The sequence below is a fragment of the Aquabacterium sp. TM01 genome (assembly GCF_057808345.1).
The window spans coordinates 1-113,790 of record NZ_AP046529.1; the positions used below are offsets into that span (position 1 = coordinate 1).

A 113,790-nucleotide genomic window follows, 5' to 3' on the forward strand; every position below is an offset into this window, starting at 1 on the left:
ACTTTTCGGCTTACTGGCTGCTGCTTGTTTTGCAGTGCCGTTCAGCGAAGAATGCAATTATGGCACGGCTTTGAGCGAGTGCGCAAGTGCTTTTGCAAAAAAGTTGAAAAAGATGCGCGGGGCCTTCCTGATATGGGTGGTTGAGGGCGCGCGGCGCCCGGGGGCCCGGGGCGGCGGCGAGTGGGTGTCGAGGTAGTGACGAAGCGTTCGGTGCATCTTGCAAGACAATGAGTGCCTGGCCCGGGCAAGGTTCGGGTGTTCTGATCAGTGAGGTCTGTGTGCTGCCCCGTTTTCATATGGCGTCTTTGTCCCTGGCCCCTGGGGCGCAGGTGAACTTGTCTGAGGGCGCGGCGCGTCATGTGCAGGTATTGCGTCTGCAGCCAGGTGATACGGTGCGTCTGTTTGATGGTGCCGGGCGAGAGTGCCTGGCCACGGTGGTCGAGATGGGGCGCAAGTCGGTGAGCGTGGTGCTGGGCGATGCGGTGGAGGAGTCGCGGGAGTTGCCGGTGCGCGTCACGCTTGCCATGGGGATGCCAGCGAACGATCGGATGGATGCGCTGGTGGAGAAGGCTGCGGAGCTGGGCGTGTACGCAATTCAACCCTTGGTGTGTGCCCGCTCGGTGCTGCGCCTGGATGGGGAGCGTGCGGCGAAGAAGGTGGCGCACTGGCAAGCGGTGGCGGTGTCTGCCTGTGAGCAGAGCGGGCGGGCGGTGGTGCCCAAGGTGCATCCGGTGGCGAGCCTGCAGGGCTGGCTTCTGTCAGCGGGGAGCGACGCCGGGGCGGCGACCGTGATGCGGGGCGTGCTGAGTCTGCGCGAGGCGCTGTCGGTGCGGGCGTGGCTGGCGAACGCAGCACCTCAGGGTCTCAAGGGTGCACCGCAAGATTGGTGCTTTCTGAGTGGCCCGGAGGGGGGGCTGAGCGCCGAGGAGGAGGCGCTGGCTTTGTCGCAAGGCTGGTCGGCGGTGAGTCTGGGCAAGCGGGTGTTGCGCGCCGATACGGCGCCGCTGGCCATGCTCAGTGTGTTGGGTGCGCAGTTCGAGGACTGACGACGGTTGCCCGGCTGGCTGGCGGTGGTTGGCTTTGACGCTGCTTGCTGCTTTTCATTCAGTATCCCTGCGGCATGTGCATGTGGCTGTGCGGCTGACGACTGACCGCATCGGTCCCAGTGTGGCGTTGCCCGGTCACTTGATTGAACGCCTCAGCTTGAACACTGTCGGTGAATGCTGGGCACTCAGGATCGCCCTTGCGCGCCCCAGAAACAGGGGCATGCGGGCTGCCAGCCTGGCCCGGGGGGCCGTCCGTTGCAGCCTCGCCTGCGTCGAGCAATGATTCCTGAGCGATTAGCTCACAGCACCAGGCCCCGGGCTCGTGTGCTCGAGTGCCACCTGCACCCTTGCCCTCCCGGCATCAGATGAAGTCTGGCTTGGTCAGGTGTGGCCAGATCGGGTGGCCAATAACCGCCACCAGATTCAGTCGCCTTGCGAGGACGGTGGCGGTGCGTCGGCATCCGTCGGAGCGGTAGCGCGGGGTTTGTTGCTGCCGGCAACGAGGTCGAAGCGGAAGAGTCGGCACTCGATGGGGCCGTTGAACATGACGACGCGGCGGCTTTCCTTGAGGCGCATCGCGCTGGGCAGCTTCATGTCGGGGCTGAGAATCCAGGCGGTCCAGCCGGGATACTGTTTCTTCCAGTGGGAGGACAGGCGCTGGAAGAAGGTGGCGGCTTCATCGTCCTGGAATTGCTCGCGACCGGCGCGGGACGTCGGGGCGGGTTCACCCATCTCGTCGTCGGCTTCGGAGCGGGCGCGGTAGGCGTTGCGCACGGAGCCTTTGGTGTCGATGCGCTCACCGTAAGGCGGGTTGAACATGAGCACGCCGCGCTCGCAGGGCACGGGGCGCTGCAGGGAGTCGGCGGTTTTGAACTCGATGTACTGGCGCACGCCGGCCCGCTCGGCATTGCGGGTGGCAAAGTCGGTCATGCGGAAGGCGACGTCGCCAGCGTAGATGGGGACGCGGGGCGGGTGCTGGCGGTCGTGGGCGGCCTGCCGCAGGCGCTGCCAGTCGGCCTGATGAGCCCGGAAGGGCAGCAGGCGCTCGAAGGCGAAGCGACGCTGCAGACCGGGGGCGATGCCGCAGGCGATCTGGGCGGCTTCGATGGGGATGGTGCCGGCACCGCAGCAGGGGTCGAGCAAGGCGCCGTCTTCGGGACGGCCTTGCCAGTCGGCGGCGGCGAGCATGGCGGCGGCCAGGGTTTCTTTCAGCGGGGCCTCGCCGGTGTCTTCGCGCCAGCCGCGCTTGAAGAGCGCTTCGCCGGAGGTATCGACATAGAGGATGGCATCGAGGTCGTCAAGGTAGAGGACCAGGCCGAGGTCAGGGAAGCGGGTGTCGACGCTGGGGCGCTCGCCGGTGCGTTCGCGCAGGTCGTCGCAGACGGCATCTTTGACGCGCAGGCCGGCGAAGTTGAGGCTTTGGAGGTGGCTGCGGCGCGAGACGACGTCGACACGCAGGGTGTGCTGCGGGGTGATCCAGTCGGACCAGTTGACGCCACGGGCCATGACGTAGATGTCGTCTTCGTGGCGGTAGACGCGGGAGGCGACACGCCAGAGGACGCGCTGGGCCAGGCGGCTCTCGAGATTGAGGCGCATGGCGTAGTCGCGCAGGGTGTGCTGTCGCTCGGCGGCGGACGCGGTGGCAGGTGCGATCACCTCGATGCCGCCACGGGACTCGGTGATCTGTGCGGCGGCGCCCAGGATGCGACGGGCTTCAATGGCCAGCAGCGATTCGACGCCGGACGGGCAGGACAGGTAAAGGGCGGACGGGCGATCGGCGGCAAGCACGGGGCGTTGGCCGAAGTCACGCGACTCGGGGCGGGGGCCGGAGCGGACGGGGGCCGGTCGCGAAGAGGCACCCCACACGGCGCCGCCGGGAGAGGGGCCATGACGCCGATCATCGCCACCTCGCCAGGTGTCAGAGGCCGACCGAGACGCTGGGCGAGACCCGTGGCCTGAGTCAGAGCGGGCCGCGTCGCGTGTGTGCGGGTCACGTCCGCCGGGAGCGCGCCCGTATGAGGCACGTCCCTGTGCGCCACTTCCGTGCGCCTCACTGCCATGTGGATCGCGTCCCTGTGGTGAGCGGGTGGACGAAGGGGCGCGGTCGCGCGTCTCCCCCGAGGGGCGTCCGGTGGCCGGGGACACGACGGGGCGGCGGGGGGGCTTGATGGGCATGATGGGGTCGCAATGAAAAGAGAACGCGGTCAAGGGCGCAAGATGGCCAGCACGTCGGAGCGGAATTCTCGCCGATACAGGATCCAGAGGACAGCCAGGGTGCCCAGCGCAAAGGCCACCGGTGACACCAACCAGGCGATGACCGCAAAGGACATGTAGTAGGCCCGCAGGCCGTCGGCAAAGCTTTCGGCGGCCATGCCCATGAGTTTGCCGGCGCGGTCGCCGAACTCCTGGCGGTCGGCGCCGCCTTCGTTGAAGACGTCAACGTTGGGGGCGGCGCCCACCAGAATGGCGCCGAACGAGTAGACGCGCATGGACCAGGTGAAGCGGAAGAAGGCGTAGACGAAGACAGACAGCAGCACGATGAGCTTGATGTCGAGCACCAGCAAGGAAGTGCGCACGGCAAAGGGCAGGTCGCGAACGAACTCGCTGGCTTTCTCGGTGGTGCCGAGCACGGCCAGCAAGCCACCGATCACCAGGATGGTGGTGGAGGCCCAGAAGCTCGGGCTGCTGGCGAGGTTCTGGGTGATGGCGGCATCGACGATGCGCTGGTCGCGGTGGGTGACCTGGAGCATCCACAGGCGCCGGTAGTGGTTGGTGCTGGACAGCAGGGTGCGCTCGACGCGGGCGCGGCGGCTGGCAAATTGCGCGTAGCCGATCCAGCCGAACACGAACAGGGCCAGGGCGGCCCAGTCTTGCCAGGGCAGCATGGTGATCAGGTCTTGGAGGCGAAGCAACATGGACGAGCAATGAAAGACAGATCAGGGACACCGGTCGGGGTGGGCGGGTCGCGCCGGTCACCGGGGCGTGGCGCGGTCCCGTCCTCGCTCAGAGGGCCTTGCGCAGGTTCGCGGGGGCGATCTTGAGGGCTTCGCGGTACTTCGCCACGGTGCGGCGGGCAACCTGGATGCCCTGCTCTTCCAGCATGCTGGACAGCGCGCTGTCTGACAAGGGCTTCTTGGGGTCTTCGGCGGCGACGAGCTGCTTGATGAGCGCGCGCACCGCCGTGCTGGAGGCATTGCCGCCGGCTTCGGTGTTGAGCGAGGAGCCAAAAAAGTACTTGAGCTCGAAGGTGCCGAACGGCGTGTTCATGTACTTGGCCGTGGTCACGCGCGAGATGGTGGACTCGTGCAGGCCGAGTTCGTCGGCGATTTCGCGCAGCACCAGCGGCTTCATGGCGATTTCGCCATGGGTGAAGAAATTCTTTTGCCGGTCGACGATGGCCCGCGACACGCGCAAGATGGTGTCGAAGCGCTGCATGATGTTCTTGACGAACCAGCGGGCCTCTTGCAGGCGGGCGTTGAGGTTGGCGTGCCCCTCGCTGGCTGTGCCCCCACGCGGACCGCGACTGGAGCGCAGAGCCTGGGCGTAGTAGTCGTTGATGCGCAGCTTGGGCATGACGTCCGGGTTGAGGATGACCTTCCAGCTGCGCCCGGCCTTCTGCACGATGACGTCGGGGATGATGATGTTGGCCTCGGCGCGGGTGAAGGCGCGACCCGGCTTGGGCTCGAGCGAGACGATGAGGCTCTGGGCGTCTTTCAGCAAGGCCTCGTCGGCCCCGGTGGCGGCCATGAGCTTTTTGAAGTCGCGGCGGGCCAGCAGTTCGAGGTGCTCGCGGCAGATCGCCATGGCCACGTCACGCGCGGGCTCGGCGGGCATGCCCCGCAGTTGCAGCAACAGGCACTCGGACAGGTTGCGTGCGCCCACGCCCACGGGCTCAAGGTTCTGCAGCCAGCCCAGGGCACAGCGCAGACGCGAGAGCAACTCGTCGAGGGTGTCTTCGTCCGGCTCGTCGGGCAGGAGGCTGGCGGCGATGTCTTCGAGCGTGTCGGCCAGGTAGCCGTCCTCGTTGAGGGACTCGATGAGCATGTCGACCGCAGCCATGTCTTCGTCGCTCAGGCGGGTGCCCAGCAGTTGCTGCCTCAAGTGCTCCTGCAGGGTGATGGACAGGCTGTTGCGCTCGAGCGGGTCGAGCTCGTCGTCGCCCTGGCTTTGGCGCGCAGGGCTTTCACTGATGCCGTCGAAGTCGTCGCGCTCGGTGCCGTTTTCCCAGTCGTCGCGCTCGGTCGTGCCCATCTCGGCCGTGTCGATGCCGCTGGTGTCGGCCTCGGTGGGCGAGCTTTCGCGCTCGGCGCCGGCGTCTTCACTGCTGTTGTGTTCGTTGCGCTGACGCTCGAACTCCAGCGAGGCGGCCGTCTCCAACGGGGCGAAGTCGTCTTCGGGCTCCAGGAAAGGATTTTGTTCGAGCATCTGCTCGATTTCCTGGTGCAGCTCCAGGGTGGACAGCTGCAGGAGCCGGATGGACTGTTGCAGCTGAGGGGTCAGCGCCAGATGCTGAGACAGCCGAAACTGCAGGGAGGGCTTCATGGGCGCCGGTCGCTCACATGCGGAAGTGCTCGCCGAGGTAGACCTTACGGACCTCGGCGTTGTGGACGATGTCGGCCGGGCTACCCTCGGCAAGGACACTGCCTTCGCTGATGATGTAGGCGCGGTCGCAGATGCCCAGCGTTTCGCGGACGTTGTGGTCGGTGATGAGCACGCCGATGCCACGCGCCTTCAGGAAGCTGATGATGCGCTGGATCTCGATGACGGCGATCGGGTCGACGCCGGCAAAAGGCTCGTCGAGCAGGATGAAACGCGGCTGGGTGGCCAAGGCGCGGGCGATTTCCACACGGCGGCGCTCACCGCCGGACAGGGACAGCGCAGGGTTGGTGCGCAGCTTCTCGATGCTGAGCTCGTGCAGCAGGCCATCCAGGCGCTCCTGGATGACGGCCTTGCTCAGGCCTTTGCCGCGCTCGTCCACCTGCAGCTCCAGCACGGCGCGGATGTTGTCCTCGACATTGAGCTGGCGGAAGATGGAGGCTTCCTGCGGCAGGTAGCTCAGGCCCAGGCGGGCGCGCTGGTGGATGGGCAGGCGCTCGACGCGCTGGCCGTCGATGGTGATCTCGCCGGCATCGGCGGGCACGAGGCCCACGATCATGTAAAAGCTGGTGGTTTTGCCGGCGCCGTTGGGGCCCAGCAAGCCGACGACCTCGCCGGCGGCCACGGCCACATGCACATCGTGCACCACGGTGCGGGCACCGTAGCGCTTCTTGAGGTGCTCGGCGCGCAGTTCGCTGCGCGGAGGCGTAGCCAGCGGCGCGTTCATCAACGGGCGCCTTCGGTGCTGGGGGTCTCGGGCGTGGTGCGCGGGGTGATCACACCGCGAACGCGGCCGGTGGCCCCGCTGCTGCTGCCGCCACCCTGGACCTGGAAAACCGAAGTCTTGTTGTCGTAGACGATGACGGGCCCACTGACCTGATCGTTGACGGTGTTGCCCTGCAGGCGGCGCATGATGGCGCGCGAGGTGAAGCGGATGATTTCGGTGCGGCCGTCGTAGACGATGCGCTCGGCTTCGCCTTCGATGGACTCGTCCACCCCATCGCGTTTTTGCCGGAAGAAGGCGCGCCCACCCGGCCCACCGATGGCAGTGGCCGTCTGGCTGCCGTCGGGGTTCTGACGCACTTCCACACGGTCGGCGCGAACCACCATGGTGCCCTTGGTGATCTCGACGTTGCCGCTGAGGATGTTCAAGCGCTGGTTGTCTTCCACCCGGGCCGCATCGGCGGCGAAGTTGAGCGGTTGAAAACGGTCGGCCTTTTCCGCCACGGCCGGGGCGCACCACAGGACGCCACAGGCCAGCGCCAGCGCACCGGCAGTGCGGGCAAAACGGCACGTCAGGGAGGGGAAAAGTGGGTTCGTCATCATCGGCATGGAATTTGCAATGATTTTAGCCACGAACCAGGGGGAAATCGCGTCTGAAGCGCGATTTCCCTGCGCCTGCGCGCCTGTGTGCCGCCTCAACGGCCCTTGCGGGACTGGTTGATCAGGAAGTTGGTGGTCGCCAGGGTGCGCTCGTGGTTGCCATTGAGCGACACCGAGGTGAAATAGCGCCCGGCGATGCCCAGGGTGGGCACGCCGTCGATCTTGTAGGCCTCGGCCAGACTGCGGGCCTGCTTGCACTTGGTCTGCACGGCAAACGAGTTGAACATGGCCATGAACTTGTCCGCATCCACCCCGTGACGGGCGACGAAGGCCGCGATGGCTTCGGGCTTGTCCAGCGGCTGACCCTCGGCGTGGATGGCGCGGAAGACCTTGGCATGCAGGGTCGAGACCAGGCCCATGGCCTCCAGCGCGTAGAACAGGCGCTGGTGGTTGCCGAAGGGGTTTTCGCGGAAGGCCACCGGCACGCGGCGGAACACGACGTCGGCTGGGAGCTTGTCGGCCCAGGCGGCCAGCGAGGGCTCAAAGTTGTAGCAGTGGCCGCAGCCGTACCAGAAGAACTCGACGACCTCGACCTTACCGGCGGGCGCCGACACCGGCGCGGCCTGGGCCAGGCGCACGTAGTGCGTGCCTTCCACCGGGCCGCCTTGGGCCAGGGCCAGCCCGGGCAGGCCAACACTCAAACCCAATGCGCCCAGGGTATGGATCGAAAACTCGCGGCGATTCATCTAGCGTCCTTTCTGTCCGGCCCGAAGGCCACGGCAATCAACGAGGGCAGCGCCCCGGCTTACTTCTGGATGCGCACCAGGGCAGACTCCACCCCAGCGGCTTGCAGCTTGATGCGAACCTCTTCCGCCGCATCCTTTTGCGGGTACGGCCCCAGGCGCACCCGGAACATGGTGCGGCCGTTGACCTCACGCTCCTGGATGCGCGACTCCAAGCCCATGATGGCCAGCTTGGCGCGTTGCTGTTCGGCTTCGGCCTGACTGGCGTAGGCGCCGGCCTGCACTTGATAGCTCAACGCGTCAGCGGCCGGCGCGGTGGACACGGGGGCCGCCCCCGAGAGGATGGCGGCGGGATTGCGGGCGCTGGAGGCGGCGGCGCTGGCAGGCTTGGCCGCTGGGGCCGGCTTGGAGGCCACCGGAGCGGGTGCGGCGGCCGAGGCCGGCTCGGCGGAGATGACCGGGGCCTCGGTGGGTTCGGGCGAAGACGCCGACGACGGGGCCGAGGCGACCGGGACGGCCTTCGGCACGGCGGGGTTCTTGCCGTACAGCGGGCTGTTGGGGTCCCAGCTCTTGTTGTGCTCCATTTCGGCCGCGTCTTGCTCGGGGGTGCGCTGGGGCACCTTGTCGATGAAGGGCAGCGGCACCTTGGTGATGTAGACGGCCACCCCCAGCGCCAGCGCCAGCCCGATCAACAGGCCGACGATCATGCCGAGGAAAAAACCGCCGCGCTGAGCGGCACGTGGACTGGTCATGGGGAGGGATCCTCTCTGGGTCACCAGGGTGTTTACATCTTGTTGGGCGCGCTGACGCCCAACAAGGACAGACCGTTGCGCAGCACCTGCGCGGTCGCGCTCAGCAAAGCCACACGGGCACGGCTGAGTTCGACCTCGTCGACCAGGAAACGTTCCGCCGCGTAGTAGCTGTGGAAGGCACTGGCCAGGTCACGCAGGTAGAAGGCCACATCGTGCGGAGCCAGGCCCTGGGCGGCGGCCGTGAGCATGCCAGGGAATTCGGCCAGACGGGTCATCAGCGCCAGCTCGGTGTCGGCGGTGAGCAGGGCCAGGTTGGCGCCGGCCAGGGCGCTCACATCGCAGCCCTTCTCCGCGTACTGGGTGCGCACCGACTGAATGCGGGCGTGGGCGTACTGGACGTAGAACACGGGGTTCTCGTCGTTCTGTTTGAGGGCCAAGTCGACGTCGAAGGTGAATTCGGTGTCGGCCTTGCGGCTGATCAGGAAGAAGCGCACGGCGTCCTTGCTGGTCCACTCGATCAGGTCGCGCAGGGTGACGTAGCTGCCGGCGCGCTTGGAGATCTTGACCTCCTCGCCGTTCTTCATCACGGTGACCATCTTGTGCAGCACGTAGTCGGGCCAGCCCTGGGGGATGCCGACACCGGCGGCTTGCAGGCCGGCGCGCACGCGGGCGATGGTGCCGTGGTGGTCGGAGCCCTGGATGTTGACGACCTGCTCGAAACCGCGCTCCCACTTGGCGATGTGATAGGCCACATCGGGCACGAAGTAGGTGTAGCCGCCTTCGGACTTGCGCATCACGCGGTCCTTGTCGTCACCGTAGTCGGTCGAGCGCAGCCACAGGGCGCCGTCTTGTTCGTAGGTCTTGCCGGCGTCGACCAGTTTCTGCACGGTCTGCTCGACGCGGCCCGAGGTGTAGAGGCTGGATTCGAGGTAGTAGTTGTCGAAGCGGACGTCGAAGGCCTTGAGGTCCAGGTCCTGCTCGTGGCGCAGGTAGGCCACGGCGAACTGACGGATGCCGTCGAGGTCCTCGGGGTCGCCCGAGGCGGTGAACTCGCGGTCATCGGCCTTGACGGTCTTCTGGGCGAGGAAGTCGGCCGCGATGTCGGCGATGTAGTCGCCGTTGTAGGCCGACTCGGGCCAGTGCTCGTCACCGGGCTTGTAGCCCTTGATGCGCGCATGCGTGGACCAGGCCAGGGTGCTGATCTGCACGCCGGCGTCGTTGTAATAGAACTCGCGGGTGACCGACTGGCCTTGCGTTTCGAACAGGTTGCACAGGGCGTCGCCCAGTGCGCCCTGGCGGCCGTGGCCCACGTGCAGCGGGCCGGTGGGATTGGCCGAGACGAACTCGACGAGCACCTTGCGGCCGTTGGCGGGTTGCCAGCCGAACTTGTCGCCTTCGGTGAGCACATCGGTGACGATGGCCTGCTTGGCTTCGGGCAGGAGGCGCAGGTTGATGAAGCCGGGGCCGGCGATCTCGATGGGGAGCTTCACCCATTGCTGGACGGCCGGTTGGGCTTCCAGCGCGGCGACCAGGGCGGTGGCCAGCTCGCGGGGGTTCTTTTTGAGGGGCTTGGCCAGCTGCATGGCCGCGGTCACGGCCAGGTCGCCGTGGGCGGCCTGCTTGGGGGCCTCGAAAACCGGTGTGAAGGACGCGGCGGCGTCGGGCGCCACCTGGCGCAGGGCTTCACCCAGGGCAGAAAGAAGGGCACGCTTGGCTTGGATCATGGGCGAATTCTACGGGGGCGAACCGCCTTCCCGGGGGGATGCGATGATGTGCGAACAATTGCACACTCTGTTCGGGTCTTTTCGTGTGGTGAAGAGCGCCCGAACGTGGAAAGATGCAGACATGGCAGCAGTGGGTGAGCATGGGCGACCTGGACATTGACCTCAATAGCGGTTTGATCGGCAAATACCGGATCATCAATAGGCTGGGCGAAGGCGCCACCAGCGAGGTCTACCTATGCCGGGACGACTTCCATGACCGCGATGTCGCGATCAAGCGCGTGCGCTCGTCGGCACTGAGCGACGCGGTCGATGGGCCGGTGTACGCCCGCTTCTTCGCGGCCGAGGCCGCCCTGGTGGGTCGCCTGCAACACCCGAACGTGGTGCACATCTACGACGCGGTGCCCGACCCCACGTCACCCTATGTGGTGATGGAGTACGTGCCGGGCACGACGCTGCGCTCCTTCTGCCGTCCGGACCAGCTGCTGCCGCTGGAGCTGATCGTGGAAATCGGCTTCAAGTGCGCGATGGCGCTGGGCTATGTGTACCGCCAGGGTCTGATCCACCGGGACGTGAAGCCGGCCAACATCCTGGCCCTGGTCAACGATGCCGGGGCCGTGACGGACGTCAAGATCAGCGACTTTGGCAGTGTGCTGAACCTGACGGCCGAGTCCACCCAGATCCACCAGGTGGGCTCGCTGGCCTACATGGCACCCGAGCAGCTCGATGGCGAGGTGCCCGATTGCCGCGCCGACATCTATGGCCTGGGCGCCGTGCTGTATCACCTGATCGCGGGGCGTCCACCGTTCGAGGCATCGTCGCAGGCGGTGCTGATGAACCAGATTTACAACCAGGCGCCGGCACCCCTGTCGGGCCAGCGCTCGGGGGTGAATGCCGCGGTCGACCAGGTGGTGCTGAAGGCACTGGCCAAGGACCCGAAGGAGCGCTATCCGAACTGGGATGCGTTCGCCCAGGCGCTGTCGGGCCTGATCGCTGACCATCAGGTGCCGCGCGGCCACCTGCAGGGCGTGCTGGACTCGGAGCGTTTCAACCTGCTGCGCTCGCTGGACTTTTTCACGCAGTTTGGCGATGTGGAGCTGTGGGAAGTGGTGCACCGCGCGAAGTGGCAACGCTTCCCGTTTGGGCACGCGCTGTACCGCCGCGGCGAGGAAGGGCGTACCTTCCACATCATGGCGCAAGGCACGGTCGAGGTGTACCGCGACAACAAGCGCGTGGCCTTGCTGGGGGCCGGCACCTCGGTGGGCGAGATGGCCTACCTGGCGCCCAGCCCGGACCTGCGCCGCCACAGCACCGATGTGGTGGTGACCGAACCGGCCACGACGATTTCGTTCACCCCGGACGTGATGCTGCAGCTGAGCCCGACCTGTCGCCATTTGTTTGACGAGGCCTTCATCCGGGTGCTGGTGCGGCGTTTGCATGCGGCGCACGAGGCGCTGGCGCACCCGCGGCGCATCATGTGATGTGGCGACGGCGTCATCCTGCTGTCGCCTTGTGACGTTAGAGTGAGAGGCCGGCCGGGGGCTGCATCGTGTGGCACCGGGCGGGCCTTGCCTGACACTGGGTTTTCTTCTCCCTTCACTCTCACTTAGGAGTCTGACATGCGTACCCTGATTGCTTCCGTGACCCTGGCCCTGCTCTCCACCCTGGCCCACGCCGGCAATGCCGCGTGTGACGCCAAAGCCGCGGAGAAGAAACTGGCCGGTGCGGCCAAGACGAGCTTCTTGAAGAAGTGCGAAAAGGATGCGGGCGCGAGCTCGGCCAACGCGGTGTGCCTGACCAAGGCAGCCGACAAGAAGCTGGCGGGCGCGGCCAAGAACAGCTTCGTCAAGAAGTGCGAGAAAGACGCGGCCGCGGCCCCGCAATAAGCGACCAGGAGCGCAGGACCGCCTGGCGCGGCTCAGCGCATCCAGAAACCCCGGGCCAGCAGGCTGGCCGCCAGGGGGATCAGCACCATGAGGTGCGCCTGGATCATGATCAGGCGGCGCACCCGACGTACTTCGTCCGCGTCGGGCAGCGCGCCGTCGGCATCCACCTGTTTGACCCAGCGGCGAAACGCCAGGGTGGGCTGGATGGACAAGAGGCCGATGACCACGAAGAGCGTCAGCTTGAGGTGTAGCAAGGGCTGCTGCCAATACCAGCCCAGGCCCTTCATGCCCCACCAGGTGCGCGCCACCCCCGTGAGGAGCACGGCCAGCGCGGCCAGCAGGTAGATGACATCCACACGCGCCAGGCGACGCACCACCGCGGCATTGAGCCACTCGACCCGGCACAGGGCCGCTTCGCTGGTGATGAACACCACCACGCTGAGGATGGCGACAAAGTGGGCGTAGGCCAGCAGGGATTCGAGCAACATCGGTGAAGCAGCCGTGAGAGGCGCGCCAGGCGCGGGAGGAGGGATCAGACTGCAGCCATCATGCCCTGGGCGCCTGACCGCGTTGCCAATACCCCGGGTCGGCGTAGGCCTGCTTGATGAAGTCGATCCACAGGCGCAGGCGCAAAGGCAGGTGCTTGCGTTGGGCAAAGACCGCGTAGATGCCGTTGGGCGGTGCGGCGAACTCGTCGAGCACGCTGACCAGGCGGCCGGCGGCGATGTCGTGCTCCACCTCCCAGGTGCTGCGCCAGGCCAGACCCAGGCCCTGCAGGCACCATTCGTGCAGCACCTGACCGTCGCTGCAATCCAGCCGCGCGCCAGGGCGCAGGTAGGTGGCCGCGCCCTCGACCACGAAGGCCCAGCCGCGCGTCTGGCTGGCGTCGGAGCTGAGGGTGAGGCAGGCGTGGCGCATCAGCTCCGACGGGTGGCGGGGGGTGCCGGCGCGTTGCAGGTAGGCGGGCGTGGCCACGCACAGGCGCCGGTTGTCGGCCAGGCGCACGCTCACCAGGCTGGAGTCGGGCAGGTCGCCCACGCGGACGGCGCAGTCAAAGCCTTCGTTGACGAGGTCGACCACGCGGTCGGACAGGTTGAGCGAGAGGCTGACGTCGGGGTGCTGGTCGAGGAAGCCGGGCACCAGGGGGGCGACGTGGCGGCGCCCGAAACCGGCCGGCGCGGTGACGCGCAGGTGGCCGCTGGCCTTGACGCCACCGGCCGAGACGCTGGCCTCGGCGTTGTTGAAGTCGGTGATCAGGCGCTGACAGTCTTCGAGAAAGGCGCTACCCTCGTGGGTCAGACTGATGCGACGCGTGGTGCGCAGCAGGAGCTTGACCCCCAGGCGGGTCTCCAGGGCGTCCATGCGCCGTCCGATGATGGCGGGCGCCACGCCCTCGGCCTGGGCGGCAGCGGTAAGGCTGCCTTTGGTGGCCACGGCCACAAAGGTTTCGATCTGCTTCAAGCGGTCCATGTGTCGCACTCCAGCCCCGGATTCATGCACTCAGGTCATGAATCCATCACATTTGGGGGCGGTAATAGTCAGTGGAGTATCGAATAAACTGGCCTTCTTGCAAAGGGTGTGCCCCTGAACCTTGGGGCCCGCACTTGCTGTCCGATCATCTTTTTCCCATCTTGACGAGGTTTGCATGACCGCACGCACCACTGTCCACGGCCTTCAGGTCGCCACCGAGCTCTACCGTTTCATTGAAGACAAGGTGCTGCCAGGCACTGGCGTGGACAGCGCCAAGTTCTGGGCCGGCTTTGACGCCATCGTCAAGGACCTGGCACCCAAGAACGCCGCCCTGCTGGCCGAGCGTGACCGCATCCAGGCCGAGATGGACGCCTGGCACACCGCCCACCCCGGCCCGATCACGGACATGGCGGCGTACCGCGCCCATCTGGACAAGATCGGCTACACGGTGCCCGTGCCGGCTGACACCCAGATCACCACCACCAATGTGGACGCCGAGCTGGCCATCCTGGCCGGCCCGCAGCTGGTCGTGCCCATCCTGAACGCCCGCTATGCACTGAACGCGGCCAACGCCCGTTGGGGCAGCCTGTATGACGCCCTGTATGGCACCGATGCCATCAGCGACGAAGGCGGCGCCGAAAAGGGCAAGGGCTACAACCCGGTGCGTGGCGCCAAGGTCATCGCCTTCGCCCGCAACCTGCTGGACCAGTCTGCGCCTCTGGCTGGCGCCTCGCACACCGAAGCCGCCGGCTACCGCGTGGAAGGTGGCAAGCTGGTCGTCGCCTTGACCAACGGGTCGACCACCGGTCTGCAAGATCCCGCCAAGTTCGTGGGCTACCAGGGTGACGCGGCCGCTCCGACCAGCGTGCTGCTGGTCAACAACGGCCTGCACCTGGACATCCAGATCAACCGCAGCACCCCGATCGGCCAGTCTGACGCCGCCGGCGTGTCGGACGTGATCCTGGAATCGGCCGTCTCCACCATCATGGACCTGGAAGACTCGGTGGCCGCCGTGGACGCCGAAGACAAGATCCTGGGCTACAGCAACTGGCTGGGCATCCAGCTGGGCACGCTGGCCGAGTCCGTCGAGAAGAACGGCAAGACCTTCACCCGCACGCTCAACACCGACCGCGTCTACACCGGCGCCAACGGTGGCGAAGTCAAGCTGCACGGCCGCTCGCTGATGTTCGTGCGCAATGTGGGCCACCTGATGACCAACCCAGCCATCCTGTGGGGCGCCGAGGGCAAGGAAATCCCCGAAGGCATCCTGGACGCCGTGGTGACGACCACCATCGCCCTGCACGACCTGCAGCGCCATGGCCGCGATGGCATCGTCAACTCGCGCACCGGCTCGGTCTACATCGTCAAGCCCAAGATGCACGGCCCCGCTGAAGTGGCGTTTGCCGCCGAGCTGTTTGGTCGCGTGGAACAGGTGCTGGGCCTGGCGGACAGCACCGTCAAGCTGGGCATCATGGACGAAGAGCGCCGCACCAGCGCCAACCTGAAGGCCTGTATCGCCGCCGCCAAGAGCCGCGTGGCCTTCATCAACACCGGCTTCCTGGACCGCACCGGCGACGAGATGCACACCGCCATGCTGGCCGGCCCGATGATGCGCAAGGGCGACATCAAGAACAGCGCCTGGATTGCCGCTTACGAGCGTCGCAACGTGCTGATCGGCCTGGAGTGTGGCCTGAGCGGCAAGGCTCAGATCGGCAAGGGCATGTGGGCCATGCCCGACCTGATGGCCGGCATGCTGGAGCAGAAGATCGCTCACCCCAAGGCCGGCGCCAACACCGCCTGGGTGCCCTCGCCCACTGGCGCGACCCTGCACGCCACCCACTACCACCAGGTGAACGTGGCCCAGGTGCAAGCCGAAATCGCCGCGCTGAAGGAAGATCCGCAAGCGCTGATGGACAAGCTGCTGACCATCCCGGTTGCCGCTCAAGCCAATTGGTCCGACGCCGAGAAGCAGCAAGAGCTGGACAACAACATCCAGGGCATCCTGGGTTATGTGGTGCGCTGGATTGACCAGGGCGTGGGCTGCTCGAAGGTGCCCGACATCCATGACATCGGTCTGATGGAAGACCGCGCCACGCTGCGCATCTCCAGCCAGCACGTGGCCAACTGGCTGCACCATGGTGTGGTGACCGAAGCGCAAGTGCGCGAGACCTTCACCCGCATGGCCGCCATCGTGGACAAGCAGAACGCCGGTGACGCGCTGTATGAATCGTTGGTGGCGAACCCGAACGGCGCGGCCTTCCAGGCTGCACTGGATCTGGTGTTCAAGGGCAAGGAACAGCCTTCGGGCTACACCGAGCCGCTGCTGCACGCCTGGCGTCAGAAGAAGAAGGCACAGGGCTGATTGGCCCTGGCTTTAGCGTCCTGCTGATGTGACAACGGCGCCCTGCGGGGCGCCGTTTTTCATGGTGTCACGCCGGATGGACGACGTTGACACTGGCTCCATGTGTGAGCCCACGCCAACGCGCGCCACGCTCACTCGGCCAGAAATGCTTTCACGGCTGCGACCGTTTGCGCCGGGTCTTCTTCATGCGGAACATGCCCCAGCGCGTCGAACATCACGAGGCGGCTGCCGGCGATGTCGCGCTGGAAATGCAGCGCATTGTCGGGCGGGATCAGGCGGTCTTGTCCGCCCCAGAGTATGAGCGTGGGCTGGCGCACTTGCTTGATCTGTTCGGTGAACTCGCCGCTGGGGCTCTGGCGAAAGCGCTCGACCAGGGCGCCGCGGTTGCCGGCGCGCAAGGTGAGCTCCTGGTAACGGTCCACCAGTTCGGGCGTAACCTTGGACGGATCGCCGTAGACATTGCGCACGCTGGATTCGATCATGCTGCGCGGCAGAGTGTGCTCCATCATGGGCCGCAGGGCCGGGATCTGCGCGATCTTGAATCCGATGGGCATGGACGCCGGATCGAAGGGGGAGCCGGCGGCATCGACCAGCACCAGCTTGCTGACGCGTTGCGGGTGGTCGACGGCGATCTTCCAGGCCAGGTTGCCTCCGAAGGAGTTGCCCGCCAGCACGGCCTGTTGCACGCCCAACTGGTCGAGCAAGGCGATGACGAAGCTCACGTAGCGGGTGAGGCGGTAATCGCCATCGGGCATGGGGCCGGTGAGGCCGAAGCCGGGCAGGTCCATGCGGATGACGCGGCGCTCGCCTTTGAGTGCGTCGGCCCAGCCGTCCCACGTGTGCAGGCTGGCCGAGGTGCCGTGCAGCAGCACGATGGGCTGTGGGTCGGTGCGGGGGCCTTCGTCGCGCAGGTGCACCTGCATGCCTTGCAGCGGCACGAACTGCGAGGGCAGCGGGGCCCAGCGCGCGGTGAGGGTCTCGACCGGGCGATCGGGTGCCCAGCTCAGGGCCACGCCCACGCCCGTGAGGGCCACCAGCGCCAGCAGCACCCCGGCTGCGATCTTGCCTACACGCATGTCCTCGCTCCCCTTTTGTGGAGTGACCATCTTGGCATGCGTCACCGTCGGGCGCAGCCACCCACCGGCGGGCGATGCGGGTGCACCACGCGAATCAGGGGTGTTTGAGCGATCAGGTCAGCGATAGGTCAGAAGACCCGGCTCGCCGCCTTCCAGGTGGGCGTGCTCGTTGACCGACACCAGGTGCAGGCCATCGCGGCCGCTGACGATCTTGGTGATGCCGGTGTTGGCCAGGGTCCAGTTGATGGTGAAGGCCTGGGCGTCGCTCAGGCCCAGCAGGTGCGCGCACATCACGCTGATGGTGCCGCCCGAGGTGAAGACCACCGACTGCCCTTTCGGCGGCGTGGCCTGCACCAAGTCGTCCAGCGCCGTAACGCAGCGCAGCTTGAAGACGGACCAGGGCTCGGCGTACTCGTCGTCGTGGTTGCCGCCGACCCAGCGGCTCACGGCGTCCTGAAAGAACTTCTGGAAGGCGCGACGCGGATCCCCCCCGGCGGCCATGTCGGCCATCATCACGGCCTTGCGGGCGTAGCGCGGCTCGGCCACCTGGATGACGTTTTCGTGGTCGAACTCGTTGACGCCGGGCAGGGTCTGCACGGGCAGGGCTGGGCTCAGGCCCAGCGCGGCCAGGGCGCCGACAGCGGTTTCGCGGTGGCGCTGCATGCTGCCGCTGAACACGACATCGGGCTGCACGCCGCGCGCCCGCAGCGCCCGGCCGACCACGCCAGCCTGCTGATGGCCCAGCGGCGACAGCGCATCGTAGTTGTCACTGCCAAACGAGGCCTGGCCGTGGCGCACGAGGTAGATGGCGCCCATCTCAGTGCTTGACCCCGTACTTCTTCAATTCCAGGCGGGCGATCATGCCCTTGTGGACCTCGTCCGGGCCATCGGCCAAGCGCAGCGAGCGGGCCTGGTTGAAGAACATCGTCAACGGGGTGTCGTGCGAGACGCCAGCGCCGCCGTGGATCTGGATGGCGAAGTCGACGACGTTTTGCAGCATGGTCGGCGCGACCACCTTGATGGCCGACACGTCGGTCAGCGCGCTCATCACGCCCAGGGTGTCGATCTTCCAGGCGGCTTGCAGGGTCAGCAGGCGAGCCTGGTCGATGGCGACACGGCACTCGGCCAGGCGTTCGCGGTTGCCACCCAGGTCGATCAGAGGCTTGCGGAAGGCGGTGCGCTCCAGGCCGCGTTGGATCGCCAGTTCGAGCGATTTTTCGGCAGCGCCGATGCAGCGCATGCAGTGATGGATGCGGCCGGGGCCGAGGCGACCCTGGGCGATCTCGAAGCCCCGACCGGGGCCGGAGATGAAGTTGCCGATGGGCACGCGCACGTTGTGGAAGTGCACCTCGCCGTGGCCGTGGGGCTCGTCGTACTCGCCGAACACGGGCAGCATGCGCTTGATCTCGACGCCCGGGGTGTCCATGGGCACCAGCACCATGGAGTGCTGGTGGTGGCGGTCCTTGCTCTCGTCGGGCGTCAGGGCCATGAAGATGCCGATCTTGCAGCGCGGATCGCCCACGCCGGACGACCACCATTTCTTGCCGTTCAAGACGATGTGATCCCCGTCGATCACGGCGGTGGCGGCCATGTTGGTGGCGTCGGACGAGGCCACATCGGGCTCGGTCATGAAGAAGACGGAGCGGATCTCGCCGGCCAGCAGGGGCTTGAGCCATTTCTCCTTCTGCTCGGCGTTGCCGTACTTCCAGATCACCTCCATGTTGCCGGAGTCGGGCGCGTTGCAGTTGAAAATCTCTGGCGCCATCATGGAGCGGCCGGTCTGTTCGGCGCTGAAGGCGTAGTCGAGCACGCTCAGGCCGGCGCCCAGTTCGGCATCGGGCAGGAACAGGTTCCACAGGCCTTCTTCGCGGGCCTTGGCCTTGAGGGCCTCGACGCGCGGCGGGATCTGCCATTCGGTCCACTCGCCACCATGGCGGCGCTTGAGAATGCCGGACCAGTGCTCGGCCTCGATGGGCGCGATGTGGGTGTCGATGAAGGACCGCACACGTTGGGCGGTCTGGGCGGCGCGTTCACTGGGCTGGAAGTCCATGGACTGTGTCTCCTGAGGTCTGGGAAACGATGCTACGCCGCCCCAGGCTGTGCATCAAATGATGAATTTTCATCGCAAGTCATGCATTCAGCGCATGGCCTGGCAGGCGGCCTCGCCCACGCAGGTGCGCATCCAGCGGTGCACCGGGTCGCCTTCGCGGTCGGCGTGCCAGTACATCCAGATGCCCATGGGCGGGATGGGCGCCTGCAGTTCGCGCAGCACCAGCGGCAGACCGCGCGTCAGGCCTTCGGCGTAGGTGCGCGGCAAGGTCAGCAAGGCGCTGCTGTGGGCGACGACATTGGCGGCCGCAAAGTAATGCTGGCAGCGCAGGATGACCTCGCGCGGCCCCCGGCCCAGGCCCGCCCATACCGGTTGCAGCGGGTCGGGACGTTCGGGCTGCAGGGCCACCATCACGTGCTGGCAGGCAAAGTAGTCGTCCAGGCTGACGGGGCCGGCGGCCAATGGGTGGTCGACGTGCATCAGCACGGCCAGGGTCTCGTCGGCCAGGTGCTCGCCGCGGATGCGATCGCCCACCCGGCGCTGACGGTCGATCACCAGGTCCACCTCGCCCAGGGTGAGCGTGCGCTCCAGCGCGTCGCGGGGCACGCGCACGCTGGTCAGGTTCACGCGGGGGGCTTCCAGCGCCAGCCGCGCGATCAAAGGCGGCAAGGCGATGGCTTCGAGCACGTCGCGCATGCCTACGCGCAAGGTCATGTCCAGGGTAGCGGGCTCGAAGCTGTCGGCCTGGGCCATGAGGGATTGCAGGCCGCGCAGGTGGGCCTGCACCTCGCCGATCACGCGGCGCGTCAGCTCGGTGGGGACCATGCTGTTGCCCTGGCGCACGAACAAAGGATCGTCCCACAGGCGGCGCAGGCGGGCCAGCGCATGGCTGACCGCGGGCTGGCTCAGGTGCAGGTGGCGCGCCGCGCCCGAGATGCCGCCGTGCTCGTACACGGCGTCCATGACGCGAAAGAGGTTGAGATCGAGACGGGTGAAGGGGCTGGCCATGGGCGCCACCTTACACCGCCCCATCTTCTCGCTTGCCAGCCAGATGCCGGACTTTTTTGGTGCATCGCCACACCCGCAAGGCAGAACGGCGCGCGATAATGGCGCGATGGCCGATTTCATCGGCGCTTTGGAGCAATCACCTTGGACAGTCCCCATCGGTGACCGCCCACTCCAGCCACCTGGCCGCCCTCCCCGGATGAGGATGCGGCGTCGGGTGCGGCCCGTCGGGCTGCCTCAGGCAGCGTGCCGATGCGGGCCTCGCGGGAGGGGGCGGCAACCTTGACACCCCCTTTTCCCTCGACCTGTGAGCGTGCACGCCCTTGAGCGCCGTGCCGCCCCTGTGCTGGAGTACCCATGCTCAACGTGTTCACGCTGGCCAACGGCCGGCTGTTTCAGGAAGAAATCGACAGCCTCGACGGGCTGACCACCGCTCGTCCGGTCTGGGTCGACCTCGAAGACCCGTCACCGGAAGAAAAGAGCTGGATCGCCGTGAAGTTCGGCCTCGTGATCCCGGCCGACATCATCGACGAAGACCTGGAAGAATCGGCCCGTTTCTATGAAGAAGACGGTGCGATCCACATCCGTTCCGACTTTTTGATCGACGATGACGAAGCGCCGCGCAACGTCCGCGTGGCCTTCATCCTCCACGAGAACGTGCTGTTTTCGGTGCACCGCGAAGACCTGCCGGTGTTCCGCCTGCTGCGCATGCGCGCGCGCCGCATCCCCGCCCTGATCGAGGACGCCAAGGACGTGCTGCTCAAGCTGTACGACGCCGATGCCGAGTACTCGGCCGACACACTGGAAGGCATCTATGACGACCTGGAGAAGGTCAGCCGCCGGGTGCTGAAGGACGAGGTCAACGACCAGGCCGCCGGGGAAGCGCTGGCGGCGATTGCACGCCAGGAAGACTTGAATGGGCGCATCCGCCGCAATGTGATGGACACGCGCCGCGCGGTGAGCTTCATGATGCGCGCGCGCATGCTCAATGCCGACCAGTTCGAGGAGGCCCGCCAGATCCTGCGCGACATCGACTCGCTCGACAGCCACACGGCCTTCCTGTTCGACAAGATCAACTTCCTGATGGACGCCACGGTCGGTTTCATCAACATCAACCAGAACAAGATCATCAAGATCTTCTCGGTGGCCTCGGTGGCCTTGCTGCCGCCCACGCTGATTGCCAGCATCTACGGCATGAACTTCCAGTACATGCCCGAGCTGAGCCTGAAATGGGGCTATCCCCTGGCGCTGGGGCTCATGCTGCTGTCCATCGTGACGCCGTTCTGGTTCTTCCGTCGCAAAGGCTGGTTGAAGTAAGGTGCATCGGCTGGGACTGCCGCCCCTGCCCGCGGGCCTGTGGCGGGTGATGATGGGCACCGCCCTGGTGGTGCTGAGTTTCAGCCTGCTCAACCCGGTGCTGGCCGTGCGCCTGCAGACCGCGGGCGTCAGCAACACGGCCATCGGCGGTTTTGCCATGCTCTCGTTCCTGAGCGTGGCGCTGCTGATCCCGGTGGTGCCCCACCTGTTTGCCAAGGTGGGGGTGGGCCGGGCCTACCGCCTGGGCCTGGGTCTGGAGCTGATCGCCTGCCTGGGCTATCTGCTGACCGACAGCTACGCGCTGTGGTGCGCCTTGGGCCTGATGAGCGGGGTGGGTGCCGCGGCGGCCTGGAACGCCACCGAGGCGCTGATTGCGCACAACGTGCCGGCCACACACCGGGGGCGCCTGACCGGGTTTTACCAGGCCATTCTGGGCGCGGGCATGGCCATCGGCCCTTTCCTGCCGGGGCTGCTGGGCCTGGGCCCGCTGCAGGCCAATGGCGTGGCCGCCGCCGGCCTGGCGCTGGGCCTGAGCCTGACGCTGGTGCCGGCCGTGAGCCACCTGAAGGCCATGCACGAGGATCGCGAGCCCATGAGCCTGCTGGCCGCATGGCGCTTTCGGCCCGTTCTGGTGTGGGCCGCCGTGGTCGGCGGGGTGTTCGAGGTGGGGCTGGGCACCATCACCTCTGCCTATGGCTCCGAAATCGGACTGAACCTGGCCGCAGCCACCTCGATCGCCGGGGCGCTGGGCATGGGCAGCTTTGCGCTGCAGTACCCGCTGGGCTGGCTGGCCGACCATGTGGCTTCGCGCCGCCTGTTTGCCATCGGCTCGGGCGTGTTGGCGCTCAGCGGCGTGGCCTTTGCCTTCGCCACCCAGTGGCCCGCGCTGATCTGGGTGTGTGCCGCCTTGTGGGGCGCGGTGGGCGGAGCGCTCTACACCCTGAGCATGATCCGCGTGGCCCATGACTTTGCCGACTCCTCGGCGCTGGCGGGCACCTCCGCCATGATCGCCGGCTACACCGTGGGCGGCTCGCTGGGCCCGCTGGTGAGCGGCTGGGCCTTTGACCACGTCGGCGTGATGGGTCAAGGGGCCTGGCTCACCCTGCTGGCGATCAGCCTGCTGTGGCTGCAGGGGCGCTCAGCCCCTCAGGATTGACGACCCGCCGCGCCCGCCGCACGATCCGCTTAACGCGAACCATTCCGCACCGCCGACGCCACCGCCACCTCGCGGGTTTGAACCTAGGGTTTTCCTTGATCTGCCGCAATCATTTGCTAACTATACTGATCGTCAGCATGCTGATTATCAACGTCAGCGCAATGAGGAGTGCACATGAACGACAAGGTTTCGAATCTCCCCGTCCTGGTGGCGGGTGGTGGCATCGGCGGCCTGGCGGCCGCTTTGGCGCTGGTGCGCCAGGGTTTCCAGGTGCAGGTGTTCGAACAGGCACCTGAAATCGGCGAAATCGGCGCCGGCATTCAGCTCGGCCCCAACGCCTTCCACGCGCTCGACGCGCTGGGCGTGGGCGAGAAGGCCCGTTCGCGTGCCGTCTTCACCGACTACATGGTGATGCACGACGCCGTGGACGCCAAGCTGATCGGCAAGATCCCCACCGACGAGCACTTCCGCAAGCGCTTTGGCAACCCCTACGCCGTGATCCACCGCGTGGACATCCACCTGTCGCTGCTCGAAGGCGCCAAGGAGACCGGCCGCGTCGAGTTCTTCACCAACACCCGCATCGAACAGGTCGAGCAGGACGCCAACGGCGTCACCGTGACCGACCAGAACGGCAAGCAGTGGAAGGGCGTGGCCCTGATCGGTGCCGATGGCGTCAAGTCGGTGGTGCGCGCCAAGTACGTCAACGACCCGGCCCGCGTGACCGGACACGTGGTCTACCGTGCCGTGGTCGACAAGAGCGAGTTCCCCGACGATCTGAAGTGGAACGCCGCCAGCCTGTGGGCCGGCCCGAACTGCCACCTGGTGCACTACCCGTTGCGCGGCGGCGAGCAGTACAACATCGTCGTGACCTTCCACAGCCGTGAGCAGGAAGAGTGGGGCGTCAAGGACGGCAGCAAGGCCGAAGTGGAAAGCTACTTCCAGGGCATCGATCCCAAGGCCCGTCAGCTGATTGAGCTGCCCAAGACCTGGAAGCGCTGGGCCACCGCCGACCGCGAACCCATCCCGCAGTGGACCTTTGGCCGCGCCACCTTGCTGGGCGACGCTGCGCACCCCACCACGCAGTACATGGCCCAAGGCGCCTGCATGGCTCTGGAAGATGCCGTCACGCTGGGCGAGGCCCTGCGCGTGCACAACCAGGACTGGGACGCCGCCTTGGACCACTACCAGCGCTCGCGTATCCCGCGCACCGGCCGCATCGTGCTGTCGGGCCGCGAGATGGGCCGCTTGTACCACGCCAAGGGGGTGGAACGCCTGATCCGCAATGACCTGTGGAAGGGCCGCACGCCCGAGCGTTTCTACGACGCCATCGAGTGGCTGTACGGCTGGAATGTCACCAACTGCCTGGCCCAGGACTGAACTTCACAAGGATCCCTCATGCAAAGCCATGATCGTTTTGACACCCTGGGCCGCCTGGAAGACCTGCCCCAGGACTACCGCGACACCCTGACCCAGCAGAACCTGGTGCCCCTGTGGCCCAGTCTGCGCGCCGTGTTGCCGCCCGAAGTGCCGGCCCGCAAGACCCAGCCGACCCACTGGCCGTATGCCACGCTGCGCCCCCTGCTGATCCAGGCCGGCGAGCTGACCCCGATTGAAAAGGCCGAGCGCCGCGTGCTCGTGCTGGCCAACCCCGGCCACGGTCTGGAAAAGATGCAGGCCAGCGCCGCCATGTACCTGGGCATGCAGTTGCTGCTGCCCGGTGAACTGGCTCCGGCCCACCGCCACACCCCCAATGCGATCCGCATGGTCGTGGAAGGCGAAGGCGCCTGGACCCTGGTCGATGGCGAAAAGTGCCCGATGAGCCGCGGGGACCTGATCCTCACCCCCACCGGCCTGTGGCACGAGCACGGCCACGACGGCGATCAGCCCGTCGTGTGGCTGGACGTGCTGGACCTGCCCCTGGTCTACTACACGGAAACGTCCTACCACCTGGAAGGCCCGAGCCAGTCCGTCAAGCAAGGTGAAGGCGTCAAGGCCTTCGGCCGTGGCGGCGTGGCCCCCACCACCGTGTTCGAGCGCAGCCACAAGGCTTACCCGATGCTGCGTTACCCCTGGGCCGACGCCCGCGCCGCGCTGGTGTCGATCGCCGACAACGAGCCCGAGGCCGAGTGCGTGCAGGTCACCTACGTGAACCCGGTCACCGGCGACGATGTGCAGAACATCCTGGGCTTCTACGCCCTGATGCTGCGCCCCGGCCAGAGCCTGCGCCTGCCGGCGCGCTCGCCCGCACAGGTCTTCCACCAGATCGAAGGCAGCGCCGACGTGCAGATCGAAGCCACTTCGTTCACACTGGCCGAAGCCGACACCTGCTGCGCCCCGGGCTACACCGCGGTGACCTTGAAGAACCGCTCCGCCAGCGAGCCGGCCTTCCTCTTCGTGGCCGACGAAGCCCCGCTGCACCGCAAGCTGGGCGTGTACGAAAACCGCGGCTGAAACGACACCCGTTTCGCCACCTGAACCACCGGGCCGGGGTCGCTGCACAGCCACCCCGGTCCATGCATGAAAGGCACACCATGACCCAATACCTGTTCAACCCGCCCGCCGTTCAGTCCCTGCCCATCCGCGGCAAACAAGAGCAATTCCCGATCAACCGCCTGTTCTTCGTCGGCCGCAACTACCATGCGCACGCCGTCGAAATGGGCCGCCCGGTCGACAAGTCGGTCGAGCGCCCCTTCTACTTCACCAAGTCGCGCGACACCCTCGTGCTGAGCGGTGCCACCGTGGCCTACCCGCCCGAAACCAAGAACTACCACTTCGAGATGGAACTGGTCGTCGCCATCGGCGCCGAAGGCTTCCGCGTCTCGCAAGCAGATGCTCACAAGGTCATCTACGGCTACGCCGCCGGCCTGGACATGACCCGTCGTGACATCCAGCTGGTCGCCCGCGACAAGGGCCGTCCCTGGGACCTGGGCAAGGACGTCGAACAATCGTCCGTCTGCACCGAGATCGTCCCGATGGAAGGCGTGGTCATCGAGAAGGCCGACATCGCCCTGCAGGTCAACGGTGACACCAAGCAGCACTCCAACGTGGACAAGCTGATCTGGAACATCCGCGAAATCATCGCCGACCTGTCGCAGTTCTATCACCTGCAACCGGGCGACCTGATCTACACCGGCACCCCGGAAGGTGTGGGCGCCGTTGTGCCTGGCGACAAGATCACCGGTCAGGTCGAAGGCGTGGCCGAAGTCGCCCTGACGGTGGGCGCGCCCGAATAAGCCCGACAGGAGCCCTCTCATGAAGCTCTACAACTTCTTTCGCAGCGGCACCTCGCACCGCCTGCGCATTGCCCTGAACCTCAAGGGGCTGGCCACGACGTACGTCCCCGTGGACCTGCGCACCGAACAGCACCTGAAAGACGAGTTTAAGGCCATCAACCCGCAAGGGCTGGTGCCTGCGCTGGAGGTCGATGGTCAGGTCCTGATCCAGTCGCCCGCCATCATCGAGTGGCTGGAGGAAACGCACCCGACGCCCGCGCTGCTGCCCGCCGGGGCGACCGAGCGTGCCCGCGTGCGCGCCCTGGCCGCCATCGTCGGCTGCGACATCCACCCGATCAACAACCGTCGCATCCTCGAGTACATCCGCAAGGAACTCGGCGCCAACGATGACGCCGTGAACGCCTGGAGCGGCACCTGGATCACCGCCGGCTTTGATGCCTATGAGGCCCTCCTCGCCGCCGACACCCAGCGCGGCGAGTTCAGCTTCGGCCACACGCCGACGCTGGCCGACGTGTACCTCATCCCCCAGGTGGAAAGTGCCCGTCGCTTCAAGGTGGACCTCAGCCGTTGGCCGCTGATCAGCGCCATCGATGCGGCCTGTGCCAAGCTGGACGCCTTCCGTCTGGCCGCACCCGGTCAGCAGCCCGACGCGGCCTGATCGCCACCTCTCTCTCGTTACGCTCGTTTCCAACGCCCCCGGGCAGCGCCACAAGCGCGGCCCGGGGGCCGTGCGTGGCCTTTCCCGCCCATGAGGCGTGAAGGGCCGTGTGCCTTTGCTGCTGCGGCCAGGCCAACCGCCTACGGCGCAGTTTCTCTGCTGGCTTGACCAAGCAAGGCTCACACCATGACCACCACCCCCAAAACCCTCGACGTTCAGCAGTTCCTGAACGCCCACAAGCTGTCCTGGACACAGATCAGCACGCTGATCCTGTGTTTCCTCATCGTCGCCGTCGACGGCTTCGACACTGCCTCCATTGGCTTCATCGCCCCGGCCATCCGGGCCGAATGGGGCCTGTCCCCCAGCGCCCTGGCGCCCGTGTTCGGCGCGGGCCTGGGTGGCCTCATGGCCGGCGCCTTCCTCTTTGGCCCGCTGGCCGATCGTTTCGGCCGCAAGACCATTCTGATGGTGTGCGTGGCGTTCTTCGGCCTGGCCAGCCTGGCCTCGGCCTACTCCACCTCGCTGGAGATGCTGATCGTGCTGCGCTTCCTGACCGGCCTGGGCCTGGGGGGCGCCATGCCCAACTCCGTGACCCTGAGCTCCGAATACGCGCCCGAACGCACCCGTTCGATGCTGGTGATGACGATGTTCTGTGGCTTCACCATCGGCTCGGCGCTCGGTGGCGTGGCCGCGGCCCACGTCGTGGCAGCCTGGGGCTGGCGTGCCGTGCTGGAAATCGGCGGCATCCTGCCGCTGATCTTGTTGCCGCTGCTGGCCTTCGGCCTGCCCGAGTCGGTGCGCTACCTGGTCATGAAGTCCCACAAGCCAGAACAGGTGCGCCGCACCCTGCAACGCATTGCCCCAGAGGCCGACCTGCGCGACGTCACCTTCACCGTGGCCGAGCAGGCCCACACCGGCTTTCCCGTCAAGCACCTGTTTGCCCCGGCCCTGCGCGCAGGCACCCTCAAGCTGTGGCTCACCTTCTTCATGTGCCTGCTGGTGATCTACCTGCTGTCGAGCTGGCTGCCCACGCTGATCAGCAGCACCGGCATGTCACTCAAGGACGCCTCGCTGGTCACCGCCATGTTCCAGGTCGGCGGCACGCTGGGCGCGATCGCCCTGGGCCCGCTGATGGACCGCTTCTCGCCCACCCGTGTGCTGGCCGTGGTCTACAGCCTGGCCGCCGTCTTCACCTGGCTGATTGGCCAGAGCACAGGCAACACCACGCTGCTGGTGCTGGCCGTGTTCGGTGCCGGTGTGACAGTGTCGGGCGGACAGGTCGGGGCCAACGCCTTGGCCGCCGCGTTCTACCCCACCGCCAGCCGCGCCACCGGCGTGAGCTGGGCCAGCGGCATCGGCCGCATCGGCTCGGTGCTGGGCTCGATGGCAGGCGGCTGGATGATGGCCGCCGGCATGGGCATGCCCACCCTGTTCCTCCTCGTCGGCATCCCCTGCCTGATCGCCGGCATCACCATGTTCACCATGGCCCAGGTCGGCCGCGTGACCTTGGTGGACGCCCACTGATTCGGCGTGACCGGAGGGGACGACACACTGCCCCCTCCCTTCCATCCGATAAACTCGGGCGTCCGTGCGTACGGATGCCCCTGCCTCTGTCCCAGCCCATGTCGTCTCCTTTCGCTCCGATCGATGCCCAAGCTCTGGAAGAACTGCCGGGCTTCTACATCCGCAGACTGCAGCAAATCGCGGTGGCCATCTTTCTCGAAGAGACCCAGGACTTTGGCGTCACCCCCGTTCAGTTCGCCGCCCTGACCGCCATCCAGCGCGAGCCGGGTCTGGATCAGCGCACGCTGGCGGGCCGCATCGGCTTCGACACGTCCACGCTGGGCAGCGTGATCGACCGACTGGAAGCACGTGGCCTGGTCGCCCGCAGCAACAGCCCCACCGATCGCCGTGTGCGCCTGCTGCACCTGACCGACGCCGGTGTCACCCTGCTCTGCGACATCGACCCCAGCATGCGCAAGGCCCAGTTGCGCATGCTCGCGCCCTTGCCCGCCGAGCAACGCCTGGTCTTCATGGACATGCTGCGCACCCTGGTGGAAGCCAACAACGTGCTCAGCCGCGCGCCGAGCCAGGCCTGAGCCGCTACCGCCCCTCAGCCTGGTGAGCGGCCTGCTGCAGGTCGCGCAACAGGCTCTGCAGCAAACCCGCCGGCACGGGCTTGTGCAGCACCGCCAGGCCTTGCGTTTGCGCCTCGTGCAGGCGTTCGGCCGCGGTGTCGCCGGTGACCAGCGCGGCCGGCACCGGGCGCCCCAGGCGCTCCCGGATGGCCGCCACCGCCTGCATGCCCGTGTCGGCACTGTGCAGGCGGTAATCGGCCAGCACCACATCGGGTACGAATTGCGCCAGGCATTGCAAGGCCGCCTCGGTGGACGCCACCCCCTCGCACCGCACCCCCCAGACCCCCATCAGATCATGCATGGCCAGCCGCACGCCTTCATCGTCATCGATGAGGAGCACGCGCAGGCCTTGTAGCTCCTCCGGCGCGGCGGACGCGTCCTCCGCCATGCGCGGCGGCTTCAAGCCCTGCGGCAGGGTCAGCCGAAACACCGTGCCGCGCCCAGGGCGGGACACCAGCTCGACGCTGACCCCCATGGCCTGCGCCAAGCCCTGCACGATGGCCAAGCCCAGACCCAGGCCATTGCGGCGATCACGCTGTGGGTTGTCGAGTTGCCGAAAGGCCTGAAAGATGCTCTGGTGCGCCTCGGGGGGAATGCCAATGCCGGTGTCCCACACCTCGATCACCGCCCGCCCGGCACGCTGGCGGCAGGCCAGCAGCACCCCCCCGCGCTCGGTGTAGCGAATCGCGTTGAGCAGCAGGTTGCGCAAAATCAGTTCCACCAGGCCGGGGTCGGCAAACGGCGTCAGCGGGGTATCGCGCATGCGCAGGTTCAGACCCTTGTCGGCCGCCCACGGAGCCAGCTCGCGCTCCAGCTTGTGGAACAAGGGCTGCAGGGCAAAGCTGTGGGGCTGAGGCTGGACCATGCCCGTTTCGACCTTGGAGAAGTCCAGCAAGGTGTTGAGCATCTCGCTGGCCGCGGTGTTCGAGGCCTGGGCGTGCTCCAGCAAGAGGGCCTGACGGGCGCTGAGGCCGGAGCGGGCCAGCGAACCCAGGAACAGGCCGGCGGCATGCAGGGGCTGGCGCAGGTCGTGGCTGGCCGAGGCCAGGAACAGCGTCTTGGCGCGGTCGGCCTCTTCGGCCTTTTGCTGCGCCTGCTCGGCCTGGGCGCGCGCCTGCTGGGCCTGCTGGGTCTGCTCCTGCAGACGCCGCACCAAGTCGTCATTGTCCAGCCGCAAGGCCAGGGCCCGCGCCACGGCGGCCCCGGTTTGGCGCGCATACAGGGCCATCGCCACCAGGTAGAGCAGCCCGCCGATCGCCAGCGAGGTCATCACCGGGTCCTGCAAGCGCAACAAGGCCACCACCAGCGGCAGCATGCAACTGAGCCAGAACACCTGCGCCAGGCGCCAGACCGGCGCAAACACCAGCAGGCCCGCCGAGCTCAGGCCCGCCATCACCCCCACCACGATGTGCAGCGAAGCCGGCCGCGCCGGGTCGATGAACAGCAAGGGCAAGACCCCCCAGGTTCCGCCCAAGCCCAGGCACACCCACCCGATGACGCGCCGGTAGTGCCGAGCGGTGGCCTCGCCCTCGGGCCCCTCAGGACGCGGCAGGCGCCGGTGGACAAGGCACCCCACCATGCACAGCACGGTGGCCCACAGCGCCCACAGCACGACCCGGCGGTCTGCCAGCGTGAACCAGAACGCCCCGGCCGTGAGCCAGGCGGCCAGCGTGGAGGCGCGCAGCGCCGTGCCCACATTGCCATCGAGCAGCGCCAGCTGAGCGGCCAGCAAGCGTGGTGTGTCGGAACGCAAGAGGGCCGGGCCGCGCAGCCAGGCCGGGGTGTTCATGGTGCCACCCACCCTCGGGCCACGGCCTCCGCATAGGCTTGCTGCCGGCTGGTGGCGTTGAGGCGTTCGGTGAGGCTGGAGACCTCGGCGCGCACCTCGTTCTCGCTCACGCCCAACTGGCGCGCAATGGCCTTGTTGGGCGTGCCGCGTCCCAGGTATGCCAGGATGGCCTGCTGACGGGGCGTGAGGCCCTCTGGGCTGACTTCGTCGGGCGGGGCGCCCTCTCCGAGCACCCGAATGGGCTCGGGCCGAGGCAGCGGCGAAGACAGGGTGAAAATGCCCCCGCCCCCCAAGGCGGCCCGCACCGCCGCGACGATCTCGCGGGCCGAGGCCACTTTGGCCACCAGGCCGGCGGCGCCGCGTTGCTGCGCCTGGGTCAGGCGCTCGACGTCGACCTGGGCCGACATCAACAAGATCGGACAGCCCGGCAACAGGGCCTGCAACTGGGCCAGGTTGTCGAGCCCATGGCCGTCGGGCAGCTGGATGTCGAGCAAGACCAGGTCCGGGGCCGGCCGCAGCGCCCGGGCGCTGCTCAGCGCCTGCGCCCAATCGTCGGCGTGCCGCAAGACCGCCTCGGGCCAGTGTTCGGCCAGCATCATGCCCAGCCCCGTGCGGAACAGGGCGTGGTCATCCACCAGGAGAAAGCAAGGCGCAGGGGGGTTCATGTGCGGAACGCTTGACGGTCATCAAGTATCACCTGCGGCGCCCATGTGCAACAGGCCTGCTCTCACGAACAGGCCTGTTTCCCCCCATCAGAGGGACGCTCCTCTGCCAAGAAGTGCCGGACTCAGCGGGCGCGACGTGCCTTCACCGCGTCGGACAGGACTTGCAGCACTTCTTCGGAGTCGTCCCAGCCGATGCAGGCATCGGTGATGGACTGGCCGTAGGTCAGCTTGGACGGGTCGTCCTTGCCCGGCGTGAACTTCTGGGCGCCGGCGCACAGGTGGCTTTCGACCATGACGCCAAACACCTTCTTGGAACCCCCGGCGACCTGGCCGGCGATGTCCTTGGCCACCACGACCTGACGCTCGTGCTGCTTGGAGCTGTTGGCGTGCGAGAAGTCCACCATCAGCGAGGGGTGCAGCTTGGCGGCGTCCAGGTCCTTGCAGGCTGCGGCCACGCTGTCAGCGTCGTAGTTCGGGGCCTTGCCACCGCGCAGGATCACGTGGCAATCGGGGTTGCCCGCTGTCTCGACGATGGCGACCTGGCCGTTCTTGGCGACCGACAGGAAGTGGTGCGGGCGCGAGGCCGACTGCATGGCGTCGGTGGCGATCTTGATGTTGCCGTCGGTGCCGTTCTTGAAGCCGATCGGGGCGCTGATGCCCGAGGCCAGTTCGCGGTGGATCTGGCTTTCAGTGGTGCGCGCGCCGATGGCGCCCCACGCGATCAGGTCACCGATGTACTGGGGCGAGATCACGTCGAGGAACTCGCTGGCGGCGGGCATGCCCATGCGGTTGATCTCCAGCAGCAGCTGGCGCGCCATGCGCAGGCCTTCGTCGATCTTGTACGACTCGTCCATGTAGGGGTCGTTGATCAGGCCCTTCCAGCCCACGGTGGTGCGGGGCTTTTCGAAGTAGACGCGCATCACGATTTCCAGCGTGTCGGCGTACTGTTCGCGCAGCGCCAGCAGCTTGCGGCTGTACTCGATGGCGGCGGCCGGGTCGTGGATGGAGCAGGGGCCGATGATGACCAGCATGCGGTCATCCTTGCCGTGGATGATCTTGCGGATGGCTTTGCGGGTGTCGCTCACCAGCTTTTCCACGGGCGTGCCGCGGATGGGGAAGAAGCGGATCAGGGCTTCCGGCGGAGGCAGGGTGGTCACTTTGGTGATGCGGGCATCGTCGGTTTCAGAGGTGCGCTCGGCGGGGGGGACCCAGCCGGCTGCGGCGCTGGATTTGGCGGTCATGTGGCGTCCTGTTGTGGGTCGGGGTGATCAGAAGATGTCGAAAAAAAACCGCCGGGGTGAGCCGGCGGTTTTCAGGTCGTGTGTGGCTCGCTTAAAAGGCGTCCACTCCTGCGCCGGTGAGGGGCTGGAGATGAAAGTAGCCAAAATAAAAGCGGGACACGATCTGCATGCGTATAAATGTAGCACGCTCCCCCAGGGCTCACAAGCAAGCCGGATGAAGCGTGGCAATCACGGTCATAGGGTGCGCCGATGGCCTCGGAGCACCGCGCACCACGGCATGGTTCAGTTCATCTGCGGGAAGGCGAACTCGGGCCCCCGTGCGATGCTGTCGGGCCAGCGCTGCATCACGGCCTTGTGGCGGGTATAGAAGCGCACGCCTTCGGGGCCGTAGGCATGGTGATCGCCAAACAGGCTGCGCTTCCAGCCGCCAAAGCTGTTGAAGGCCATGGGCACGGGCAGGGGCACGTTGACGCCCACCATGCCGACCTGGATGTGGCGCACGAACTCGCGGGCGATGCCGCCGTCGCGGGTGTAGACCGCCACGCCGTTGCCATATTCATGGTCGTTGATGAGCTTCACGGCGGCGGCGATGTCGGGCACGCGCACCACGCACAGCACGGGGCCGAAGATCTCTTCGCGGTACACGCACATGTCGGGTGTGACGTGGTCGAGCAGGGTGCCGCCCACGAAGAAGCCGTTTTCATGGCCGGGCACGCGCAGGCCGCGCCCATCGACCACGGCCTGCGCGCCTTCGGCGATGCCCTGGCCGATCAGGCCTTCGATGCGTTGCTGTGCCATGCGCGTGATGACCGGACCCATCTCGGCGTCACGCTGGTGGCCCTCGCCCACTTTCAGGGTCTGCACGCGCTCGCGCAGTTGCGCCACCAAGGTGTCGGCCACGTCGCCCACGGCCACGGCCACCGAGATCGCCATGCAGCGCTCACCGGCGGAGCCATAGGCCGCACCGATCAGCGCGTCCACCGCCTGACCGACGTCGGCGTCCGGCATGACCACGAGGTGGTTCTTGGCGCCGCCCAGCGCCTGCACGCGCTTGCCGTGGCGCGCGCCTTCGGCGTAGATGTACTCGGCCACCGGGGTCGAGCCCACGAAGCTCACCGCCTGGATCACCGGGTGCGCCAGGATGGCATCGACGATGGCCTTGTCGCCCTGCACGACGTTGAAGACGCCATCGGGCAGGCCGGCTTCCTTCAGCCACTCGGCCAGCAGCAGCGAGGGCGAGGGGTCGCGCTCAGAGGGCTTGAGGATGAAGGTGTTGCCGCAGGCCAGGGCGATGGGGAACATCCACATCGGGACCATGGCGGGGAAGTTGAAGGGCGTGATGCCGGCGACCACACCCAGGGGCTGGCGCATGGACCAGGCGTCGATGCCGCGCGCGATCTGGTCGGTGAACTCGCCCTTCATCAGCTGCGGGATGCCGGTGGCGAACTCGACGACCTCGATGGCGCGGGCGACTTCACCGAGCGCGTCGGGCAGGGTCTTGCCGTGCTCCTTCACGATGAGCTCGGCCAGCGCGGTGCTGCGCTGCTGCAAGATGGCCAGGAACTTGAACATCACGCGGGCGCGGGCCAGCGGGGGCTGGGCCGACCAGGCCGGGAACGCCGCCTGGGCGGCTGCCACGGCGAGGTCGAGTTCGGCGGGGGTGCCCAGATCGACCTGGCCTTGCACCTGACCCAGGGCGGGGTTGTAGATGTCGGCGGTGCGGCCCGAGGTGGAAGGCTGCACGCAGCCGCCGATGTGGTGGTGAACAGGGTACATGGTCAGACTCGGTGAGGGGATCGTCAAAGGGTGGCGCAGCGGGAATGGGGCCTCATGCGGCGGGGGCTCAGCACGGGTGGGCGGTGCGGCGCACGACGTCGCGCAGCACATCGACCATGCGGTGCAACTCGTCGGGCGTGGCGATGAAGGGCGGGCCCATGGCCAGGGTGTCGCCGGTGAAGCGCAGCAGCAAGCCTTGCTGCATGGCCATCTCGAACACGGTCATGGCGCGGCGGCCGGGCTGGCCTTCCCACGGGGCCAGGTCGATGGCACCGCAGAAGCCGAAGTTGCGGATGTCGGTGATGCCCGGCTCGCCCTGGAGGCTGTGCAGGCCGTCTTCCAGCACGGTGGACAGGCTGGCGGCGCGCTCGATCAGACCGTCGGCCTGCAGGATGTCGAGCACGGCATGGCCCACGGCGGCGGCCAGCGGGTGGCCCGAGTAGGTGTAGCCGTGCATGAACTCGACCGCGTAGTCAGGGGCGTTCACGCCCATGAAGGTGTCGTACAGGGCCTGGCTGGCGATCACGCCGCCCATGGGCACGGTGCCGTTGGTGATCCCCTTGGCAAAAGTGAGGAGGTCAGGCGTGACGTCAAAGCGCTGGGCGCCGAAGGGGGTGCCCAGGCGGCCAAAGCCGGTGATGACCTCGTCGAAGATCAGCAAGATGCCGTGGCGGGTGCAGATGTCGCGCAGCTTTTGCAGGTAGCCCACGGGGGGCACGAGCACACCGGTGGAGCCTTGCACGGGCTCGACGATGACGGCGGCGATGGTGCTGGCGTCGTGCAGGGCCACCAGGCGTTCCAGTTCGTCGGCCAAGTGCGCGCCCCAGGCCGGCTGGCCTTTGGAGAAGGCCATGTGGGCGGGGGACCAGGTGTGGGGCAGGTGGTCGACACCGGGCAGCATCACGCTGCCGAACATCTTGCGGTTGGCGACCATGCCACCGGCCGAGATGCCACCAAAACCCACACCGTGGTAGCCGCGCTCGCGGCCGATGATGCGGTAGCGACCGCCCTCGCCACGCAGGCGGTGATAGCCGATGGCCATCTTGATGGCGGTGTCCACCGACTCGGAGCCGGAGTTGGCGAAGAACACACGGTTGAGACCGGCCGGGGCCAGGTCGGCGATGCGGCCGGCCAGTTTCAGGGCGCCGGGGTGTGCCAGCTGGAAGGCGGGGGCGTAGTCGAGCGTGGCCGCTTGCGTGGTCAGGGCTTCGACGATCTTGGGGTGGCCGTGGCCCAGCGGGCAGCACCACAGCCCGGAGAGCGCGTCAAAGAGCTGGCGCCCGTCCGAGGTCTGGTAGTAGGCGCCCTTCGCGCCCACCACGATCTTGGGGTGCCGCTGGAAGTAGCGGTTGGGCGTGAAGGGCAGCCAGGACGCGCTCAGGCCGTCGAGCGTGGCGGGGTCGGCGGTTTCGGTGGTGGGGTCAAAGCGCATGGGCACAGTCCAGCAAGAGAAAGGGGGCCATCCAGGGCGGTGAGCGGACACCCGCCTGAAGCGCCTCCGCACGACAGGTGGAGGCGATGGGTCCATCCTAGGCGCATCCCCCCGCCAGCGGCAAGACGGTGAACCGGCAAGCTGGCAGACGACTTGCTTGAATGAAGCAACCGTACAGCCTGAGGCCCCTGCACAGCCATGACCGACCCGACCGCCCTGGCCCCCTCGCCCGATGACGCCCTGCCCTGGCTGGACACACTGAGCCTCGCCCTGCACACCGCCCGCAGCGCATCGCCCCTGGGCGCGCGGCGCCGCCCACCGGGAGACAGCCTGGTGCAGCAGCTGATGCAGGCCATCGACGCAGCCGTGCAGAAAGGCGAGTTGCGCGCGGGCAGCCGCCTGCCCTCGGTACGCGCGCTCGCGGCCCGCCTGGGCATCAGCACCTTCACGGTGGCCGAGGCCTACACCGGTCTGGTGTCGCGCCGGGTGCTGTCGGCGCGGCGCGGGGCGGGCTACCACGTGGCGTCGGCGCATCTGAGCGCGCGCCGCCCCAGCCCCGATCTGGCGCTGTCGCCCCGCATCAGCGACGACTGGCTGAGCTTGAACATGTTCGCGCAAGGCCGCGACCTGCTGGCGGCCGGCTGCGGCTGGCTGCCCTTGAGCTGGTATGGCGAAAACGACTTCCACGCGGCCTTGCGCCAGGCGACCCGCATTGCCGGGGAGCACCTGGCCAGCTATGGGCATCCGCTGGGTTATGCGGGCCTGCGTCAACAACTGGCAGGTGACCTGAGCGAGCGTCTGGGTCCCGTCAACGCCGACCAGATCGTGCTGACCCATGGCGTGACCCACGGCTTCGAGCTGGTGATGATGGGTCTGCTGCAACCGGGCGATGCCGTGCTGGTGGAGGAGCCCGGCTACTGGAACCTGCATGCGCAGCTGCGCTGCCACGGTCTGCGCCCTATCGGGGTGCCGCGCACCGCAGCGGGGCTGGACCTGGCCGAGATGGCGCGCCTGGCCGAACTGCACCGCCCACGTGCGGTGTTCGTCACCACCGTGGGGCACAACCCCTTGTCGACCACGCTGTCGCTGCGACAGGCGCACCAGCTGCTGGCCCTGGCCGAGCGGCACGACCTGTGGGTGATCGAAGACGACATCTTTCGGGACCTGGACGCCCCGCATGCGCCTTCGCTGGCCGGGCTCGATGGCCTGCAGCGCGTGCTGGTGCTGGGCGGGTTTTCGAAGACGATCGCACCGGCCATCCGCGTGGGCTATGTGGCCTGCCCACCCGCCCTGGTGCAGACGCTGGTGCGCATCAAGATGACCTGCGGCCTGACCACGTCCGAGATCAACGAGCGCGCCGCGGCCCGGGTGCTGGCCGATCCTTCGCATCGCCGCTACCTGGAGCGCATCCGTCACCGGCTGGCCGCCGCCCGCGAGCGCGTGGTCGATGCCCTGTCCGAGATCGGCCTGCAACCCCTGGCCTTGCCCGACAGCGGCCTGTATGTGTGCGCGGGCTGGCCAAGCGCGGGGGCCGACGACGACCCGCATGCGGCCCCCGAACACGCCCGCCAGGCGCGCACGCTGGCCCAGGCGGCGCTGGCCGAGGGCATCGCGCTGGCACCGGGGGATTACTTCCTGCTCGAGCCGCGGCCGACCTCCTGGTTCCGCTTCAACGTGGCGCACGCCGACGACCCGCGTCTGCGCGCCTTTCTGCAGCGGGCCGCGCGGCAGTTGCCCCATTCCTGATCGCATCCATCCCGACCTGGATGGGGACGGATCAGCCCCAAAACAGTGCCAGGTTGGGCGCGTCGGTCTGGCACAGAACTCGCATGAGGTTGTGCATCCAAACCTGACCACCCGGTCAACTTCCCGGTCCCTGTCCCATGAACGCGCCCGAGATGCTTGTCGCCACGCCCCCCCCGGCCAACCAGCCGGTGTTCGGCCGACCCGTCGTGCAGATCCAGCAGGCCAGTGTGGTCTACCCAGCGCCCGATGCGCCGGTGCGGGCCTTGCACGAAGTGGACCTGGAGATCCGCCAAGGTGAGTTCATCTCGCTGATCGGGCCCTCGGGCTGCGGCAAGACCACGCTGCTGCGCGTCATCGCCGACCTGGAGCCCATCACCTCGGGCACGGTGCGGGTCAATGGCCTGAGCCCGCACGATGCCCGCCTGGCGCGCGCCTATGGTTATGTCTTCCAGGCTGCGGCCTTGCTGCCCTGGCGCACCGTGCTGTCCAACGTGATGCTGCCGCTGGAGCTGCAAGGCACCCCGCCCGAGGTCGCCCGCGAGATCGCCCGCACCCAGCTGGCGCGCGTGGGCCTGGCGCAGTTCGAACAGAAGTACCCCTGGCAGCTGTCGGGCGGCATGCAGCAGCGTGCCTCCATCGCACGCGCGCTGGGCTTCGAGCCCAAGCTCTTGATGATGGACGAGCCCTTCGGTGCCCTGGATGAGATCACGCGCGACGACCTCAACGCGCAACTGCAACAGTTGTGGCAGCGCGAGCAGCGCACCGTCGTCTTCGTCACGCACTCGATCGCCGAGGCGGTGTACCTGTCGACCCGCATCGTGGTGATGTCGCCGCGCCCGGGGCGCATCGTCAAGGTGATCGACTCGCCGCTGCCGGCCGAGCGCACCCTGGCCCTGCGAGACACCCCCGCCTTCATGGCCCTGGCGCACGAGGTGCGCGAGGCCCTGGCCGGCGGCCACCACTGAGGAGCCTGGCATGGCGCTCGCCTCGTCCTTGCCCCCCACCCCATCGCGCTGGCACCAGGCGGTCGCGCGCGCCTTGCCCGTAGGCGTGGTGCTGGCCGTGGTGCTGCTGGGCTGGTACGCGCTGAGCGTGGCCCTCAATGCCCCCGGCGTGATCGAGCGGGTGCTGGGCGGGCCGGCCGGCGCCTGGGGGTGGCGCGACCTGATCTGGGCGACCTGGCACCAGCAGCGTGCCGTGCTGCCCGCGCCGCACCAGATCGCGCTCGACATCTGGCACAGCCTGCTGGACTGGCCGCTGGACGACCCACGCAACCTGCTGCTGCACACCCGCGTCACCGCCGAAGCCACCTTGCTCGGCTTTGTGCTGGGCACCGCGCTGGGCTTGCTGCTGGCGGTGCTCATCGTGCACGCCCCCACGCTGGAGCGCGCCGTGCTGCCCTGGATCGTGGCCTCGCAAACCGTGCCGGTGCTGGCCATCGCCCCCATCGTGCTGGTGGTGCTGGGCAGCCTGGGTTTCAGCGGCACCCTGCCCAAGGCGGTGATCGCCATGTACCTGTGCTTCTTCCCGGTGACCGTGGCCATGGTGCAGGGCCTGCGTGCCCCGCAAACCCTCGATCAGGAGCTGATGCACACCTACGCCGCCACCCGGATGCAGACCCTGTGGGCGCTGCGCCTGCCCGCCGCCTTGCCCTATCTGTTCCCAGCGCTGCGCGTGGGCATCGCCGCCGGCCTGGTGGGCGCCATCGTCGCCGAACTGCCCACCGGGGCGCAAGCTGGCCTGGGCGCGCGCCTGCTCACCAGCTCCTACTACGGCAACACCGTGCAGATCTGGTCTGCCCTGTTGATGGCCGCCGTGCTGGGCATGGTGCTGACCGCCGCGGTCGGCCTGCTGGAGCGCGCGGTCCTGCGCGGTCGCGGTCCCAAGCACTGAGGCTCACCCCATGATCCGCCCACCTGCCCCCTCCACCGCCCCCGGCGCGCTGCTGGCCGTGTTCGCCCTGGCCCTGCTGTGCCTGTCCGGCCCCTTTGCCCTCCTGATGGTCGATCCGGGTGACTATGTGCTGCAGCCGTGGGCCTGGTGGCAAGCTGACAGCATCTCTGCCCAGATCCTGCAGCTCGGCACCGCGCTGTGCCTGCTGGTGGCCGCCGGTCTGGCCCTGCGCCCCACGCCCGGCCGCTTCCGCACCGCAGTGCTCACCACCCTGGCGCTGGCCGGCGCCCTCGGTCTCATCGCGCTCGCGCCCACCGACGAGAGCCGTGTGCCCGGTCACGCCTACTGGCTGGCCACGATGGCCCTGATGCTGCTGGCCGTGGTCACCGTCCAACGCGTCGCCGCACTGCCCCTGCCGCGCTGGCTGGCCCCCCTCACCGCCGGACTGTTCGGACTGTGGATGCTGCTGCTGTGGGAACAGCTGGTCACTGCCTTCGCCGTGCCCCGTGTGCTGCTGCCGCCGCCCTCGGCCGTCGTTCTGGCCCTGTGGGAACATGCCGCCACCCTGTGGGGTGACCTGGTGCAGACCGTGGGCAAGGCCGTGTTGATTGGCTACGCGCTGGGCTGCGGCCTGGGCGTGCTCACCGGCATCGCCATCGACCGACTGCCCTTCCTGCAACGCGGCCTGCTGCCGGTGGCCTCGCTCACCAGCACCATTCCGCTGGTCGGCATCGCCCCCATCGCCGTGATGTGGTTCGGTTTCGACTGGCCCTCCAAGGCCGCCGTCATCGTGCTGATGACCTTCTTCCCGACCCTGGTCAGCACCCTGGCCGGCCTGGGTGCGGCGGGCAAGCTCGAGCGCGAGCTGATGCATTCGTATGCCGCCAGCTACCGCCGCACCCTGCTCGACCTGCGCCTGCCCGTGGCACTGCCCTTCATCTTCAATGCCCTGAAGGTCAACGCCACCCTGGCCCTGATCGGCGCCATCGTGGCCGAGTTCTTCGGCTCGCCCACGCAGGGCCTGGGTTTCCGCATCTCCACCGAAGCCTCGCGCATGAACATGCCCCTGGTGTGGGCCACCATCGTCGTGGCCAGCGCGGTCGGCATGCTCGCCTACAGCGCCCTGAGCCGCCTGGAGCGACGCGTCAATTTCTGGCACCCCTCGGTGCGTTCCGCCTGATTTTGTCCCACCCCTCGTCCTACAGGAGCTCTCGATGAACCGTCCTCTGTCTTCCACGTTCCGGCTGGCCCTGGTTGCGGCCGCCGCCGCCCTCAGCGTCGGGGCCCACGCCGCCGAAAAGGTCACCGTGCAGCTCAAGTGGGTGCCCCAGGCTCAGTTTGCGGGCTACTACGTCGCCCAGGCCAAGGGCTATTACAAAGACGCCGGCCTGGACGTGACCATCAAGCCCGGCGGCACCGATGTCTCGCCCGTGCAGGTGCTCGCCGGCAAGTCCGCCGACGTCATCGTCAACTGGATGCCCGATGCCCTGGCCGCCCGCGAAAACGGCGTGCCCCTGGTCAACATTGCGCAAATTTTCGACAAGTCCGGGATGATGCTGACCTGCAAGAAGGCCAGCGGCGTGCACAGCCCCAAAGACCTCAAGGGCAAGACCCTGGGCGTCTGGTACGGCGGCAACGAATACCCCTTCCTGAGCTGGATGAGCCAGCTCGGCCTGCAACCGGGCAAGGACATCACCGTGCTCAAGCAGGGTTTCAACGTCGACCCGCTGCTGCAAAACCAGGCCGCCTGCATCTCGACCATGATCTACAACGAGTACTGGCAGGTGGTGGACGCCGGCGTGAAACAGTCCGACCTGGTGACCTTCTTCTACCAGGACCAGGGCGTGGCCTCGCTGGAAGACGGCCTGTACGTGCTCGGCCCCAACCTGCGTGACAAGGCTTTTGTGGCCAAGATGGCCAAGTTCCTCAAGGCCAGCTTCAAGGGCTGGAACGACGCCGTGAAGAACCCGGCCGAAGCCGCCAAGATCGTCGTGGCCAACGACACCTCGGGCAGCGCCAGCCTGGCCGTGCAGACCCGCCAGATGGAGAACGTGGCCAAGCTGATCAGCAACGCCAACACCCCGAAGATGGGCTACCTGGACCCGGCCGCGTACGAGCGCACCATCAAGGTCCTGATGGCCGGCGGCAGCGCCCCCGTCATCAAGAAGGACCCCGGCAAGGCCGCCATGACCCACCTGGTGTGGGAGCAGGCGGCAAAATAAGGGCATGAGCCGCAGCACGCCCACCTCCCGACGCCAGACCCGACAGGTCAACGAGTCCGTGATCTTGCGTGCTGCGGAGCGGGTTTTTGCCCGCGCCGGCTTCGAAGGGGCCACCATGGCCGACATCGCCGACGAAGCCGGCCTGCCCAAGGCCAATCTGCACTACTACTTCGGGGCCAAACGCGCGCTCTACCGCGCCGTGCTCGACGCGGTGCTGCACGACTGGCTGGGTCCGCTGGAGGCCGTCACGCCCGAAGCCGACCCGCGCACGGCGCTGTGCCACTACATCGAACTGAAGATGGCCCTGGCCGCCGAGCGCCCCCACGCCTCCCGCGTGTTCGCCAACGAACTGCTGCACGGCGCCCCCGTGGTGCTCGACCTGCTGCGCACCGACCTGCGCCAACAGGTGCTGGCCAAGGCCGCCGTCATCGACGGCTGGATCGCCGCCGGGCGCATGGCCCCGGTCGACAGCGTCCACCTCTTCTTCACGATCTGGGCGGCCACGCAGACCTATGCCGACTTCGACGTGCAGATCCACGCCGTGCTCGGCACCGAGCCTAACCCGGCCACCGACACGCCGCGTGCCACCGCGCACGTCACCAGCCTGATCCTGCGCGGCTGCGGCCTCTGAGCCGCAGCGGGTCGATCACGCCAGGCCACTCCCCCGCAGCCCAGCAGGGCGCTCCGCTCACACCACGCCAGCGCGGTCCAGCATCGCGTGCAGCAGCACGTTGCAGCCGGCTTCCAGGTGGGCAGGCTGGGCATCCTCGATCTCGTTGTGGCTGATGCCATCCTTGCACGGCACAAAGATCATGCCGGCCTGCGCCAGACGCGCCACGTACACCGCATCGTGCCCGGCCCCGGACACGCAGGGCATGTGCGAATAGCCCAGCGCCTCCGTAGCCCGCCGCACCGCCGCCACGCAACCCGCCTCGAAGGGCACGGCCGGGTAATGCGAGACCTCTTCGATCTCCACACGCAGCCCGCTCTCTTCGGCCACCGCTGCCGCAAAGGCGCGGATCTCCGCGTCCATCTGGTCCAGCAGCTCGTTGCTGACATTGCGCAGGTCCATCGAAAACTTCACCCGCCCCGGGATCACGTTGCGGCTGTTAGGGTGCACCTGCACCATGCCCACCGTGCCGCGGCCATGCGGCTGATGGTCCATGGCGACGGCCACCACCTCCTGCATGATGCGCGTGGCCACCTGCAAGGCATCCTGGCGCAAGCCCATCGGGGTCGGGCCGGCGTGCGCCTCCATGCCGGTCACCGTGCAGTCGTACCAGCGGATGCCCAGCACCGCCTCCACCACGCCGATGGTGATGCCATGGTCCTCCAGCACCGGCCCCTGCTCGATGTGCGCCTCAAAGTAAGCCCCCACGGGATGCTGCCCCGGCACCTCGTCACCGATGTAACCGATGCGGGCCAACTCGTCTTTCACGGTCTTGCCCTCGGTGTCCTGCGCCGCGTAGGCGTGTTCCAGCGAAAAGGCGTTGGCGAACACGCCCGACCCCATCATCACCGGCACAAAGCGCGAGCCTTCTTCATTGGTCCAGAACGCCACCTCAATCGGCGCCTCGGTCTCCAACCCCAGGTCATTGAGCGTGCGCACCACCTCCAGGCCGGCCAGCACCCCATAGTTGCCGTCGAACTTGCCACCGGTCGGCTGCGTGTCGATGTGGCTGCCCGTCATGATCGGGGGCAGGACGTTGTTGCGTCCCGCCCGCCGCATGAAGACATTGCCGATCTGGTCCACCGTCACCATCATGCCGGCCTCGCGGGCCCAGCCCACCACCAGGTCCCGCCCCTGGCGGTCCAGTTCGGTCAAGGCCAGGCGGCACACCCCGCCCTTGGGCGTCGCGCCGATCTCGGCCAGGCGCATCAACGATGCCCACAAACGCCCCCCATTCACGCGCACGCCGCTCAGGTCGGCGTGTGTTGCCGTGTTCATGCTTTGCATCTTGCTGACTCCGGTTCAGATCGTGGTGCGCGCCACCGCTTGCGGTGCCGCCAGTGCCGCCTTGCGCGACAGGGCATCGAACACCGGCCCAAACGCCGGCCGCTTCACATAGCGCCCCTGGCCGGGCTCGGCGCGCAAGTCGCCCCGCACATAGGCCAGGCGTCCGCCGCTGAGCGTGTGCGTCGGCACCCCGCGCACCGTGCGCCCTTCGAAGATGTTGAAGTCGCCCTTCGAGTGCTGGGTCGCCACTGACAGCGTCTTGCTGGCCGCCGGGTCCCACACCACCAAGTCGGCATCCGCGCCCACCGCCACGCAGCCCTTGCGCGGATACAGGTTGAACAGCTTGGCCGCATTGGCCGAGGTGACGGCCACGAACTCCGACGGCGTCAGCCGCCCCGTGTTGACCCCGGCATCCCAGATCACGCTCAGGCGCTCTTCCACCCCGCCCGTGCCATTGGGGATCTTGCTGAAGTCCAGCCGCCCCGCGGCCTTCTGCGCCGCACAGAAGGTGCAGTGGTCCGTCGCCGTGGTGTGCAGATGCCCGGCCTGCAAGCCGCGCCACAAGGCCGCCTGGTGCTCGGGCGCGCGAAACGGCGGGCTCATCACATGCGCCGCCGCCACGTTGAAGTCCGGATGCCGGTACACGCTGTCATCGATCACCAGGTGCCCGGCCAACACCTCGCCATACACCCGCTGACCGCGCGCCCGCGCCCGGGCAATCGCCTCGGCCGACTCCGCGCACGAGACATGTACCACATAGATCGGCACATTGAGCACATCGGCGATCGCGATCGCCCGCTGCGCCGCTTCGGCCTCCACCGCCGGCGGGCGCGACAGTGGATGCGCCTCCGGCCCGGTCAAGCCCTGGGCCTTCATCTCCTGCTGCAGCAGGAACACCAACTCGCCGTTTTCCGCATGCACCGTGGGCATCGCGCCCAGCTCCAGCGCGCGCCGGAAGCTGTTCACCAGCGTCTCGTCGTCGGCCATGATGGCGTTCTTGTAGGCCATGAAGTGCTTGAAGCTGTTCACGCCCTCGTCCTGCACCAGCGCGCCCATGTCCCGCCGCACCGACTCGTCCCACCACGTGATCGCCACGTGAAAGCCGTAGTCCGCCGCGGCCTTCTCGGCCCAGCCTCGCCACGTGCGGTAGGCGTCCATCAAGGGCTGCTTCGGATCGGGGATCACGAAGTCGATGATGCTCGTCGTGCCGCCCGCCAAACCGGCCGCCGTGCCGGTGAAAAAGTCATCGGCCGTCACCGTGCCCATGAAGGGCAGTTGCATGTGCGTGTGCGGGTCGATCCCGCCTGGCATCACATACTGCCCGCCCGCGTCGATCACCTCGGCGCCCACCGGCACGTCCAGGTCCTCGCCCACCGCCGCGATCACCCCGTCCACGCACAGCACATCGGCCGTGCGCTCCCCATCGGCATTGACCACCGTGCCACCACGGATCCACACCGCCGGCTGCTTTGCTGTCGTCATCGCACGCTCCTTGTGATGCGACCCGCCTCAAGCGGTCGCCATCGGGTTGTTGGGATGGGCCAGCCAGTTGCGCGGCTCGGCCGGCACCGGCTCACCCGTGCGCAGGTCCACCTCGCCCGGCACCAGGTGCCGCAAGGTGATGCACTCGTCGACCGGGCACACCGACACGCACAGATTGCAGCCCACGCACTCCTCTTCCTTCACCTCGAAGTGGCGCACGCCATCTTTCATCGCGGTGATCGCCTGGTGCGAGGTGTCCTCGCACACCACATGGCAACGCCCGCAGCTGATGCACTTGTCCTGGTCGATCACCGCCTTGGACACGTGGTTCAGGTTAAGGAACTTCCAGTCCGTCACGGTCGGCACCGCACGGCCCACCAGCTCATCCAGCCCTTGAATGCCCATCTCGTCCATGTAGTTGGACAAGCCGCTGCACAGGTCCTCCACGATCTTGAAGCCATGCACCATCGCCGCCGTGCACACCTGCACCGTGCCCGCGCCCAGTGCGATGAAGTCCAGCGCATCGCGCCACGTGCTCACCCCGCCAATGCCCGAGATCGGCAGCCCGCGGGTCTCCGCCGTGCGCGCGATCTCCGCCACCATGTTCAGCGCGATCGGCTTGACCGCCGGCCCGCAGTAGCCGCCGTGCGAGCCCATGCCCGCCGTACTCGGCACCATCGTCAAGGTCGCCGGGTCCACCCCCATGATGGAGTTGATCGTGTTGATCAGCGACACCGCATCGGCCCCGCCGCGCTTGGCCGCCTGCGAGGGCTGACGGATGTCGGCGATGTTGGGCGTCAGCTTCACGATCACCGGTAAGCGGCTGTACTGCTTGCACCACGCCGTCACCATCTCGATGTACTCGGGCACCTGGCCCACGGCCGCGCCCATGCCGCGCTCGCTCATGCCATGCGGACAGCCGAAGTTCAGCTCGATCCCATCGGCCCCGGTGTCTTCCACCCGCGGCAGGATGGCACGCCACGACGCCTCGTTGCACGGCACCATCAGTGACACCACCATCGCCCGGTCCGGCCAGTCCTTCTTCACCTGCGTGATCTCGGCCAGGTTCAGCGCCAAAGGCCGGTCCGAGATCAGCTCGATGTTGTTGAAGCCCAGCACCTTGCGGTCCGGCGACAGCAAGGTGCTGTAGCGCGGCCCGTTCACGTTGACCACCGGTGGGTCTTCGCCCAGCGTCTTCCACACCACGCCGCCCCAGCCCGCCTCGAACGCGCGGATCACATTGGTGGCCTTGTCGGTCGGCGGCGCCGAGGCCAGCCAGAAAGGATTCGGGCTGTGAATGCCCACGAAATTGCTGCGCAGATCGGCCATGATCAAGACTCCGCTTGGAAGGATGCGTGGATGCCCAAGGCGGCCTGCTTGCCCGCCTCAACCGCTTCAACCGTCAGGTCGCGCCCGCCAGTGCAGGCATCGCCGCCCGCCCAGATGCCCGGCAGCGACGTGCGCCCCTGCGCATCGACCACGATCCGGCCATCGCGCAAGAGCAAGCCCGACGTCGTCCACGGCGCCTCCTCCAGACGCTGCCCAATCGCCTTGAGCACCATGTCGGCCGGCAGCGTCACATGCTCACCGCTCGGTCCCCAGCGTCCGTCGCCCAGGTCCTGTTGACACGCAAAGCGCACGCCGCACACCGCCCCACTTTCACCCAGCAGGGTTTCCGGCGCCAGGCCATGGCGGATCGTCACGCCGTTCGTCTGCGCCCAGGCCTGCTCCACCTTCGACGCCGACATCGCCTCCGGCCCACGCCGGTACACGATGCTCACCTCCTCGGCACCCAGCAACTTGGCCTGCACCGCGGCATCCACCGCCGTCATGCCCCCGCCAATCACCAGCACACGGCGCCCGACTGGCAGGGTCGCCCAATCTGACGATTGACGCAGACGCGCGATGAAGTCCACCGCATCGTCCACCCCGGCCAGGCTGTGCTCACCCGCCAGACCCAGTTGACGCACGCCCCCCAGGCCCACGCCGAGGAACACCGCATCGTGCGTGTCCGACAGCGCCTGCAACTGCGCGGCCGTCTCGATGCGCACACCCGTCTGCACCGTGATCCCGCCCACACTCAGCAGCCAGGCGATTTCGCGCTGCGCGAAGTCACCCGCGGTCTTGTAGCTGGCCAGCCCATACTCATTGAGGCCACCCAGCTTGTCATGAGCGTCGATCAGCATCACGGCATGGCCTTGCACCGCCAAGGTGTGCGCACAGGCCAACCCCGCCGGGCCCGCACCCACCACGGCCACCTTGCGACCGGTGTCCGGCGCCCGCGTGAACACCGGGGCGGCGCCGTCCTGCATCACCGCGTCCACCGCATAGCGCTGCAGTCGCCCGATCTCCACCGCCTTGCCTTGCTGGGTCTGACGCACGCACACCGCCTCGCACAGCTCTTCCGTCGGGCACACCCGGGCACACATCCCACCCAGCGGGTTCGCGGACAAGATCGCTTGTGCGGCGCCCCTCACATTGCCATCGGCGATGCGGTGGATGAAGCTCGGCACATCGATACCGGTCGGACAGGCCGTCTGACAAGGCGCATCGAAGCAATACAGACAGCGCTCGGCTTCGATCACCGCCTGCATGGGCGTCAAAGCCGGCGTCTCGGCCGCCTGCAGGCGCTGCGCGTAAGCGGCCGGGGGCAGGCGACCCGGCTGGACATCTTGGAAGGGGCTCTCGGACACGCTGGGTTCTCCTTGCTCGACAACTTGACCAATTGGTCAGGTTTGTGCGGAACCCGTATGCTTAAACCGTGCCAGCCCTTTGCCGCAGGGCGGCGCACACCCACGGTGCAAGCGCCATGAAAAAAGGCGTGCCGGTGATCACCACCAGCACGCCCTCGGGGCATGACCCGGGCCGCACGCGCCATCCCGGCGCATCCGGACCCAGATCGATCAACCCTGGATCTGCTTCAGTAAGGTCGCGGCATCGCTCACGGCATAGCCACCGCCTTGCTCGTCATTGAGCTGCGTCACCACGCCGTCCTTGACCAGCATCGAGAAACGCCCCGAACGCAAGCCCAGACCCTTGGCGCTGAGGTCCAGCACCAGACCCGTGGCCTTGGCGAAGTCGGCACTGCCGTCGGCCAGCATGCGCACCTTGCCTGCGGCCTTCAGCTCGCGCCCCCAGGCACCCATCACGAAGGCGTCGTTCACCGCCACGCACCAGATCTCGTCCACACCGGCCGCTTTGAACGCGTCAGCAGACTCGATGTAGCCCGGCGCATGCTGCACCGAACACGTCGGCGTGAACGCCCCCGGCACACCGAAGATGGCGATGGTCTTGCCGGCCGTCGCCTTGGCGACGTCCACCGGGTTGGGGCCGAGGCTGCAGCCTTCGGTCGCCACATCGATGTACTCGAACAGCGTGCCGCCCGGCAGCTTGTCACCCACTTTGATCATGCGTCTCTCCTGAGAATCCAACAGACAATAAAAAAACCGGCTGCCAGTATCACTGGACAACCGGTTTTCGGCAGCCACACCGGGGCGGAAACCCCGGTGGCGGCGTGGCGATCAGATCACGAAGATCAGACCAGCTCTGCCTTCTGGACCAGACGGGTCACGACCCAGCTCTTGGTCTTGGACAGAGGGCGGCTTTCGCTGATCTCGACCACGTCACCGATTTTGAACTCATTGTTCTCGTCGTGAGCGTGATACTTGCGCGACTTGGCCACGATCTTGCCGTACAGCTCGTGCTTGGCACGACGCTCGACCAACACCGTCACGGTCTTGGCGCGGGCATCGCTGACCACCTTACCCACGAAGGTACGGGTCACTTTGGTTTGAGCTTCCGTCATTGGGCGGCTCCTTTCTTCTCGGTCAGAATCGTCTTGACACGTGCAATGTCGCGACGGGTCTTCTTCAGAGCCGAGTGATCATTGAGCTGCTGAGTGGCACGCTGCATGCGCAGGTTGAAGTGCGACTTCAGCAGGTCCTTGATTTCGGTTTCCAGTGCGGCCACATCCTTGGCGCGCAGTTCAGAGGCTTTCGCCATAACTTTCTCCTTAGCGCCTGATTAGATGCCGAACTGACGGCCGACGAAGGTGGTGCTCAGCGGCAGCTTTGCAGCGGCCAACGTGAACGCCTCACGAGCGAGTTCTTCGGACACGCCCTGGATTTCGTAGAGCACCTTACCGGGCTGAATTTCAGCCACGTAGTACTCCACGTTACCCTTACCGTTACCCATACGGACTTCAGCAGGCTTGTTCGAGATCGGCTTGTCGGGGAAGATGCGGATGAAGATGCGGCCACCACGCTTGACGTGACGGGAAATCGCACGACGTGCAGCTTCGATCTGACGAGCCGTGATACGACCACGCTCCGTGGCCTTCAGGCCGAAATCGCCGAAGGACACATCGGCACCGCGGGTGGCAACACCCGTGTTACGGCCTTTGTGTTCCTTGCGGAACTTGCGACGATTAGGTTGCAACATGTTTATTCTCCTTTCGCTTCGGCGACGGGAGCCTTGCGAACGCGCTTGGCATCAGCGGCAGCAGCAGGCTTGTCGCTGCCGTCAGCCGGTGCGCCATCCGCACGCGGGGCGCCACGGCCAGGGCCGCCACGACCACCAGGACGACGATCGCCACCAGGACGGTCGCTACGAGGACCACGGCGGTTGCGACGATCGTCTTGGCTGTCGTCGCCCTTGAGCACAGGGGCTTCGCCATTGGCCAGACGGTCACCACGGTAGACCCACACCTTCACGCCGATCACACCGTAGGTGGTGTGAGCTTCGGAGGTGCCGTAGTCGATGTCAGCCTTCAGGGTGTGAAGGGGCACGCGACCTTCGCGGTACCACTCGGTACGTGCGATTTCGATGCCGTTCAGACGACCGGCCGACATGATCTTGATGCCTTGGGCGCCCAGACGCATGGCGTTCTGCATCGCACGCTTCATGGCGCGACGGAACATGATGCGCTTTTCCAGCTGCTGCGTGATCGAATCAGCGATCAGTTGAGCATCGACTTCAGGCTTGCGCACTTCTTCGATGTTCACCGAGACCGGGCAATTCAAACGCTTGGCCAGTTCGACCTTCAGGTTCTCGATGTCTTCGCCCTTCTTGCCGATCACCACGCCCGGACGAGCCGAGAAAATGGTGATGCGTGCGCTCTTGGCGGGACGCTCGATCAAGATGCGCGACACAGCCGCGTTCTTGAGCTTCTTCTTCAGGAATTCGCGGACTTCCAGGTCTTCAGCCAGCATCGAGGCAAAGTTGCGATTGGTAGCGTACCAACGCGATGCCCAGTTGCGGGTGACGGCCAGGCGGAAGCCGGTTGGGTGGATTTTCTGTCCCATAGTCAGCCTCTGCTTAGTTGCCCACGGTCACATAAATGTGGCAGGTTGGCTTGCTGATGCGATTGCCACGGCCCTTTGCACGGGCGGTGAAACGCTTCAACGTGGTGCCTTGCTCCACATAAATGGTCTTGACCTTCAGTTCATCGATGTCAGCACCGTCATTGTGCTCGGCGTTGGCGATTGCCGACTCCAGAGCCTTCTTGATGATGCCGGCAGCCTTCTTCTGGGTGAACTCCAGGATGTTCAGGGCTTGGTCCACCTTCTTGCCACGGATCAGGTCAGCGACCAGACGACCCTTGTCGCAAGACAGGCGAACACCGCGAACGATTGCTTTGGTTTCCATCGTCGCTGCTCCTTATTTCTTGGCTTTCTTGTCGCCTGGGTGACCCTTGAACGTACGGGTCAGGGCGAACTCGCCGAGCTTGTGACCAACCATCTGGTCCTGGATGTACACGGGCACGTGTTGCTTGCCGTTGTGCACAGCAATCGTCAGGCCGATGAACTCAGGCAGGATGGTCGAACGACGCGACCAAGTCTTGACGGGCTTCTTGTCTTTGGTTTCGACAGCCTTCTCGACCTTGGCCAACAAGTGATGGTCAACGAACGGACCCTTTTTAAGAGAACGAGCCATTTCAGCCTACCTCTTATTTCTTGCGACGCGAAACGATGAACGTCTGCGTGCGCTTGTTGTTACGGGTACGGTAGCCCTTCGTCATGGTGTTCCATGGCGAGACAGGGACCTGACCTTCGCCAGTGCGGCCTTCGCCACCACCGTGCGGGTGGTCCACCGGGTTCATGGCAACGCCACGAACCGTCGGGCGGATACCCTTCCAGCGGATGGCACCGGCCTTACCGTATTGACGCAGGCTGTGCTCTTCGTTGCTCACTTCACCCAAAGTGGCGCGGCATTCGATGTGGACCTTGCGGACTTCACCCGAGCGCAGGCGAACCTGAGCGTAGGTGCCTTCACGGGCCATCAGAACAGCGGACGTACCAGCCGAACGAGCGATCTGACCGCCCTTGCCAGGCTTCAGTTCGATGTTGTGGATGGTCGAGCCCACGGGGATGTTGCGGATCGGCAGCGCGTTGCCGGCCTTGATCGGGGCTTCCGAGCCGCTGATCACGGTGGCGCCAGCTTCCAGACCGCGGGGAGCGATGATGTAGCGACGCTCGCCGTCGGCATAGCACACCAGAGCGATGTGAGCCGTACGGTTCGGGTCGTACTCGATGCGCTCGACCTTGGCGGGGATGCCATCCTTGTTGCGGATGAAGTCGACCACGCGGTAGTGGTGCTTGTGACCACCGCCCTTGTGGCGGATCGTGATGTGACCGTTGTTGTTACGGCCAGCATTCTGGATCTGCGGCTCCAACAGCGCAGCGTGAGGCGCGCCCTTGTGCAGGTGCTTGTGAACCACCTTCACTACGCCACGACGGCCTGGGGAAGTAGGTTTGAGTTTAACGACGGCCATGATTACGCAGCCTCCCCGGAGAAGTTCAGCTCTTGACCGGCAGCCAGAGACACGAAGGCCTTCTTGGCGTGGTCGCGGCGACCGATACGGCCACCAAAGCGCTTGGTCTTGCCCTTCTGGTTCAGGACTTGCACGGACTTCACTTCGACCTTGAACAGCAGCTCGACAGCGGCCTTGATCTCGGGCTTGGTGGCATCGCGCATCACCTTGAACAGCACTTGGCCGCGCTCTTCAGCAGCGGCAGTGGCCTTTTCCGAAATGATCGGAGCGACCAGCACCTTCAGCAGGCGGGCTTCATCAAATTTCAGAGTGCTCATGCGAACATCTCCTGCAGCTTGGCGATCGCACCCTTGGTGACCACGACCTTCTTGTAGAAGACCAGGGACAGGGGATCGGCGTAACGGGGCTCAACCACCAGCACATTGGGCAGGTTGCGAGCAGCCAGGAACAGGTTTTCGTTGACTTCGTCAGCGATCACCAGGACGTGGTCCAGGTTCATGGCCTTCAGCTTGGCAGCCAGCAGCTTGGTCTTGGGGGCTTCGATCTCGATCGAATCCACCACGGCCAGACGGCCTTCGCGGGCCAGTTGCGAGAAGATGGCGGCCATACCGGCGCGGTACATCTTCTTGTTGACCTTGTGCGAGAAGTTTTCGTCAGGGCTGTTCGGGAAAATCCGACCGCCCCCACGCCACAGAGGCGAGGACGTCATACCGGCACGAGCGCGACCGGTGCCCTTTTGGCGCCAGGGCTTCTTCGTGGAGTGCTTGACGGTTTCGCGGTCCTTCTGGGCGCGCGTACCTTGGCGAGCGTTGGCTTGGTAAGCAACAACGACCTGATGGATCAGGGCTTCGTTGTAGTCACGGCCGAACACGGTGTCGGATGCTTCAACCTTGGAAGCAGCCTGACCTTGCTCATTGAGGAGCTCGAGCTGTGCCATCAGTTGGCTCCTTTCTTGCTCTTGACCTTCACGGCGGGACGCACGGTGACGAAGCCACCCTTGGCGCCCGGCACCGCGCCCTTGACCAGCAGCAGTTGACGAGCTTCGTCAACGCGCACGATGTCGAGGTTCTGCGTGGTGACGGTCTCGTCACCCATGTGGCCGGTCATCTTCTTGCCGGGGAACACGCGACCAGGATCCTGCGCCATCGAGATGGAGCCAGGAACGTTGTGCGAACGCGAGTTACCGTGCGAGGCGCGCTGCGAACCGAAGTTGTGGCGCTTGATGGTACCGGCGTAACCCTTACCGATCGAGGTGCCTTGCACGTCGACCAGTTGACCTGCCTGGAACAGGGCGGCGGGAGCAATGCTGCTGCCGGCCTTGTACTCGGAGGCGACTTCGGGAGCCACGCGGAATTCCTTGGTGACTTCACCGGCTTCCACGCCAGCTTTGGCGAGGTGACCGGCTTCAGGCTTGGTCACGCGCGAAGCTTTGCGCGCACCGAACACCACCTGCACTGCGGTGTAGCCGTCAGTCTCTACGGTTTTGACCTGGGACACACGGTTGTTGGACACATCCAGCACCGTCACAGGAACAGCGTCGCCGTCCTCCGTGTAGATGCGCATCATGCCCACCTTGCGGCCCAGCAATCCGAGGCGATTGCTAAGACTCATGGTTTTTTCTCCAGCCCCACATGGGGGCCTTTTACACAAACCCGACAACGATTGGCCGGGCCGACCTGTCGATGCCTGACTGCGCCGCACACAAAACGCACGACACAGCACGACACCTTTGGATTTCCGCTTTGCGCGCCCCGGCACTGCTTAAAAAATAGGCAATGACCAAGCCACCCATTACGGGAAAGCCTGCGATGATAACAAACCCCCTCCGTTTGCGCAAGCGCCACCGGACGGGGGATGAAAAAACCGCCCGAAGGCGGTCTTCAACAGAGATTCGGCCGCAGCCGAAACATCACTGCAGCTTGATTTCGACGTCCACGCCAGCCGGCAGGTCGAGCTTCATCAGGGCGTCAACCGTCTTGTCGGTTGGGTCCACGATGTCCATCAGACGCTGGTGGGTGCGAATTTCGAACTGGTCACGCGACGTCTTGTTGACGTGGGGCGAACGCAGAATGTCGAAACGTTGCAGGCGGGTCGGCAGGGGCACGGGACCCTTGACGATGGCGCCGGTACGCTTGGCGGTTTCAACGATTTCAGCCGACGACTGATCGATCAGCTTGTAGTCAAACGCCTTCAGGCGAATGCGGATTTTTTGCTGTGCCATGACACACTTCCTTCAATTAAAGAACGATGACGTCCGGCCCCAACCCATGGGCCCGAGCCGGACAGGTGTCATGCGAATCAGTCCAGGATCTTGGCAACCACGCCGGCGCCGACAGTACGGCCGCCTTCGCGGATAGCAAAACGCAGACCTTCTTCCATGGCGATCGGGGCGATCAGCTTGACGGTGATCGACACGTTGTCACCAGGCATGACCATTTCCTTGTCGGCCGGCAACTCGATGGAACCGGTCACGTCAGTTGTACGGAAGTAGAACTGAGGGCGGTAGTTGTTGAAGAAAGGCGTGTGACGGCCACCTTCGTCCTTGGACAGAACGTAGATTTCGCCGGTGAAGTGCGTGTGGGGCTTGATGGAGCCGGGCTTGCACAGCACTTGGCCGCGCTGCACGTCTTCGCGCTTGGTGCCGCGCAGCAAGATACCGACGTTGTCGCCAGCTTGACCTTGGTCCAGCAGCTTGCGGAACATTTCCACGCCCGTGCAGGTGGTCTTCTGGGTGGTGGAGATACCGACGATTTCGATTTCTTCGCCGACCTTGATGATGCCGCGCTCGATACGGCCGGTCACCACGGTGCCGCGACCCGAGATCGAGAACACGTCTTCCACAGGCATCAGGAACGTGCCGTCGATGGCGCGCTCAGGCGTGGGGATGTAGGTGTCCAGCGCTTCGGCCAGCTTCATGATGGCTTGCTCGCCCAGGGGACCGGTGTCGCCTTCCAGCGCCAGCTTGGCCGAACCTTGGATGATCGGGGTGTCGTCGCCAGGGAAGTCGTACTTGGACAGCAGCTCGCGCACTTCCATTTCGACCAGTTCCAGCAGTTCGGCGTCGTCCACCATGTCAGCCTTGTTCAGGAAGACGATGATGTAAGGCACGCCCACCTGGCGGGACAGCAGGATGTGTTCACGGGTCTGGGGCATCGGGCCGTCAGCGGCCGAGCACACCAGGATCGCGCCGTCCATCTGGGCGGCACCGGTGATCATGTTCTTGACGTAGTCGGCGTGGCCGGGGCAGTCAACGTGAGCGTAGTGGCGGTTGGCCGTTTCGTACTCGACGTGGGCGGTGTTGATGGTGATGCCGCGGGCCTTTTCTTCAGGCGCAGCGTCGATCATGTCGTAGCCCTTGGCTTCGCCGCCGAACTTCTTGGACAGAACGGTGGTGATTGCAGCCGTCAGCGTGGTCTTGCCGTGGTCAACGTGACCGATGGTGCCGACGTTGACGTGCGGCTTGGTCCGTTCGAATTTACCTTTTGCCATTTGTTTCTCCAACAAAGAACAGTTGCCCGTGTCTGTTTAAGGTCTCCGGCATTGGCTGCCACGGGCAGCATGCCAACCACATCAAGTGGCGCCGAAGACCGGCTTTGTTTTTTGCAGCCGCGGATGTTACCACCCGCAGCTCATTTGGCACAGCACCCCACGCGATCCAGCAGACACCGCAGATCCGGCTCCGCCGGGCTGCTGGTGTCGCCCCCTTGAGGGGGCGCGCGCAGCGCGTAGGGGGTGGTCCTTACTTGCCGCGAGCGGTGATGATCGCTTCGGACACGTTCTTCGGTGCTTCAGCGTAGTGCTTGAACTCCATGGAGTACGTGGCACGACCCTGGGTGGCCGAACGCAGCGAGGTCGAGTAGCCGAACATTTCCGACAGGGGAACTTCGGCCTTGATGACCTTGCCACCGCCGACCATGTCGTCCATGCCTTGCACCATGCCGCGACGCGAGGACAGGTCGCCCATCACGGTACCAGCGTAGTCTTCCGGCGTTTCGACCTCCACGGCCATCATCGGCTCGAGGATCACGGGCGAAGCCTTGCGGCAGCCGTCCTTGAAACCCATCGAAGCGGCCATCTTGAAGGCGTTTTCGTTCGAGTCCACATCGTGGTACGAACCGAAGGTCAGGGTGACCTTGACGTCGACCACAGGGTAGCCGGCCAGCACGCCGTTGGTCAGGGTGTCGATGACGCCCTTTTCGACCGCAGGGATGTACTCGCGAGGCACCACGCCGCCCTTGATGGCGTCGACGAACTCGAAGCCCTTGCCAGGCTCTTGCGGTTCAACGGTCAGCACCACGTGACCGTACTGGCCCTTACCACCGGACTGACGCACGAACTTGCCTTCGACGTCGGTGACCTTCTTGCGGATGGTTTCGCGGTAAGCCACTTGCGGCTTGCCCACGTTGGCTTCCACGCCGAATTCGCGCTTCATGCGGTCGACGATGATTTCCAGGTGCAGCTCGCCCATACCGGCGATGATGGTCTGACCCGATTCTTCGTCGGTCTTGACGCGGAACGAAGGATCTTCTGCGGCCAGACGTTGCAGGGCGATGCCCATCTTTTCCTGGTCAGCCTTGGTCTTGGGTTCCACGGCCTGTGCGATCACGGGCTCAGGGAAGACCATCTTTTCCAGGGTGATGATGGCGTCAGCGTCGCACAGCGTTTCGCCGGTCGTCACGTCCTTCAAGCCCACGCAAGCGGCGATGTCGCCGGCCAGAATTTCCTTGATTTCCTCACGCTCGTTGGCGTGCATCTGCAGGATACGGCCGATGCGCTCTTTCTTGCCCTTGATCGGGTTGTAGACGGAGTCGCCGGAGTTCAGCACGCCCGAGTACACGCGAACGAAGGTCAGCTGACCGACATACGGGTCGGTCATCAGCTTGAAAGCCAGCGCAGAGAACTTCTCGGCGTCGTCGGCCTTGCGGCTGGTGGGCTGGTCGTCGTCGTCCGTGCCTTCGACCGGGGGAATGTCGATCGGGGAAGGCAGGTAGTCGATGACGGCGTCGAGCATGCGCTGCACGCCCTTGTTCTTGAAGGCGGTACCGCACAGCATCGGCTGGATTTCGCAGGCGATGGTACGGGTGCGCAGAGCCAGCTTGATTTCGTCTTCAGACAAGTCACCTTCTTCAAGGTACTTGTTCATCAGCTCTTCGTTGGCTTCGGCGGCCGCTTCGACCATGGACTCACGCCACTTCTTGGCGTCTTCCACCAGCTCAGCGGGGATCTCACGGTAGTCGAACTTCATGCCCTGAGACGCTTCGTCCCAGTAGATGGCCTTCATCTTCAGCAGATCGACCACGCCTTGGAACTGGTCTTCCGCGCCAATGGGGATCACCACGGGCACAGGGTTGGCCTTCAGGCGCAGCTTGAGCTGGTCGTGGACCTTGAAGAAGTTGGCACCGGTACGGTCCATCTTGTTCACGAAGGCCAGACGGGGCACCTTGTACTTGTTCGCCTGACGCCAGACGGTTTCAGACTGGGGCTGCACGCCGCCCACAGCGCAGTACACCATGCAGGCGCCGTCGAGCACGCGCATCGAGCGTTCGACTTCAATGGTGAAGTCAACGTGGCCCGGGGTGTCGATGATGTTGAAACGGTGCTCGGGGTAGGAGTTGTCCATCCCCTTCCAGAAGCAGGTCGTGGCAGCCGAGGTGATGGTGATGCCGCGCTCTTGCTCTTGCTCCATCCAGTCCATGGTGGCGGCACCTTCGTGCACTTCACCAATCTTGTGGCTCACGCCCGTGTAGAACAGGATGCGTTCGGTCGTGGTGGTCTTGCCGGCGTCGATGTGAGCCGAGATACCAATGTTGCGGTAACGGCCAATCGGGGTCTTGCGTGCCATGTGGTCACTCCAGATTTGACAAGGCGCCGGATGTGTTGTGCACGATCCAAGCGCCTTTTTTGCAGTTGTGCTGCGGGTGGTGGATTAGAAGCGGAAGTGCGAGAAGGCCTTGTTGGCTTCAGCCATGCGGTGCACTTCGTCACGCTTCTTCATCGCGCCGCCACGGCCTTCAGAGGCCTCGAGCAGTTCGTTGGCCAGACGTTGGGCCATCGACTTCTCGGAACGCTTGCGCGACGATTCCTTCAACCAGCGCATGGCCAGTGCGATACGACGGGAGGGGCGAACTTCAACGGGAACCTGATAGTTCGCACCACCGACGCGGCGGGACTTCACTTCGACCACGGGCTTGATGTTGTTCAGCGCGATGTTGAAGATCTCCAGCGGATCCTTGCCGGCCTTCTTTTCGACTTGTTCGAGGGCACCGTAAATGATGCGCTCGGCCACAGCCTTCTTGCCGGATTCCATGATCACGTTCATGAACTTGGAGAGGTCCACCGATCCGAACTTGGGATCAGGGAGGATTTCACGCTTGGGTACTTCGCGACGACGAGGCATTTCTATTCCTTTCAATGCTTCAGTTGATGCTGGCTTTCGCCCACATCCTGGAGTCTCTTAACTGAAGACTCCACTTACTCGGCAGACTCCGGACCATCCGGGCTCTACCGCCACCTCGGCCTTCTCTGCGCCAGACTGCACCCACTGGGTGACACGCCGATGAAGAGGACCGACTATTGCTTTGCAGAAGGCGATCAGGCCTTCTTCGGGCGCTTGGCGCCGTACTTGGAGCGCGATTGCTTGCGGTCCTTGACGCCTTGCAGGTCAAGGGAGCCACGCACGATGTGGTAACGCACACCCGGCAAGTCCTTCACACGACCGCCGCGAACCAGCACGACGCTGTGTTCTTGCAGGTTGTGGCCTTCACCGCCGATGTAGGAGATGACCTCAAAACCGTTGGTCAGGCGCACCTTGGCGACCTTACGCAGAGCGGAGTTAGGCTTCTTAGGCGTGGTGGTGTACACGCGGGTGCACACGCCACGGCGCTGCGGGCAGTTTTCCATCGCAGGCGACTTGGACTTCGTGACCTCGACCTGACGGCCATGGCGCACGAGCTGATTGATCGTTGGCATTTCTTTGGTTCCCGTTGAAAAGTCACTTGAAAATCAGGCACTTACCGGAGTTTGAACGAACCACGGAGAGCACCTGAACCAAGCACAAAACGGCCTCGCCCCGCAAAAATTGCGCAAGCGAAAGCCGAAAAGCCTTCCATTGTAGGGGAGAGCCGCCTGGAAATGCAAGGATTTCACCCCGAGCGCGTCGTGCGCCCGCCCCCGGGAAGCCCGCCTAGGGTGAGCCCGGCCCTCAGACAGGGTGATGCGCCCGCTGGGACAAGTCTCTAGAGTTCGTTCAACATGCCCCAGAAACCTCTGCGGCAAATTTTCAAGGAGACTCCATGTCCAGATTGAAGACTTTCGCCGCGGTCGTCTTAGCGGCGACGCTGCCCGCGATGGCGCAGGCCGCTGATTTCAACCTCACCGGTGGCAGCGTCCTGGGCGACACCACTGCCACGGCCACCTTCAGCAGCGGTGGCATTGGCCTGAACATCACAGCCAACTCCGGCGGCAGCGCGCTGGACGTCGTGCGCCTCAACAATGGCATCGGTGTTGCAACGAGCTGGACAGACGCTGTCGGCATCGGCAATGGTGACTTCCTGACCCTGACGTTCTCGCAGGCAGTCAACCTGAGCAGCCTGACGTTTGCCGAATGGGACAACCCTGACCGCGCCACCTTGTCGTGGGCGGGCGGCAGCGTCAGTCTGTCGGGGGCCGGCGACTTCAATGTGCTCGGCACCGACACCAAGAACCTGAGCAACGTCGTGGGCACCGTGTTCAAATTGCAAGGCACCGCTGCTTTGACCACCTTCCGCCTGAACGGCCTGACCGCCGTGGCCGCTGTGCCGGAACCCAGCACCTACGCGCTGATGGGCCTGGGCTTGGTGGGCATCGCCGCCGTGCGTCGCCGCCGCGCACGCTGAGACGGGCTTAGCCGCTTCACTGGCTCACCGCTGCGGCGGTGACGACACCCGCTCCGGGCTTCGGCCTTGAGCGGGTTTTTTCATGCCCCATGCGCTGGAGGCCCCTCGTCCAGGGGCGCCAGCAGAGCATCCAGATCGGCCGGCGTGAACTTCACGGCCTCGGCCATGTCATGGCCCAGCACGCCATCGGCCAAGGCCGCCTTGCGTGCTTGCAGCGCCAAGATGCGTTCTTCGATGCTGCCGGCCACCACCAGTTTGTAAACCATGACCTGCCGGGTTTGGCCCAGACGGTGCGCCCGGTCGGTGGCCTGCTGTTCGACGGCGGGGTTCCACCAGGGGTCCACGTGGATCACGGTGTCGGCTGCCGTCAGATTCAGGCCCACGCCGCCGGCTTTGAGGCTGATGAGCAGCACGGGCGCGCCCTCGCCCGACTGGAATTGGCCGACGACCTCGCCTCGGGTGTCAACCGGGGTCTCGCCGGTGAGCATCAGGTAGGGCAAGCCCAGTCGCGTCATCTCCTGCGCGAGCAGGTGCAGCAAGGTGGTGAACTGCGAGAAGACCAGGATGCGGCGACCTTCGGCCACCAGGGCGGGCAGTGTGTCGCACAGCCAGGCCATCTTGGCGCGCTCGGTGCCACGCGGCAAGGCGTGGCCGGTGAGCAGATAGGGGTCGCAGCAAACCTGACGCAGCTTGAGCAGGGCATCGAGGATGGTGATCTGGCTGCCGGCAAAACCTTCGCGCTTGAGGGCCCGGCGCACCAACTCGTCGGCGGCCACCCGCACGCTTTCGTACAGGGTCTTCTGTCGCCCTTCCAGAATGAGGCGCTGGACGGTGTCGATGCGGGGTGGCAGCTCCGCGGCCACGTCGGCTTTGCGACGCCGCAGGACGAAGGGGCGCACGCGCTGCGCCAGCAGCTGCGCCCGCAGGGTCTCGCCATGCAGCTCGATGGGGTCACGCCAGCGGCGCTGAAAGCTGCGCTGATCGCCCAGGTAGCCCGGCATCAGGAAATCGAACTGGGCCCAGAGTTCGCCGAGGTGGTTCTCCAGCGGGGTGCCGGTCAGGCACAGGCGATGGCGAGCCTGCAGGCGGCGGACGGCGGCGGCGGTGCGACTGGCGGCGTTCTTGACGGTCTGCGCCTCGTCGAGGATGAGCAGGTGAAAGGACTGGGGCGCCAGAAGCTCGATGTCCCGCCAGACCAGGGGATAGCTGATCAGCACCAGGTCGTGGTCGGCCACGTCGGCATGGCGTTCGGCCCGGGCGGGGCCCTGCAAGGTCAGCACGCGCAGGCCGGGTGTCATGCGCTGCGCCTCGGCCTGCCAGTTGAACAGCAAGGAGGTGGGGACGACGACCAGCGCGGGGCGGTCCAGTCGCCCGGCCTCTTTCTCCAGCAGCACGTGCGCAAGAGCCTGTGCGGTTTTGCCCAGGCCCATGTCGTCGGCTAGGATGCCGGCCAGGTGCTGCGCCCGCAGGTACTGTAACCAGGCCAGGCCGTGGCCTTGGTAGGGACGCAGCGTGATCGCCAGACCGTGTGGGGCGGCCACCGCCTGAGGGGTGCCCGCCTGACGCAGGCGCTGAGCCAGGCTCCACAGGCCGGCCTCGCCTTGCAGCTGCCAAGCCCCTTGCGGACCCGCCCGTTCCGCCTGGGTGGTGGCCAGGCGCTCGCGCAGGTGCTCCAGACGCACCACGTCCCAGCCGGTGATCTGCAGCGGCCCTTCTTTGCGACGAGGGTCGGTGAGGAGGTCCACCAAGGTGCCGACGATGGCCTTGAGGGGAGCCGCAGGTGCATCCAGTCGTCGGCCTCCCGGTGCGCGCAAGCGGATCAAGGCGGTGTCGGGGATGGCGGCGATCTCGTGGGCGTCCAGCCAGCGCTTGTCGCGGCGCAGCAAGTCGGCGATCAAAGGGGCCAGATCCAGCGTCTGCCCTTCGATCTCGACGCCCAGGCTCAAGAGCCAGGAGCCTTCGCGGCGGGGGGCGAGCAAGGCGGGCACCGCGGCGGGGGCGGGCTGCCAGTCACCGACGGGCTCGTGCCCCAGGGCTTCGCCATCATCAGTACGCACCACCAGGCGCCAGGCACTCACCGGCACGCTCTGATGGGCAAAACCCGGTCGCACGACGATGCGCCAACCCCGGGCCTGCAACTGCGGTACGGCATCCGCCCAAAAGTCTCCGAAATCGTCTTCCTGGGGCAGCGACCAGAGGGACTCGCCATCGCGCACCTGCTGGCAGGCCAGGGCGGGCGCACGCCACTGCAAGGCCTCCTCAGGCAAGGGGCGCAAACCGGTGTCGCGCAGGGCGTCGAGGGCATCCGACTCGGCCACGGTGTCGCGCTGCAGGGGCTGCAGCTGCCCATGGGCGTCTTCCACCATGATGACCCCGAGGCTGCGAGCCCCCAGCACCGAGGTGGGCGCCGGACACGCCCCAAAGAGCCCCAGCTCGTTCGCATAGGTCCAGTCCACCCGCGCCACGGTGAGCTGCCCGCTGCGCGGGCCGAAGCGGCCACTGGCCACCATGCCCAGCAGTCCGTCGCCACGGTTGAGGGTCTGCAGGGTCAGGCAAGGCCGAAAGCGAGGCAGGGCGGCGTCAGACAAGGGATCAGGGCGCAAAAGACAAGGGGGGACCTGGGGATTGTCGCCGGCCCTCGCCCTGCGCGCGCGGCATGAGGTACAACCGTCTTCATGTCCGATGTGTACCAAATTGAAATTCCGCCCTCTTTCATCGCCTTGCATGCCGACGCTCGCGGGCGCCTGACGCTGCCACTGCAGGCCCTGCGGGAGCGCTACGAGCTGTGCGAAGACCTCGCCCAGCACCTCACCGAGCACTGTCGGGGGATCCACGTCGAGATCGGCGTGGACGAGCAGGAGGTGTTGCAGCGCTGTGAGCGGGGCCTGTGCTCGCCCGATGGCGTCGTCTCGGCGTTGGAGGCGCAGTGGGTGGTGACCCGCCTGGCGGAGTTGCTGGGCTGGCCCCATCCGGGGCTGGAGGCCCGCGACCTAGGCGCACACTGACGCGCCCGACCTCACCGCCCCGATGAATCGCCCCACCATGAATCCTGTTTTCGCATCACTCCAGCCCGCCGCGGTCTGGGCCCACTTTGGCACCCTGTGCCGCATTCCCCGCCCTTCCAAGCAGGAGGCGGCCTTGCGCGCGCACCTGGCGCAGTGGGCGCAGGCGCAAGGCCTGAGCCATCAGGTGGATGCCGCTGGCAACCTGCTTGTGCGCAAGCCCGCCAGTCCCGGCTGCGAGGGGCGTCCCGGCGTGGTCCTCCAAGGCCACCTGGACATGGTCTGCCAGGCCAACAGCGGCGTGGCCCACGACTTCACACGCGACCCGATCACCCCGGTCATGCGAGACGGCTGGCTGCGGGCCGAGGGCACCACCCTGGGCGCCGACAACGGCATCGGGGTGGCGTTGGCCCTGGCGGCCCTGGGGGATCGCACCCTGGTCCACGGCCCCATCGAGGCGCTGTTCACGGTGGACGAGGAAGCCGGCATGGGCGGCGCACAAGGACTGGCGCCGGGCTTGCTGCAAGGCAGCCTGATGCTCAACCTGGACACCGAAGAGTGGGGCGAGTTCTACCTGGGATGCGCGGGCGGACTGGACGTCAACGTCGACCGGACCGCCTGCGCCGACGCCCTCCCCGTCGGCTACCGACATCGGCGCATCGCCTTGCAGGGGCTGCGCGGCGGCCACTCCGGCGTCAACATCCACGAAGAGCGGGGCAATGCGATCAAGCTGCTGGTGCGGGTCCTGCACGCCTTGGCGCCCGACTGTGGCCTGCGCCTCGTGACGCTGCAAGGCGGCACCGCCCGCAATGCCCTGCCGCGCGAGGCCTTCGCCACCGTGGCCCTGCCCAGCGATCAACTGGCGGCGCTGGAAGCGCAACTGGCCGTCTGGCAAACCTTGCTGCGACAGGAGTGGGGCGACGTCGAGCCCGGCTTGAGCCTGCAGGCGCGCGACATCGAACCGAACGATGCCGTGCCGGTCGGCGTGCTGCCACAGCGCGAGCAGGCCATCTGGCTGGACACCTTGCAGGCGGCCCCCCATGGCGTCAAGCGCCAGAGCCTGAGTGTCGCCGGGGTCGTCGAGTCCTCCAACAACCTGGGCATGGTGAGCGTGTCACCGCTGGGTGGCCACTGCAATTTCATGGTGCGTTCCTTGCGGGACAGCCAGGCGCAAGCCTTGGCGCAGGAGATCGTCAGCCTGTGGCGCCTGTCAGGCACCCGCGCGGAATGCGCCGGGCAGTACCCTGGTTGGACGCCCCGCCCGGACTCGGCCCTGCTGCGCACCTGCCAGCAGGTCTTCGAGCGCGAGTTTGGCCAGGCCTCGCACGTCCAGGTCATCCATGCCGGACTGGAGTGTGGGCTGATCTCGGCCAAGTATCCCACGATGGACATCGTCTCGTTCGGTCCCACGATCCGCGGCGCCCACGCCCCCGGCGAGGCGGTGGACGTCGCCTCCGTGGCGCGCTGCTGGCAACTGCTGGTGGCGATCCTGCGTCAGCTGGGGGCCCCGTCGGCATGAGCCCCGACGACCTTGAGAAACTGGTGACCCGCGTCATGCCCTACGGCAAGCACAAGGGCACCTTGATCGCCGACCTGCCCGGCAACTACCTGCATTGGTTCGCGCGCGAAGGCTTCCCGCCCGGCGAGATCGGCCGCTTGCTCGCGCTGATGTTCGAGCTGGACCACAACGGCCTGCACAGCCTGCTGGCACCGCTGCGCAGACGCTGACACCCGCCCACAGGCCGCCTCACGCACGGCCATGAAAAAAGCGCCAGGCTCGTGAGGGCGCTGGCGCTTTCGACCTTCAGGTCGGTGCCCGCGGCTTATTCGGCAGCGGCATCGCCCTCGGTGGTGGCAGCATCGGCGTCGTCATCCAGGGCAGCCAGTTCGAGCGCAGCGCGCTCTTGGGCTTCCTGCATGGCGATGGCGCGACGTTCGCTGTCGTCCATCTCTTCCTTGGCCTTGCGAGCCTGGTGATAGGCCATGCCGGTACCCGCGGGGATCAGGCGACCCACGATGACGTTTTCCTTCAGGCCACGCAGCTCGTCGCGCTTGCCCATGATGGCAGCCTCGGTCAGCACGCGGGTCGTTTCCTGGAAGGAAGCGGCCGAGATGAAGGAGTCGGTCGACAGCGAAGCCTTGGTGATACCCAGCAGCACATCGCTGTGCGTGGCGATCAGCTTGCCTTCGGCGCGCATGCGGTCGTTGGTGTCCAGCAGTTCCGAACGCTCAACCTGTTCGCCCACGATGTAGTGGGTGTCACCGGAATTGGTGATCTGAACACGACGCAGCATCTGGCGAACGATCACCTGGATGTGCTTGTCGTTGATCTTCACGCCCTGCAGACGGTAGACGTCCTGCACTTCGTCGACGATGTAGCGCGCCAGCTCCTCGATGCCCAGCAGACGCAAGATGTCCTGCGGATCGGCCGGACCGTCGACGATGGACTCGCCCTTGTTGACCACCTGGCCTTCGTGCACCAGGATGTTCTTTTCCTTGGGCACCAGATCTTCCCAGACCTGACCTTCAGGGCTGGTGATCTGCAGGCGAACCTTGCCCTTGGTTTCCTTGCCGAAGGACACGGTACCGGTGATCTCGGCCAGCGAACCCTTGTCCTTGGGCGACCGGGCTTCGAACAGCTCGGCCACACGCGGCAGACCGCCGGTGATGTCGCGGGTCTTCTGACCTTCGATAGGAATACGGGCCAGCACTTCGCCAGGCGACAGCTCTTGACCGTCGCGCACCTGGATCAGCGAGCCCACCTGGAAGCCGATGGTCACCGGGTGATCAGTGCCCGGGATCTTGACTTCCTGGCCATTGACGTCGAGCAGCTTGACCTGCGGGCGCACGATCTTGGCAGCGCCGCGGCGCTTCGGATCGATCACGACCAGGGTCGACAGACCGGTCACTTCGTCCACCTGCTTGGCCACGGTCACGCCTTCTTCGACGTTCTCGAAGCGGGCGGTACCGGCGAACTCGGTGATGATCGGGCGGGTCAGCGGATCCCAGTTGGCCAGGATCGTGCCCGCCTTGATGGTCTGGTCAATCTTGATCGTCAGGATCGCGCCGTACGGCACCTTGTGACGCTCACGCTCACGGCCGTGCTGGTCGGAGATGACGATTTCGCCGGAACGCGAAATCACCACCAGATCGCCCTTGCCATTGGTCACGTAACGCATCGTGGCATTGAAGCCGATGATGCCGTCCGACTTGGCTTCCACGCTTGAGGCGATGGCAGCGCGCGAAGCGGCACCACCGATGTGGAACGTCCGCATCGTCAGCTGCGTGCCCGGTTCACCGATGGACTGGGCGGCGATCACGCCGACCGCTTCACCGGTGTTCACCAGACCGCCACGGCCCAGGTCGCGGCCATAGCACTTGGCGCACAGACCGAAACGGGTGGCGCAGGTCAGCGGGGTGCGAACCTTGACTTCGTCGACGCCAGCGGCTTCCAGGATGTCCAGCACGTCCTCGTCCAGCATGGTGCCGGCGGGGATCAGGACTTCCTGGGTCTCGGGGTTCAGCACGTCGGTCGCAGGCACGCGGCCCAGGATGCGGTCGCGCAGGGACTCGATGACTTCACCACCTTCAACCAACGCACGGGTGTTGATGCCTTGATCGGTGCCGCAGTCCTCGGTCGTGACGACCAGATCTTGCGTCACGTCGACCAGACGACGCGTCAGGTAACCCGAGTTCGCCGTCTTCAACGCCGTGTCCGCCAGACCCTTACGGGCACCGTGGGTGGAGATGAAGTACTGCAACACGTTCAGACCTTCACGGAAGTTCGCCGTGATGGGGGTCTCGATGATGGAGCCGTCAGGCTTGGCCATCAGGCCACGCATACCGGCCAGCTGGCGGATCTGGGCAGCCGAACCACGGGCGCCGGAGTCGGCCATCATGTAAATCGAGTTGAACGATTCCTGATCGACTTCCGCACCGTTGCGGTCGATGGTCTTTTGCTTGGACAGCTGCGACATCATGACCTTGCCGACTTCGTCGCCGGTCTTGCCCCAGATGTCCACCACCTTGTTGTAGCGCTCGCCCGAGGTCACCAGACCGGAGACGTACTGCTGCTCGATCTCCTTGACTTCCTTCTCGGCGTGCTCGATCAGCTCGTACTTCTGCTTGGGCACCAGCATGTCGTCGATGGCGATCGAGATGCCGGCGCGCGTGGCCAGACGGAAGCCGTTTTGCAGCAGCTTGTCAGCCAGCACCACGGTTTCCTTCAGACCGCACTTGCGGAACGAGGTGTTGATCAGACGCGAGATTTCCTTCTTCTTGAGCGCCTTGTTGATGTTCGCAAAAGGCAGGCCCTTGGGCAGGATCTCGGACAGCAGGGCACGGCCCACCGTGGTGGCCACCAGCTTGGTCTCGGGCTCGAACTCGCCCGTTTCCTTGTTCTTGGTGTACTCGGTCAGGCGGACGTTGATCTTGGCGGTGATTTCCACCACGCCGTTGTCCAGGGCGCGCTGCAGCTCGATGACATCGGAGAAGACCATGCCTTCGCCCTTGCCGTTGATGCGCTCGCGGGTGGCGTAGTACAGGCCCAGCACCACGTCTTGCGACGGGACGATGGAGGGCTCGCCGTTGGCGGGGAACAGCACGTTGTTGGAGGCCAGCATCAGCGTGCGGGCTTCCATCTGCGCTTCGATCGACAGCGGCACGTGAACGGCCATCTGGTCACCGTCGAAGTCGGCGTTGAAGGCTGCGCACACCAGCGGGTGCAGCTGGATGGCCTTGCCTTCGATCAGCACGGGCTCAAAGGCCTGGATGCCCAAACGGTGCAGCGTGGGCGCACGGTTGAGCATGACCGGGTGTTCTTTGATGACCTCTTCCAGGATGTCCCACACCACCGGCGTGCCGGATTCGACTTCCTTCTTGGCAGCCTTGATCGTGGTCGCGATGCCCATGGCTTCCAGGCGCGCGAAGATGAAGGGCTTGAACAGCTCCAGCGCCATCAGCTTGGGCAGACCGCACTGGTGCAGCTTGAGGGTCGGGCCCACGGTGATCACGGAACGACCGGAATAGTCGACGCGCTTACCCAGCAAGTTCTGACGGAAGCGACCGCTCTTGCCCTTGATCATGTCGGCCAGCGACTTCAGGGCACGCTTGTTCGCACCGGTCATGGCCTTGCCACGACGGCCGTTGTCCAGCAGCGAATCGACGGACTCTTGCAGCATGCGCTTTTCGTTGCGCACGATGATTTCAGGAGCCTTCAATTCCAGCAGACGCGCCAGACGGTTGTTGCGGTTGATGACGCGACGATACAGATCGTTCAGGTCAGAGGTCGCAAAACGACCGCCGTCCAGCGGCACCAGCGGACGCAGGTCCGGCGGCAGCACGGGCAGCACTTCCAGCACCATCCAGTTGGGCTTGATGCCCGACTTCTTGAAGGCTTCCATGACCTTCAGGCGCTTGGAATTCTTCTTGACCTTCAGCTCGGAGCCGGTCATGTCGTTGCGCAGCTTGTCGATCTCGACGTCGAGATCCATCTCGGCCAGCAACTTCTGGATGCCTTCGGCGCCCATCAGGGCTTCGAACTCATCACCGTACTCGGCGCGCTTGGCGTCGTAGTCGTCTTCGGACATGATGCTGAACTTCTTCAGCGGGGTCATGCCCGAGTCCACCACCACGTACGCTTCAAAGTACAGCACGCGCTCAATGTCGCGCAGCGTCATGTCCAGCACCAGGCCCAGACGCGACGGCAGCGACTTCAGGAACCAGATGTGGGCGCACGGTGCGGCCAGTTCGATGTGACCCATGCGGTCACGGCGAACCTTGGTCTGTGTGACTTCAACGCCGCACTTCTCGCAGATCACACCGCGGTGCTTGAGGCGCTTGTACTTGCCGCACAGGCACTCGTAGTCCTTGATGGGACCAAAGATCTTGGCGCAGAACAGACCGTCACGTTCAGGCTTGAACGTACGGTAATTGATGGTTTCAGGCTTCTTCACTTCGCCGAAAGACCACGAACGGATCTTCTCGGGCGAGGCCAGGCCGATCTTGATGGCATCGAAATGCTCATCCGGCGTGAATTGCTTGAACAGGTCCAGCAAACCTTTCATAGGGCTCTCCTTCCTATTCCTAATCAGTTACGTTCAAGTTCGATGTCGATGCCCAAGGAACGGATTTCCTTGACCAACACATTGAACGACTCAGGCATACCGGCTTCGATCGAGTGCTCGCCCTTGACGATGCTCTCGTAAACCTTGGTACGGCCATTGACGTCATCGGACTTGACCGTCAGCATTTCTTGCAGCACGTAGGAGGCGCCGTACGCTTCCAGGGCCCACACTTCCATTTCACCGAAGCGCTGACCACCGAACTGCGCCTTACCACCCAGCGGCTGCTGCGTGACCAGGGAGTACGGACCGGTGGAGCGGGCGTGCATCTTGTCGTCGACCAAGTGGTGCAGCTTCAGGAAGTGCATGTAACCCACGGTCACCGGACGCTCGAAGGCATCACCGGTGCGGCCGTCGTACAAGGTGGCTTGCGTGCGCGTCGGCGTCAGGCCCTTGGCCTTGGCGATGTCGGCGGGGTAAGCCAGTTGCAGCATGGCGCGGATTTCCGAGTCCTTGGCACCGTCGAACACCGGGGTGGCGAAGGTGACACCCTTGGACAGGTTGCCGGCCATCTCGACGACTTCGTCGTCGCTCAGGCTGTCCACGTCGACCGGCTTGCCGCCCGACTGGTTGTACAGCTCGTCCATGAACTTGCGCAGTTCGGCCACGGCGGCCTCACGTTGCAGCATGTCACCGATGCGCTGGCCAATGCCCTTGGCAGCCCAACCCAGGTGGACTTCCAGAATCTGACCCACGTTCATCCGCGAGGGCACGCCCAGCGGGTTCAGCACGATGTCAGCAGGCGTACCGTCGGCCAGGTGAGGCATGTCTTCGATCGGAACGATCTTGGAGACCACACCCTTGTTACCGTGACGGCCGGCCATCTTGTCGCCAGGCTGCAGACGACGCTTGACGGCCAGGTGAACCTTGACCATCTTGAGCACGCCAGCGGGCAGCTCGTCGCCTTGCGTCAACTTCTTGCGCTTTTCTTCGAAAGCCAGGTCGAAGCTGTGGCGGGTCTGCTCCAGCGAGTTCTTGATGGATTCGAGCTGGTTGGCCAGTTCGCCGTCTTCAGGACGGATGTCGAACCAGTGGAACTTCTCGACCGATGCCAGATAGGCCTCGTCAATGCTCGAACCCTTGGACAGCTTGTTCGGGCCACCGTTGGCGACCTTGCCGATCAGCAACTTCTTGATCCGGTCGAACGCGTCGGCTTCGACGATGCGCAGCTGGTCGTTCAGGTCCAGGCGGAAGCGCTTGAGTTCATCGTCGATGATCTGCTGAGCACGCTTGTCACGCTGGATGCCTTCACGGGTGAAGACCTGCACGTCGATCACGGTCCCCATGGTGCCCTGGTCCACACGCAGCGAGGTGTCCTTCACGTCGGACGCCTTCTCGCCGAAGATGGCGCGCAGCAGCTTCTCTTCCGGCGTCAGGGTGGTTTCACCCTTGGGGGTCACCTTGCCGACCAGCACGTCGCCGGGGCCGACTTCGGCGCCGACGTAGACGATGCCGGATTCATCCAGACGAGCCAGCTGGTTCTCAGACAGGTTCGGGATGTCGCGGGTGATTTCTTCGGAGCCCAGCTTGGTGTCGCGTGCCATGACCACCAGTTCCTCGATGTGGATCGAGGTGTAGCGGTCTTCGGCGACCACGCGCTCGGAGATCATGATCGAGTCTTCGAAGTTGTAGCCGTTCCAGGGCATGAAGGCGATCAGCATGTTCTGACCCAGAGCAAGTTCGCCCAGGTCGGTCGATGCGCCGTCGGCCACCACGTCACCCTTGCCCACCACGTCGCCGCGCTTGACGATGGCACGCTGGTGGATGTTGGTGTTCTGGTTGGAACGCTGGTACTTGATCAGGTTGTAGATGTCGACGCCCACTTCACCGGCGACGGTTTCCGCGTCATTGACACGGATCACCACACGGTTGGTGTCGACGTAGTCCACGATGCCGCCACGCTTGGCCACCACGACGGTGCCCGAGTCGACCGCCGCGACGCGTTCGATGCCAGTGCCGACCATGGCCTTTTCAGGACGCAGCACGGGCACAGCCTGACGCTGCATGTTGGCGCCCATCAACGCGCGGTTCGCATCGTCGTGCTCCAGGAAGGGCACGAGCGAGGCCGCCACCGACACGATCTGGGTCGGCGCCACGTCCATGTACTGGATGCGCTCTGGCGAGGTCAGCACGGATTCACCGTTCTCACGGGCCGACACCAACTCGTCGATCAAACGGCCTTCGGCGTCGAGCGAGGCGTTGGCCTGCGCGATCACGTACTTGCCTTCTTCGATGGCCGACAGGTAGTCGATCTGCATCGTGGTCTTGCTGTCCACCACGCGACGGTAAGGCGTCTCGAGGAAGCCGTAGTCGTTCAGGCGGGCGTACAGAGCCAGCGAGTTGATCAGACCGATGTTCGGACCTTCAGGCGTTTCGATCGGGCACACGCGGCCGTAGTGGGTCGGGTGCACGTCGCGCACTTCGAAGCCCGCACGTTCGCGGGTCAGACCACCCGGGCCCAGAGCGGAGACACGACGCTTGTGCGTGATTTCCGACAGGGGGTTGGTCTGGTCCATGAACTGCGACAGCTGCGACGCACCGAAGAACTCCTTCAAGGCCGCAGAGATCGGCTTGGAGTTGATCAGGTCGTGCGGCATCAGGGCTTCGGTCTCGGCCTGGCCCAGACGTTCCTTCACAGCCTTCTCGATACGAGCCAGACCGGAACGGTATTGGTTTTCAGCCAATTCGCCCACGCAACGCACGCGGCGGTTGCCCAGGTGGTCGATGTCATCGACTTCGCCACGGCCATTGCGCAGCTCAACCAGGATCTTTACGACAGCCAGGATGTCCGCATTGGACAGGACCATCGAACCGGTGCTTTCGTCGCGGCCCACGCGGGCGTTGAACTTCATGCGGCCCACGCGCGACAGGTCGTACGTGTCTTCCGAGTAGAACAGGCGCTGGAACAGGGCCTGCACGGCGTCTTCGGTCGGCGGCTCGCCAGGGCGCATCATGCGGTAGATGGCCACGCGGGCGGCCAGCTCGTCGGCCGTTTCATCGGTGGCCAGCGTTTGCGAGATGTAGGCGCCTTGGTCCAGCTCGTTCGTGAACAGGACGTCGATGTCGAGGATGCCGGCCGTGCGCAGCTTCTTGAGCAGGGCTTCGGTCAGCTCTTCGTTGGCCTTGGCGATCAGCTCGCCCGTGTCGGGGTCGATCTGGTTCTTGGCCAGCACGCGACCCAGCAGGAAGTCTTCGGGCACGCTCAGGTGCGTGGTGCCGGACTGTTCGAGCTGACGGGTGTGACGTGCGGTGATGCGCTTGTCTTTTTCGACGACGACAGCACCGGACTTGTCGATGATGTCGAAACGGGCCACTTCACCCTTGAAACGCTCGGGCACGAAGGCCAGCAGCGCGCCGGAGTCCATGAGCTTGACGTGATCGAACTGGAAGAAGGTTTCCAGGATCTGCTCGTTGTTCAGGCCGATGGCCTTCAGCAGGGTCGTGACCGGCATCTTGCGGCGACGGTCCACGCGGAAGTACAGCAGGTCCTTCGGGTCGAATTCGAAATCGAGCCAGGAGCCACGGTAAGGGATGATGCGGGCGCTGAACAGCAGCTTGCCCGACGAGTGGGTCTTGCCCTTGTCGTGCTCGAAGAACACGCCCGGCGAACGGTGCAGCTGCGACACGATGACGCGCTCGGTACCGTTGATGATGAAAGAGCCGTAGTCGGTCATCAGGGGCACTTCGCCCATGTAGACCTCTTGCTCTTTCACTTCCTTGACCACCTTGGACTGGGACGTCGAGGTCTCACGGTCATAGATGATCATCTGCAGGCGCGCGCGCACGGCCGATGCAAAGGTCAAACCCCGCAGCTGGCACTCGCGCTCATCGAACGCCGGTTTGGCGATGTTGAATTCGATGAACTTCATCTCGACGAAGCCATTGTGCGAAACAATGGGGAACGCCGAGAGGAAAGCGGCTTGCAGGCCTTCGGGTTTGCGTTGTTGGGGCGGCACATCCTTTTGCAGGAATGCGACGTACGAATCCTTCTGCATCGTCAGCAGATAAGGCACGTTCAATACGCTGCCGCGCTTGCCAAAGCTCTTGCGAATCCGCTTGCGCTCGGTGTAGCTGTAGGGGGTTGCTTGCGCCATAAACTCTCCGTTTCGGGCACCAAAAGGGGTGTCCCGCTTCGAATTCAAGCTGTCTCCCGGCCAAGGAAACAGCCCGTTGTTCGGCGACTGGCCATTCGGGCCGCTTTTGTGGAAAGTCGGCTCCGAGGCTTGGTGGTTGGCCACTACCAACCGCTGGCTGACAACCCCAACGCCATGGTGGATGGCGCTTGGGCTCGACCAAACCGGTTCTCCGCAGTCGGTTCAGAGAACACTCGAGAAACCCGTCAGTGTAACACTGAGGGGTTTCTCGGCTGCTCTCGAGGATTTGACTCCTCAGACACCAAAAGGCTGCCCTCCTGACGGAGAGCAGCCTCTGATCCAGAGACCCGCTTGACGCGGGCCACGGGATTACTTGAGTTCGGCGGTAGCGCCAGCTTCAACCAGCTTCTTGACAGCGGCTTCAGCGTCAGCCTTGGCAACGCCTTCCTTGACGTTCTTGGGAGCGCCGTCAACCAGGTCCTTGGCTTCCTTCAGACCCAGGCCGGTCAGTTCGCGCACGGCCTTGATGACGCCGACCTTGTTGGCGCCAGCGCCGGTCAGGACCACGTTGAACTCGGTCTTCTCTTCAGCGGCAGCAGCGCCACCGGCAGCGCCGCCAGCAGCGGGAGCAGCCATGGCGGCAGCGGACACGCCGAACTTCTCTTCGATGGCCTTGACCAGCTCGTTGAGTTCCATCACGGACATGCTGTCCAGGGCGGTCAGGAATGCGTCTTTATCGAATGCCATTTTGGGTTCCTAAAAATCGGTTAGATGTTAAATACGGTACGAAGCGGTCGCTCAAGCAGCCGGGGCTGCTTCTTCGGCGGCGGCAGGAGCCTCGGCAGCAGCAGGAGCGGCGTCGCCACCCTTTTGCTCGCCGATGGCAGCCAGAACGCGGGCCAGGCCCGAGATTGGCGACTGCAGCAGACCACAGATCTGAGCCAGCAGGACTTCCTTGCTGGGGATCGAGGCCAGGGACTTGACGCCATTGGCGTCCAGAGCCTTGCCGGCGTAAGCGCCAGCCTTGATGACCAGCTTGTCATTGCCCTTGGCAAAGTCAGCGATCACCTTGGCAGCTGCCACGGCATCTTCAGAGAAGCCGTAGATCAGCGGGCCGGTCATGGACTCGGCAGCGACTTCGAACGGGGTGCCAGCAACAGCGCGACGGGCCAGGGTGTTCTTCAGAACATGAAGATACACGCCTTGTGCACGGGCGTTCTTGCGCAGCTGATCCAGTTGAGCCACCGTGAGACCGCGGTACTCAGCCAGTGCAAGCGTCTGCGACTTGCCCGCTTGGGCAGCCACTTCCGCAATGACGGCTTCTTTCTCGTTGCGATTGAGACTCAAGGTCTACTCCTTCAAACATGCCTTCTGGCAACGCTCCACAGGGAACGCGCCTTGGGGCACACCCAGTTTCAGCGACCTTCTGTCTCGGAACCCAGACCACCCAGGGGCGGCCAGGAAACCTTCAACAGCGGGTACGCCATCTGCGTAGGCTGTGCATTAAGCCGCGACACACCTGAAACAAGCGTGCGCCGCAGCGCCTACGGTCTTTGATAGCCCGATGCACCATGGCATGCCACGATGCATCGACCCACCAATGTGGTACGGACCCTCACGCCAGACTCGCGCGAATCCGGTCACGCCCCAAGGGGCATGACAATGTCTTGCGACAATCAGCCCGTGATGCTGTTCACATCGACGCGCACGCCCACACCCATGGTGGACGAGACAGCGACCTTGCGCAGGTACACGCCCTTGCTGGAAGCAGGCTTCAGCTTGGTCAGGGCTTCGAGCAGCGCAGCCAGGTTGCCCTTGAGCTTGTCGTCGTCGAACGAGCGACGGCCGATGGTGCCGTGGACGATACCGGCCTTGTCAACGCGGAACTGGACTTGGCCAGCCTTGGCGTTCTTGACGGCGGTGGCGACGTCCGGGGTCACGGTGCCAACCTTGGGGTTAGGCATCAGGCCACGGGGGCCCAGGATGGTACCCAGGGTACCGACGATGCGCATCGTGTCCGGCGAGGCAATGACCACGTCGAAGTTGATGTTGCCAGCCTTGATCTGTTCGGCCAGGTCTTCCATGCCGACGATGTCAGCACCGGCAGCCTTGGCTTCTTCAGCCTTGGCACCTTGGGCGAACACGGCCACGCGCTTGGTCTTGCCGGTGCCGTTGGGCATCACGACAGCGCCACGCACCACCTGGTCGGACTTCTTCGCGTCCACGCCCAGTTGCACGGCCACGTCGATGGACTCATCGAACTTGGCGACAGCAGCTTGCTTGATCAGGTTCAGGGCTTCTTCGAAGGCGTACAGCTTGGTGGTTTCCACCTTGCCTGCGAATGCTTTTTGGCGTTTGGTCAGCTTGGCCATGATCACACACCCTCCACGATGATGCCCATCGAACGGGCCGAACCGGCGATCGTGCGGACAGCGGCGTCCAGATCGGCAGCGGTCAGGTCCTTCTGCTTGGTCTTGGCGATTTCTTCCAGCTGCTCACGGGTCAGCTTGCCCACCTTGTCAGACTGAGGACGGGGCGAGCCCTTCTCGATCTTGGCGGCCTTCTTCAGCAGGACGGTCGCGGGCGGCGTCTTGATGATGAAGGTGAAGGACTTGTCAGCGAACGCCGTGATGACCACGGGCAGCTTCAGACCGGGCTCGACACCTTGGGTCTGGGCGTTGAACGCCTTGCAGAACTCCATGATGTTCAGGCCGCGCTGACCCAGCGCGGGACCGACCGGAGGCGAAGGGTTCGCCTTGCCAGCCGGGATTTGCAGCTTGATGAAGCCGATAATCTTCTTGGCCATAACTTTCTCCTAGAACCGTCCGACGGCCACGTCGATCCGGTTGAGTCAAACGCCAGGCTTGTTCAGCATGAACTTCCTGGCTCCTCTTGACGCGGTCTCGTTCGCGCCTGACACGGGACATGTTCAAGCGGCGCAAGACTTGCGTCTTGGCGCCGCTCACGCTCATGTCCGAGCGGAATTTGGCATTATCGCCTGAACAGACCCGATCAGGCAAGCACCTGACCTGACGCCTGACCAGGGATCAAATCTTCTCGATCTGACCGAAGTCCAGTTCGACCGGGGTGGCGCGACCGAAAATGGTGACGGACACGCGCAGCTTGGACTTGTCGTAGTTGACTTCTTCGATGGAGCCGTTGAAGTCGGTGAAGGGGCCTTCCTTGACGCGGACCACTTCGCCCACTTCCCACTCGACCTTGGGACGCGGCTTCTCGATGCCTTCCTTCATCTGGTTGACGATCTTCATGACCTCGTCTTCCGAGATGGGGGAGGGACGGTTCTTGGCACCGCCCACGAAACCGGTGACCTTGGACGTGTTCTTGACCAGGTGCCAGGTGTCGTCGCTCATGACCATTTCGACCAGCACATAGCCGGGGAAGAAACGGCGCTCGGTCACGGACTTCTTGCCGTTCTTGACTTCGACGACTTCTTCGGTGGGCACGAGAATGCGGCCGAACTGGTCCTGCATGCCGGCGCGGTCGATGCGCTCGCGCAGGTTGCGTTCTACGGCCTTCTCCATGCCGGAGTAGGCGTGCACCACATACCAGCGCAACGGGGCGGTGGTGGCGGGGGCGGTCTGGACGTCGCTCATGGGTTCAGCCTTGTTGTGTGTATGCCAGGGATCAGTGCTTCCAGCCCAGAATCAGGCTGTAGAGCACCCACTCCAGGGTCTTGTCGGTCAACCACAGGAACAGGGCCATGACCACGACAAAGGCAAAGACGTACAAGGTCATCTGCGTGGCTTCGGGGCGGGTCGGCCACACCACCTTGCGCAGTTCCTTGAGCGCGTCTTGACCGAAGGCCACGAGCTCCTTGCCTTGCGCCGAGGTGAAAAACACCCCCACGCCTGCAGCGATCAGGACCAGCAGCGCCACAACGCGCAGCCACAGGCTCTGCTGACCCAGCAGATAGAAGGTGGCCACACCACCCACGACCAGAAGACCGGCCGCAGCCAGTTTGGCCTTGTCGGCGCCCGTCGTGACGGTTTCGATTTGCGTACTGGACATGAACGTGATGATTGAGGCGGCAAAGCCCGCGGACCCTTTCAGGTCTGCGGGCTGCTGCGAAACAGCGTCAGTCTCAAGATTCGGCTTGGTTGGCAGGGGCAGTAGGAATCGAACCTACAACCTTCGGTTTTGGAGACCGACGCTCTGCCAATTGAGCTATACCCCTATTGGCCAAATCCGAATCAGAGAACGATTAGTCGATGATCTTGGCAACCACGCCGGCGCCGACAGTACGGCCGCCTTCGCGGATAGCAAAACGCAGACCTTCTTCCATGGCGATCGGGGCGATCAGCTTGACGGTGATCGACACGTTGTCACCAGGCATGACCATTTCCTTGTCGGCCGGCAGCTCGATGGAACCGGTCACGTCAGTTGTACGGAAGTAGAACTGAGGGCGGTAGTTGTTGAAGAAAGGCGTGTGACGGCCACCTTCGTCCTTGGACAGGACGTAGATTTCGCCGGTGAAGTGCGTGTGGGGCTTGATGGAGCCGGGCTTGCACAGCACTTGGCCGCGTTCGACGTCTTCACGCTTGGTGCCGCGCAGCAGGATGCCGACGTTGTCGCCAGCTTGACCTTGGTCCAGCAGCTTGCGGAACATTTCCACGCCCGTGCAGGTGGTCTTCTGGGTGGCCTTGATGCCGACGATTTCGATTTCTTCGCCGACCTTGATGATGCCGCGCTCGATACGGCCGGTCACCACGGTGCCACGACCCGAGATCGAGAACACGTCTTCCACAGGCATCAGGAACGTGCCGTCGATGGCGCGCTCAGGCGTGGGGATGTAGGTGTCCAGCGCGTCAGCCAGCTTCATGATGGCTTGCTCGCCCAGGGGACCCGTGTCGCCTTCCAGCGCCAGCTTGGCCGAACCTTGGATGATCGGGGTGTCGTCGCCAGGGAAGTCGTACTTGGACAGCAGCTCGCGCACTTCCATTTCGACCAGTTCCAGCAGTTCGGCGTCGTCCACCATGTCAGCCTTGTTCAGGAAGACGATGATGTAAGGCACGCCCACCTGGCGGGACAGCAGGATGTGTTCACGGGTCTGGGGCATCGGGCCGTCAGCGGCCGAGCACACCAGGATCGCGCCGTCCATCTGGGCGGCACCGGTGATCATGTTCTTGACGTAGTCGGCGTGGCCGGGGCAGTCAACGTGAGCGTAGTGGCGGTTGGCCGTTTCGTACTCGACGTGGGCGGTGTTGATGGTGATGCCGCGGGCCTTTTCTTCAGGCGCAGCGTCGATCATGTCGTAGCCCTTGGCTTCGCCGCCGAACTTCTTGGACAGAACGGTGGTGATTGCAGCCGTCAGCGTGGTCTTGCCGTGGTCAACGTGACCGATGGTGCCGACGTTGACGTGCGGCTTGGTCCGCTCAAACTTACCTTTTGCCATGATTCTCGCCCCTAGCGATTCTGAAGTGAGTCGAAAGAAAGAAGATGGGAGGTGTGGTGCCCATGGGCAGGATCGAACTGCCGACCTCCCCCTTACCAAGGGGGTGCTCTACCACTGAGCCACATGGGCATCGACACAGGTCTGGACTTGGGATGAAACCCAAACCTGTGTCGACTTGACACTGCGACCTCCGTATCAACGAAGACCGCGACTTTACCACGCCTAAATTGACAGAACCGTGACCTTGGAGCGGGAGACGGGAATCGAACCCGCGTCATTAGCTTGGAAGGCTAAGGTTCTACCATTGAACTACTCCCGCTCGGGAGTGATTCTCAAATTAGGTTTCCCTGGTGGAGGAGGCTGGATTCGAACCAGCGTAGGCGTAAGCCAACAGATTTACAGTCTGCCCCCTTTAGCCACTCGGGCACCCCTCCAGGGAAGACCGCAACTATAGCAGAGCTTTTTTGCGACTCGCAAGCCCTGCGGGAATTATTTTGGGGCGCCCCGCCCTGCCTGGGTCAGAACTTGTTGGAAAAAACCGACGTAGCGGGCGCTGAGCTGGGCCCATTGGCGGCGCCCCGCCAGGTGTCGCGCCTGGGCCGCCCAGGTGGGCAGGCGATCGGGGTCGGTGAGCAGCTCTTGCACCCGGGCGACCAGCGTGGCGCCATCGTCGGCCGCGTAGGTGTCGCCGTTGCCGGAGACCACCAGATCGGCCTGACCGCTTGGCTGCGCCACCAGCAGCGGCCGCCCGGCGGCCAAGGCCAGGTCTCGCGCCGCTTGGGGAGAGGTCGGGCCGGGCTCGGCCCCGTCCAAGCCCCACGGCAGGTCGCGTTCGGGCAGCACCAGGACGTGGTGGGCAGCGATGAGGGCGGGCAGGTCCTGGGGGTCCGGATCGAGTTGCCAGGTGATGCGCTCACCCAGCGCACGCACGCGGGGATCGGCTTGCAGGCGTGTGAGGGGGTCGTGGCGCGGGGGCTCGAAACAGGAGGCGGCGGTGGCACCCGCCAGGGTGAGCTGCCACGCGGGTAGCTCGTCAGCGGCTTGTGCTTGCAGCTGGCTCAGGGCCCCCACAAGGTCTTGCAACGGGCGCACCGCTTGATCAGGGCCGCTCAGGCAGAGGAGCTTGAGCGGGCCGGGTGGCAGTGGCGGGCAGGCGCCGTCAGGCAGGCCCGGGGGCAGCACGGTGATGCGCTCGCGGGGCAGGCGCAAACGGCGGGCCGTACGCGCGGCGCTGTCGTCACTCGCACACAGCACACCGGCGAGGCGGCGCGCCAGGCGACGGTCGCTGTGGCGAGTGAAGGGCGAAGCGAACCAGGCGCTGGCCTGACGGGACAGGCGGGGCAGCCAGGGCGCGTGGTACAGGCCCGCAAACGGGGCGTGGAGGGGCTCGCCCAGCAGGCTGGGGGATGCGTGGAGGGTGGCGGTGAGCGCCGGCCCGTTCGGCAGGCGCGCCAGGGCCTGCATGACCCAGTACACGGTGCGCTGGCCGGGCGCGAGTTCGGCGTGCACGACGTCGACCCCACGCCAGTCGCGCTCGGCCACCCATGCGCGGGCGGCCTCCAGGCTCTCCAGCGGGCGCTGGCCGACGAGCGGCGTGAGGACGTCGATGCCACCGAGGTTGAGGGCACGACGGAGCTGTGCGGCATGGTGCGCCAAGCGAGAGGAATCAGGCGGCAGGGGAGACAGCAGCGCCAGGCGCATGGACAACAACCTCGAGGAAAGCAAACAGCACGGGAGGCCGCATTGTCCACGAGGTCAGGCGTGTCGGCGTCCCCCCGATGCGGGTCAGGTCAGGGCCCAGTCCAGGGTCTGGCCCTGGGCGTGCCAGAAGGCCTGGGCCTGTCCGAAGTGGCCGCAGCCGATGAAGGGCACCGGCCCCCGGGTGGCGGAGAGCGGTGAGGGATGGTTGGACTGCAGGATGAGGGGAGCCACCCCACCCTCGTGGTGTAGCGTGGCCGCCTCAATCAAGGCGCGCTTGCGCTGGGCGTGCGCGCCCCAGAGCAGGAAGACGCAGGGGTGGGCGTCGGCCGCCACGGCGGCGATCAGGGCATCGGTGAGGGCCTCCCAACCCCAGTCGGCATGGCTGGCGGCCTGTGCGGCCTCGACCGTGAGGACGGTGTTGAGCAGGAGCACGCCGCGTTCGGCCCAGTCTTGCAGGCTGCCGTGAACGGGTGGGGCCAGGCCGAGGTCGCGCGCGAGCTCCTTGCGGATGTTGCGCAGGCTGGGGGGAATGACCTGACCGGGGCGCACCGAAAAGGCCAGGCCCTGGGCCTGCCCCGGGCCGTGGTACGGGTCCTGCCCCAGGATGACGACCTTGACCTGGTCGCGCCGGGTGTGACGCAGGGCCGCGAACACGTCGGCGGGGTAGACGGTGGCGCCTTGGCGGCAGGCCGTATCGACGCGGGCGATCAGCGCCTGGCCGAGGGGGCTGGCACGAAAGGCGTCGGTGACCTCACGCCAGTCGGGCGGCACGGCATCGAAGAGGTGGGACAGGGGCTGCGCCAAGCCGGCCGCCACAGGGGCTGCTGACGAGGCCGTCGGCATCGGCCCCGGCACGGGCCCGGTCAACGACGAGGGCGCCGGGTCCGGGACAAACAGACCGATCTGGCCAAGCTGGTCCGCCGGTGGGGCGTGGTCGGCCAGGGTGCGTGGTGGTCGAGCGGGCACGCCGGGCGCTCAGGCAAAGAGCGTGGCCAGGGCTTGGCCGGGATCAGGCTGGCGCATGAAGGCCTCGCCGATCAGGAAGGCGTGGACGTGGGCGGCGCGCATGCGCTGCACGTCGGCGGCGCTGAGGATGCCGGATTCGGTGACCAGCAGGCGGTCGGCCGGGACGCGGGACAGCAGGCCGAGCGTGGTGTCGAGCGTGACCTCGAAGGTGCGCAGGTTGCGGTTGTTGATGCCGACGAGCGGGGTGCGCAGCTTGAGGGCGCGGTCGAGTTCGGCGCCGTCGTGGACTTCGACGAGCACAGCCATGCCCAGGCTGTGGGCGCAGGCTTCGAGGTCGGCCATCTGGGCATCGTCCAGGCAGGCGGCGATCAGCAGGATGCAGTCGGCACCCATGGCGCGGGCCTCGTAGACCTGGTAGGCGTCGACCATGAAGTCCTTGCGCAGCACGGGCAGGTCGCAGGCGGCGCGGGCTTCTTGCAGGTAGGCGGGGCTGCCCTGGAAGAACTGGGCGTCGGTGAGCACGCTCAGGCAGGCGGCACCGTGGCGCGCGTAGCTGGCGGCGATCTCGGCCGGCACGAAGTGTTCGCGCAGCACGCCCTTGCTGGGACTGGCTTTCTTGACCTCGGCGATGACGCCTGCCTGGCCGGCATCGATCTTGCGGCGCAGGGCTCCAACGAAATCGCGCACATCGGCCAACTCGCGGTTGCGGGCTTCGGCTTCGGCTCGCACGGTGGCCAGCGATCGAGACGGCAAGGCTGCGGCGATTTCCTGGTGTTTGACGGCGACGATTTTCTGAAGGATGTCGGACATGAGCGGGCAGTTTGCGAGGAGTTGTCGACATTATCGGTGTTTGCCTGTGGTGCGCAGCGGACGGGAGAAAAGGGCTTTTCCGGGCTGGCAAGCTTGTGACAGACGGTGACAATGTGTGCACACGGCTGCAGGAGAGCAATTTGGGGCGGATGGGATGGCGCGGATGGCTGATGGCGTGGTGGCTGTGCGGGCTGCTGTGCGGCGGCATGGCGCAGGCCGAGCCGTTGGTGCTGGCCACCGTGGGGGCCGTGCAACCCCGAGGCGCCCAGGTGCAGGTGCTGGAAGATGCGAGCGGCAGCTGGACCCTGGCGCAGGTGCAGGACGCCGCCCGCACGAAGGCCTGGCAGTCCCTGGCGTCGGGACAGCCGAGCTTTGGCTACAGCCGCTCGGCCTTCTGGCTGAGGGTGGACCTGCTCAACCGCCACGCGACGCAGCAGGCGTGGCAGTTCGGCGTGTTGTACCCCCTGCTCGACGAGGTGGACCTGTATGTGGTCGATGCCCAGGGGCGGGTGCGGCAGCACCATGCGACGGGCGACCGGCGCCGCTTTGACACGCGCCCGATCTCGGATCCGCATTTTTACGTGGAGGTGCCCTTGCGTACCGGTGAAGCGGGGGCGGTGTATGTGCGGCTGCGCAGCCAGGGCTCACTGCAGGCGCCGCTGGTGGTGACGACGCCCACCGCCCGGCTGGACCTGGCCCGCCAGGAGTTCGGATGGATGGGCCTGTATGGCGGCGCCCTGCTGGCCATGCTGCTCTACAACCTGATGCTGTTCCTGTCGCTGCGCGATCGCAGCCACCTGTACTACGTCGGCTATCTGGGCGTGTTCGGCGTGGCGCAGTTGACCCTCAATGGCATGGCGTTCCAGCATCTGTGGCCGACGCACCCTGACTGGGGCAACTGGGCCTTGCCGGTGTGCATGAGCGCGGCCGGTGTCTTGCTGTCACTGTTCGCCCGGGATTTTCTGGGCCTGAAGACCCATGCGCCCCATGCCGATCGGGTCATGCAGGGCCTGCAGGGGCTGTTCCTGCTGATCTTGCCGGTGCTGTGGCTGGGGCACTACGCGTCGGCGGTGAAGCTGGGCACGGTGCTGACCGTCGTGGCGCCGCTCGTCTTGCTGGGCATCACGGTGGTGATGTTGCGGCGTGGGCATCACCAGGCGCGCTATTTTCTGGCGGCGTTCGGGGGGCTGCTGATCGGACTGATTGCGGCATCGCTGAGTATGTTCGATCTGGTCAAACCCAATGTGCTGACGAGCTATGGGCTGCAGATCGGCTCGGTGCTGGAGTTCGTGCTGTTGTCACTGGCCCTGGCCCACCGCCTCAAGCTGGCCCAGGAAAACCATGTGCAGCTGCAAGCGGCCCATGCGGCCGAGCTGGAGGCTCGCGTGCTGGCCCGCACAAAGGACCTGGACAAGGCGCTGGGTGACCTCACCGAGGCCAACGGTCGCTTGCAGGAGCTGTCACAGCGCGATGCCCTGACCGGCCTGCACAACCGGCAGTTCCTGGCCGAGCGGATGCCGGAGATCTGGGGCGTGGCGGTGCGCTGGAAGCAGCCGCTGGCGATGCTGATGATCGACATCGACCACTTCAAGCAGGTGAACGACGAGCATGGACACGCCGCCGGTGATGAAGCCCTGCAAGCCGTGGCCGAGGTGATCTTGCGCATCATGCGGCGCCCAGGGGACCACGCCATGCGCTACGGCGGCGAGGAGTTTCTGGTGGTGCTACCGCAGACGCATGCGGCCGGCGCGATGCACATTGCCGAGCGCATCCGCGAGGAGGTGGCCGCGCTGACGGTCACGCACGGGGGCCAGCGGATCCCCTTGACGGTGAGCATCGGGGTGGCGTGCGCCACGCCGGGACCGCGCACGGCCATGGCGCTGATGCTGCAGCTGGCGGACCGCCTGCTCTATCAGGCCAAGGCCGAGGGGCGCAACCGCTGTGTGCTGCAGCCCACGGCCCTGTCGCAGCTCAGGCCGCCAGAGCCTGTGTCGTCTGAACAAACTTGAGCAGGCGCTCGGCGGCGCGGCCGCTGCTCAGCGCCTCACGGGCCCGCTCGACGCCATCGGCCAGGGAATCGGCCACGTTGGCGGCGTAGATCGCCGCGCCGGCGTTGAGCAGCACGATGTCGCGGGCCGGGCCGCTCTGGTTGTCAAGCACGGCGCGCATGATGGCGATGGACACGTCGCGGTTGCTGGCCTTGAGCAGGGTGCCGTCGTGTTCGGCCAGGCCAAACTGGGACGGGTTGACCGTGTACTCGCTGACCTGACCGTTCTTGAGTTCGGCCACCAGGGTGTCGCCGTTCAAGGTCATCTCGTCCAGGCCATCGCTACCGTGCACGACCAGCACGTGGTCAGAGCCCAGGCGCTGCAGCACGCGGGCCATGATGCCGACCAGGTCAGGATGGAAGACCCCCATGAGCTGGTTGGGAGCGCCGGCCGGGTTGGTCAAGGGCCCCAGGATGTTGAAGAGGGTGCGCACACCCAGTTCCTTGCGGACCGGGGCGGCGTGCTTCATGGCGCCGTGGAAGCTGGGCGCGAACATGAAGCCCACGCCGGTGTCGGCCAGGCATTGGGCGACCTGCTCGGCGTTGAGCATGATGGCCGCGCCCAGGGCTTCGAGCGCGTCGGCGCTGCCGGTGGACGAGGACACGCTGCGCCCGCCATGCTTGGCGATGCGCGCGCCAGCCGCAGCCGCCACGAACATGGCGGTGGTAGAAATGTTGAAGGTGTGGGCACCGTCACCGCCGGTGCCACACAGGTCGACGAGGTTCGCCGTGTCGGCCACGTGAACGGGCGTGGCGAACTCGCGCATGACCTGGGCGGCGGCGGTGATCTCGCCAACGGTTTCCTTCTTGACGCGCAGGCCGGTGATGAGGGCGGCCATGACGACGGGCGACATCTCACCGGTCATGATGCGGCGCATCAGGCCGAGCATCTCGTCGTGGAAGATTTCGCGGTGTTCGATGACGCGTTGCAGGGCTTGGGGATCGGTCAACTGGCTCATGTCACGCGCCTCACATCTTCAGGAAGTTGGCCAGCATGGCGTGGCCGTGCTCGCTCAGGATGGACTCGGGGTGGAACTGCACGCCTTCGAGCGGCGCAAAGTTCGGATCGGTCTGCGGGCCTTTGTGGCGCACACCCATGATCTCGCCGTCGTCGGTCCAGGAGGTGATGGCCAGGCAGTCAGGCAGCGAGGCGCGCTCGATGGCCAGCGAGTGGTAGCGGATGACGGTGAACTGCTTAGGCAGACCGGCGTAGACACCTTGCTCGTCGGTGGTGATGACGCTGGTCTTGCCGTGCATCTGCTCCTTGGCACGCACGATGCGCCCGCCCATGGCGGCGCCGATGCTCTGGTGGCCGAGGCAGACGCCGAGGATGGGCAGCTGACCGGCGAAGCGCTTCAGCGCAGGCACGCAGATGCCGGCTTCGTCGGGGGAGCAGGGACCGGGGGACAAGACGATGCGGTCGGCCTGGAAGGCGGCGATCTCGTCGAGGGTGACTTCGTCGTTGCGAACGACCTTGACCTCTTCACCCAGTTCGCAGAAGTACTGCACCAGGTTGAAGGTGAAACTGTCGTAGTTGTCGATCATGAGCAGCATGGGCACGATCCTGTATCGGGATGTGGTTCATGGAATGGCCTTGCACCATCCCTCAGTGTGTCCCCCTCGGAGACCCTTTGGAGGCGTCAGCTGCGGTGGGGTGCCGCGCGCGCAGGGTCATGCAGTGTGGCTGGCGTCACCGCCACCAACGGGCATTCAGGCGAAAGAGATCCGAGGGTTGCTGCATGGAAACCATTCTACATGGGCCCCAGCCAGGCGGCCAGGACTCAGCCGTGGGCCCGCAACCACTGTGTGGCGTCCGGGACATCCAGGGGGCGGGCGAAGTGGTAGCCCTGCAGTGCGTGGCAGCCGGACTCGCGGGCCGCTTGCGCGTGCGCAGCGGTTTCGACCCCTTCGGCCACGACGTCGAGGTCGAGCACGGCCGCCAGGTCGCAGATGGCCTTGACCACAGCGACAGCGTGCGGCTCGGGCATGGGGTCGATGAGGCTGCGGTCGATCTTGACGGTGTGCAGCGGCAGGCTGCGCAGCATGTTGAGCGAGGAGAAACCGGTGCCGAAGTCGTCGAGCGCCACATCGACGCCCTGCTGGCGCAGCTGGCTGATCTGCTCGCGGGCCTGGTCCATGTGGGCGACGGCGGCGGTTTCGGTGATCTCGAGGGTGAGCCACTGGGGCGGCAGCTGGAACTGCGCCAGGGTGTTCATGACGGCGGCCGGGAAATCGGCGTCCAGCAGCTGCAGGGGTGAGACGTTGACCGCCACGGGCACCAGCGGCAGGCCTTGCTCACGCCACTGCGCCATCTGGCGGCAGGCCTGGGTGAGGATGAGGGCCCCCAGGGGCACGATGAGGCCGTTGCGCTCGGCCGCGGGGATGAAGTCCAGCGGGCTGATGCGGCCGACGCCGGGGCGGTCCCAGCGCACCAGGGCTTCGAAGCCAACGAGGCGGTGCCCTTCGGCGGCCACCTTGGGTTGGTAGACCAGAACGAACTCGTCTTTCTCGAAGCCGGCGCGCAGGGCCTGCTCGGCGTCGAAGAAGGCGGCCAGGCCGTTGCGCGGCACCTCGGTGGCCCACTGCACCGAGGTGCCAGGCAGGCGCTTGGCGTCGAGCATGGCGGCGTTGGCAGCCTGCAGCAAGGCGTAGGGGCTGGTGGCGGGGCCAGGGTGCAGGGCCACACCCATGGACACGTCGAGGAAGAAACGGTGCGCGCTGAGGGTGAGGGGCTGGGTCAGCAGGGCCTGGATGTCCTCGGTGAGTTGGCGCGCCGCCGCCTCGGTGTCCGGATCGACCAGCAGGAGGGCGAACTCGTCCTCACCCAGGCGCATCAGGTCGGCCCGATCGCGCAGGGTGGCCAGAAGCTGGGCGGACAGCGCCTTGAGGACCTCGTCACCCACTGCCGGGCCATGGGCGTCGTTGAAGAGTTTGAAGCGGTCGACGTCGAGCAGGATGAGGGCAAAGGCGGGCTGCTCGACGTTGTCGTAGAGCTCGCGCAGACGCTGCAACAGGGCGCTGCGATTGAGCAGGCCGGTGAGCTCGTCGTGGGTGGCGTGCCACATGAGGGCGCGGGCGGCCTCGTGCTGGGCGGTGTCGTCGGAGACGACCACCTGCAAGGCGCGCTCGCCGTCCCACTCCACATTCCAGGCCTTGTAGCGCAGGTAGAGCCGGCGGCCATCGAGCGAGGTGCGTTCGCCTTCCCACTCGGCCAGCGGCAGGGAGCCGTTGTTCACCTGCGAGAGCAACTGCTGGATCGGTTTGCGTGCAGCCAGGGGCGTGGTGAGGTTCAGCCACTCGGGCGAGAACACCCGTGGCGACTGCTCGACCCGGTCCATGCCGTAGATGCTCTGGAAGGCAGGGTTGACGTAGACCACATGGTCGGCGATGACCACGGCCACGCCTTGCGGTGAGCGATCGGTGAGCTGGAAGAAGCGGTCACGCACCCGCCGGCCCGCTTCGGCCGAACGAGTGAGCGCGGCGTACATCAGGGACATGGCCAGCATCAGCCGCAGCACGGTGGCCACGGCGGTCTGGGTCATGGCGCCGGCGTCGCCGGGCTGGAACACGAAGTTGAACTGGTTGATGCCCGCCAGCACCAACAGGATCCCGGTGAAGCGCTCACCCGGGCCTTGCCTGCGCAGCCAGCTGGCCACGATGAGGCTGATGGTGATGTTGATGGTGGCCGAGCCGGCCTGGGCCAGCCTCATGTCGTGGCCCATGAGGGCGCCGTGGGCCAGCAGCAGCAGCACGAACAGCACCTGCAGGTGGCGACGCGAAACATGGCGCCCGGAGAACAGGCCGATGCCCTTGACCATCAGGATCAGGCACAGGGAGGGCACGACCGACAGCCCCATCAGGCCGATCACCTTCCAGGTGACATCGGGCTGACGGGCGGCCAGGTAGGACAGCGGGTAGGCCGTCCAGATCAGATGGGACAGGCCCAGCAGTGCGGTGAACGATTGTTTGCGGTCGTGACGCCACACCAGCAGCAAAGCCAGGCCGGTGGCCACGGTGACAGCGATGTAGACGGAAAAGACGTGAAGCACGACCGATGCAGTGCGCTGCCCGACAGGCAACCCAGAGGGAGATGGAGCCCTATCCTGCCAGACGCCTGGGCAGCCCGCCCCCCCGACTTTCACTGAGACAAAGCGGCCACACACCGCCCCGAATCAGGACATTGTGCTCACAAACCCTGCTCGACCATCTCGGCAGCGCGGATCACGGCGCGGGCCTTGGCTTCGGTTTCTTTCCATTCGAGCTCGGGCACGGAGTCGGCGACCACGCCGGCGCCGGCGGCCACGTACAAGGTCTGGTCCTTGATGACGCCGGTGCGGATGGCGATGGCCACGTCCATGTCACCGGCGAAGCTGAGATAACCCACCGCACCGCCGTAGACGCCGCGCTGCACGGGCTCGAGCTCGTCGATGATCTCCATGGCGCGGATCTTGGGGGCGCCGCTGAGGGTGCCGGCGGGGAAGCTGGCGCGCAGCACGTCCAGGCCCGTCATGCCGTCTTTGAGGGTGCCCTCGACGTTGCTGACGATGTGCATGACGTGCGAGTAGCGCTCGATGCCGAAGGCCTCGGTGACCTTGACGGTGCCGGTTTGGGCGATGCGGCCGATGTCGTTGCGGGCCAGGTCGATCAGCATGACGTGCTCGGCGCGCTCTTTGGGGTCGGCCAGCAGTTCGGCTTCGTTGCTCACATCCTGCTCGGGCGTGGCGCCGCGCGGGCGGGTGCCGGCGATCGGACGGATGGTGACGGTCTGGCTGCCGTCCTTGTTCTTTTCCTGGCGCACCAGGATCTCGGGGCTGGAGCCGACGACATGGTGGTCCCCCATGTCGTAGTAGTACATGTAGGGGCTGGGGTTGAGCGAGCGCAGCGCACGGTAGAGCGTCAGCGGCGAGGCCGTGAAGCGCTTTTGCAGGCGCTGCCCGATGACGACCTGCATGCAGTCACCCGCAGCGATGTAGTCCTTGCACTTGAGGACCGCGGCCTCAAAGTCGTCTTTGGCAAAGTGACGCTCGACCGGGAAGGACTCGGTGGGCGCGACCGGCGGCACGGGCACGACGGTTTGCAGGCGGGCTTGCAGCTCGCTCAGGCGGGCCTGGGCACGGGCGTAGGCGCCGGGCTGAGACGGGTCGGCATAGACGATGAGGAAGAGGCGGTCAGCGAGGTTGTCGATGACGGCGAGCTCTTCGCACTGCAGCAGCAGGATGTCCGGGGTGCCGATGCTGGGGGTGCTGGGACGCTGGGCCAGGCGCGGCTCGATCAGGCGCACGGTGTCGTAGCCGAAGTAGCCGGCCAGGCCGCCGCAGAAACGCGGCAGGCCTTGAGGCACGGCCACCTTGAAGCGCTGCTGGTAGGTGGCGATGAAGTCGAGCGGGTTGCCCTGGAAGGTTTCGACCACCTGGCCGTCGGTGACGACCTCGACCTGGCGGTCGGTGGCGCGCAAGAGGGTGCGGGCCGGCAGGCCGACGAAGGAGTAGCGGCCGAAGCGCTCGCCCCCCACCACCGACTCGAGCAGGAAGCTCAGGGGCCGGCCCTGGGTGAGCTTGAGGTAGAGCGACAGGGGGGTGTCGAGGTCGGCCAGAGCCTGGGCGACCAGGGGGATGCGGTTGTGGCCTTGGGCCGCCAGGGCGTGGAAGTCGTGTTCGGTCAGCATGGGTGTGATCTCGGTGGGGGCCCGCATCGACGCGGTGCGCGATGGCACGGCGCCGGGGACAGGCAAACAGCGGTCAGCGACACCCAAAGACCCGGTCAGGGCAGGGGTGCGCTGCTTCAGTCAGGTGCAGTGCAGCGACGCCAGGGCCAAGCTCCCCGGTCGTGCGGACCTTTGGTCTGTTTGCGTGAGATGAACATCGGATCAGTGTAGCAGCGGGGTGGGACCCCGAAGTGAGGGGGTGCCAGCAGTCTCCCCCTGATTTGCGGCAAGGGCAAACCACCTTTCCTCTGCTACGGCCGGCGATCAACAATCCCCTGTCCCGAACTCTGCTGTACCGCCATGTCACTGCCTGCCAATGTTGGTCAACGCCTGGGTGCCGCCCTGATGCGGGGCTGCCTGGGCGCCTGCGTGACGATGGCCCTGCTGAGCCCCCCCGCCGTGCAGGCCCAGTCGGCCGATGCGTTCGGGGTGCGCTATGCACCCAGCCTGAACGTGGAGGGCCGTGAGCTGAGCCTCAATGGCACAGGCGTGGCCTACCGCGCCCTGGTCAAGCTGTACACCGTGGGGCTGTACTTGCCCGCCAAGGTGCACCAGACCCCGGAGGTGCTGGCCCAAAGCGGCCCCAAGCAGCTGCGCTTCGTGTTGCTGCGCAGCATGCGGGTGGACGAGTTGGGCAAGCTGATCACCCGCGGGATCGAGCACAACTGCAGTCGCCAGGAGTTCTTTAGCCTGATTCCGGCCATCCGTGCGATGGGCGAGCAGTTTTCGCGGATGAGGCGGCTCAGTGCGCAGGATGTGTTCACGATCGCCTACATGCCGGAGCGGGGCACGGTGTTCCTGGTCAATGACGAGCCGGTGGGCGCCGCGATCCAGGATCCGCAGTTTTTCCCGGCCATCCTCAAGGTGTGGCTGGGAGATCAGCCGACGACGACCGACTTGAAGAATGCCTTGCTGGACCACAAGGCGCAACCGGTGCTGAGCGCGCTGGAGTGAGCCCCCGCGCCCTCAGGCCCTGAGCGCCTCAAGCCTGCCAGCGGGACCAGGGCACGGCATCGAGCCGGTCGACGTGGGCCAGGGCGGGCACCTCGGTGATGGGGTGGCCGTGGTTGTAGCCGTAGGTGACGAGGATGATGGGGCAGCCGGCCGCGCCCGCAGCCTGCGCGTCATTGCTGGAGTCGCCCACCATGACGGTGTGCGCGGGTGACGTCCCCAAGGCTTCGCAGGTTTTGAGCAGGGGCAGCGGATCGGGCTTTTTGCGCGCAAACGCATCGCCCCCAAACACATGCTGGAAGTGCGCGCGCAGGCCCTTGCGTTCGAGCAGTTGCTCGGCAAACGCGGTGGGCTTGTTGGTGAGGCAGGCCAGGGGCAGGCCCAGGGCGCGCAATTGCGCCAGGCCCTCGGGCACGCCGGGATACACGTCGGAGTGCAGGCCGTTGAGGCGGGTGTAGTGGCCTTGGTAGTGCTGCCAGGCTTCGGGCACGGCCGCGGCGGCCTCGGGGTCGTCGTCGGGCAGGCCCCAGGCGTGGGCCAGGGTGCGGCGCAGCAGGTCTTCGGTGCCTTTGCCCACGGTGAGTTCGACGAAGGCGCGGTCCACCCGAGCGATCTCGATGGGGTGGCAGCCCAAGTCGGCCAGGGTGTGGTGCAGGACAACGACGAAGTCGCCCAGGGTGTCGACCATCGTGCCGTCGAGGTCGATGATGGCGGCGTGGAAGATCAACGTGGCGGAAGCGGCGGACAAGGTCATTTCGGAGCGGAGGTCACGGTTTCCAGCACCAGCTCCACGCGCCGGTTGGCGGCGCGGTGGGCCTCGCTGTCGTTGGGCTGCAGGGGACGGGTGTCGGCAAAGCCGGTCGCGCGGATGCGCTCGGGTGCCACGCCCAGGGCGATGAGCTGGCGCACCACGCTGCCGGCGCGGCCGCTGGAGAGCTCCCAGTTGGAAGGGTAGCGTTCGTTGCGGATGGGCACGTCGTCGGTGTGCCCTTCGACGACGATGCGTTGATTGGGCATGGCGTTGAGCGCCGGCACCAGGGTGGCGAGCATCTCGGCGCCGGGGCCGATCAGGTCGGCCTGGCCAGACGGAAAGAGCATCTCGCTGCTGATGCGAAAGCTCACCACGCCGTCGCTGACCACCACTTCCACGCCGTCGCCGAGCTGGTCGAGCGGCAGGCCGGCAAGCGGGTCTTTCTCACGCGGCTGGACCAGCTGGTTGAGCTGGGGGCGCAGGCTCAGCGGGGCCTGGGTACGGGGGGCGGCCGGGCCGCCGGGGCCATCGCTGGTGCCACGGTCCTCGGCGGAAGGTTTGGCAAAGGCCAGCATCACCACCATCATGACCAGCAACAGGGTCATGACGTCCAGGTAGGTCAGCAGCCAGCTTTCTTCTTCGCCTTCCACCGTGGGCTTGAGGTGCCAGCGTCCGAAGCGGCAGCGCGTGCTGACGGGCGAGGTCTTGGCCGCTGCGGCTTGCACGCCCGGCTGTGTCGGCGGGGCGGGTGGACACAGCATCTGCGAGCCCTCGGCCGCGAGCGCGTCGGGGGACGGCGGTGCGGCGGACCTCGCGGGTGTCTCGGGGACCTCGAACAAGGGGGGCGTCGTCATCACAAGGCGGTGTTCAGCGCGGGCGGGACGCCGTCTGGGGGCCGCTGCGGGCGTCCGACAGCTCGTCGTCGATCTGGGCCACGAAGGACTTGAGCGTCTCGCGCATCAGCCCCGGGCTGTGGCCGGCGCTCATCATGGAGATGCCCTCCAAGATCATGTTCATCAGCGCCAGCCGGCGTTCGGTGCGGCGCTCCAGGCGCAGCGCCAGGGGCTTGAACACCATGTTGGACAGGATCACCCCGTAGAGCGTGGTCAGCAGCGCGATGCCCAGCTGCACGCCAATGCCCTTGACGTCGCCGGCGCCCAGCAGGTCCATCAGGTTGATCAGTCCCAGCAGCGTGCCCAGCATGCCGAAGGCCGGGGCGTAGGTGGCCATCACCTTGAAAATCTGGGCCTCGGCGGCTTCGCGCTGCTGCAGACGCAGCATGCGCCAGTGCAGCAGGTCCTGGATGTACTCGTCGGGCGTGCGGTCGATGACCAGTTGCACGCCGGTGCGCAGGAAGGGGTTGGTGACGGTGCTCAGCGCCTTCTCGACCGCCTGCAGCTCGCCACGGATCCACAGGCGCGAGATGTGCACCAGCTCTTCGATGTGCTGGGCGCTGTGCAGGCGCTCCTGCTTCAGCGCGGTGGAGGCCAGGCGGAAGCTGCGCAGCACCTCGCCGGGCGGGTAGCTCATGAAGGTGGCCGCCAGCGTGCCGCCCACGACCACGGCCAGGCCCACCGGGTCGACAAAGCGCATGGGGCTGTCGGCACCGAACAGGACCATGATCGCCAGGAAGATCACCGTGGCGAGGATGCCGATCAAGCCAGAGGGGTTCATGCGGGGAGGCATGCGCGCGCTCGCGTGCCAAGGAAATGGGGACGAATCCGAGTGTAGCGTGCCAGCCTTTGAGGCAGACTGGGCGGCAGGAGGTGTATCCCGAGATGTCCCCAACCTGGCCCAGCCCCGCGCTGCGGGTGATCGAGCGTGGCTGGCTGTCGTCGAACCAGCTGCTGTGCCTGGACGAGGATGGCGCGACCGTGGTGGACACGGGCTATGTGACCGAGGGCGACGAGACGCTGCGCCTGATCGATGCGGCACTCGAAGACCGTCCCTTGCGGCGCATCGTCAACACCCACCTGCACTCCGACCACGCGGGCGGCAACGCCTTGCTGCAAGCTCGCCATGGCTGCGCCATCTGGATTCCGCCGGGCGAGCACGAGGCCGTGGCCGCGTGGGACGAAGACCGCCTGAGCTACCGCGCCACCAGCCAACTGTGCCCGCGTTTTCACCCCGACCACGTTTTTCAGCCTCACGACACCCTGCGCCTGGGCGGCGAGGACTGGACCGTGCTGCCGGCCCAGGGTCATGACCACGCGATGGTGATGCTGTGGTGCGATCGCCTGGGCATGCTGGCCTCGGCCGATGCGCTGTGGCAAAAGAGCTTTGGCGTGATCTTTCCGGAGCTGGCTGGAGTGTCGGGCTTTGCCGAACAGGCGGCCACGCTCGACCTGATTGCCGACCTGGATCCACGCTGGGTCATCCCCGGGCATGGCGCGCCGTTTCACGAGGTGGCGCCGTCGCTGGTCGCCGCGCGCTCACGCCTGCAGTGGCTGAGAGACGAGCCGCAGCGCCACACCGAGCACGCGCTCAAGGTGCTGCTGGCCTTCAAGCTGCTGGAGGCCCGTCGGATGACACGGACCGACCTCACAGGCGTCGTGCAAGCGTCGCGCGACGCCATGGCGGGCTTGCAGGCGCATCTGTCGGACGATGTGGCGTCGCTGGCCGCGGGACTGGCCGATCAGTTGGTGCGCTCGGGCGTGGCCGCCTGGCAGGACGGGCTGCTGATCGCCCGCACCGGCTGAGGCGAGCGGCTGCCACGCTCAGGCGGCAGGATGCCGGCGCAGGCCTTGGAGTTGCGCCATCATCCGGTCGCGCATCGCCAGCAACTCGCCCAGCCTCGCCAGGGCATCGGCCGTGCGGCCGAGGGCGTGCAGGTCGCACAGCGTCTCGGCCAGGGCATGGATCTCATGGTGCAAGGCGTTCATCTCCGCCCGCTGTGCCTCGGTGGTCAGCGTCTGCCACAGGCCCTGGGCCATCCAGCGCCCCAGGTCACAGTGGTGCACGTTCAAGGGGGGCGGGACATCGCGCTCCTGGCGCAGGAAGCGCTCGACCCCCTGCACCCAGGCGCGGTGCTTCACAAAGGCCACCATCAGCGGCACATCGTCGTGGGCGACCTGGCTGACGGCCTGCCAGCGCGGGTGTGGCTGCCACGCGCGCACCCAGTCTGGCAGGGCGTCGGCGGGCATGGGGCGGGCAATGCCATAGCCTTGGGCCAGCTCGCAGCCCAGGTACAACAGCATCTCGCCGTGGTCCACGGTTTCGACGCCCTCGGCAATGACCTGGCGGTGGAAGGCCTTGGCCAGGCCCTGGATGCCTTCCAGAATGGCCAGATCGTCCGGATCGTCCATCATGTCGCGCACGAAGCTCTGGTCAATCTTGAGCAGGTCCACCGGCAGGCGCTTGAGGTAGGTCAGCGAGGAGTAGCCGGTGCCGAAATCGTCGAGGGCAAAGCCCACGCCCAGGTCCTTGCAGGATTCAATGACCAGGGAGATGCGAGCCAGGTCGCCCAGGGCGCTGGTCTCCAGCACCTCCAGCTCCAGATCGCCCGGGCGGGTGTGCGGATGGGCGGCGAGCAAGGTCCGCAGGCGCTCGACGAAATCGCCCTGCTGCAACTGCCGCGCGCCCACATTGACACTGACCGGCAGGTCCAGGCCTTGTCGACGCCAGGCGGCCATCTGCGACAGGGCGGTGTCGATCACCCACTCCCCCACCTCGATGGCCAGCGGGTGGTCCTCGATCACGGGCAGGAAGGCTGCCGGTGACAGCAAACCACGCTCCGGGTGCTGCCAGCGGATCAGGGCCTCGGCGCCGATCACCCGGCCGGTGCGCAGGTTCACCTTGGGCTGGTAATGCAGCACCAGCTCGTGTTGGGCCAGGGCCTGACGGATGTGCTCCAGGCTCTCGTGGTGGCCGCGCACGCTGCGGTCCTGCTCGGCATCGAACACGTGGAAGCGGTTCTTGCCCAGCAGCTTGGCCTGGTACATGGCCTGATCGGCCTGGCGCAGCAACTGGTCGGCGTCCACCTCTTCCGTCTGCGGAAAGGTGGTCACGCCCACACTGGCCGACACCTGCAGGCTCAAGGCACCCACCGGCACGGCCTGCGCTGCCGCGGCCAGTACGCGGTTCACGGCTGCTAGCCAGCTGTGCGAGTCGGATTCATCGTGGCCGTGCAGCACCGCCACAAACTCATCACCGCCCAGGCGCGCCAAGGTGTCGCCCTCGCGCATCACATCGCGCATGCGCACGGCCAGGGCCATCAGCAGCTGGTCGCCCACATCGTGGCCATGGCGGTCGTTGACGTCCTTGAAGCCGTCCAGGTCCAGATAGAGCACGGCCAGGCGTTGTCCGCTGCGACGAACCTGGGCCATGGCCGCGTCCAGGCGCTGGCCCAGCAGCACCCGGTTGGGCAGGCCGGTCAGGGCATCGTGCTGGGCGCTGTACCGCAGCTGCTCCTCGTGGGTCTTGAGCACGGTGATGTCGGAGAACAGCGCCACATACTGCCGCACCCCGCCCTGCGCATCGCGCACGGCGCTGATGGTCTTCATCTCGGCATAGTGCTCGCCGTTCTTGCGTCGGTTCCACACCTCCCCTTGCCAGTGCCCCTTGTGCGTCAGGGCCTGCCACATGCCGGCGTAGAAGGCCCGGTCCTGGCGGCCGGATTTGAGGAGGCTGGGTTTGCGGCCAATCACCTCCCCGCGTGGATAGCCCGTGATGCGGGTGAACGCGTCGTTGACGTCGATGATCGCGCCGTCCGGGGCGGTGATCATGATGCCCTCGCGGGCGTGGGTGAACACGCTGGCGGCCAGGTGCAGGCGCTCCTCGGCCTCCTTGCGCTCGATGGCGATGCTCACCAGGCGGGCCGTCTGCTCGATGAGCTGGATGTCCTGTTCCTGAGGGGCGTGGGCCTGTCGGTGGTAAATCGCAAAGCTGCCCAGCACCTTGCCCGAGGCCGCGCGCACCGGTTGCGACCAGCACGCCCCCAGCCCGGCCTGAGCGGCCAGGCCCTTGTAGTCCTGCCAATAGGGGTGCTGCTGGATGTCGGCCACGATCACGCGTTCGCCGGTGTACATGGCCGTCCCGCACGAGCCCGTGTTCGGGCCGATGGCCACGCCGTCGATGGCCTGGTTGTAGAAGGCCGGCAGGTTCGGCGCGGCGCCGTGGCGCACGTGCACGCCGTCGGGATCGAGCAAGAGGATGCTGCACAACGCGGAGATGTCGAGCTGCTCCACGCCTCGCACGATGGCGTCGAGCACGGTGGGCAGGTCTTCGCCGCCCGCCAGCATCTCCAGGATCCGGCTGCGAAACTGCTCGAACTGTTCCGCATGCTTGCGCCAGTGGATGTCAGTGAGCGTGCCGATCATGCGCCGGGGCCGGCCCTGCGCATCGCGCTCGACCACGGTGCCACGACTGAGCACCCAGCGCGCCTGGCCGTTGGGTTGGCACAGCCGGTATTCGCAATGGTAGTGGGCGGTCTGCTGGGCCAGGTGCGCGCGCAGGGACGCCTCGACCCGCTCGCGGTCCTCCGGGTGAATGTGCGGGGCCCAAATCTCGCTGCGAGGGCCGCGCAAAACCTCCGCATGCGCCAGCACATGCGGCCAGATGGGACCAACCCCATGGCTCAAGTCGATGGTGTCGGTGTCGATCGCCCAGTCCCAGACGCCATCACCGGCGCTTTCGGGCGCGTGTTTCCAGTGGGTGTCATCCGGAGCGAGAGGGGAGAAGCTGTGCATGTTCCATATTCTGCAAGCAATGCGCCGGGTGCGGGGGGGACTTCGTGCGCACCAAATGGGTGCGGCACGCCCCTTGCTGTGTCTGGGCACCGCACCTTGTTGACCTTGTGACCGTGTCCCTGCTTGCCTTCCCTGACCGCCCCCACCTGCCCAGCCTGCTCTCCAGTGAGGTGCTGGACCGCGCCCGCGTGCTCGACACCCTGGTCAACAACCTCGACGGCATGGCCTACCGCTGCGGGCATGACGCTCAGTGGACGATGATTTTCGTCAGCGAGGGGTGCACGGCGCTGAGCGGCTACACGCCGGCCGAGCTGGTGGCCTCGGCCTGCATCTCGTGGGAGCAGCTCACCCACCCGGACGACCGCGCCCGCGTGCGCGCCGCCATCGACGAGGCCGTGCGCACGGGCCGACGCTTTGCCCAGCAGTACCGCATCCTGCCTCGCGAGGGCGAGCCCAAATGGGTGCTGGAGCGCGGCGTACCCGTGGCCGACGAGCAAGGCAGCACGGTGATCGAGGGCTTCATCGAAGACATCACCGAGCAGCGTGCCACGCTGGAAGCCCTGCAGCAGGCCGAGCTGCGCTACCGCAGCATCTTCGAGCACGCCTCCGAAGGCATCTTCCAGACCACCCGCGAGGGCCATTACCTGGCGGCCAACCCCGCGCTGGCGCGCCTGTACGGCTACACCACCCCGCAGGAGCTGATCACCGACCTCTCCGACATCGGGCGGCGCCTGTATGTGCTGCCCGGCCGCCGCGAGGCCTTTCGCCGCATGATGGAAACCCACGGCTCGGTGCGCAACTTCGAGTCCGAGGTGTACCGCAACGACGGCTCGCGCATGTGGATCTCCGAGAACGCCCACATCGTGCGCGGCGCGCAGGGCGAGTTCATCTGCTATGAAGGCACGGTGCAGGACATCTCCGAGCGCCGGCACTACCAGGAGCAGCTGGAGCGCCAGGCCAACCACGACCTGCTCACCGGCCTGCCCAACCGCGTGCTGCTGGGCGACCGGCTCTCGCAAGGCCTGGCACGCGCGCAACGCCTGGGCTATTACCTGGCCGTGGTCTTCATTGACCTGGACCACTTCAAGTTCGTCAACGACAGCCTGGGCCATGCGGCCGGTGACCATCTCCTGCAAGAGGTGGCGCGGCGCCTGAGCGCCTGCCTGCGCCAGTCCGACACGGTGGCACGTTTGGGCGGCGACGAGTTCGTGCTGGTGCTCAACGACCACTACCACGTCAGCACCATCATCTCGCTGCTCGAGCGCGTGCTGCACCAGATCCACCAGCCCATCTCTCTGTGCGGGCGCAGCCTGCAGGTGGGCGCCAGCCTGGGCGTGGCCCTCTACCCCGATGACAGCGAAGATGCGGCCAGCCTGCTGCGCCACGCCGACATCGCCATGTACGCCGCCAAGGACCGCGGCCGCCACAACTTCCAGTTCTTCACGCGCGACCTCAACCGCATGGCCGAAGAGCGCCTGCACCTGGAGGCCGCCTTGCGCGAGGCGCTGGACAGCGATGCCTTGCATGTGCACTACCAGCCCAAGGTCGAACACCGCCGCCGCATCGTCGGCGTGGAGGCCCTGGCGCGCTGGCACCACCCCACCCTGGGCCCCATCGGGCCGGATCGCTTCATCCCCATCGCCGAAGAAACCGGCCTGATCGCCCCGCTGACCACCGTCATCCTGCGCCAGGCCTTTGCCGCGGCCCGGCGCTGGAACGCCCCCGGCGAGCCGCAGTTGAAGGTGGCGGTCAACCTCTCGGCCCGCCTGTTCATGAGCGCCGACATCGTCAGCCACGTGCTGGGGCTGGCGCGCGAGGCCGGCATCGCGCCGCAACTGATCGAGCTGGAGATCACCGAAACCGTCTTCCTGGACCACAGCCAGGGGGCGATCGACAGCCTGCGCGCCTTCAAGCACCACGGCTTCAGCCTGGCGATGGACGACTTCGGCACGGGCTACTCCTCGCTGAGCTACCTGCGCAGTTTTCCGCTGGACATCATCAAGATCGACCGCTCCCTGGTGACCGACATCGAACGCGAGGAGGAAGGCGCCCTGATCGCGCGTGCGGCCATCTCGCTGGGCCAGAGCCTGCGCAAGCGCGTGGTCGCCGAGGGCGTGGAGAACCAGGCGCAGTTCGACTTCCTGCGCTGCCAGGGCTGTGACGAGTTCCAGGGTTACCTGATCTCGCGCCCGGTGACCGAGGCCGCGCTCAGCGAGATGCTGGCGGGTGGCGGCGTGATCGCGCGCAGCCCTCATACCTGAGTGCGGGGCTGTCCGCCCCTTGGCGGGTGCGAGGCTTGGCCGGACAATACCAGCCATCATGAACCGACCGATCCCTGAACTGCTGATGCCCGCCGGCTCGCTCGAAAAGATGCGCGCCGCCTACGACTTTGGTGCCGATGCCGTCTACGCCGGCCAGCCCCGCTACTCCCTGCGTGCGCGCAACAACGAGTTCCGTCTGGAACAGTTGCAGCAAGGCATCCAGGAGGCGCACGCGCGCGGCAAGAAGCTCTATGTCACCAGCAACCTGATCGCGCACAACGACAAGGTGCGCACCTACCTGCGCGACATCGAGCCCGTCATCGCCATGCAGCCCGATGCCCTGATCATGGCCGACCCCGGTCTGATCATGCTGGTGCGGGAAAAGTGGCCCGAGGTGCCCATCCACCTCTCGGTGCAGGCCAACACCACCAATTACGCCACGGTCAAGTTCTGGCAAAAGCTGGGCGTGGAGCGCATCATCCTGTCGCGCGAACTCAGCCTGGACGAGATCGAGAAGATCCGCCAGGAATGCCCCGACATGGAGCTGGAGGTGTTCGTGCACGGCGCCCTGTGCATTGCCTACTCGGGCCGCTGTCTGCTGTCGGGCTACTTCAACCGCCGCGACCCCAACCAGGGCACCTGCACCAACGCCTGCCGCTGGGAGTACAAGACCCACGAGGGCGTGCAGGCCAGCGACACCGGCGAGGTCATCCCCATCCAGCTGGAGGGCGACTTCAACTTCGCCCAAGAGCAGGAAAGCGCCGAGAAAGCGTTTTCCGCGTGTGGCAATGGCCAGCGCCACCCCGCCGCCGACCAGGTCTACCTGCTGGAAGAGGCCGGCCGCCCCGGTGAGCTGATGCCCATCATGGAAGACGAGCACGGCACCTACATCATGAACTCCAAGGACCTGCGCGCCGTCGAGCACGTCGAGCGCCTGGCCAAGATCGGCATCGACTCGCTCAAGGTCGAAGGCCGCACCAAGTCGCTGTACTACGTGGCCCGCGTGGCCCAGGTCTACCGCCGCGCCATCGACGACGCCGTGGCCGGCCGCCCCTTCAACCCCGACCTGCTGTTGCAGCTCGAAGGCATGGCCAACCGCGGCTACACCGGCGGCCTGCTCGAGCGCCGCCCGGCCCAGGACTACCAGAACTACATCACCGGCCACTCGCAGTTCCAGCGCAGCCAGTTCGTGGGCGAGGTGCAGGGCATCGACGGCGGTTGGGCCGAGGTTGTGGTGAAAAACCGCTTCGACGTGGGCGACACGCTGGAGGTCATCCACCCCTCGGGCAATGTCGAGATGGTGCTGGCCGAGATGCGCAACCTCGATGGCGAGCCCATCACCGCCGCGCCGGGCAGCCCGCTGCATGTGCGCGTGCCGCTCGACGAGCGCTACCGTGGCGCCCTGCTGGCGCGCCGCCTGCCCCAGGCCGCCTGAGTCCCGGCAACCCACCATCGGGCCGGTGAGCCGAACGCGCAGGACGCCAGCTCGCCCAAGCGACAGGCCTCATGCCCCTCCTTCTGCGGCCGGAGTGCGGATCAGGTCGCTCATCGCCTGGATCGCCGGCCGCGCCTGCGCAATCGGCAGCAGCGGCCACACGTGGATCATGTCGCGCGCCTCGTGCAGCGTCATCGCCACCCCGGCTGCCTGCGCCCGCGCCAGCAGCCGCCGGCTGGCCGGCCACAGCAGGTCGCGCGTGCCCATGAACACATGGAGTCGTTGCAGGCCCTCCAGCGGGGCGTTGACCGGGCTCAGGTGAGGTGCCGCCGGGTCGTCGCCACCGGCCCACCATTGCGCTGCCGCGGCCATGCCGGGCAGGTCCAGCCACGGATCGGTGGTGGCCAGCGTCGGCAGTTCCGGATCGCTCAAGGCCAGGTCCAGCCAGGGGGAGATCAGGATGAGGTCCCGCACCGCAGGCAGCCCCTGGGCCACAGCCCGCTGCGCGATCACCAGCGCCAGCCCACCGCCCGACGAGTCGCCCATCCACACGCAATGCTCGGCGCCATGCTGCGCCACCTGCTCGGCATACAGCGCGTCCAGCATCGCGAAGGCCGCGGGGTGGGCGTGCTCGGGCGCCAGCGGGTAAAGCGGGACATGCACGGTGCAGCCCACCGCCTCGGCCAATCCCCCCAGTAAGCGCCAGTGATAGGGGCTGATCTGGGTCACATGGCCACCGCCGTGCACATAGGTGAGTTGGGCCGGGTGGCGCACGCTGGGCGGCGTCAGGGTCAGGCAACGGTGGGCGCCGAGGCGCCGGTCCGTGGCCCGAAACCGGCGCGCCACGGCCGCAGGCGGCTCGACCCGTGTCTGTCGGCGGTCGGTCACCACGGCCGCGCGCAAGGCCTCGGCACTGGTGAAGCGGTGCCGGCGCCCCATCAGGCGCAAAGCCAGCAGCACCACGGGCAGGGGCCAGGTCCAAGTCGGGCGGGCAGCAAGGTCAGACCAGGGCACGGTCAAGGGGGCACTTCCAGAAGGTCAAAACACCCACTTTGGCATCCCACCGGGCGGGCGTCCACTGGGATGTTCCCCGGCGCCCCACGGGCCGTGACCAGCCCGTTCGGGGGCCATGGCTGGCTGAAATCGCCCAGACCGGCGACAATAGACCCTTTCGTCTCACTGCGTCCGACCCATGTCCTCGACTCCTTCGGCTCCTGCCGATTCAGCTGCCGCTCAGGCCGCCACCGAAGCCCAAGCCCCTGCCACCACCGCGGTCGATGCCACCGCGGTGCCAGCCGCGCCTGCGCCGGTGACGTCTGCCGAGCCTGCCTCCGAGGTGGTCGAGGCAGCCCCCGATGCCCCCGAGGCCACAGAAGCACCGGCCGACGCGGCCACAGCCGAAGCCCCCGCCGCCAAGGCCGACATCTCGCCCGCCGCCACCGGCGCGCGCCTGGCCGAGCTGTTCCCCGCCCTGTTCAAGGGTCCGGCCAAGCCGTTCAAGCTGCGCATCCAGGTCGACATCCAGGAGCGTGCTCCGGGCGAGTTCAGCAAGCAGGCCCTGTCGGCCTTCTTCCGTCGCCACACGGGCACCACGTCTTACCTGACGGCGGTCTCCCAAGGCACCCAGCGTTTCGATCTGGACGGCCAGCCGGCTGGCGAGCTGACCGAAGAGCACCGTCAGGTGGCCACCGAGGAGCTGACGCGCCGCCGTGCCCTCACCAAGGCCCGTCGCGAAGAAGCCATCCAGGCCCAGCGTGACGCCCACCGCGAAGCGCGCAAGCAAGAACGTGCCGCCCAGCAGCAAGACCAGCAGGCCCATCAAGAGCGGCGCAACCGCGCTCAGCTGCTGCGCGATTTCGACACCACCCGCCTGACGGCCGCCAACTTCTGCGCCTTGAAGGGCATTGCCCCCGACGCGCTCGAAGCCATCCTGGCCCAGGCCCGCGAGGAAGCCAAGCAAGACGCCCTGCGTCCACGCCCGGAAGGCCGTCGCGATCACCGCGATGCCCCGCGTGGCGAACACCGTGGCGGCCCGCGTGAAGGGCAAGGTCGTGGTCCCCGTGCCCCGGGTGCCGAGGGTGCCCCGCGCGAAGGCCGTGGTCCTCGCCGTGACGGTGGACGTGAAGGTGGTGGTCGCGAAGGCGGCCGTCCGGACAACCGCCCCCCGCGCAAGACCTCGTGAGCGGAGCGCCCATGGCTGCGGACCGCGATGTGACCGAGTTCAACGCGCCGCACCTGGCGCGCTTTGCCGACCTGCTGCGCCAGGCCGAGGCCAGCGGCCACCTGCAACAGCTGGTGCTGGTGGCCTACCAGGGTGGCGTGCCCGACATCGACGAGCTGGGGGCGAACCTGCAGCGTGTGATGGTGCGCCCGGTACGGCTGCGCGATCAGCCGCATCTGAGCTTCTTGCTGCGTTTCCCCACCAAGGACATCACCAAGAACCTGCCCGTGCCCGACGCCCTGGCGCTGTTGGCCGGCTGGCTCGGGCAAGGTGCCTTTCGCAACGCCCACCTGCACACCCCCACCGAGGAGGTGCAACTGGCCTTCAGCAAAAAGGGCAAGGCCAGCGTGCGCGTGGGCAAGCCCTCGAACGCCGAGGCCACCCGCCCGGCCGAGTCGGGGGCGCCCGGCACACCAGCGGCCGTCGCCGCCCCCACGCCGCTCACCAGCGGCCACAACCGCGACAAACACCGTTTCCTCGACCAGTCGCGCCCTTTCCTGCGGGAGCTGGGCGTCACCGATGCGCAGGGGCAGGTCATCCCCGCCATGTCGCGCAAGTGGAAGCAGATCAACAAGTTCATCGAGGTCTTCGCCGCCGCGCTGGCGCGTTCGCCCCTGGGCCAGCCCCCGCGTGACCAGGAACCCATCCACGTGGTGGACTTCGGCTCGGGCAAGGGCTACCTGACCTTTGCCATCCACGACTGGCTTCGCCACACGATGCACCGCGATGCCCGCGTCACCGGCGTGGAGCTGCGCGACGATCTGGTCAAGCTGTGTCAGCGCGTCATCGGCAAGCTCAAGCTCGAAGGCATGGACTACGAGCAGGGTGATGTGCGTGACTACCACCCGGCTGCGCTCAACGTCATGATCGCGCTGCACGCCTGCGACGTGGCCACCGACTATGCCATCCACCTGGGCATCCGCGCCGGGGCCGACATCATCCTGTGCTCGCCCTGCTGCCACAAGCAGATCCGCCCCCAGCTGCTCAGCCCGCACCCGCTGCGCCCGATCTTGCAGCACGGCATCCACCTGGGCCAGGAAGCCGAGATGCTCACCGACGGCCTGCGCGCCCTGCTGCTCGATGCCGCCGGTTACGACACCCAGGTCTTCGAGTTCATCTCGCTGGAGCACACCAACAAGAACAAGATGATCCTGGCGGTCAAACGCGCCAAGGCCACCTCGTCCGAAGAAGTCGTGCGCCAGATCCAGGACATCAAGGCCTTCTACGGCATCCAGGAGCAGTGCCTGGAGCAGCTGCTGCGGGCCGATGGCCTGCTGCCGGCCTGAGCGCGGTCGCGCCCCCCGCTTTCTCGATGGCGCTGCTCCCATGCCCATACTTCGACCTGTGATCCCGGCTACGCCCCCCTCGACCACCGAGGGGGTGCCTGCCTTGGCGCTGCCTGCGTCGGGCGTTTCCCAGCCAGGCACGGCCTCCCGCGGCCAGCCGGCCGACCCACAAAAATTCAAGGTGACGGTGGGCCCCAGCACCATCGACGGCCAGGGCGCTTTTGCGGGTGAAGCCATCCCGGCGCGCCGCAAGATTGGTGAAATGCGCGGCGAGTTCGTGGACCTGGCCGAAGCCCGTCGCCGCGCGCGTCTGGCGGAGAAGACCTCGGGCCGCATCTTCATGGTGGCGATTTCCGACAAGCGCGCGGTGGATGCCACCGCCTCCACCGATCCGCTGCGCTTCGCCAACCATTCCTGCCTGCCCAATATGGTGCTGAAGGTGCAGCAAGGCCGGGTGGCCTTCTACGCCCTGCGGGACATCGACGCGGGCGAAGAGCTCACCGCGCGCTACGGCGAAACCCACCACGCCGGACGGCTCACCTGCCGGTGCGGCGCCCCAGGCTGCCAAGGCCGGCTCTGAGCGGGCCCGTTTCGACCGGCATACAGCAGATCGGCTTGACGCCCGCCTTGGCCTTCAGCGCGGCCGCGCTGCCTGGGCCTGAGCCTGGAAAAACGCCCAGGCCTGCGCATTGGCCGAGAGGGCTTGCGAAGGCGGCGGCTTGCGACCCAGCCGGGCGCCCGGCGAACCCGGCCACGCATGGCCGCCGCTGGTGGTGACGCACAACTTCACTTCGGCACCGCCCTCGCAGCCCGTGTGGCTCTCACAGTAGGCGCCGGCCACCTCCAGTGTGCGGCGTGCGGTGGGGGCGCAATGCTGACGCGCCACCCAGCGCGACACGGTGGTCGGCACCGACACGAAGTCCATCACCTGGCGGGCGTCCCGAAAGGCATCGGGGCCTGCCCCGCCGTCAAAGCGCACATGCGTGTCGTCGCGGGCATGGATATGAAGGATGCCCACCGGCTGGGTGGGCCGACACTGGGACACCGCCTCGGTGCCGGCGACCGCGGCAATGGCCCGGAAGGCGTCCGACATCTCGCAGGCCAGCCGGTAGCTCATCATCGCCCCATTGGACATGCCCATGGCAAAGGTGCGCTGGGGCGTGATCGGGATCTGCCGCCCGAGTTGCTGCAGCAGGGCGCGCACGAAGCCCACGTCATCGATCTGCCGGTCACGGGCGTCGCCGCAGCAGTCGCCGGCGTTCCAGGTCGCCAGCTTGCCGCGCGGAAAACGACTGTAGCCGCTGGGGAACACGATGACAAAGTTCTCCCGATCGGCCAGGGAGATGAGACCGTAGCGTGCGTCATCGGCCATGTAGGCCGCATCGCCCGCGCCCCCGTGGAAGGCCAGCACCACCGCCGTGGGTGCACCGGGGCGAAAGCCCGGCGGCAAGTGAACGAGCGCGTGGCGCGTGAGCCCATCGTGCCGCAACTCGACGCGGTGGGTGCCCGGCGCGGTCAAGGCCGGCAAGGGGGCCGGATGCTCACGCTGCGCCTGAAGGCGGGCACGCCAGCCCGTGACGTCGGACGCGACGGCGCCGGGGCTGAGTCCCAGGCATCCGATCCAGGCCAGCAGCAGGGGTACGACCATCTGGCATCGCATGGGCAGGTCCTTGTGCTCGCGGGCCTGCGGCCATGCGGGCATGAAAAAGCCTCCCGAAGGAGGCTGGCATTCGCGGATGCGAAGAAGCGATCCAGCGTGATCAGCTCAGCGCGCTCAGCTCTTCGTTGACCTTGGCCAGCAGGTCTTCGGTGATCAGACCGCCAGAGAACTTGGCGACCATCGACAGCGCGAAACCCTTGCCCATCGCGATTTGCGGGTGAGTGGAGATGCCGGGCAGGTGCTTTTCCAGGATGGCCTTGGTGGTTTCGTTGTCCAGCAGGTCGCCGAGTTTGGATTCAATCGAGAAGCTCATTGCGTGTCTCACAAAGAAAAATGATGAAGGGCGCCTCAGATGGGTCAAAAGGCGACCAGAACGGGCACATGGACAAGCATACATGCTCTGGAAGCGTCTTGACGTATAGGTAAGGTTTACCCCCCCCTGGTTTGCGGTGGCACCACACCGCAGTAGCACAAAACCACAGCCATTTTTGCCCCGAATCAGGGCGGGTTCTGTGTTAACCGCCGTCAGTTATCCCCACAAAAGTGCGAACGGGTGACGTGAACGCTGGGGCGCGTCAAGATGCCTCATGAATCACGTAGTTGCGTCGTAACCCATTGATTCATATTGCATATCAGGTTTTGATGCAAGTTGCGGCAGCCGGGCCGAAGGGCAGATCTGACAAGCACTTGGCGCACCTGTGCAAGGTTTGCCCACAAAGTTATCCACAGATTTTGTGGGCAAGTGGGAGGCGCTTATGAATCAAGGACTTACACCGCCCTTGTCGAGTGGCACTTTGGGTGTTTCCGGCAAGTGAGGAAGGCTGCGCGTCACGCTGTCCGACTCCCCCAAGGTGATCCGCCATGCGAGCACGGGTGACCGACGCAGTCCGGTGTGCCAACAACTGGGACAATCCCGGGTTTTGCACAAATCGAACAAAGTTATCCCCATCCTGAGGGCTGGCTGTGAGCGGACATCCGGACACCCTCTTCACTGCGTGAAAAAAATGCGACACCCATCTAAGTTATTGATTCATATGAACAACCCGGCTTGGTGCACAACAGGGGGTGCATGCACGTCACGCCCCGTTATGAGGCACCCGGGACTGTGGTAGGTCTGAATTCCCCACAAAGTTATCCACAACTCGAGGGCAAGCGTCCCAACCCCATGAAGAATCAAGCACTTGCGGTCGCAAGTTCAGGCATCTGTCAGAATCTCAGGCACCTTGACGCCCCTCATGCCTGCCTCCGCCCCCTCTGACCGTCCTCCTCTGTGCCGCCTGGGCGTGGTCGTGGAGGCCCCCCAGCACGCGGGGCTGTGGGGGCCCTTGGACTATCTGTGCGATCGGCCTTTGCCGGCGGGCACCCTGGTGCGCGTGCCCTTCGGACGGCGGGTGGTCACCGGGGTGGTGTGGTGGGGTGCCGACGAGGTGGCGCCCGAGGCCACGGTGGACCCGGCCCAGCTCAAGGAAGTGGCCGAGGTGCTCGACGGCTTGCCGCCGCTGCCACCCGCCTGGCGCCAACTGGTGCGCTTTGCGGCTGCGTATTACCAGCGCAGCTTGGGCGAAATGGCCTTGATGGTGCTGCCGCCCGAGCTGCGTCAGCTGGATGCGACCCAGTGGGAGCGTCGCCTCAAGCGTCTGGACAAGGCGGTGACGCCTCCGCCGGCCAAGCCCAAGCGGGCTCGCGCCAAGGCGGCCAGCGCGTCTGAGCCGAGCGCGTCATCGGTTGGGGCAGATGAGGCCACGTCGCCTGCGCTGGCGACCGTACCTGAGCCCCTGCCAACGCCCATGCTCCCGACCTTGACCGCCGAGCAGGAGGTCGTGCTCGCGCGCCTGGCCGAGGGCGGCGACCAGCCTTATCTGCTGTGGGGCAGCACCGGCAGCGGCAAGACCGAGGTCTACCTGCGCCAAGCGCAACGGGCGCTGGATGCGGGCCAGCAGGTGCTGATGATGGTGCCCGAGATCAACCTCACGCCCCAGCTGGAAACGCGCGTGGCCGAACGCTTTGCAGGCCGGCGCATCGTTTCCCTGCACAGCGGCCTGACGCCGGCGCAGCGCCTGCGCAACTGGCTGATGGCGCACACGGGCCGTGCGGACCTGATCCTGGGCACGCGCCTGTCGGTGTTCACGCCGCTGCCACGCCTGGGCCTCATCGTGGTCGACGAAGAACACGACCCCAGCTACAAGCAGCAAGACGGCGCCCGCTACTCCGCCCGCGACCTGGCCATCTACCGCGCCAAGCAGGAGCGGGTGCCCATCATCCTGGGCTCGGCCACGCCCAGCCTGGAGAGCTGGTACAACGCGCTGCCCGTGGCCGAAGGCGGCGCCGGCCGCTACGTGCGCCTGGTCATGCCGTCGCGCATCGGCGCGGGCGACATGCCCCAGGTGCGCCTGCTCGACCAGTCGCGCCTGCTGCGCCCCACCATGGGCCAGGACCAGCCCCCGTTTGCGCGTGAGCTGCTTGCGGCCATCACCCAGCGCGTCGAGCGCGGCGAGCAAAGCCTGGTGCTGCTCAACCGCCGGGGGTACGCGCCGGTGCTCCATTGCAGCGACTGTGGCTGGAAGAGCGGCTGCCCGCACTGCAGCGCCTGGCGCGTCTTTCACAAGGCCGACCGCACCCTGCGCTGCCACCACTGCGGGTTTTCCGAGCGTGTGCCACGGGCCTGCCCGGACTGCGGCAACCAGGACATCGCCCCCGTGGGCCGGGGCACCGAGCGCCTGGAAGAGCAACTGGCCGAGGCGCTGCCTGGCGCCCGCGTGGGCCGCATCGATGCCGATGTGACCCGCCACAAGGGCGCGCTCGAAGAACAACTGGCCAGCGTGCACGCCGGGGAGGTGGACGTGCTGGTGGGCACCCAGATGGTGGCCAAAGGGCACGATTTCCGGCGCATCACCCTGGTGGCGGCGATCAACCCCGATGCCGCCTTGTTTGCCAGCGACTTCCGCGCCGCTGAGCGTCAGTTTGCTTTGCTGCTGCAGGCCGCAGGCCGGGCCGGGCGCGATGCCAAGGTGGCCGGCCACAGCGAGATGTGGGTGCAGACCTGGCACCCCATGCACCCGCTTTACCAGGCGCTGCGCAAATACGACTTTGCCGACTTTGCCGCGCAGCAGCTCAAGGAGCGCGAGATGGCGGGCCTGCCGCCCTTTGCCCACCTGGCCATGCTGCGCGCCGAGGGCAAGACGCAGGAAGCCACCCAGGCCTTTCTGGAGGCGGCTGCGCAGGCCGTGATGGCCGAAGCCCAGGCCGTGGGCGTCACCCTCTATCCGGCGGTGCCCACACCCGTGCAGCGCGTGGCCAATGTCGAACGGGCGCAGTTGATGATCGAAAGCGCTCAGCGCATGCCCTTGCAGCGCTTTTTATCGGCCGCGCAAACCACCTGGTTCATGCTGGCGCAACAGCACCGCCGCAGCGGGCTGATCCGCTGGGCGGTGGACGTCGATCCGCTGTCGATCTGACGCAGCACCGGCCCGCATCGCGACCAAGTCAACCGCGTCAAGCGTTCAGGCGCCTCCGGCGATCAGCCGATCAGCGCTTCCAGCCCTTCGCACAGCTCGGCCAGGGGCGGCATCTCCTTGAGCAACACATCGGTGGACAGCCCCAAGGCCGCACACACGTCGGCCGGCACCTGAGCGGCCAGTGCCGCGGCATCCAGGTGCTGGACCTCAGCCCGGGCACGCCAGGCAGCCAGGTGCAGCACGCCAGCCACCGGGTCGAACTTGGGCTGGGCCAGCGGCGCCGGGAACTGGCGGATGGCCTCGACGAAGGACAGCGGGAAGCGCCACTGGCGCGCCAGCTCCGACCCCACGGTGGCGAAGTGGTAGCCAAAGGTGCGTTCTTCCAGCGCCAGGCGGTCATCGTCCATCGGCGAGGACTGCTGGTCGAGCTGCAGCATTGCCGCGGGCATACCGGCGTGCATCACCAGCTCACCGATGGCGTGCATCAGGCCCACGGTGAACGCCTGGTCGCGGTTGACACGCACCTGCTGCGCCACCCAACCCGACACCGCGGCCGCGTGCATGCTGTAGCGCCAGAACTGGTTCAGGTCCAGCCCCGGCATGGACTTGTAGCCCCCCGTCAGCCCCGAGCTGATCACCAGGGTGCGCACGGTCACGAAGCCCAGCATCGCGATCGATTCGGGCACCGTGCCGATGGTGCGCGACACATGGTAGTAGGCGGAGTTGGCCAGGCGCAGCAGCCGCGCCGACAGCACCGGGTCGGCGGCCAGCTTGCGGGCGATCTCGTCGATCGAAACGTCCTGGTTGTTGAAACTGTCGATCAGTTCGTGGACGATCTTGGGGACGGCAGGCAGGGCCTGGGGTTGTTGGAACAGTTCGTCGAGCTGCATGGAGGTCGGTCGCCTGGGGCAAAGGCGCAGTAAGGTGTCGGGGTGGCGGTGCCGGTTCGCAGCCCACGGTCGCAGAGGACGCGAGTGCTGTTGCCCTCACATTGGAGCACGAGCCCCGCCGCTTTGCGCATCAAACAGGAGACTGGATCATGCTTGATTTCCCGTATTTTCCGACGCGCGTTCGCCGAGGCGCCATGCGCGCGGTGGCGTGGGGGCTGAGCGCCAGCCTGTTGAGCCTCACGCTGCCCGGGCAGGCCCAGGGCATCGACCCCGGCCTGCCGCTGCGCAACCTGGTCGTCGAGTGGCGCATCGAGGGCCAGGGGCAGATCCGCGACAGCGGTGGCGGCGTGCGTCAGGGCCGCGTCATCATCGACAGCCAGCACGGCGTGGTGGCCCAGGGCGATGTGCGCGTGGGCACTTGGCAGACCGAGTCCCAGACCCATTCGGTGCAGCAGGTGCAGGTGCTCAATGGCGGCCGCGCGCGCCTGTTCGTGGGACGCAGCCAACCCTACACGGTCTGGCAGTGGGCGTATGCGCCCGTGCAGAGGCCCCAAGCGCGGCCTCCCGGCCCGGGTGCCTACGCGCCACCGGTGCAGGCCTGGGGCCAGACCGCCTGGCTGGACCTGGGGCAAGGTCTGAACGTGCGCCCACGCTGGCCAGGCGGGCAGGCCCCGGTGACGGTCGAGCTCGAAGCCAGCGCCAGCGCGCAGCCGGCTTATGAGCCTGATGGTCAGATCCGCCACAGCGAGGTGGCCAGCACGGTGGCGGTGCCTCTGGGAGAATGGACCGTGGTGGCCCGCAGTGGTCGCCGTGCGCAAGCCACGCGCAGCGGCACGCTGTCCACCGACACGATTGACGACACCCAGTCCGAGCAGCTCGCCATCCGCATCAGCGCGCCCTGACCTCGCCATGGACCGCGCACGCCCCCCCGCACCGACCTGACACCCCACAAGCCGAGCTCATCGGCAGGAGACCCCGACATGGCTGACGACAAGCCCTTGCCCTTTGCCGCCCACACCCAGGCCTTGATGGACAACATCCGCCGCGCGGGTTTCCCGCCGATCAGCCAGCAACCGGTGGAGATGGCGCGCAGGGCCTATGCGGCTGGCGTGGGGGCCATGGCGCACCCGCCGGTGCCCCTGCCCCGCGTCGAGCCCTTCACGATTCCCGGGCCGGCGGGCGACATCCCGGCGCGCCTGTGGGCCAGCACGCACGACAAGGACCTGCCGGTGTTCCTGTACCTGCACGGTGGCGGCTTTGTCGTGGGCGGCATCGACACCTGCGCAGCCATGTGCAGCCAGGTGGCCCACCAGAGCGGTGCGGCCGTGGTGGCCATCGACTACCGCCTGGCGCCCGAGCACAAATACCCCGCCGGCCTGGAAGACTGCATGGCGGCCCTGCGCTGGCTGGTCGAGCACGGCCACACCCAACACCTCGACGCGAGCCGCATGGCGGTGGGCGGAGACAGCGCCGGCGGCACGCTGGCGGCCATCCTGGCGGTACTGGCACGCGATGCCGACATCCCGCTCAAGCTGCAGGCGCTGTTCTACCCGTCGGTGCAGGTGGGCGTGCGCACCGAGTCCTTCATGACCTACGGGCGTGCCACCTTCTTGAATGCCGAGCTGATGAAGTGGTTTGAAAACCATGCCCAGGGCGGTCACCTCAGCGAGCGCTGGCACCGCGAGCCCCTGCATGCGCCCGACCACCGGGGCGTGGCACCGGCCTGGATCGGGCTGGCCCAGTGCGACCCGCTGACCGACGATGGCTACCTGTACGCCGACAAGCTGCGCGCTGCCGGTGTGCCGGTGGAGCTGCAGGTGTGGCCCGGCGTGATCCACGACTTCATCAACATGGGCCGCTTCCTGCCCGAGGCCGCCCAGGCGCACACGGCGCTGGCCGAGGCGCTCAAGAAGGCCTTGAGCGCCTGAGCTTGAGGCCCAGGCACGCAGCCGGGGCTGCAGTCGGCGCAGGTGGGTGTCAGCGTGGGAGTGGGTTGCCTGCCGCGCTGACCGTCGTGCCGGCTGGGCCAGCGCCCTGCGGCCACAGCACCCACATCGCCAGGCTCTGCTTGGTGCGGCCCGCCATGGCCAGGGCCTCATCGCCCCAGCCCCAGAAGTAATCGGCGCGCACGGCGCCCAGGATGGCCCCGCCCGTGTCCTGCGCCATCACCAGACGCTGCAAGGGTGAGGCTGGCGGTGGATTGCCGCTGGCGGACCACGCTTGGGGCACGGTACTGTCCAACCACACGGGCGTGCCCAGCGGCACGCTGTCGCGGTCCACGGCAATCGAGCGGCCCGGCGTCAGCGGCACGCCTTGGGCGCCGCTGGGCCCCACGGTCGGGTCCGGCAAAGGCTCTTCGCGGAAGAAGACGACGCGCGGGTTGGCATGCATCATCTCGTCGACCCGGGCCGGGTTGGCCGTGGCCCAGGTGCGGATGGCCGGCCACGAGGCCTGCTCCAGCGTGAACGCGCCCTGGTCCACCAGCCAGCGAGCCACCGACACATAGGGCTGGTCGTTGTGGCCGCCAAAGGCCAGGCGCACCACCTTGGGCTGGCCCTGCGCGTCGCGCTCGTCTTGCAGGCGGATGCGGCCGGAGCCTTGCACCTGGATCAGCAGCACGTCCAGCGGATCGGCCAGGTAGACCAGCTCGCGCCCGGCCAGCGCGGCGCGGCCTTCGGGCGTGCGCTCCAGTTCATTGCGGCTGAAAAAGGGCTTGCGCGTGCCCAGACCTTGCGGCGCGCGGTGCAGCGGGTGGCGGAAACGCGCATCGGCCACGCGGCGCCCGTCCAGCAGGGGCTCGAAGTAACCCGTCAGCAGGCCGGATGGCCGGCCGTCAGGCGCACTCACCCGCCAGGGCTGCAGGCGGCTTTGCACCCACTGGCGCACGAAGCCATCTTGCACCTGGGTGCCCCATTGGGGGCCCAGCTTGCGCACCTCGGCGCACACAGAGGCCCAGGCGGCTGAGGGCTTCACGCAGCCCCGCCACAGCGCCGGCCACCACTCCTGCACCGGGTCCCGCTCCCAGCCGGGCAGGTCGGCCCAGGTGGCGGCGGTCCAGGTGGCCTTGGGACGCTGCCAGGTCACGGGCGCCGAACCCGGGGCGCCGGGGGTCATGCCAGGCGCCGCTACCGGGGCTGGGGTCTCACGGGGCGTGGGAGACAGCAGGCTGCAGCCCATCAGGCTGCCTACAATCAGAGCCGGGATGGCCCATCGCAACTTGGAAAACGGACGAACGATCATGTGGTTGATTGTGCTGGAAGCCGCTGCTGCCCTGGCCGTGCTGGTGGGCCTGGTCTGGTGGACGATGTTTTCAGGGCGCCGCCAAGGCGAGCTGCCCGATCAGGACGAGGACCGCGGCGGCAACAAGAAGCTCAAAGGTTGACGCCACATGCGGCGGCGGATGGCCTGCCACAAGCGGGCCCGGTCGCCCAGACGCACGCCGCGTGAGCGCACCGCCACGCGCAGCGCCAGCGCGAAACTCACGCCCACATTGAGCATGCCTGTCAACGGCACGGCCGCCACGCACCACCACAGTTGCGGGTTGTGCACGGCATCCCAGCCCAGGGCCACGGCCGCCGCAGCCGTTTGCCCGGCCGACAGGGTGACGTGACGGATGTCCAGCGGCAGGGCCAGGAAGCTGGCCACCACCGGCACCACGCCCAGCATGAAGCCCAGCGAGATGTTGGCCGCCAGGCCGGAGATGTTCTCGCGCCACCACACTGCCCAGCGGGCGGCGCGCTGCGCGCCCAGTCGGGCGCGGATGCGCGGGTTCCAGCGCAGGGCGCTGTCCAGGCGGTGCAGCACGAACCAGTTCTCCACCCAGCCGGCGATGATGCTGGAGGCAAACAGCAGCACCCCGGTGAAGGCCGCATACCAGAGCGTCGGGCCCAGCAGGGTCATGCTCTCGAGCACATGGTGGGCCTTCTCGGCCGAGATGAGGGGCGCACCAAAAG

At 66.4% G+C, this 113,790-nt stretch carries 101 protein-coding genes and 4 tRNA genes (1 of these 105 only partly in view); 35 read left to right on the forward strand and 70 right to left on the reverse strand.

Annotation, left to right across the window (positions count from 1 at the left end; translation table 11 throughout):
• Both AC3WW4_RS00190 and AC3WW4_RS00195 read left to right on the forward strand, forming a co-directional pair.
• Positions 1-196, forward strand: a 196-nt coding sequence (locus AC3WW4_RS00190; protein ID WP_488826334.1) for a hypothetical protein, incomplete at its 5' end; no start/stop codon positions are given.
• Positions 197-281: 85 nt separating this feature from the next.
• On the forward strand, positions 282-1,046 hold the full coding sequence (locus AC3WW4_RS00195; RefSeq protein WP_488829667.1) for a 16S rRNA (uracil(1498)-N(3))-methyltransferase: 765 nt from the start codon (positions 282-284) through the stop codon (positions 1,044-1,046).
• 423 nt (positions 1,047-1,469) lie between these two features.
• Here AC3WW4_RS00195 and AC3WW4_RS00200 read toward each other — a convergent pair whose 3' ends face one another.
• The 8 genes from AC3WW4_RS00200 to argS all read right to left on the reverse strand — a co-directional run bounded on the left by AC3WW4_RS00200 (position 1,470) and on the right by argS (position 10,184).
• Positions 1,470-2,834, reverse strand: coding sequence for a THUMP domain-containing class I SAM-dependent RNA methyltransferase (locus AC3WW4_RS00200; RefSeq protein ID WP_488829668.1), 1,365 nt, complete (start codon positions 2,832-2,834; stop codon positions 1,470-1,472).
• A gap of 416 nt (positions 2,835-3,250) precedes the next feature.
• Positions 3,251-3,961, reverse strand: coding sequence for a DUF599 domain-containing protein (locus AC3WW4_RS00205; protein ID WP_488826335.1), 711 nt, complete (start codon positions 3,959-3,961; stop codon positions 3,251-3,253).
• Positions 3,962-4,049: 88 nt separating this feature from the next.
• Positions 4,050-5,588, reverse strand: coding sequence for an RNA polymerase factor sigma-54 (locus AC3WW4_RS00210; RefSeq protein ID WP_488826336.1), 1,539 nt, complete (start codon positions 5,586-5,588; stop codon positions 4,050-4,052).
• 13 nt (positions 5,589-5,601) lie between these two features.
• Positions 5,602-6,369, reverse strand: coding sequence for an LPS export ABC transporter ATP-binding protein (gene lptB / locus AC3WW4_RS00215; RefSeq protein WP_488826337.1), 768 nt, complete (start codon positions 6,367-6,369; stop codon positions 5,602-5,604).
• Entirely contained in the window at positions 6,369-6,974 is a 606-nt protein-coding gene (gene lptA / locus AC3WW4_RS00220) for a lipopolysaccharide transport periplasmic protein LptA (protein WP_488826338.1), read from the reverse strand. The genes lptB and lptA overlap by 1 nt, the downstream gene beginning before the upstream one ends.
• 86 nt (positions 6,975-7,060) lie before the next feature.
• Positions 7,061-7,711, reverse strand: a complete 651-nt coding sequence (locus tag AC3WW4_RS00225) for a thiol:disulfide interchange protein DsbA/DsbL (RefSeq protein WP_488826339.1) — start codon at positions 7,709-7,711, stop codon at positions 7,061-7,063.
• A 59-nt stretch (positions 7,712-7,770) separates the two neighbouring features.
• Positions 7,771-8,460 (reverse strand): SPOR domain-containing protein, encoded by a 690-nt coding sequence (locus AC3WW4_RS00230; protein WP_488826340.1) that lies wholly within the window; start codon positions 8,458-8,460, stop codon positions 7,771-7,773.
• A gap of 32 nt (positions 8,461-8,492) precedes the next feature.
• A complete protein-coding gene (gene argS, locus AC3WW4_RS00235; protein ID WP_488826341.1) occupies positions 8,493-10,184 on the reverse strand; it encodes an arginine--tRNA ligase in 1,692 nt (563 codons plus the stop codon).
• Between the two features lie 113 nt (positions 10,185-10,297).
• Between argS and AC3WW4_RS00240 the strand changes: the two genes are divergently transcribed.
• A complete protein-coding gene (locus AC3WW4_RS00240) occupies positions 10,298-11,662 on the forward strand; it encodes a protein kinase domain-containing protein (RefSeq protein ID WP_488826342.1) in 1,365 nt (454 codons plus the stop codon).
• 138 nt (positions 11,663-11,800) lie between these two features.
• A complete protein-coding gene (locus AC3WW4_RS00245) occupies positions 11,801-12,067 on the forward strand; it encodes a hypothetical protein (RefSeq protein WP_488826343.1) in 267 nt (88 codons plus the stop codon).
• A gap of 32 nt (positions 12,068-12,099) precedes the next feature.
• Here the strand turns inward: AC3WW4_RS00245 and AC3WW4_RS00250 are convergent, their stop codons facing one another.
• Both AC3WW4_RS00250 and AC3WW4_RS00255 read right to left on the reverse strand, forming a co-directional pair.
• Positions 12,100-12,555 (reverse strand): DUF2214 family protein, encoded by a 456-nt coding sequence (locus tag AC3WW4_RS00250; RefSeq protein WP_488826344.1) that lies wholly within the window; start codon positions 12,553-12,555, stop codon positions 12,100-12,102.
• Positions 12,556-12,613: 58 nt separating this feature from the next.
• The gene (locus AC3WW4_RS00255; RefSeq protein ID WP_488826345.1) at positions 12,614-13,537 is read right to left on the reverse strand and encodes a LysR family transcriptional regulator; all 924 of its coding nucleotides are present in this window, start codon (positions 13,535-13,537) and stop codon (positions 12,614-12,616) included.
• A gap of 175 nt (positions 13,538-13,712) precedes the next feature.
• On the opposite strand from AC3WW4_RS00255, the gene AC3WW4_RS00260 reads away from it, so the two are divergent.
• Positions 13,713-15,899 carry a malate synthase G gene (locus tag AC3WW4_RS00260; protein ID WP_488826346.1) on the forward strand — a complete coding sequence of 729 codons (2,187 nt, stop codon included), beginning with the start codon at positions 13,713-13,715 and terminating at the stop codon, positions 15,897-15,899.
• 131 nt (positions 15,900-16,030) lie between these two features.
• Here AC3WW4_RS00260 and AC3WW4_RS00265 read toward each other — a convergent pair whose 3' ends face one another.
• The 4 genes from AC3WW4_RS00265 to AC3WW4_RS00280 form a co-directional block, all read right to left on the reverse strand.
• Positions 16,031-16,975 (reverse strand): alpha/beta fold hydrolase, encoded by a 945-nt coding sequence (locus AC3WW4_RS00265; RefSeq protein WP_488826347.1) that lies wholly within the window; start codon positions 16,973-16,975, stop codon positions 16,031-16,033.
• Positions 16,976-17,092: 117 nt separating this feature from the next.
• Positions 17,093-17,791 carry a histidine phosphatase family protein gene (locus AC3WW4_RS00270; protein ID WP_488826348.1) on the reverse strand — a complete coding sequence of 233 codons (699 nt, stop codon included), beginning with the start codon at positions 17,789-17,791 and terminating at the stop codon, positions 17,093-17,095.
• A 1-nt stretch (position 17,792) separates the two neighbouring features.
• Positions 17,793-19,025 (reverse strand): acyl-CoA dehydrogenase family protein, encoded by a 1,233-nt coding sequence (locus AC3WW4_RS00275; RefSeq protein WP_488826349.1) that lies wholly within the window; start codon positions 19,023-19,025, stop codon positions 17,793-17,795.
• 87 nt (positions 19,026-19,112) lie between these two features.
• Positions 19,113-20,033 carry a LysR family transcriptional regulator gene (locus AC3WW4_RS00280; RefSeq protein ID WP_488826350.1) on the reverse strand — a complete coding sequence of 307 codons (921 nt, stop codon included), beginning with the start codon at positions 20,031-20,033 and terminating at the stop codon, positions 19,113-19,115.
• A 354-nt stretch (positions 20,034-20,387) separates the two neighbouring features.
• Between AC3WW4_RS00280 and corA the strand changes: the two genes are divergently transcribed.
• From corA to AC3WW4_RS00320, 8 genes are all read left to right on the forward strand, one after another.
• Positions 20,388-21,347 (forward strand): magnesium/cobalt transporter CorA, encoded by a 960-nt coding sequence (corA, locus tag AC3WW4_RS00285; RefSeq protein ID WP_488826351.1) that lies wholly within the window; start codon positions 20,388-20,390, stop codon positions 21,345-21,347.
• 1 nt (position 21,348) lies between these two features.
• Positions 21,349-22,503: an MFS transporter gene (locus AC3WW4_RS00290; RefSeq protein ID WP_488826352.1), complete on the forward strand. Its 1,155-nt coding sequence runs from the start codon at positions 21,349-21,351 to the stop codon at positions 22,501-22,503.
• Between the two features lie 174 nt (positions 22,504-22,677).
• Positions 22,678-23,880, forward strand: a complete 1,203-nt coding sequence (locus tag AC3WW4_RS00295; RefSeq protein ID WP_488826353.1) for a 3-hydroxybenzoate 6-monooxygenase — start codon at positions 22,678-22,680, stop codon at positions 23,878-23,880.
• An 18-nt stretch (positions 23,881-23,898) separates the two neighbouring features.
• Positions 23,899-24,954, forward strand: a complete 1,056-nt coding sequence (locus AC3WW4_RS00300) for a cupin domain-containing protein (RefSeq protein ID WP_488826354.1) — start codon at positions 23,899-23,901, stop codon at positions 24,952-24,954.
• Between the two features lie 80 nt (positions 24,955-25,034).
• Complete coding sequence (locus tag AC3WW4_RS00305; protein WP_488826355.1) at positions 25,035-25,736, forward strand: fumarylacetoacetate hydrolase family protein; 702 nt, start codon at positions 25,035-25,037, stop codon at positions 25,734-25,736.
• Between the two features lie 19 nt (positions 25,737-25,755).
• Positions 25,756-26,394, forward strand: a complete 639-nt coding sequence (maiA, locus tag AC3WW4_RS00310) for a maleylacetoacetate isomerase (RefSeq protein WP_488826356.1) — start codon at positions 25,756-25,758, stop codon at positions 26,392-26,394.
• A 186-nt stretch (positions 26,395-26,580) separates the two neighbouring features.
• On the forward strand, positions 26,581-27,918 hold the full coding sequence (locus AC3WW4_RS00315; RefSeq protein WP_488826357.1) for an MFS transporter: 1,338 nt from the start codon (positions 26,581-26,583) through the stop codon (positions 27,916-27,918).
• A gap of 98 nt (positions 27,919-28,016) precedes the next feature.
• Positions 28,017-28,493 (forward strand): MarR family winged helix-turn-helix transcriptional regulator, encoded by a 477-nt coding sequence (locus AC3WW4_RS00320; protein ID WP_488826359.1) that lies wholly within the window; start codon positions 28,017-28,019, stop codon positions 28,491-28,493.
• Between the two features lie 4 nt (positions 28,494-28,497).
• On the opposite strand, the gene AC3WW4_RS00325 is transcribed toward AC3WW4_RS00320, so the two are convergent.
• The 5 genes from AC3WW4_RS00325 to aptA form a co-directional block, all read right to left on the reverse strand.
• Positions 28,498-30,321, reverse strand: a complete 1,824-nt coding sequence (locus AC3WW4_RS00325) for an ATP-binding response regulator (RefSeq protein ID WP_488826360.1) — start codon at positions 30,319-30,321, stop codon at positions 28,498-28,500.
• Entirely contained in the window at positions 30,318-30,986 is a 669-nt protein-coding gene (locus AC3WW4_RS00330; protein WP_488826361.1) for a response regulator transcription factor, read from the reverse strand. Before AC3WW4_RS00330 ends, AC3WW4_RS00325 begins: the two co-directional genes overlap by 4 nt.
• Before the next feature lie 122 nt (positions 30,987-31,108).
• Positions 31,109-32,227 carry a 3-deoxy-7-phosphoheptulonate synthase gene (locus AC3WW4_RS00335; RefSeq protein ID WP_488826362.1) on the reverse strand — a complete coding sequence of 373 codons (1,119 nt, stop codon included), beginning with the start codon at positions 32,225-32,227 and terminating at the stop codon, positions 31,109-31,111.
• 282 nt (positions 32,228-32,509) lie between these two features.
• Positions 32,510-34,003 carry a CoA-acylating methylmalonate-semialdehyde dehydrogenase gene (locus tag AC3WW4_RS00340; RefSeq protein ID WP_488826363.1) on the reverse strand — a complete coding sequence of 498 codons (1,494 nt, stop codon included), beginning with the start codon at positions 34,001-34,003 and terminating at the stop codon, positions 32,510-32,512.
• 67 nt (positions 34,004-34,070) lie between these two features.
• Entirely contained in the window at positions 34,071-35,435 is a 1,365-nt protein-coding gene (gene aptA / locus AC3WW4_RS00345) for an omega-aminotransferase AptA (protein ID WP_488826365.1), read from the reverse strand.
• A gap of 198 nt (positions 35,436-35,633) precedes the next feature.
• Here aptA and AC3WW4_RS00350 point away from each other — a divergent pair, with 198 nt between their 5' ends.
• The 6 genes from AC3WW4_RS00350 (at position 35,634) to AC3WW4_RS00375 (ending at position 41,927) form a co-directional block, all read left to right on the forward strand.
• Complete coding sequence (locus tag AC3WW4_RS00350) at positions 35,634-37,181, forward strand: aminotransferase-like domain-containing protein (protein ID WP_488826366.1); 1,548 nt, start codon at positions 35,634-35,636, stop codon at positions 37,179-37,181.
• Positions 37,182-37,318: 137 nt separating this feature from the next.
• Positions 37,319-38,146, forward strand: coding sequence for an ABC transporter ATP-binding protein (locus tag AC3WW4_RS00355; protein WP_488826367.1), 828 nt, complete (start codon positions 37,319-37,321; stop codon positions 38,144-38,146).
• A 10-nt stretch (positions 38,147-38,156) separates the two neighbouring features.
• The gene (locus AC3WW4_RS00360) at positions 38,157-39,074 is read left to right on the forward strand and encodes an ABC transporter permease (RefSeq protein WP_488826368.1); all 918 of its coding nucleotides are present in this window, start codon (positions 38,157-38,159) and stop codon (positions 39,072-39,074) included.
• 10 nt (positions 39,075-39,084) lie between these two features.
• The gene (locus AC3WW4_RS00365) at positions 39,085-40,254 is read left to right on the forward strand and encodes an ABC transporter permease (protein WP_488826369.1); all 1,170 of its coding nucleotides are present in this window, start codon (positions 39,085-39,087) and stop codon (positions 40,252-40,254) included.
• 34 nt (positions 40,255-40,288) lie between these two features.
• Positions 40,289-41,296, forward strand: coding sequence for an ABC transporter substrate-binding protein (locus AC3WW4_RS00370; protein WP_488826370.1), 1,008 nt, complete (start codon positions 40,289-40,291; stop codon positions 41,294-41,296).
• A 4-nt stretch (positions 41,297-41,300) separates the two neighbouring features.
• Positions 41,301-41,927: a TetR/AcrR family transcriptional regulator gene (locus AC3WW4_RS00375; RefSeq protein ID WP_488826371.1), complete on the forward strand. Its 627-nt coding sequence runs from the start codon at positions 41,301-41,303 to the stop codon at positions 41,925-41,927.
• A gap of 57 nt (positions 41,928-41,984) precedes the next feature.
• On the opposite strand, the gene AC3WW4_RS00380 is transcribed toward AC3WW4_RS00375, so the two are convergent.
• The 20 genes from AC3WW4_RS00380 to rpsL all read right to left on the reverse strand — a co-directional run bounded on the left by AC3WW4_RS00380 (position 41,985) and on the right by rpsL (position 58,476).
• Positions 41,985-43,244, reverse strand: a complete 1,260-nt coding sequence (locus AC3WW4_RS00380; protein ID WP_488826372.1) for a Zn-dependent hydrolase — start codon at positions 43,242-43,244, stop codon at positions 41,985-41,987.
• Positions 43,245-43,268: 24 nt separating this feature from the next.
• Positions 43,269-44,735, reverse strand: a complete 1,467-nt coding sequence (gene hydA / locus AC3WW4_RS00385) for a dihydropyrimidinase (RefSeq protein ID WP_488826373.1) — start codon at positions 44,733-44,735, stop codon at positions 43,269-43,271.
• Positions 44,736-44,762: 27 nt separating this feature from the next.
• The gene (preA, locus tag AC3WW4_RS00390) at positions 44,763-46,064 is read right to left on the reverse strand and encodes an NAD-dependent dihydropyrimidine dehydrogenase subunit PreA (protein ID WP_488826374.1); all 1,302 of its coding nucleotides are present in this window, start codon (positions 46,062-46,064) and stop codon (positions 44,763-44,765) included.
• A gap of 2 nt (positions 46,065-46,066) precedes the next feature.
• A complete protein-coding gene (locus AC3WW4_RS00395; RefSeq protein ID WP_488826375.1) occupies positions 46,067-47,428 on the reverse strand; it encodes an NAD(P)-dependent oxidoreductase in 1,362 nt (453 codons plus the stop codon).
• Positions 47,429-47,638: 210 nt separating this feature from the next.
• Positions 47,639-48,145: a peroxiredoxin gene (locus tag AC3WW4_RS00400; protein WP_488826376.1), complete on the reverse strand. Its 507-nt coding sequence runs from the start codon at positions 48,143-48,145 to the stop codon at positions 47,639-47,641.
• A gap of 125 nt (positions 48,146-48,270) precedes the next feature.
• On the reverse strand, positions 48,271-48,540 hold the full coding sequence (rpsQ, locus tag AC3WW4_RS00405; RefSeq protein WP_320363549.1) for a 30S ribosomal protein S17: 270 nt from the start codon (positions 48,538-48,540) through the stop codon (positions 48,271-48,273).
• Positions 48,537-48,737 (reverse strand): 50S ribosomal protein L29, encoded by a 201-nt coding sequence (gene rpmC / locus AC3WW4_RS00410; protein ID WP_290641303.1) that lies wholly within the window; start codon positions 48,735-48,737, stop codon positions 48,537-48,539. The genes rpsQ and rpmC overlap by 4 nt, the downstream gene beginning before the upstream one ends.
• A 21-nt stretch (positions 48,738-48,758) precedes the next feature.
• Positions 48,759-49,175, reverse strand: a complete 417-nt coding sequence (gene rplP / locus AC3WW4_RS00415; protein WP_488826378.1) for a 50S ribosomal protein L16 — start codon at positions 49,173-49,175, stop codon at positions 48,759-48,761.
• A 2-nt stretch (positions 49,176-49,177) separates the two neighbouring features.
• Positions 49,178-50,038, reverse strand: a complete 861-nt coding sequence (rpsC, locus tag AC3WW4_RS00420; RefSeq protein ID WP_488826379.1) for a 30S ribosomal protein S3 — start codon at positions 50,036-50,038, stop codon at positions 49,178-49,180.
• A gap of 13 nt (positions 50,039-50,051) precedes the next feature.
• The gene (gene rplV / locus AC3WW4_RS00425) at positions 50,052-50,381 is read right to left on the reverse strand and encodes a 50S ribosomal protein L22 (RefSeq protein WP_290641308.1); all 330 of its coding nucleotides are present in this window, start codon (positions 50,379-50,381) and stop codon (positions 50,052-50,054) included.
• A gap of 12 nt (positions 50,382-50,393) precedes the next feature.
• A complete protein-coding gene (rpsS, locus tag AC3WW4_RS00430; RefSeq protein ID WP_290728966.1) occupies positions 50,394-50,669 on the reverse strand; it encodes a 30S ribosomal protein S19 in 276 nt (91 codons plus the stop codon).
• Positions 50,670-50,682: 13 nt separating this feature from the next.
• Entirely contained in the window at positions 50,683-51,507 is an 825-nt protein-coding gene (rplB, locus tag AC3WW4_RS00435) for a 50S ribosomal protein L2 (protein ID WP_300157777.1), read from the reverse strand.
• A 2-nt stretch (positions 51,508-51,509) separates the two neighbouring features.
• Entirely contained in the window at positions 51,510-51,824 is a 315-nt protein-coding gene (rplW, locus tag AC3WW4_RS00440; protein ID WP_300157779.1) for a 50S ribosomal protein L23, read from the reverse strand.
• Positions 51,821-52,444, reverse strand: coding sequence for a 50S ribosomal protein L4 (gene rplD / locus AC3WW4_RS00445; RefSeq protein ID WP_290728972.1), 624 nt, complete (start codon positions 52,442-52,444; stop codon positions 51,821-51,823). Before rplD ends, rplW begins: the two co-directional genes overlap by 4 nt.
• Positions 52,444-53,118: a 50S ribosomal protein L3 gene (rplC, locus tag AC3WW4_RS00450; RefSeq protein ID WP_488826380.1), complete on the reverse strand. Its 675-nt coding sequence runs from the start codon at positions 53,116-53,118 to the stop codon at positions 52,444-52,446. Before rplC ends, rplD begins: the two co-directional genes overlap by 1 nt.
• 298 nt (positions 53,119-53,416) lie before the next feature.
• A complete protein-coding gene (gene rpsJ / locus AC3WW4_RS00455) occupies positions 53,417-53,728 on the reverse strand; it encodes a 30S ribosomal protein S10 (RefSeq protein ID WP_035037922.1) in 312 nt (103 codons plus the stop codon).
• A 77-nt stretch (positions 53,729-53,805) separates the two neighbouring features.
• Positions 53,806-54,996, reverse strand: a complete 1,191-nt coding sequence (gene tuf, locus AC3WW4_RS00460) for an elongation factor Tu (RefSeq protein WP_488826381.1) — start codon at positions 54,994-54,996, stop codon at positions 53,806-53,808.
• 250 nt (positions 54,997-55,246) lie between these two features.
• Complete coding sequence (gene fusA / locus AC3WW4_RS00465) at positions 55,247-57,349, reverse strand: elongation factor G (protein ID WP_488826382.1); 2,103 nt, start codon at positions 57,347-57,349, stop codon at positions 55,247-55,249.
• 84 nt (positions 57,350-57,433) lie between these two features.
• Positions 57,434-57,904 (reverse strand): 30S ribosomal protein S7, encoded by a 471-nt coding sequence (gene rpsG / locus AC3WW4_RS00470; protein ID WP_290731299.1) that lies wholly within the window; start codon positions 57,902-57,904, stop codon positions 57,434-57,436.
• A 194-nt stretch (positions 57,905-58,098) separates the two neighbouring features.
• Positions 58,099-58,476, reverse strand: coding sequence for a 30S ribosomal protein S12 (gene rpsL, locus AC3WW4_RS00475; protein ID WP_125245535.1), 378 nt, complete (start codon positions 58,474-58,476; stop codon positions 58,099-58,101).
• Positions 58,477-58,799: 323 nt separating this feature from the next.
• Here rpsL and AC3WW4_RS00480 point away from each other — a divergent pair, with 323 nt between their 5' ends.
• The gene (locus tag AC3WW4_RS00480) at positions 58,800-59,381 is read left to right on the forward strand and encodes a PEP-CTERM sorting domain-containing protein (RefSeq protein ID WP_488826383.1); all 582 of its coding nucleotides are present in this window, start codon (positions 58,800-58,802) and stop codon (positions 59,379-59,381) included.
• Positions 59,382-59,461: 80 nt separating this feature from the next.
• On the opposite strand, the gene AC3WW4_RS00485 is transcribed toward AC3WW4_RS00480, so the two are convergent.
• A complete protein-coding gene (locus tag AC3WW4_RS00485; protein ID WP_488826384.1) occupies positions 59,462-61,969 on the reverse strand; it encodes a DEAD/DEAH box helicase in 2,508 nt (835 codons plus the stop codon).
• 87 nt (positions 61,970-62,056) lie between these two features.
• Between AC3WW4_RS00485 and AC3WW4_RS00490 the strand changes: the two genes are divergently transcribed.
• The 3 genes from AC3WW4_RS00490 to AC3WW4_RS00500 are packed head-to-tail and all read left to right on the forward strand — an operon-like array spanning position 62,057 to position 64,111.
• Entirely contained in the window at positions 62,057-62,386 is a 330-nt protein-coding gene (locus AC3WW4_RS00490; protein ID WP_488826385.1) for a hypothetical protein, read from the forward strand.
• Positions 62,387-62,423: 37 nt separating this feature from the next.
• Positions 62,424-63,902: an aminoacyl-histidine dipeptidase gene (locus AC3WW4_RS00495; protein WP_488826386.1), complete on the forward strand. Its 1,479-nt coding sequence runs from the start codon at positions 62,424-62,426 to the stop codon at positions 63,900-63,902.
• Positions 63,899-64,111, forward strand: a complete 213-nt coding sequence (locus AC3WW4_RS00500) for a DUF3820 family protein (RefSeq protein ID WP_488826387.1) — start codon at positions 63,899-63,901, stop codon at positions 64,109-64,111. Before AC3WW4_RS00495 ends, AC3WW4_RS00500 begins: the two co-directional genes overlap by 4 nt.
• A gap of 95 nt (positions 64,112-64,206) precedes the next feature.
• Here AC3WW4_RS00500 and rpoC read toward each other — a convergent pair whose 3' ends face one another.
• The 16 genes from rpoC to trpC all read right to left on the reverse strand — a co-directional run bounded on the left by rpoC (position 64,207) and on the right by trpC (position 81,489).
• On the reverse strand, positions 64,207-68,448 hold the full coding sequence (rpoC, locus tag AC3WW4_RS00505) for a DNA-directed RNA polymerase subunit beta' (RefSeq protein ID WP_488826388.1): 4,242 nt from the start codon (positions 68,446-68,448) through the stop codon (positions 64,207-64,209).
• 23 nt (positions 68,449-68,471) lie between these two features.
• Entirely contained in the window at positions 68,472-72,599 is a 4,128-nt protein-coding gene (rpoB, locus tag AC3WW4_RS00510) for a DNA-directed RNA polymerase subunit beta (RefSeq protein WP_488826389.1), read from the reverse strand.
• Between the two features lie 369 nt (positions 72,600-72,968).
• Positions 72,969-73,346, reverse strand: a complete 378-nt coding sequence (rplL, locus tag AC3WW4_RS00515) for a 50S ribosomal protein L7/L12 (RefSeq protein ID WP_306566563.1) — start codon at positions 73,344-73,346, stop codon at positions 72,969-72,971.
• 51 nt (positions 73,347-73,397) lie between these two features.
• A complete protein-coding gene (gene rplJ, locus AC3WW4_RS00520) occupies positions 73,398-73,946 on the reverse strand; it encodes a 50S ribosomal protein L10 (protein WP_488826390.1) in 549 nt (182 codons plus the stop codon).
• 329 nt (positions 73,947-74,275) lie between these two features.
• Complete coding sequence (rplA, locus tag AC3WW4_RS00525) at positions 74,276-74,971, reverse strand: 50S ribosomal protein L1 (RefSeq protein ID WP_488826391.1); 696 nt, start codon at positions 74,969-74,971, stop codon at positions 74,276-74,278.
• A 2-nt stretch (positions 74,972-74,973) separates the two neighbouring features.
• Complete coding sequence (rplK, locus tag AC3WW4_RS00530) at positions 74,974-75,405, reverse strand: 50S ribosomal protein L11 (protein WP_290731334.1); 432 nt, start codon at positions 75,403-75,405, stop codon at positions 74,974-74,976.
• A gap of 241 nt (positions 75,406-75,646) precedes the next feature.
• Positions 75,647-76,213 (reverse strand): transcription termination/antitermination protein NusG, encoded by a 567-nt coding sequence (gene nusG / locus AC3WW4_RS00535; protein WP_306566567.1) that lies wholly within the window; start codon positions 76,211-76,213, stop codon positions 75,647-75,649.
• Between the two features lie 31 nt (positions 76,214-76,244).
• Positions 76,245-76,628, reverse strand: a complete 384-nt coding sequence (gene secE / locus AC3WW4_RS00540) for a preprotein translocase subunit SecE (protein ID WP_488826392.1) — start codon at positions 76,626-76,628, stop codon at positions 76,245-76,247.
• A 90-nt stretch (positions 76,629-76,718) separates the two neighbouring features.
• Positions 76,719-76,794, reverse strand: a tRNA-Trp gene (locus AC3WW4_RS00545).
• A gap of 27 nt (positions 76,795-76,821) precedes the next feature.
• Entirely contained in the window at positions 76,822-78,012 is a 1,191-nt protein-coding gene (gene tuf / locus AC3WW4_RS00550; protein WP_488826393.1) for an elongation factor Tu, read from the reverse strand.
• Between the two features lie 54 nt (positions 78,013-78,066).
• A tRNA-Thr gene (locus AC3WW4_RS00555) sits at positions 78,067-78,141 on the reverse strand.
• A gap of 116 nt (positions 78,142-78,257) precedes the next feature.
• Positions 78,258-78,331, reverse strand: a tRNA-Gly gene (locus AC3WW4_RS00560).
• A gap of 29 nt (positions 78,332-78,360) precedes the next feature.
• Positions 78,361-78,446, reverse strand: a tRNA-Tyr gene (locus tag AC3WW4_RS00565).
• Between the two features lie 55 nt (positions 78,447-78,501).
• Positions 78,502-79,713, reverse strand: coding sequence for a glycosyltransferase (locus AC3WW4_RS00570; protein WP_488826394.1), 1,212 nt, complete (start codon positions 79,711-79,713; stop codon positions 78,502-78,504).
• A gap of 84 nt (positions 79,714-79,797) precedes the next feature.
• Entirely contained in the window at positions 79,798-80,556 is a 759-nt protein-coding gene (locus AC3WW4_RS00575) for a uracil-DNA glycosylase (RefSeq protein ID WP_488829669.1), read from the reverse strand.
• A gap of 132 nt (positions 80,557-80,688) precedes the next feature.
• Complete coding sequence (gene trpC, locus AC3WW4_RS00580) at positions 80,689-81,489, reverse strand: indole-3-glycerol phosphate synthase TrpC (RefSeq protein ID WP_488826395.1); 801 nt, start codon at positions 81,487-81,489, stop codon at positions 80,689-80,691.
• A gap of 170 nt (positions 81,490-81,659) precedes the next feature.
• Between trpC and AC3WW4_RS00585 the strand changes: the two genes are divergently transcribed.
• Entirely contained in the window at positions 81,660-83,498 is a 1,839-nt protein-coding gene (locus tag AC3WW4_RS00585; protein ID WP_488826396.1) for a sensor domain-containing diguanylate cyclase, read from the forward strand.
• Here the strand turns inward: AC3WW4_RS00585 and trpD are convergent.
• The 4 genes from trpD to trpE form a co-directional block, all read right to left on the reverse strand.
• Complete coding sequence (gene trpD, locus AC3WW4_RS00590) at positions 83,461-84,495, reverse strand: anthranilate phosphoribosyltransferase (RefSeq protein ID WP_488826397.1); 1,035 nt, start codon at positions 84,493-84,495, stop codon at positions 83,461-83,463. The genes AC3WW4_RS00585 and trpD overlap by 38 nt on opposite strands.
• A 10-nt stretch (positions 84,496-84,505) precedes the next feature.
• Positions 84,506-85,090 carry an anthranilate synthase component II gene (locus AC3WW4_RS00595; protein WP_488826398.1) on the reverse strand — a complete coding sequence of 195 codons (585 nt, stop codon included), beginning with the start codon at positions 85,088-85,090 and terminating at the stop codon, positions 84,506-84,508.
• A gap of 227 nt (positions 85,091-85,317) precedes the next feature.
• Positions 85,318-87,585 carry a putative bifunctional diguanylate cyclase/phosphodiesterase gene (locus tag AC3WW4_RS00600; protein ID WP_488826399.1) on the reverse strand — a complete coding sequence of 756 codons (2,268 nt, stop codon included), beginning with the start codon at positions 87,583-87,585 and terminating at the stop codon, positions 85,318-85,320.
• A 137-nt stretch (positions 87,586-87,722) separates the two neighbouring features.
• Positions 87,723-89,201, reverse strand: a complete 1,479-nt coding sequence (gene trpE / locus AC3WW4_RS00605; RefSeq protein ID WP_488826400.1) for an anthranilate synthase component I — start codon at positions 89,199-89,201, stop codon at positions 87,723-87,725.
• A 339-nt stretch (positions 89,202-89,540) separates the two neighbouring features.
• Here trpE and AC3WW4_RS00610 point away from each other — a divergent pair, with 339 nt between their 5' ends.
• Entirely contained in the window at positions 89,541-90,194 is a 654-nt protein-coding gene (locus tag AC3WW4_RS00610; protein ID WP_488826401.1) for a chalcone isomerase family protein, read from the forward strand.
• A 28-nt stretch (positions 90,195-90,222) separates the two neighbouring features.
• Here AC3WW4_RS00610 and gph read toward each other — a convergent pair whose 3' ends face one another.
• Genes gph through AC3WW4_RS00625 form a run of 3 tightly spaced genes read right to left on the reverse strand, consistent with a single transcriptional unit; the run spans position 90,223 to position 92,628 of the window.
• Positions 90,223-90,945 carry a phosphoglycolate phosphatase gene (gene gph / locus AC3WW4_RS00615; RefSeq protein WP_488826402.1) on the reverse strand — a complete coding sequence of 241 codons (723 nt, stop codon included), beginning with the start codon at positions 90,943-90,945 and terminating at the stop codon, positions 90,223-90,225.
• Positions 90,942-91,796, reverse strand: a complete 855-nt coding sequence (locus AC3WW4_RS00620) for an OmpA family protein (RefSeq protein ID WP_488826403.1) — start codon at positions 91,794-91,796, stop codon at positions 90,942-90,944. Before AC3WW4_RS00620 ends, gph begins: the two co-directional genes overlap by 4 nt.
• A gap of 13 nt (positions 91,797-91,809) precedes the next feature.
• A complete protein-coding gene (locus tag AC3WW4_RS00625; protein WP_488826404.1) occupies positions 91,810-92,628 on the reverse strand; it encodes a motility protein A in 819 nt (272 codons plus the stop codon).
• A 92-nt stretch (positions 92,629-92,720) separates the two neighbouring features.
• Between AC3WW4_RS00625 and AC3WW4_RS00630 the strand changes: the two genes are divergently transcribed.
• Positions 92,721-93,641: an MBL fold metallo-hydrolase gene (locus tag AC3WW4_RS00630; RefSeq protein ID WP_488826405.1), complete on the forward strand. Its 921-nt coding sequence runs from the start codon at positions 92,721-92,723 to the stop codon at positions 93,639-93,641.
• Positions 93,642-93,659: 18 nt separating this feature from the next.
• Here AC3WW4_RS00630 and AC3WW4_RS00635 read toward each other — a convergent pair whose 3' ends face one another.
• Positions 93,660-96,629: an EAL domain-containing protein gene (locus tag AC3WW4_RS00635; protein WP_488826406.1), complete on the reverse strand. Its 2,970-nt coding sequence runs from the start codon at positions 96,627-96,629 to the stop codon at positions 93,660-93,662.
• 113 nt (positions 96,630-96,742) lie between these two features.
• Between AC3WW4_RS00635 and AC3WW4_RS00640 the strand changes: the two genes are divergently transcribed.
• On the forward strand, positions 96,743-98,890 hold the full coding sequence (locus AC3WW4_RS00640) for a sensor domain-containing protein (protein ID WP_488826407.1): 2,148 nt from the start codon (positions 96,743-96,745) through the stop codon (positions 98,888-98,890).
• A 58-nt stretch (positions 98,891-98,948) separates the two neighbouring features.
• Entirely contained in the window at positions 98,949-100,325 is a 1,377-nt protein-coding gene (gene trhP / locus AC3WW4_RS00645; RefSeq protein WP_488826408.1) for a prephenate-dependent tRNA uridine(34) hydroxylase TrhP, read from the forward strand.
• Between the two features lie 69 nt (positions 100,326-100,394).
• On the opposite strand, the gene AC3WW4_RS00650 is transcribed toward trhP, so the two are convergent.
• A complete protein-coding gene (locus tag AC3WW4_RS00650) occupies positions 100,395-101,339 on the reverse strand; it encodes an alpha/beta hydrolase fold domain-containing protein (protein ID WP_488826409.1) in 945 nt (314 codons plus the stop codon).
• Between the two features lie 178 nt (positions 101,340-101,517).
• On the opposite strand from AC3WW4_RS00650, the gene AC3WW4_RS00655 reads away from it, so the two are divergent.
• The 3 genes from AC3WW4_RS00655 to AC3WW4_RS00665 are packed head-to-tail and all read left to right on the forward strand — an operon-like array spanning position 101,518 to position 104,412.
• Complete coding sequence (locus tag AC3WW4_RS00655; RefSeq protein WP_488826410.1) at positions 101,518-102,507, forward strand: ProQ/FINO family protein; 990 nt, start codon at positions 101,518-101,520, stop codon at positions 102,505-102,507.
• A gap of 11 nt (positions 102,508-102,518) precedes the next feature.
• Complete coding sequence (locus AC3WW4_RS00660) at positions 102,519-103,832, forward strand: class I SAM-dependent methyltransferase (protein WP_488826411.1); 1,314 nt, start codon at positions 102,519-102,521, stop codon at positions 103,830-103,832.
• Positions 103,833-103,872: 40 nt separating this feature from the next.
• Positions 103,873-104,412, forward strand: a complete 540-nt coding sequence (locus AC3WW4_RS00665; RefSeq protein ID WP_488826412.1) for an SET domain-containing protein — start codon at positions 103,873-103,875, stop codon at positions 104,410-104,412.
• A 54-nt stretch (positions 104,413-104,466) separates the two neighbouring features.
• Here the strand turns inward: AC3WW4_RS00665 and AC3WW4_RS00670 are convergent, their stop codons facing one another.
• Together AC3WW4_RS00670 and AC3WW4_RS00675 are read right to left on the reverse strand one after the other, a co-directional pair.
• Complete coding sequence (locus AC3WW4_RS00670; RefSeq protein WP_488826413.1) at positions 104,467-105,534, reverse strand: CE1 family esterase; 1,068 nt, start codon at positions 105,532-105,534, stop codon at positions 104,467-104,469.
• Positions 105,535-105,592: 58 nt separating this feature from the next.
• Entirely contained in the window at positions 105,593-105,805 is a 213-nt protein-coding gene (locus AC3WW4_RS00675) for a hypothetical protein (RefSeq protein WP_488826414.1), read from the reverse strand.
• A gap of 922 nt (positions 105,806-106,727) precedes the next feature.
• Between AC3WW4_RS00675 and priA the strand changes: the two genes are divergently transcribed.
• A complete protein-coding gene (gene priA, locus AC3WW4_RS00680; protein WP_488826415.1) occupies positions 106,728-108,947 on the forward strand; it encodes a replication restart helicase PriA in 2,220 nt (739 codons plus the stop codon).
• Between the two features lie 62 nt (positions 108,948-109,009).
• On the opposite strand, the gene AC3WW4_RS00685 is transcribed toward priA, so the two are convergent.
• Positions 109,010-109,837: an HDOD domain-containing protein gene (locus AC3WW4_RS00685; protein WP_488826416.1), complete on the reverse strand. Its 828-nt coding sequence runs from the start codon at positions 109,835-109,837 to the stop codon at positions 109,010-109,012.
• A 149-nt stretch (positions 109,838-109,986) separates the two neighbouring features.
• Between AC3WW4_RS00685 and AC3WW4_RS00690 the strand changes: the two genes are divergently transcribed.
• Positions 109,987-110,739 carry a hypothetical protein gene (locus tag AC3WW4_RS00690; protein ID WP_488826417.1) on the forward strand — a complete coding sequence of 251 codons (753 nt, stop codon included), beginning with the start codon at positions 109,987-109,989 and terminating at the stop codon, positions 110,737-110,739.
• Positions 110,740-110,817: 78 nt separating this feature from the next.
• Positions 110,818-111,765 carry an alpha/beta hydrolase gene (locus AC3WW4_RS00695; RefSeq protein ID WP_488826418.1) on the forward strand — a complete coding sequence of 316 codons (948 nt, stop codon included), beginning with the start codon at positions 110,818-110,820 and terminating at the stop codon, positions 111,763-111,765.
• 49 nt (positions 111,766-111,814) lie between these two features.
• Here the strand turns inward: AC3WW4_RS00695 and mltA are convergent, their stop codons facing one another.
• Positions 111,815-112,951 carry a murein transglycosylase A gene (gene mltA, locus AC3WW4_RS00700; RefSeq protein ID WP_488826419.1) on the reverse strand — a complete coding sequence of 379 codons (1,137 nt, stop codon included), beginning with the start codon at positions 112,949-112,951 and terminating at the stop codon, positions 111,815-111,817.
• 124 nt (positions 112,952-113,075) lie between these two features.
• Between mltA and AC3WW4_RS00705 the strand changes: the two genes are divergently transcribed.
• A complete protein-coding gene (locus tag AC3WW4_RS00705; RefSeq protein WP_488826420.1) occupies positions 113,076-113,219 on the forward strand; it encodes a hypothetical protein in 144 nt (47 codons plus the stop codon).
• On the opposite strand, the gene AC3WW4_RS00710 is transcribed toward AC3WW4_RS00705, so the two are convergent.
• Positions 113,177-113,790, reverse strand: partial view of a site-specific recombinase gene (locus tag AC3WW4_RS00710; protein ID WP_488826421.1) — the final stretch only. Its footprint extends 1,510 nt past the window's final position; 614 of the gene's 2,124 nt are visible here — the last part of the coding sequence; its start codon lies beyond the right edge, outside the window; it ends in the stop codon at positions 113,177-113,179. The genes AC3WW4_RS00705 and AC3WW4_RS00710 overlap by 43 nt on opposite strands.

Excerpts from the sequence above, each read along its gene's own strand:
- rpoC (WP_488826388.1), bottom strand. The coding sequence starts at position 68,448 with ATGAAAGGTTTGCTGGACCTGTTCAAGCAATTCACGCCGGATGAGCAT.
- rplB (WP_300157777.1), bottom strand. The coding sequence starts at position 51,507 with ATGGCCGTCGTTAAACTCAAACCTACTTCCCCAGGCCGTCGTGGCGTA.
- AC3WW4_RS00380 (WP_488826372.1), bottom strand. The coding sequence starts at position 43,244 with ATGAACACGGCAACACACGCCGACCTGAGCGGCGTGCGCGTGAATGGG.
- AC3WW4_RS00360 (WP_488826368.1), top strand. The coding sequence starts at position 38,157 with ATGGCGCTCGCCTCGTCCTTGCCCCCCACCCCATCGCGCTGGCACCAG.
- mltA (WP_488826419.1), bottom strand. The coding sequence starts at position 112,951 with ATGACCCCCGGCGCCCCGGGTTCGGCGCCCGTGACCTGGCAGCGTCCC.
- AC3WW4_RS00210 (WP_488826336.1), bottom strand. The coding sequence starts at position 5,588 with ATGAAGCCCTCCCTGCAGTTTCGGCTGTCTCAGCATCTGGCGCTGACC.
- rplA (WP_488826391.1), bottom strand. The coding sequence starts at position 74,971 with ATGGCCAAGCTGACCAAACGCCAAAAAGCATTCGCAGGCAAGGTGGAA.
- AC3WW4_RS00655 (WP_488826410.1), top strand. The coding sequence starts at position 101,518 with ATGTCCTCGACTCCTTCGGCTCCTGCCGATTCAGCTGCCGCTCAGGCC.
- AC3WW4_RS00490 (WP_488826385.1), top strand. The coding sequence starts at position 62,057 with ATGTCCGATGTGTACCAAATTGAAATTCCGCCCTCTTTCATCGCCTTG.
- preA (WP_488826374.1), bottom strand. The coding sequence starts at position 46,064 with ATGGCCGATCTGCGCAGCAATTTCGTGGGCATTCACAGCCCGAATCCT.
- AC3WW4_RS00370 (WP_488826370.1), top strand. The coding sequence starts at position 40,289 with ATGAACCGTCCTCTGTCTTCCACGTTCCGGCTGGCCCTGGTTGCGGCC.
- rpmC (WP_290641303.1), bottom strand. The coding sequence starts at position 48,737 with ATGGCGAAAGCCTCTGAACTGCGCGCCAAGGATGTGGCCGCACTGGAA.
- AC3WW4_RS00675 (WP_488826414.1), bottom strand. The coding sequence starts at position 105,805 with ATGAGCTTCTCGATTGAATCCAAACTCGGCGACCTGCTGGACAACGAA.
- lptA (WP_488826338.1), bottom strand. The coding sequence starts at position 6,974 with ATGCCGATGATGACGAACCCACTTTTCCCCTCCCTGACGTGCCGTTTT.
- rpsC (WP_488826379.1), bottom strand. The coding sequence starts at position 50,038 with ATGGGACAGAAAATCCACCCAACCGGCTTCCGCCTGGCCGTCACCCGC.
- aptA (WP_488826365.1), bottom strand. The coding sequence starts at position 35,435 with ATGCGCTTTGACCCCACCACCGAAACCGCCGACCCCGCCACGCTCGAC.
- fusA (WP_488826382.1), bottom strand. The coding sequence starts at position 57,349 with ATGGCACGCAAGACCCCGATTGGCCGTTACCGCAACATTGGTATCTCG.
- AC3WW4_RS00340 (WP_488826363.1), bottom strand. The coding sequence starts at position 34,003 with ATGTACCCTGTTCACCACCACATCGGCGGCTGCGTGCAGCCTTCCACC.
- AC3WW4_RS00300 (WP_488826354.1), top strand. The coding sequence starts at position 23,899 with ATGCAAAGCCATGATCGTTTTGACACCCTGGGCCGCCTGGAAGACCTG.
- AC3WW4_RS00240 (WP_488826342.1), top strand. The coding sequence starts at position 10,298 with ATGCAGACATGGCAGCAGTGGGTGAGCATGGGCGACCTGGACATTGAC.
- AC3WW4_RS00400 (WP_488826376.1), bottom strand. The coding sequence starts at position 48,145 with ATGATCAAAGTGGGTGACAAGCTGCCGGGCGGCACGCTGTTCGAGTAC.
- AC3WW4_RS00330 (WP_488826361.1), bottom strand. The coding sequence starts at position 30,986 with ATGAACCCCCCTGCGCCTTGCTTTCTCCTGGTGGATGACCACGCCCTG.
- AC3WW4_RS00570 (WP_488826394.1), bottom strand. The coding sequence starts at position 79,713 with ATGCGCCTGGCGCTGCTGTCTCCCCTGCCGCCTGATTCCTCTCGCTTG.
- AC3WW4_RS00325 (WP_488826360.1), bottom strand. The coding sequence starts at position 30,321 with ATGAACACCCCGGCCTGGCTGCGCGGCCCGGCCCTCTTGCGTTCCGAC.
- AC3WW4_RS00610 (WP_488826401.1), top strand. The coding sequence starts at position 89,541 with ATGTCACTGCCTGCCAATGTTGGTCAACGCCTGGGTGCCGCCCTGATG.
- rplW (WP_300157779.1), bottom strand. The coding sequence starts at position 51,824 with ATGAGCACTCTGAAATTTGATGAAGCCCGCCTGCTGAAGGTGCTGGTC.
- AC3WW4_RS00705 (WP_488826420.1), top strand. The coding sequence starts at position 113,076 with ATGTGGTTGATTGTGCTGGAAGCCGCTGCTGCCCTGGCCGTGCTGGTG.
- rplL (WP_306566563.1), bottom strand. The coding sequence starts at position 73,346 with ATGGCATTCGATAAAGACGCATTCCTGACCGCCCTGGACAGCATGTCC.
- AC3WW4_RS00260 (WP_488826346.1), top strand. The coding sequence starts at position 13,713 with ATGACCGCACGCACCACTGTCCACGGCCTTCAGGTCGCCACCGAGCTC.
- AC3WW4_RS00585 (WP_488826396.1), top strand. The coding sequence starts at position 81,660 with ATGGCGTGGTGGCTGTGCGGGCTGCTGTGCGGCGGCATGGCGCAGGCC.
- AC3WW4_RS00320 (WP_488826359.1), top strand. The coding sequence starts at position 28,017 with ATGTCGTCTCCTTTCGCTCCGATCGATGCCCAAGCTCTGGAAGAACTG.
- AC3WW4_RS00275 (WP_488826349.1), bottom strand. The coding sequence starts at position 19,025 with ATGGACTTCCAGCCCAGTGAACGCGCCGCCCAGACCGCCCAACGTGTG.
- AC3WW4_RS00355 (WP_488826367.1), top strand. The coding sequence starts at position 37,319 with ATGAACGCGCCCGAGATGCTTGTCGCCACGCCCCCCCCGGCCAACCAG.
- AC3WW4_RS00500 (WP_488826387.1), top strand. The coding sequence starts at position 63,899 with ATGAGCCCCGACGACCTTGAGAAACTGGTGACCCGCGTCATGCCCTAC.
- hydA (WP_488826373.1), bottom strand. The coding sequence starts at position 44,735 with ATGACGACAGCAAAGCAGCCGGCGGTGTGGATCCGTGGTGGCACGGTG.
- rpoB (WP_488826389.1), bottom strand. The coding sequence starts at position 72,599 with ATGGCGCAAGCAACCCCCTACAGCTACACCGAGCGCAAGCGGATTCGC.
- AC3WW4_RS00270 (WP_488826348.1), bottom strand. The coding sequence starts at position 17,791 with ATGGGCGCCATCTACCTCGTGCGCCACGGCCAGGCCTCGTTTGGCAGT.
- AC3WW4_RS00365 (WP_488826369.1), top strand. The coding sequence starts at position 39,085 with ATGATCCGCCCACCTGCCCCCTCCACCGCCCCCGGCGCGCTGCTGGCC.
- rpsQ (WP_320363549.1), bottom strand. The coding sequence starts at position 48,540 with ATGACGGAAGCTCAAACCAAAGTGACCCGTACCTTCGTGGGTAAGGTG.
- AC3WW4_RS00205 (WP_488826335.1), bottom strand. The coding sequence starts at position 3,961 with ATGTTGCTTCGCCTCCAAGACCTGATCACCATGCTGCCCTGGCAAGAC.
- AC3WW4_RS00635 (WP_488826406.1), bottom strand. The coding sequence starts at position 96,629 with ATGCACAGCTTCTCCCCTCTCGCTCCGGATGACACCCACTGGAAACAC.
- AC3WW4_RS00575 (WP_488829669.1), bottom strand. The coding sequence starts at position 80,556 with ATGCCGACGGCCTCGTCAGCAGCCCCTGTGGCGGCCGGCTTGGCGCAG.
- AC3WW4_RS00295 (WP_488826353.1), top strand. The coding sequence starts at position 22,678 with ATGAACGACAAGGTTTCGAATCTCCCCGTCCTGGTGGCGGGTGGTGGC.
- AC3WW4_RS00280 (WP_488826350.1), bottom strand. The coding sequence starts at position 20,033 with ATGGCCAGCCCCTTCACCCGTCTCGATCTCAACCTCTTTCGCGTCATG.
- AC3WW4_RS00255 (WP_488826345.1), bottom strand. The coding sequence starts at position 13,537 with ATGGACCGCTTGAAGCAGATCGAAACCTTTGTGGCCGTGGCCACCAAA.
- AC3WW4_RS00695 (WP_488826418.1), top strand. The coding sequence starts at position 110,818 with ATGGCTGACGACAAGCCCTTGCCCTTTGCCGCCCACACCCAGGCCTTG.
- tuf (WP_488826393.1), bottom strand. The coding sequence starts at position 78,012 with ATGGCAAAAGGTAAGTTTGAGCGGACCAAGCCGCACGTCAACGTCGGC.
- nusG (WP_306566567.1), bottom strand. The coding sequence starts at position 76,213 with ATGAGCGACGTCCAGACCGCCCCCGCCACCACCGCCCCGTTGCGCTGG.
- tuf (WP_488826381.1), bottom strand. The coding sequence starts at position 54,996 with ATGGCAAAAGGTAAATTCGAACGGACCAAGCCGCACGTCAACGTCGGC.
- AC3WW4_RS00230 (WP_488826340.1), bottom strand. The coding sequence starts at position 8,460 with ATGACCAGTCCACGTGCCGCTCAGCGCGGCGGTTTTTTCCTCGGCATG.
- rplV (WP_290641308.1), bottom strand. The coding sequence starts at position 50,381 with ATGGAAACCAAAGCAATCGTTCGCGGTGTTCGCCTGTCTTGCGACAAG.
- AC3WW4_RS00305 (WP_488826355.1), top strand. The coding sequence starts at position 25,035 with ATGACCCAATACCTGTTCAACCCGCCCGCCGTTCAGTCCCTGCCCATC.
- rplK (WP_290731334.1), bottom strand. The coding sequence starts at position 75,405 with ATGGCCAAGAAGATTATCGGCTTCATCAAGCTGCAAATCCCGGCTGGC.
- corA (WP_488826351.1), top strand. The coding sequence starts at position 20,388 with ATGCTCAACGTGTTCACGCTGGCCAACGGCCGGCTGTTTCAGGAAGAA.
- rplC (WP_488826380.1), bottom strand. The coding sequence starts at position 53,118 with ATGAGTCTTAGCAATCGCCTCGGATTGCTGGGCCGCAAGGTGGGCATG.
- lptB (WP_488826337.1), bottom strand. The coding sequence starts at position 6,369 with ATGAACGCGCCGCTGGCTACGCCTCCGCGCAGCGAACTGCGCGCCGAG.
- AC3WW4_RS00665 (WP_488826412.1), top strand. The coding sequence starts at position 103,873 with ATGCCCATACTTCGACCTGTGATCCCGGCTACGCCCCCCTCGACCACC.
- trpC (WP_488826395.1), bottom strand. The coding sequence starts at position 81,489 with ATGTCCGACATCCTTCAGAAAATCGTCGCCGTCAAACACCAGGAAATC.
- AC3WW4_RS00225 (WP_488826339.1), bottom strand. The coding sequence starts at position 7,711 with ATGAATCGCCGCGAGTTTTCGATCCATACCCTGGGCGCATTGGGTTTG.
- AC3WW4_RS00495 (WP_488826386.1), top strand. The coding sequence starts at position 62,424 with ATGAATCCTGTTTTCGCATCACTCCAGCCCGCCGCGGTCTGGGCCCAC.
- AC3WW4_RS00245 (WP_488826343.1), top strand. The coding sequence starts at position 11,801 with ATGCGTACCCTGATTGCTTCCGTGACCCTGGCCCTGCTCTCCACCCTG.
- AC3WW4_RS00660 (WP_488826411.1), top strand. The coding sequence starts at position 102,519 with ATGGCTGCGGACCGCGATGTGACCGAGTTCAACGCGCCGCACCTGGCG.
- AC3WW4_RS00375 (WP_488826371.1), top strand. The coding sequence starts at position 41,301 with ATGAGCCGCAGCACGCCCACCTCCCGACGCCAGACCCGACAGGTCAAC.
- AC3WW4_RS00620 (WP_488826403.1), bottom strand. The coding sequence starts at position 91,796 with ATGACGACGCCCCCCTTGTTCGAGGTCCCCGAGACACCCGCGAGGTCC.
- priA (WP_488826415.1), top strand. The coding sequence starts at position 106,728 with ATGCCTGCCTCCGCCCCCTCTGACCGTCCTCCTCTGTGCCGCCTGGGC.
- secE (WP_488826392.1), bottom strand. The coding sequence starts at position 76,628 with ATGTCCAGTACGCAAATCGAAACCGTCACGACGGGCGCCGACAAGGCC.
- rpsJ (WP_035037922.1), bottom strand. The coding sequence starts at position 53,728 with ATGGCACAGCAAAAAATCCGCATTCGCCTGAAGGCGTTTGACTACAAG.
- trpE (WP_488826400.1), bottom strand. The coding sequence starts at position 89,201 with ATGCTGACCGAACACGACTTCCACGCCCTGGCGGCCCAAGGCCACAAC.
- trhP (WP_488826408.1), top strand. The coding sequence starts at position 98,949 with ATGAACCGACCGATCCCTGAACTGCTGATGCCCGCCGGCTCGCTCGAA.
- AC3WW4_RS00335 (WP_488826362.1), bottom strand. The coding sequence starts at position 32,227 with ATGACCGCCAAATCCAGCGCCGCAGCCGGCTGGGTCCCCCCCGCCGAG.
- AC3WW4_RS00265 (WP_488826347.1), bottom strand. The coding sequence starts at position 16,975 with ATGCGTGTAGGCAAGATCGCAGCCGGGGTGCTGCTGGCGCTGGTGGCC.
- rplD (WP_290728972.1), bottom strand. The coding sequence starts at position 52,444 with ATGGCACAGCTCGAGCTCCTCAATGAGCAAGGTCAGGCTGCTTCCAAG.
- AC3WW4_RS00480 (WP_488826383.1), top strand. The coding sequence starts at position 58,800 with ATGTCCAGATTGAAGACTTTCGCCGCGGTCGTCTTAGCGGCGACGCTG.
- AC3WW4_RS00250 (WP_488826344.1), bottom strand. The coding sequence starts at position 12,555 with ATGTTGCTCGAATCCCTGCTGGCCTACGCCCACTTTGTCGCCATCCTC.
- rpsS (WP_290728966.1), bottom strand. The coding sequence starts at position 50,669 with ATGGCTCGTTCTCTTAAAAAGGGTCCGTTCGTTGACCATCACTTGTTG.
- AC3WW4_RS00670 (WP_488826413.1), bottom strand. The coding sequence starts at position 105,534 with ATGCCCGCATGGCCGCAGGCCCGCGAGCACAAGGACCTGCCCATGCGA.
- AC3WW4_RS00690 (WP_488826417.1), top strand. The coding sequence starts at position 109,987 with ATGCTTGATTTCCCGTATTTTCCGACGCGCGTTCGCCGAGGCGCCATG.
- AC3WW4_RS00625 (WP_488826404.1), bottom strand. The coding sequence starts at position 92,628 with ATGCCTCCCCGCATGAACCCCTCTGGCTTGATCGGCATCCTCGCCACG.
- AC3WW4_RS00630 (WP_488826405.1), top strand. The coding sequence starts at position 92,721 with ATGTCCCCAACCTGGCCCAGCCCCGCGCTGCGGGTGATCGAGCGTGGC.
- rpsG (WP_290731299.1), bottom strand. The coding sequence starts at position 57,904 with ATGCCTCGTCGTCGCGAAGTACCCAAGCGTGAAATCCTCCCTGATCCC.
- AC3WW4_RS00685 (WP_488826416.1), bottom strand. The coding sequence starts at position 109,837 with ATGCAGCTCGACGAACTGTTCCAACAACCCCAGGCCCTGCCTGCCGTC.
- rplP (WP_488826378.1), bottom strand. The coding sequence starts at position 49,175 with ATGTTGCAACCTAATCGTCGCAAGTTCCGCAAGGAACACAAAGGCCGT.
- maiA (WP_488826356.1), top strand. The coding sequence starts at position 25,756 with ATGAAGCTCTACAACTTCTTTCGCAGCGGCACCTCGCACCGCCTGCGC.
- rpsL (WP_125245535.1), bottom strand. The coding sequence starts at position 58,476 with ATGCCAACGATCAATCAGCTCGTGCGCCATGGCCGTCAGGTCGAGGTC.
- AC3WW4_RS00315 (WP_488826357.1), top strand. The coding sequence starts at position 26,581 with ATGACCACCACCCCCAAAACCCTCGACGTTCAGCAGTTCCTGAACGCC.
- AC3WW4_RS00595 (WP_488826398.1), bottom strand. The coding sequence starts at position 85,090 with ATGCTGCTCATGATCGACAACTACGACAGTTTCACCTTCAACCTGGTG.
- trpD (WP_488826397.1), bottom strand. The coding sequence starts at position 84,495 with ATGAGCCAGTTGACCGATCCCCAAGCCCTGCAACGCGTCATCGAACAC.
- argS (WP_488826341.1), bottom strand. The coding sequence starts at position 10,184 with ATGATCCAAGCCAAGCGTGCCCTTCTTTCTGCCCTGGGTGAAGCCCTG.
- AC3WW4_RS00350 (WP_488826366.1), top strand. The coding sequence starts at position 35,634 with ATGACCGACCCGACCGCCCTGGCCCCCTCGCCCGATGACGCCCTGCCC.
- gph (WP_488826402.1), bottom strand. The coding sequence starts at position 90,945 with ATGACCTTGTCCGCCGCTTCCGCCACGTTGATCTTCCACGCCGCCATC.